Source organism: Anaerobacillus sp. MEB173 (genome assembly GCF_052119505.1).
Classification (GTDB): domain Bacteria; phylum Bacillota; class Bacilli; order Bacillales; family JBJMAU01; genus JBJMAU01.
The window spans coordinates 57672-173014 of sequence record NZ_JBJMAU010000001.1; the positions used below are offsets into that span (position 1 = coordinate 57672).

The following is a 115343-nucleotide window of genomic DNA, read 5'->3' on the forward strand; positions in this document are numbered from 1 at the left end:
TTATTTTGCCAGTTTTTTTATTAATAGGAGTCGGTGCGTTTCTCCATCGGAAATTCAATTTTGATATGGGAACATTATCAAAACTGAATAATTATTTACTCTTGCCAGCAGTAGCTTTTGCCAATGTCTATCAAAGTAAAATGGGTGGAGATACACTTTTGCTCATTCTTAACTTTCTCGTGTTACTAAATCTTTGTCTAATGGTTATTAGTGCAGGGATGTCAAAGTTGTTTAAATTTGATAGGGGCTTATCCGCAACCTTTAAAAACAGTGTTGTATTAAGTAACTCTGGGAATTTTGGATTACCTGTAAGTCAACTTGTTTTTGTGAATAATCCATTAGGTTTATCGATTCAAGTTTTTGTCATGATATTTCAAAATCTTCTTACTTACACCTATGGGTTATTTAATTCTGTATCGGTTAGCAGCAGCGGGTTAAAAGCGATGAAAGTTTTCTTAAAAAATCCTGTAATCTATGCTTTTTTGTTCGGGTTGCTTCTTCAAGCTACATCAATAAGCATTCCTGACTATCTCTGGACGCCGATCGAGAGTATATCAAATGCGTTTTTAGCGATAGCGCTTATTACACTTGGTGCCCAAAGTGCGTTTTTAAAACTATACCGGTTTTCTGCTCCATTGTTATTAAGTCTTCTCGGAAGGCTGGTTATATCTCCTTGTATTGCATTTATTGTCATTCTAATTTTAAATCTAGATGGAACAACGGCACAGGCATTGTTTATTGCAAGTTCATTTCCTACGTCGAGAAACAGTTCTCTTCTTGCATTGGAATATGGAAATCATCCTGAATATGCTGCACAAGCCGTATTATTGTCTACTGTATGTAGTATGATTACAGTGACTACTGTTGTCTATCTATCACAGATCATATTTTCGTAATATATGATAAGTCATTCATATTAACGAATACACAGATATTGTATGTTTCAATTATATAATAACGTAAAAAAGCTGATGTAGTAATTCATCAGCTTTTTTTGTTGTTGATCCCTGTTTCTATTTCTTAATACTTTTTTAATAATTTCATAAGCGCAAATTATGTTTTGCCTGTGATAATACAATTAGAAACAAAACATAAGAGGGGGAATATCGATGGAAAAGAAACCAATCGTACAATTGAACTACTCACGACTGAAGTCGTGAGATTCTTTGAATGGTAACACAAGGGAAGCGCATCTTTTTATTGTTACTGGTAATAAGAATGCAAAAGTAATAACTGTAAGTCCTAATGGAGATAATTATCATGAAAGTCATGCAATAAATTTTCTTCTGCTTATGTACTCCAGAAAAGGAATGGTGAAAAACATATGGAGGTTTTAAAAGAAACAGCTATTATTTTAGCGAGAATTATTACGATCTTCCCATTATTTTTATTAATAACCCAGTATATGGGCAAACGTTCCATTGGAGAAATGCCTATTTTCGATTTTCTCATTATTATGACCTTAGCCAATGTGGTAGGTGCTGACATTGCTGATGATCGTCTTTCTTAGTTGACTCATACTGAGCAATGAAAAAAAGCTCTTAATTATTAAGTACTTTTTAATTTGAGTGTAATTGAATACTTTATATAATTTTTTCAAAATTGTTTCTTCTAACAAGAAAATGAGTTATTAAGTAAAGTGTAACTAAAATGGGAAAAGAGTAAAAATAGTTCCACCTAATTGGATGATAAATTTCTATAAAATTAAGAAAAGGCAACACTATAAATGATGCAACAGCAGAGTAAATCGCAGCTTTAAAAAACGGATTCGCTTTTGGCTTAATTTGTAAAAAAATCATAATTGATATCGGCAACATAATTATACTCCAAGGTAAATAGTTAGCCGCAAAAGGAAATATTTCATAGTGATAATGAAATAAACCAAGAGAAGTACCTATTAAGTCAAGGAATGAGGCAACAATTGCAACAAAAAAACCAGAATATAATAATCGATTTGTACTATCTTTCTTTCTGAATTTTATCCAAAAAATAATGGAAATTACTAACAAAATTAAGCCAAACCACCATTGCCAAGAAAACAGAGAATGTTCTAACCATATTTGAAACTTCTCATTCATTAACTGATTTTGCTTTAAAAAGTAATCATCAAAAATTTGATTAGTCATGGGATTCTCCTTTAGAAATGATAATTAATTTTATTTATTTTTAACAATCAGATCCCATTTTATGAAGAAAATTGATGATTAATTACGTTGCGGAGTACAACGATACTATGGGTGATCCTAAAAGCTCCAATTTAACCTCTGAAATATGGATTCCATTAAAATAACTCGTTTGAACAACATAAAGAAACAACAAGTGGATAAGCACTTGTCGCTTCGTCTAGTCAATTTGCTGAACAATTTCAGATAGTACCTTAACATGCTGTTCGTCACGGTTTAAAATATCACTCACTAGTTCAAGGCTCTCACGGTCTAGATCACCTTCGAGCAGCTCTTTCGACTTTTTGATCCCTCGGCTTTCGCCCGCAAGTGCATCCTGTAAAATAGAGTAGGTCTCAGTCGTTGGGCCTTTTAGATTGGCAATAAATTCGGCAATTTTCCCACCAATACTAAGGTTGTCAACAGGAACACCTCCAAGACTTTCTATTCTCATCGCAATCAGTGTTGCATGCTGCTTGTGTTCTTGCTGAAGATTTTGGAGGAGTGTTTTAATATTCTCGTCATCGGTATGCTCAATATAATTTTCATACGCATGAATAGCCATAAGGTTTCCTTCAAGAAAAGTGTTCAATTCTTTGATGATCGGTTCGTTCAATTCTCATCGCTCCATCATTGTTTTTTTATATGCTGTTCTTTTATATAAAAAATTATGTAATGGGCAATGAGGACAATAAAAAAGAGCAGTATTTACGTTGAAACGTTAAATACTGCTCTTTTCTTATATTGTATGTATGGATAGTTTAATTGAAGTTGATTCAGATAAACTTTATGTCTAAAAGATATACCTTAAATTAATTGTGGAAGTCCAGTCCAATATATTGAAAAGAAGAAGAAGCTATGGTAAATTTATATAGATGTACATTATGTAATATGGATTTAAATATATTTTCCCTATTTTAATTATACAATGCAGACAATGATTAGTCAACCTTTTTATCAAACTTTTTTTTAAAAGGAGTGTGTGCGATGAATTCGGAACTTCAGCAGGAGCAGAAACGAGTAGACAGTGTAATGGAGATAATTACGGAGGAAATCAACAGATTGGAAGAAGAAACTTCTAGGCGTAAGAACGAAGTGGTTCAGATCCGCAAACACTTTTGGGATGAAGTTAAGGTGAATACGGATACGTTTGATGATTACCTTGAGACCATTATCGGCTTGCGGCAAGAAGCTCAAGCTCTTTCTGTTAGCCAAACCACTCATAGACATGCTTCAAAACGTTTGTCGACACTGCGCCGAATGGAGGAGGTTCCTTATTTTGGCCGGATCGATTTTGTCGAAGAAGCGGATTTACCAGTGGAAAATTTCTATATTGGAATTTCTTCTCTTAAGGATCGTAGTGGAGAAAATTTCTTAATCTATGACTGGAGAGCTCCGGTCTCAAGTGTCTACTACGATTACCAGCCTGGTCCGGCCAAGTATGAAACACCTGGAGGCACAATTGAAGGCAAATTAGAGAAAAAGTGGCAATATCTTATTCGTGATGGCGTTCTTCAATCGATGTTTGATACGAGTCTCACCATTGGAGACGAGATTCTACAGCAGGTTCTCGGCAAAGGTACCGACAAACAAATGCACAATATTGTAGCGACCATTCAACAGGAGCAAAATCGGATAATTCGTCATGACCGTGGGAGACTGCTGATTGTTCACGGTGCAGCAGGCAGTGGCAAGACATCAGCCGCCCTGCAGCGAATTGCTTATTTGCTCTACAAATATCGAGATCGGCTGAATGCTGATCAAATCATTCTTTTTTCGCCTAATACGATGTTTAGCAGTTACGTGTCCAATGTGCTGCCGGAACTTGGTGAGGAGAATATGCAACAGGTCACATTTCAGGAATACTTGGATCATCGTCTGAGTAAAGAGTTTCAAGTTGAAAATCCTTACGAGCAATTGGAGTATGTTTTAACTGCGGCGAATACTCCTTCTTACAGATCAAGGCTTGAAAGTATCCGTTTTAAAGCATCTACCCGTTTTTTTGAGGCGATCCAATTATATAGACAGTCACTGGAATTATCAGGAATGCAATTTAAGGACATTATCTTCAGAGGGAAGCCAATTGTAACTGCTCAACAAATTAAAGAAAGGTTTTATAGTCAAGACACCTCACTCCGTTTTCATAATAGGCTTGAAAAATTGATGGAATGGCTGCTTAAAGAAATAAAAGAGGTCCAAAAAGTCGAATGGAAAAAGACGTGGGTACAGGAGGAAATCGAGCTGCTTAGCAACGATGAATACCATAAGGCGCATCGCTACTTAGCGGAAAAACGAGGCTTTGAAAGAGAATCGATTGCCGATTATGAGATGGAGCCAAAAGCGCTTGCCAAGTTGATTGTTCTGCAAAAATTGAAGCCGTTGCGAAAACGAGTCCGAGCGTTTCGTTTCATTGATTTTAAGGCGATTTACAACCAGCTTTTTGCTGATCCGCTGCAAATCGAACGATGGATTGATGGGGAAACACCAGCACAGTGGACGGCTATTTGCCAATCGACGCTTGAAATGCTGGATGAAAATAAATTATTTTATGAGGATGCAACCCCATTTTTATTATTGAAAGAACTTATTCAAGGCTTTCAGACGAATAGCTCGATCAAACAGATCGTTGTTGATGAGGCTCAGGATTATTCCCCGTTTCAATTTGAGTTTTTGAGACGTTTGTTTCCGGCAGCAAGGATGACCGTACTTGGCGACTTTAATCAGGCGATATTCGCCCATGCTAGCGAAAGGGTTGATTTCAACACACTAACAAGCCTTTACGGACAAGATGAAACGGAATTAATCAATATCACACGGAGTTACCGCTCTACGAAACCGATCATTGAATTTACTCGAAGACTCGTTCCTAATGGAGATAAGATTGTTCCATTTAATCGCGAAGGTGAGAAGCCCGTGCTGAAACAAGTGACAGATCACGTGGAACTGCACAGCTGCATTGCCGCCAAAGTTGCAGAATTTCGAAGTCTAGGTATGAATAGCATTGCGATCATATGCAAATCCGCCGAGGAAAGTGCACGTGCCTATGAATCCTTAACTGGCATTGATGAAATTAAACTTTTAAAGAGCAGCTCAATTGAATATGAGCAAGGAGTTGTTGTTGTACCGTCGTATTTGTCCAAGGGAATCGAATTCGATGCTGTCATCATTTATGATGCATCAGAGCATGTGTACGGTGATGAGAGTCTGCGCAGAGTTTTTTACACTGCCTGCACGAGAGCAATGCATTATTTGCAGCTATACAGCGTAGGTGAACCGAGCCCATTTTTACGGAACGGCTTGCGCGAAGGTTTTATCCAAGCTTGATTTAATTCGATTCCAAAACGTGCTATTAAGCTTGATGTCTCCTCTTCAATTTTATCTAGCAGCTGATGCTGTTAAAGAGTGATAAATATGTTCAAAACCGTGTGATGCTTCTAGCACCACCCGGTTTTTTTAATTCACAGCCCTTTAACAATAGATGGTAAATCCTGTTAAAAAATGTAATAATCTATTAATTTATTATTTTTTTATTACAGTAAGCCCGTATTTTTTACATTTTAAAGACAATATATGTAACAATTTTAAAGAATAATTAAGATATAACGATTAAATGAAAATTTCCATTTTTATCTAGTAAAATATAATTGTAATAAAAATAAATGAAGGATAGGTGATAGTATGCTTCATACCCAGAACGTTGAACTGTTTCACAGGAATGGTCAAAAGTATGTCATTGCAGGAATCCCTATTGTAAAGAAACAAGATTTTCGCATTCAGTTAAAATTACAAAAACTCATTGATGAAATTGACGGAAAAATTGCACCCGAATCTAAATATTATTTTTAATATAATCCTATGAAAAACCGATAGTAAAGATAGAATTAGCATGAGAGAATACAAAACTCGAGAGGAGTTTCATATTATGGGTTTTTTAAATCAAGTAGTTGAAACGAAAAAGCAAGAATTAATCGAACTTTTAATCTCTGCTGAAGTGTACGAAGTAAATGACCAACACTTATATAAACTTACCTTATCAGAACTGCAAGAAGAATTTAAGAGAGTAAAAAAAGAAAATGAGGAAATCTGATGAGACTTAAACAGCCTAAGTCTGTTGTAACAAAATTTAGGCCTATATATTATAGATAGAATGGATTGGTTAACTGATTAATGATCGGTTAACCAATTTTTAATATAGCTATGATATTATTAACTAATACTTGAATCAAATATTCAGAATAAAGGAGTATTTCGTAATGCTTATATTAGTAGCCTTTGGAGTGTTTTGTGGACTCATTGCAAGTATTCTTGGGGCAGGCAGTTCCATGATGATGGCTCCTTTACTTTTATATGTTTATCCTTTCTTTAAAGGCACTTATTTTTCAATACATACGATCACATCAGCTACGCTTGCTTTAACTTTTTTTTCTACTACAGCTGCTTCGATACGATATCATAATGCTAACTTAATACCGTATCGGTATGCTCTTTTACTTGCTGGTAGTGGTGCTGTTGGCTCATTTATTTCTGGGAGTTACATTTCAACGATGATCGACCACTTATTTATTCTAATTTTATTTGGGGGCATTGCTATTTTGTCTTTCATTTTTAATTTCATTCCAATAAAAGAAGGAGAGAGACGTGTTCCTAAGAAGTTATTTTTTTCGATAGGTGTAGGCATAATCTTTTTCTTAGGGTTAATTACTGGCATTATTGGAATAGGTGGTATGGTTCTTTTTATGCCGTATATGGTCTATGTGTTAGGTTTTTCAATTCGGGAGACAATCGGGACGACAACATTTGTTGGAGCGGTTATTGCCTTTTTTGGAATTCTGGGAAGAACATTTATAAACATGATGGACTGGCAAGTGGCTATAATTATAGCTATTGGTGGAATGGTAGGAGGCTTTATAGGACCTACCTTAATAAAATATTTTCCTGATCGTGTATTACGCTATGGAATGAATGTCATCTTACTAACAATTATCATTACTGTAATAATGGATATATACAAACTTCTTTAAAACATTCGTTTCAGCACAGTGATGGAAGGGTGTCTCTAGCTAGGAAAATACCTACACTGATTAATATTTCACGTACCGATATTTTAGTATATGTGGTAAAATACCTTCTATTAAGAAAAAATGGATAAAAAATTTGGAAAAATAGAAATAAAATGAATTGTGTTGAATTATAGTGTGGAACTAATGGGAAATAAATGTTATTGTATTCATTAATACATAATTGTAAAAAAAGGAGGTGGAGCTGGTGCTAAAATCTAGTCGATAGGCTGAGCAATAGTGGGGAGAGATTCTCACTTTATACCATTTTGCTTGGTTCAGTGATGGCTTTTTATTTTTAAAGATTTTAGTAACCGGGTTCGTTATGAGTAAGGGACAAAATGTTAATATTTTAGACTGCACCATTCGTGATGGAGGGTTAATTAATAATTGGGATTTCAGTGTAGAGTTTGTTCAAGATTTGTATGATGGACTTAGTGCTGCTGGTGTTGAATATATGGAGATTGGTTATAAAAATTCTCCTAAACTTCTTAATGCGACAGAACCTAACCCATGGAGATATCTTGACGATAACTTCCTTAAAGAAATTATTCCTGAGAAAAAGTTTACAAAGCTTTCTGCATTAGTGGATATTGGACGAGTTGATCCAGATGACATATTACCTCGCGAACAAAGTGTATTAGATATGATTCGGGTGGCATGTTACATACGTGAGGTAGATAAAGGATTAGAGCTTGTTGAACTATTTCATGATCTTGGCTATGAAACAACACTTAACATTATGGCTTTATCAAGTGTACCTGAGTACCAGCTTATTGAAGCGTTTGAAATGGTGAAAGAAAGCTCAGTTGATGTTGTATATATTGTAGATTCGTTTGGAAGCCTGGATCCTGCTGACATTGAACATCAAGTGAAAAAGTTCAAAGAAATGATCCCGAATAAACAACTTGGAATTCATACGCATAACAACATGCAGCTAGCATTTGCCAACACATTAACAGCCATTCGAAATGGCGTTACATTCGCTGATTCTTCTGTTTATGGAATGGGGCGTGCGGCTGGTAATTGTAATACAGAGCTTCTTGTTTCGCATATTAAAAAACCAAGCTATGAGTTAAAGCCTGTTCTAGGTGTTATTGAAAAGCATATGGTAGAGATGCGCCAAAAATGGGAGTGGGGCTATATTATTCCTTATATGATCTCGGGTACATTAAATGAGCATCCACGTGTCGCAATGGCTTACCGTGCAAGTGAGGAACGAAACAATTTTGTTGATTTTTATGATAAGGTTACCTCACCTGAGCCACAGTCCTGAGTCAAATAATAGATGATAGACCTGTAGAAAAAAGAGCTTGTGAAAAGTCAGAAATGACTTTTTACAAGCCCTTTTTATTTATAGCTAAAAGAAAGGAGAAATTGATGTGTCATTATAAAGTAGGAGATATTATTACGTTTGAACGGACGTTTACAGTAAGGGATGTTGAATTACTTACAGAGGTTTCACGTGATGAAGGGGATCATCATATCTAGGCTTCGTTACCATAAGTATAATCTTAATGAATTTGCAAAGATTATTTTAATGAGGTTAAAAAACCTAAATATCATAGAAAACACGCTGTGTCCTATTTGCTAGCCCCTTTTTAAAGGAAGATTTTTTAGTAAATAGTGACTACTATAAGGGATGAATTGCGATGACAAAACCTAAAAAGCCTGTTATTTTATTAATCCTTGATACGTTAATGAGTACTCCACTAGAAGAAGCGGTGCAAACCGGATATGCGCCTGCCCTTCAATTTTTAATGGAGAGAGGAAGGTATTATCCTCAGCTAGTGAGTTCTTTTCCAACAATGTCGGTGACAATTGCAAGTACTTTGCTAACCGGTACTTACTCTAATAAACATCATTTACCAGCATTGATTTGGTACCATCAAGATGAAAATCGAGTTGTAAATTACGGAACAGGGATAAAAGAAATTATTGAAACGGGTTTTTCCCAATTTGTAAAAGATATGTATTACGAGTTAAATAACGTTCATTTAAGTAATGAAGTTAAAACCATTCATGAAGAACTTACAGAAAGAGGATTTGAAAGTGCTTCGATTAATGCGTTTGTCTACCGTGGGTTGTATACTCATGATGTCAAGTTGCCAAGAAGCTTACGTGTACTAACAGGTTTTCATGGAAATCTGCCAATTCAAGCACCAATATATTGGTCACTTGGAGCTTTTTCAAAGTTTAGCCCATTTACATTTCCGCGGCAACCATTTTCATGGAACTATAAATCGACTTTTCAAGAGTTGAAATTTTTAATAAAAAAACGAAAGCTTCCGGCTTTTACATTCTGCGTTATTCAAGATCTTGATTTACGTGTCCATGTAAAAGGTCCAATGGATTTAACCGGAATTAGAAAAATTGACCGCCAGTTGCAGAAACTTTTCAATCAATTCAAAAGCTGGGATGAAGCAATAGAAGAGTGTACTTGGATTGTTATGTCTGATAACGGACAAGCTTCTATGGGGAATAATCGGGATCATTATGTTATTGACTTACGAAAGGTTTTGAAAGGATATAAGATAAGTAAAAAAAATATTTCACCACAAAGGAAGAAGCAAATTGTACTCGCTGTTAATCAACGTACAGCGTTTGTATATTGTATTGGTAATCATGTAGTTAAGGATCGGGTTATTGATCAATTAAGGCAGGATAAGCGAATTGATATTATAGCGTGGGAGAATCGCGACCAATTTCATGTTGTTTCAGGAGAAAAGGATGGAGCATTTTCCTTTTGGAAAGGTGGGGTATATACAGATGAGTACGAGCAAACATGGACAATTGCAGGAGATAAAGGTCTATTAGACATTACACTTACCGATAACAAAATTTATTATGGCGACTTTCCTGATGCATTAGCACGGCTTTCTAGCAGTTTAAAGTCTCATAAAGGGAATTATATCGTGATTACCGCAAAACCGGGATACGAGTTTAAAACTAAAGCTTCTCCCATTCATGTCGGCGGTGCCGCACACGGATCCTTGCATAAACAAGAATCGTTAGTCCCAATGATCGTAGCTGGAACGGACCTATTCCCTAAGTACGAGCGTATTGTTGACTTGAAATCTTGGATTGTAAAGCTGATTACTGACTAAGGAAAGAGAGGGAGTTAAAATTTAATTATCAATTAAATGGTAAAAATCGGAATGGTTGCACTAAACAACGTATTACTGCAATGTGGACGTTCTAATTTGAAATAGATTACATATTAAAAATGACAGTGGAATTCCAACCAACTATGAATCCTGCAAATTTTTTTGAATACATTTCTATTACGGGTGTTGTGTTGCCCAATGGTCATAGTAGATAGTTTTAATGTGGATGTTTTTATCCAGCAGGGGAGTGAAGCAATAACGATGAACGGTAGAACTGAGCCAATGGAAGCAATCATTCTTGCTGCAGGTTACTCGAGTAGAGCAAACGCTTTTAAAATGTCTTTACCATTAGGTCAAAAGACAGTACTGGAACATACGGTCTCTAAATTTGAAGGGATCTGTCAAAAGGTGATTATTGTTGGTGGATTTAAAGTGGAAATCATTCAAGCGGCAGTCACGGATATGATTGAGAAAAGTGCCTATTCTTTTGAGCTGAAATATGTCTTTAATGAAAGCTTCGATCAAGGGATGTTCAGCTCGATTCAAACAGGCTGTCGTGAGGTGAATGCCGACAGTTTTTTTATAACACCCGGAGATGTTCCACTTGTCAAGAAGGAAACGATTCAGCTTTTAGCCGCTGAAAAAGGGAACGTGGTGATTCCGAGTTATAGCTATAAAGGAGGGCATCCAATTAAAGTAACAAAGGAAATGAAGAACCGTATCCTCGAAGCCAAAGTCGAATGTAATTTGCGTGCGATCCTCCATCCACATGAAAAGACCTATCTTAATGTAGAAGACCCGGGGGTGGTTATGGATGTTGATACACCGGAAGATTATCGAAGAGCGGTCGAGTATTTCGGGAGAAAACACTAGATATAAGAATAATAGAGAAAAATGAAACATAAAAAATAAGTACTAATAGAAAAAATCGATAGAAGAGGAGCCTTTAAGCTAGCTCTCCTCTAAAGTCGGTTGAAGGGGTGTTGTTGATATGATTCCTAAAGACATAAGCTCCTCTGTTAAGAAAAAGGATCATGATGGCAAAGTATCGGGACAGCTGCCCTATATCAGTGACGTAAAGTTGGAAAATATGGTGTATGGGGTGATGTACCGTTCGCCGATTCCTTATGGGAAAGTGTTGTCGATTACGTTACCAGACTTACTAGATGGCTATTCGGTTATTGGTGCGGAGCAAATTCCTGGACCGAATTTTGTCAAGATTATCGCTGAAGATCAGCCTATTTTTGCGAATGAGTGGGTCAATTATATTGGTGAGCCGATTCTGATGCTTGTCGGCGAAAAGTTAGATGTGCTCTATCGATTGTTAAATGAAATTAAAGTGGAATTTGAAGAACATCAAGCTATTTATACACTTGAGGAAGCCATTCAACAAAAGTCAACCACCGGCGTCATGGCAACATATGAATTTGGTGAACGTTTGGAGGTTATTTCTGCGATCGAGAGGAAGGCTTACCGAGTAGTAGAAGAAGAATACGAAACCGGTTATCAAGAGCATGTCTATTTAGAACCTCAAGGCATGCTGGGTATCTATAAAGAAGATGAAATCCTCGTTCAAGGTTCGATGCAATGTCCTTATTATATTAAAGATGCATTGATGAGTGCGTTGGCATGCGGAGAGGATGATGTGCGAGTCATTCAAAGCCCGACCGGTGGTGGTTTTGGCGGCAAGGAGGAATTTCCTTCGATGATGGCTTGTCACGTGGCGGTTGCTGCCAAAGTGATCAAAAAGCCAGTTTTGCTCTTGTTTGATCGACATGAGGATATGGTCGTCACAACAAAAAGGCATCCAGCAAAATTCAAATATAAAACGGCGCTCGACGAAAGTGGAAATATATTAAGTATGAATGTTGAACTCTTCCTTGATGGGGGAGCGAATGCAGGATTAAGTTCGGTCGTTTTGCAGCGTGCCTTGCTCAACAGCGCTGGTGTGTATAAAATCCCGCATTTTCATGCAAAAGGCTATGTGCTAAAAACAAACACCGTTCCAAACGGCGCCTTCAGAGGCTTCGGTGCTCCGCAAAGCTTTGCCGGTATTGAAAGTCATATGGCGCATATCAGTAATCACGCCAACATCGATCCGCTCGAATATAAACGAAAATATTTAGTGAAGCAAGGAGATCCAACCATTACCAAAGGCCGATTCAGAGACACGATTTTAATGGAGGATATGATCGAAAAGCTACTAACTACAGTGGACTACAAAAAGAAAAAAGAAGAACTTCAGCGGTTTAATCAACAGAATGCGCGGTATAAAAAAGGGATCGGCACCTCGCTATTCCTGCATGGCTGTGGTTTTACTGGCAGTGGTGAAAGAGATCATATTAAGGCAACGGTAAAATTAACAAAATCGGCGGACGATGTAGTTTCGATAAAAATCTCAAACGGGGATATCGGTCAAGGCCTGATCACAACGATGTGTAAAATTGTAGCTAAAGAATTAGACATGCACTATGAAGACATTTTGTTTCTTTATCCTGATACGAAAGTGGTTCCAGATTCCGGGCCAACTGTGGCTTCAAGGTCGACGATGATTGTCGGAAAATTACTCCAGCGCGCAGCTAGTAAACTGAAAGCACAGTGGCAATTAGGAGTGGCACAAGAGGTCGTTGAACATTATGTTCATCAAGAAATGATTCCTTGGGATGAGGAGAAATTTTCAGGTGATGCCTATCCTGCATATTCATGGGGAGTCAATCTGATTGAAGTGGAAGTGGATATCCTAACGGGAAATGTGAAATTAGAAAGAGTGTACGGAAGCTATGATATCGGGAAAGCAATCGATGAACGAATTATCAAAGGACAGATTGATGGCGGCTTGGCTCAAGGGATTGCCTATGGGTATATGGAAAAAATGACTTCAAAATCAGGCAGAATTCAGCAAAGAAGCATCACTGACTATGGTCCTCCGACGGCAATGGATGTTGTAACGATTGAAAGTCAGCTTTTTGATAATCCTTATGCAGGTGGTCCTTACGGGGCAAAGGGTGCAGGTGAACTAACGTTAATCGGTGGTGCTCCGGCACTGCAAGGAGCCATTGAGGATGCCCTTCAAATAACCTTTCACCAAATTCCGGTGACCCCAGAAATCATTATCGAAAGTCTTACGAGAGAGTAGGTGAAGCTTTTGATTAGATTTAGACTCAATGGAAGAATAGTAGAAACCGCTGCAGATCCAACTGTAAGATTACTAGATGTAATAAGAGATGAGTTTGATTTAATTGGTACAAAGGAAGGCTGTGGGGACGGAGAATGCGGAGCTTGCAGTGTTCTCGTTAATGACCTTGTCCAAAACAGCTGCCTGATCCCAATTGGCTCGATTGAAGATGCTGATGTCCTAACAATTGAAGGCTTCAGTAATACAAAACAATATGAAATATTAAATGAGTGCTACTCTGAGGCGGGAGGAGTGCAATGCGGCTTCTGCACACCAGGCATGATCATGGCAAGTGCGGAACTTTTGTCAAAGCATCCACAGGCTTCAGAAATTGAGATACGGGAAGGAATCTCCGGCAATCTTTGCCGTTGTACGGGCTACAATATGATCGTTGATGCCCTTAAGCTCGCTGCAAAAAAAGGTGAAGGCCTATGGTAGATAAAACAACATCCTTTCGCTTTGAGCGTTTAGATCAGACGTTAACACAGTTAAATAACGAAGACTGTATGATCATTGCCGGCGGAACCGATGTGATGGTCCTTCACAAAAATTATCGTGGGCTGCCAGCTCGGATTGGTAAACCGGTTGTTTTTATTGATCACCTTAATGAACTTAAGCAGGTTTATATTCAAGGTCACGACCTTCATATTGGGGCCTGCTGCACCTATAGCGAACTGCTGGAAAACCGGTTCATACCTGATACGTTAAAGAGGGCAATCAAAACGATTGCGGCACCGGCAATTCGAAACAGAGGCACGTTGGGTGGCAACATTTGCAACGCTTCACCGGCAGGAGACACGTTACCGCTTTTATACGTTTATAATGCTCAGCTTTTGCTGCGCTCTGTTAATGGACAGCGTCTAGTGGATATAAGTGAGTTTATTCAGGGGCCAAGAAGAGTTCAACGTTTAGCGAATGAGTTGCTGGTGGAGATTATTTTGCCTGATGTATTAGATGAAGGTTCTCGGATTATTTTTGAAAAAATCGGTAACCGAAATGCTGATGCAATTGCAAAAGTATCGTTTGCCGGCTCGCTTCGGTTAAAAAAAGATCGAATTGTGGATGCAAGGTTCGCATTTGGAGCGGTTGGACCGACAATCGTACGTTCCTCAGCGATTGAACAGAAGCTGATTGGAAAATCATTTCCTTTGGATCAAAAGGTTATGGAGGAGATCATTGCGGACTTTGACTCGATCATTAAACCGATCGATGATCAGCGCTCAACAGCAGCCTATCGAAAAACGGTTGCACTGAATCTTTTGCGATACTTTTTAAAATAAAGGATGAGGGTGAATTTATTAGCTTAGTGAATTCACCCTTTACATGATTCGCTCCATAGATGGAAAGGGCAGCTGGACGAAAGGTAATTCCAATAGGGGGAAATGATCATGCTCATAATGGAAAAAGTAGCGTCATTAACAAGACGGAATGAAACCTTTGCACTTGCGATGATTATCGAATCAAGAGGGTCGACTCCCAGTAATGTTGGAAAAATGATTGTTTACCTAGATGGTACGATTGAAGGGACTGTCGGCGGTGGACTGGCTGAATATTATGTAATAGAAGAAAGTGTGGAGGCGATCCAAAAGGGAAAATCAAAAATTGTCGAATACAAATTAAATAAAGATGCTAAGGATGGAATAAAAATGAACTGCGGCGGGACAATCCGTGTATTTATTGAGGTCTATAAATCACGACCTGAGCTCGTCATGGTCGGTGCGGGTCATGTATCCTATGCACTAAGTAAGGTCGCGGATTTTCTGGAATTTCCTTATAAGATCGTCGATGACCGCCCCGGATATTGCACGAGTGAACGTTTTCCTAATGCCTCCAACTTATTTGTTCATGAAGATATTGGCAAAGCAGTGATCGAAGCCGGCCTTAATGAAAAATCATATGTTATGATTGTTACAAAAGATAGTGATGATATTGCCTTAAAAACAGCACTCCATTATCCATGTGCCTATTTCGGAATGATTGCCAGTAAAAGAAAGGTGATTCGCATTTTTAAGAAGTTAATAAGCGAAGGTGTAGCCAAGGAACGACTCGATTTCGTGCATACGCCAATAGGGATTGACATAGGTGCAGAAACAACAGAAGAAATTGCCATCAGTATAATAGGGGAAATCATAAAAGTGAGCAGGAAAGGGCATACTGCTGTGGAACCAAGGGAGGATTCTCTCGTTTCGAGTATTCAGAGTGGCGAGGACGGGTGAAATTGATTTTGTGTAGGTACGACAATAGATAAGAGAGTTAGTTTTCATAATATAGTATTAGCCGGTGAAATTTTACAACGAGTAAAAATTTCACCGGCTTTGATTATTGTTGAATAAAAATATGAACAACTTCTGATAAAAAATGGAAGAAGACGAGTAGCAGAACATTAAATAGTCTAATAAGAAACCTCATCATGATAGGCTTTCTTACGTATCATTTGGATCTTGAATGGGATACTTACGGTCTTTTCTTTGTGGTTTAGATCGCTTCATCATCCAAAGTAAGATCACAACGATAACAAGGAGTAGAGCAATAATTACAGTTGTCCATGGGAATGTCTTAGGAGCAATTTCAACTTCTCCACGTTCTTCCATCTTTTCCTGTGTCTCTTTGACTTGCTCATTTCTAATCGAAACAGTCTGCTCATAGGTTTGAGTTTGTCCATTTACATTAAGAGTAAATGTTACGTTGTAATCATCAGGTTCTAACGTTCCTTCTGACCATCTTATCGGGTAATGAAAGGCTGTCATGGGAGCCATTTTAAATGATGGCATGTCTCCTGTAAGGGAAAATGGTTCATCTTTACTTTTTGTAACTTTATATGTTCCTGAGATATTTGACACGATAACGGGATGTGAGTTACCCATAGGGACCATAATTGCCATTTGTTCAGGAGAGTAATGTGGACTTTCAAAGGTTAATGAAGGTGTTTCTTTATAATCTGTTATATCCACTTGTACTCCAAGGTTTACGGCTCTATATTGGTCGATTAGTAGTTGGGAATCTTCTTCCTTCTTAGTCAATTCTTCTGTGCCCTGAAAAACTCGGAATTCTATACTCCCAAGTAACGTACCATTTATGTCTGGAACATTGACAGAAAACTCAACAACCTCTGAACCCAAAGGACTGAGTGTTAATTCCTTAGGGTTTTTCACAAATTTAGTAAACTGAAACTCATCATTGGTGATTGCTGTTCCTTCTAAAATAGGTTCTGTTTGATATAGAATACCTTGATTTCCACTATAAGCATTTAAACTGCGAATCGTTACGTTCAATTCTTTATCACTGTCGTTGATCACTCTTGCTTGTAACGTGACAGTCTCATTCGGATTACCTTTTAAGTGGTAATAACCTTGATTCCCAATTTGAGATTCAGGAAAAATCGGCTCTACCCGAAATTCAAAATCATTTCCTTCTGCATAAACCAAGAAAGAAGGGAATGATAAAAACATAATGGATAATAGTATCCAATGGATTTCTCGGATTTTCAATCGTACCACTCCTAAAATAAAAAAGTCCTCCTTAGTATTGGAGGACTTTCAAAAAATTAACCATTTATTAAGGAGCAGTGTTTAGAGAAACGGTTGCTTCCGTTTTGTAAGTTTTTGCATATGCATTGGCTGGAATTGTTAGTTCTACACCTAAGTTACCGAACGAAAATGATCCCATACCACCATCAATTTGAGCAGATAAAAGTTTAACTGTACTTCCTGTATCTAAAGCTGTATCTAGAGAAACAGGCGTAATTGTTGAAGTTTCTGATGACGTTGTATCCTTTTGAGCGATAGTTGGTACTGTTTTTACTTTTAGAGTGTTTGTAGCAAGTGCCTTACCATTTGTTACATAAACATTATCTACAGTGTCAAATTCTTTGAATTGTGCTAAAGTCATTGATACGTTCCATCCTGATCCAGTTCCACGAGCATCCGTAATGTCAGCAATTGTCCAGTCTGCAGATGTTGTAATTTGAGTACCGTTAAGTGTTGCAGAAAGTGGTGCAAATGTAACGCCTCCACCAGTTAAATCTCCACCTGTTACAGTAGATGTAGTAGAAGCGAATGATTGTGTGCTGAATGCAGTTGCTGCAATACCGAACGCCATAGTAGTAGCAATTACTTTTTTGAATAAAGTTTTTTTCATTTTGTTTCCTCCCACAGATTGATTGTTTGATTGATTTATAGAAAAGAACTTGTTTTTCTCCATTAAAAAATCCCTCCAAAACAAATTTTGATTTGAATCGGAAGAATATTGAATTTCAACTCGTATTGTGAGTATCATTCTCCATTCTTCAGCGGCCCAGCCACCATAGTGAAATTCACCTTAGGTCTGTAACTTTGCGCCCCAATCTTTAAACTGGTTTGCCTTTAATAAAGAAATGAGAACGATTTTTGACTCTCTGTATCTATGTCGAATTTTGTCGTCCGTCACTCTCTGAAACTAATATTACTCTGTAAATCAAAAAAAGGATATACATCAAATTATTCCAGTGTAACATTCAGAAAAATAGAGTTAAGAAATGGACTCTTTATTTGATGAAGCTACTTTAAAGGTTATACTCGTTGATGATTAGTAAAGATAATTCAACAAGTAACAGGCACTTTTTTGAATCTTTTTCTCTATTCTTATCATAATAAAAAGATAAGATGATTGAGGGAGGAAAGTATGATGGATTCAAAAGTGTATGATTTAATCGGAATTGGAATTGGACCTTTTAATTTAAGTCTTGCAGCATTGCTTGATGATCATTCAGAGGTTCAATCACTCTTCTTTGATCAAAAACCTCAATTTAATTGGCATCCAGGGATGTTAATTGTCGGGACAAGACTTCAAGTTCCATTTATGGCTGATTTAGTAACATTAGCTGATCCAACGAATCAGTATAGCTTTTTAAATTATTTATCCGAAAAAAATCGAATGTATCCGTTTTACTTTTTACAGCGTTTAGATATCCCGAGAAGAGAATATAACGATTATTGCCAATGGGCTGCCGCCAAGTTGTATAATTGTTGTTTTGGTAAAAGAGTAACTGAACTTGAGTACATAGAAGATAAAGAAGTTTTTAGCGTAATAGTCGAAGATATTGAAAAATCTGAGGAAAAAGAATATAGATGCAAGAGCCTCGTGTTGGGTACAGGAAGCACACCGGTTATACCAAAATCATTTCAAGTTGATTCTGAAAAGAATGTTTTTCATACCTCTAAATTTTTACAGTATAAAGAAAGTTGTCGAAATGCGAAATCCATCACAATTATTGGGTCCGGTCAAAGTGCTGCAGAGGTATTCCGTGAATTATTAAAGGAAAGAATGGAGCACCAATACCAATTAACGTGGATTACTCGGTCAAGAAGCTTTTTGTCAATGGAAGAGTCAAAGCTGAGTGTTGAGCAATTTTCTCCTGACTATGTGAATTATTTCTATAAGTTTCCTCAGGAACAAAAAGATAAAATTTTTGCATCACAAGATTTATTATACAAAGGAATTAGTTCACATACGATTACCGATATTTATAATTTACTATATGAACATTCCGTTTCAGGGGAGGACATGAATGTAAAACTTCAGGTTTTAACGGAAGTTAATGGAATAAAAGAAAAGAATGGAAAATGTGAAGTTTTCTGCACACAGTGGCAGCAAAATAAAGATTTTACCCACGAAAGTGAAGTTGTCATTGTGGGTACAGGCTACCGTCCGATTGTTCCGGAATTTATAAAAAAGAACTTAGGGGAATACATGTTTTGGGATGAACAAGGTAGATATGAAGTAGAAAAGGATTATCGTTTACGTTTAAAAATCCCAAATCAGATTTATGTTCACAGCGGAATTTCACATTCTCATGGGGTTGGATCAACAAATTTAGGACTTGCTGTACATCGAAATAAGATTATCATTAATGATTTATTAGGAAAAGAGATTTTTCCGATCTATGATAAATATGTATTTCAAAATTTTGATGCGGATAAATTTTAGAACTATTTACTGCACAGTAAAATTCTCCAATTCTAGGTGATTTTGTGAAAAGGTTTACTTCAGCTAAACATGAACTAATATTCTTAAGAGCAATATAAAAACCATCTTTATTATTAATAATAGTCAGGCTGCCGAGAATGTCTCGGCAGCCTGTTTAATTTAATTTTTAAATAAGGATTAAAATTTAAAGTTACTTTAGAATATAATTGTCAATAGTTACTGTTACCTTAAATTAATAGTAAAGGGGAATGTAAATTGAAGGTTACTAGAATTTTGTTATACGTTTTTGTATTGGTTAATATTGTTGGTTTAATCTATTGGATTATTACTATGTTATAAGACCTTTTTAATTTAAAGTACTATTCACTACTTAAGAATTACTAAAAATTTTTTCTTTATTTGAAGTCATGGAGATAATTTTTTCTTTTTCGTTTCTATTGATGGTCAAAAGAGTATCTAAATTAAAATACTTATCAAGACTTAAGTGATATACATCTGATTTGAAAATAATTAATGAAAATGCATTTGTATAAAGAATAAGACTAATTACATTCATATTTCCAGAAAGGATAAAGTTAATGTGCATAAAGATACAAGCAAGGATAGAAGGTATAGTAAGTAAACCTGATATAAGAAATATCCCAAGTATGATTTGTGCAATTGGAATAACGTAGTTTAAAATCAGCACATGTTCTAAAGCTATATTCTCTATGAAAGTTTTATAAAAGATTGGGACATTGGAATTTTGTAATGAATTTATCAGATAATCATTTAAAAATATACCTGGTTCTTTAAACCATAATTTTTCTGTAATTTTGGTTACTCCTGCCAGTAACCAACCTGTTCCAAAAAGAACACGCATTAAAACAATAAGATACGGAAAAAACTTTACATTTTTTATTACTTTCATTTTAATATTCATCCTCCTAATTTTTTTGCCTAAAGGAATTTATTTTTCCTTAAGGCAAAATTTTGATCAAAAAAATTTACTAAAACTTTTATATTTATTGTCTTAAAGGCATCATATGCCTTAATGGTTAAAAAGTTTCCTTTGTCCATAAAAGTTTACCATGGGAAACAATCCGTTGTAAATAAATATATACAACGGATTGACTTGATGAAATGTGCAACAAATGTATTCATTTTCAGGTGACTTTTTGAAGGAGTGTACTTAAGTTAATGCCCTTTAATTCAATAAGAATGTTTAATTTATTCTATTGTGTAATATTCGAGGTGATAAGTTTGGAGATTAGAAAAGCAACTGAAGAAGATGTATTAGGAATAGCAAGAGTTTATGTTGATGGTTGGAAAACTACTTATCGTGGGTTAGTACCAGAAGATTATTTGGATGGATTATCATATGAAGAAGCCGAACAAAAATGGCTTAACTTTTTAAACGCCGAAAATGAACCCTTTATGTATATTGCGATTAGAGAAGAAGATAATATTATTGGTTTCGTAGCAGGGAAAAGCATTGATGACGAAAATTTTGGTGGAGAATTATACGCCCTTTATCTATTAGAAGAATGTAGAGGATTGGGTGTAGGAAGGCAATTGTTTTCAGCTATTGCCAAGCACTTTAAAGAAATTGGGATTACTTCAATAATGGTGTGGGTAATGGAACAAAATAAATATGGACTTGGTTTCTATGAAAGTATGGGAGGAAAGGAATATTTTCGTAGGAAAAGTGAGTTTGGTGGAATGACCGTTGATGATGTTGCTTATGGATGGAAAGATGTTTCGGTATTATGTATCCAAGAAGAATAAAGCTAATACTTGTTCAACTGCTGGGAGCTTATTTTGAAGAAGAACACAAAGTCTACATAAAAGAGGAGGAAACCTGTTGTAATGACTAGCCATGAATTTTATATGGACTTAGCCTTACAAATGAGCGTGAAATGAAAGGTCAGACAGCCCACAATACTTTAGTTGGTTCTGTCATAGTAAAATGAGAATCGGTTTGTGGGTATCGGTACGCCAGCAATGGTTTGAAGGTACTGGTGAATTTCTAATGGTACATATTTTAGAACTAATATCCATGTTTTTAATATGTTTTCTAATGGTAAACTTAATTTCATATAAGATAAATATCGTCGACATTCCAGATTAATTTTTGATAGTGTATAAGAGAACAAAGATTCATATAGGTAAACTTATGGTTAGCCGAAATATTCTGTTTTGTATTGTTTTTAGTTTTAATAATCATGTAGACAAGGTGGTTTTTCAAATGGAAACTGAAATGATTTATGAAATTCGCCGTCCTAAGAATATGATTCCTGGTAAAAAGTATCCCGCATTGTTTGTTATGCATGGTATTGGAAGCAATGAAAAAAATATGCTTTCACTTGTTAATAGTCTGGAGGATTACTTTTTTATTTTTAGTGTAAGGGGACACTTGACCCAAGGACCTGGATTTGCTTACTTTACAATCCAGGGCTATGGAAAACCACATCGAGAAGTATTCGATACCGGAATCAAAAAGCTTGCTAAATTTATTGATTATGCATCAACAAATTACGAAATAGACCTAGAGAAACTATATTTGCTGGGCTTTAGCCAAGGAGCTATTGTTTCCATGACATTAGCACTCACACATGGAAAGATTAAAGGTGTAGTGGCTCTCAGTGGTTATATTCCTCAATTTGTAAAGGAAGAATACACGATTGATCCAGGCAATCAGTTATCAGTGTTTATCTCACACGGGGAATATGATCAGGTCCTTCCATATGAGTGGGGGGAAGAAAATGTCGATTATTTTACTAAACTTGAGGTTCCAGTGACTTTTAAATCTTATCCGGAAGGGCACACAGTATCTGAAAAAAATCTTCAGGATTTTCAAACTTGGATTTTAAATGATTTACGAAGATAATGAATCTAAAATACAAAAAATAGGGAGGTTTTAATATGCCGATTGTACAGGTATATTTGCTTGAGGGTAGATCAAAAGAATTAAAACATGAATTAATTTCAGAGATTACTGCAGCAGTAAACAGAACACTTGGAAATTCACCTGAAACAATCAGAGTATTATTACATGACGTACCACAAGAAAATTGGGGTATAGCCGGTATGCCAATGAGTTATAAACAAAAAAAGTAAAATACCATAATATATTTTTTCTATATATCTCGAATTAATAATAACTTATTTTGTGATATTATTTTAAAAAATGAAGAACAAAAATATAGATAAAAGACCGACTTTAAATCCAAGTCGGTCTTTCTAGACAAATAAATAGAAGTCTATCACGAAGGAGAAACAGTGGGTTCAACCACAGTCAACGTATTATTTATCGTATTGAGATTCACGGTTGCACCTATAGGAATGGCCGCTTTATAGTAGCCATGCCCAGTTGCAAGGTTGACCATTAGTGGTTTTCCTAAGGGGACTAACATGTACTGAATTAAATCTTCATAAGTAGTACGATAGGAGGCAGGGCAATTGCTGCATTGTCCCATGATAATACCAACACAATCATCTAGTTTTCCTGACATTAATAATTGTGTAAAATGCCGGTAAAGTAATGTAGCGGGAGTATGGGTTTCTTCTAGGAAAAGGATTTTTCCCTTTGTATTAATTTCATAGGGAGTCCCAAGTGTGTTAACTAAGGAAGTTAAATTGCCGCCTATTATAGGACCTGTTACATTTCCCGGTACTAGACTTCTCAGTGGCATATTTGGTAGGTTTTGAATGGTCCTAGAAGAAATTACTGTCGAAGTTGCTTCAAAGAATTGATTGAAATTATATACTTCTGTTTCTGGTCTGAAATTAATCAGCATTAAGCTATGGAACGTAATTAAATCACTATATTGATATAAACTATTTAACAGTACTGTTATGTCACTATAACCTGAAATTATTTTAGGGTTCTTTTTTATGACTTCAAAATCAAGGTGCGGAAGGATTGATTGAACTCCAGTCCCGCCCCGTGTGGGCAGAATCATTTTTACCATCTGATTACTAAACATATTCATTACATCTTCTGCTCTTTTCTGTGGTGATGCAGCTGTAACTCCTTCTGCTGAATAAACGTAACTGCCAAAAACGATATTAAAGCCCGAGTCCTTTAAATATTGCACTCTGGTATTAATCGTATTAGCATCAAGGGGGCTTCCTGGTGTAATTAACCCGATCGTATCTCCCCTTTCCAACTTCATGGGTTTTAGCGCCATAAATTTCTCCTTCCACCATTTGATTCAATTGTATGTTTAGATAGTAATAGGTATTTGATGTTGTTTTGAAATATGTTAAATTCGGGAAAATAGTCAGGCTGTCCAAATATAAAATGCTCTCCCAACATCATTAAGGAATCACTGGGTAATGAAAATAACGAATCCTGCAGGTATCATAAGATTAAATTTACCATTTCTCTTCCTATTTTAATTTAGTGAAGATTTTTCCATTATTTAACTCACACCAATCATCCAATTCGAGATATGTTTCTTTTTTTCCATATTTATCAAAAAAAGCTTCCTTACTTTCGAATACTTCCATTACACCATCTTCTAGTAAAGTCAGCATTCGATAAGTATTTAATTCGAAAACTTTAGAAATCGCTATTAATTCACCTATATGGATAGTGTTAGTAAAATTTTTCATTTTTTTCTCTCCTTTAAAAAACGAGTGAACTTATTAGCATCTCAGGTGGTTGTTTATTATGTTATCACTTTTAGTCAACTTTAAGTCAAGTATTAATAATAATTAAACCAGGTTGTCATTAAGCGTTGAGTCGAGTAGCCAAAAAAGTACAATACTAAACAGATAAAATCATTCCATTTCACATAAGTATTTTATAAGAACAAATAGTATATTAGATCAAATATTTTCCTTCAAGGAGGTTATAGTCAAATGAGTGAAAAAGTATATATTTGCTCGGAAAAACAGTTGAAGGATGAGGGAGTAAAGGTGGTAAAGGGGGGGAAGCACGGAATTGCCGTTATCTATCATGAAAAGAGCATATACGCGGTAGATAACCGTTGTCCGCATCTTGGGTTTCCATTACATATGGGGAGCAGTTGTGATGGAATTCTTACTTGCCATTGGCATCACGCCCGTTTTGATCTAAAAAGTGGGGGAACATTAGATCCATGGGCAGATGATGTACCTACATATCCCGTCGAAGTAAAAGATGGGGAAGTGTGGATCATTCCTGAACCCATAGACAAGCAAACGGTAGTCAAACTGAAAAAGAGACTGAAGGATGGTCTGGAGCAAAACATTCGTCTTGTCATCGCAAAAGCTGTGGTAGGCCTAGTAGAAGCAGAAGTAGATCCCAATGATATTGCAAATACAGGTGTAGAATTTGGTACAAAGCATCGTTGGAATGGCTGGGGATCTGGTCTTACAATCTTAACCGCAATGAGCAATATCCTGCCGTATCTCGATAAAAACGGAAAAATCCTTGCCCTATACCAAGGGTTAGTTCATGTAGCAAGAGATAGTGCAGGGAAGGGAACAAGATTTTTACTAGATCCCTTACCATTAAATATTGAAAATGAACAACCGGAGATTTCCCAATTAGCAAAATGGTATAGAAAAAACATTGAAGTTCGTGATGTCCAAGGAGCAGAGAGGGTCCTGCTCACTGCCATAAAGCTAGGGGCAACGACAGAACAGGTTTCTGACATGATGATGGCGGCAATTACAGATCATTTTTATATGAATATTGGTCACACATTAGATTTTCATAATAAAGCATTTGAAATGACGTCAAAGCTACAAGACGAGAACCGGGAGTATATCCTTACATCTCTCTTACCAGAGTTAAGTGATGCCAGCCGTAGTGAGGAATCCCACAGCTGGCAGGCACCTGTTAATTTAGTTGAACCGCTACAAAAAGCCTTCAGCACACTGGGGAACATAGAAATCAAGGAAGAAGACGGAAAACATTCATCAGGCTTAGTTGATGAGGACAAGGTATTAAAGCAATTATTAAGTGATGATCCTGTTAGTACGGTAGAAATGTTAATGGAAGCATTACAAAAGGGGAAATCCCCTGTTCGTCTTGCTCAATTAGTAACATTAGCTGCGGCGGAAAGGGTAGCCCGTTTCCATGTACAAAACGACTTTAGGGATTGGGATACGGTACTCCATACGTTTACTCACGCTCATGCCGTTCACCAAGCTTTAAGGAGATCAACAACACCAGAACTCACTCGGGCTATTTTTCACGGTGCCATGAGTATATATTTAGATCGTTTTCTTAATATTCCCTCGGCTCGAATACCTGTAGCGGATAAATGCTTACAACAAGGGGGGGATCCTAAGGCATTTCTAGAACTATTAGATAAGCAGCAACAAACGGATGAGGCCGCCAAATGGGTAGTGAACTACTTGGACAATGGGGGAGATTTGAAGGAATTCTTTAACGTCCTCGGTCATGCCCTACTTAGGGAAAATGCCGAGTTCCATACCTTTCAAATGTATGAAGCAGCGATTATGGAGCATCGTCTATGGCAAGAAGAAGAATCCGAAATTGCAATGCGGGCACGGCAAACGATAATCATTGCAGTAAGCCGTTATTTAGCGGCCCACGCACCGACCTCAAGGAATACGTCCCATACAGCTAAAATTGCCATCAGACTTCATCGTGGTGAAAAACTGTTTGAAGAATAATGAACCAGGGATACAAGATTGTAAATGTATTCATTTAAATAAATTTAAATAAACGAGTTATTTTTAAATAAGTATTTTTGGGTAGAGGAGATACAAAAAATGAAAAAGCGAAAAGTCGGAATATTACTGTTTGACTATGTAGATATTTTAGATTTTGCTGGTCCCGCTGAAGTTTTATCATTAACTGCAAATAATAAAGCTGAACAAACATTAACTCTTTATAAAAAGCATTTATTACCAACTAGACCATTTAAAGTATTTACCATTTCAGAAACAGGATTGGAAATGAAAACTCATTCAGGTATAAAAGTACAACCAGATTATAGCATTGATGAAAGTCCTAAGTTGGATATTTTAATAATACCAGGTGGTCCTTTAAGAGCGGTACAATCTATGGCTAAAAATCAAAAGATAATAGAGTGGATTGGTAAGCATAAAAGTATTGAATATATATGTTCTGTTTGTACTGGAGCATACATATTAGGGGAAACTGGATTGTTAAATGGAAAGAAAGCAACTACCCACCATTTAGCGTTGAAATTACTACAAGATAAGTATCCTGAAATTCAAGTTTTATCCGATAGAAAAGTTGTACAAGATGGCAACATCATATCTTCTGGTGGAGTTTCTTCAGGAATAAACATGGCACTATATATTGTTGAACAAATTTTGGGAGAATCTACTGCTGAAAGAACTGCTAAAACTATTGAATTCACAAAATAAAGTTTTCATTAAAGGGATGTGATAGATTAATAAGAACTATCTATTCTGCTAACGAGGAAGAAAAGTTGAATAATTCGAAAAACACCGTCACTTCACAAGCGGTGTTTTTCGTTATTATGAAGGAAATGAAGTTTCACTTTATATGCAATTTTTCCAAGGTTTGGGCGGATGGACAATTTACTAAAACTAACTTCAGGCAATAAATTACTTGTATAGGCTGAAGGGGGTGAGAAAATGGGTAGGCGAATAAAACATACTTCACGTGACGTGGAGTCGTTAGCAAGGCTCATGCTGGCAGAGGCGATCGGTGAGGGAGCCGAAGGGATGGAGTTGGTAGGAACGGTTGTGGCCAATCGGGTCGAAGCAGACTGTGATCCAGACTTCAAAAACTTGCGCAATATCAGACATGCCATCTATCAAACCATTCCGGGAACTGGAATACCTCACTTCGAACCTGTTTTAAATGGATCACTGTATACTCAGCGTCCCAGTGAAGAAGACCTCCAAAGGGCGAGGAATTTGTTGCAAGGTCATAGGAATCCTCGAGCGAGAATGAATTTGTGGTTTTTTAATCCGAGTCCAGGGCAAACATACCGCGATCCTTGTACCGGCACGATGCCAAGATCTCCCATGACTCAGTTCGACTTTGCGTACAAGAATCATTGCTTCTATGTCGCTGTTCCGGGCTACTGCCCAGAGTTTTATAGATGAAATAATAAGGAGACGAACTTCTCATGAATTATGGAAACTCTAGTTATCCGATGAACTATAATGCTGGTTTTTATCCAACTCCCATGATGGGGAGTAATAATGCACAACAACCAAACGGTTTAACTCCCATGATGGGGAGTAATAATGCACAACAACCAAACGGTTTAACTCCCATGATGGGGAGTAATAATGCACAACAACTAAACGGTTTAACTCCCATGATGGGGAGTAATAATGCACAACAACTAAACGGTTTCCCGGCGGGTATGCCTTCTGGACCCGCGTATTCTGTGCCAGTGGTTCCGATGGGGACTGGGCAGCTGCTACCGACAGGCGTAGTGGAAGAATCGTTTATCGAAAATATCCTGCGCTTCAACAAAGGCAAGGTTGGTACATTCTACTTCACTTACCAAGGGAACGACAAATGGAATGCAATGGTTTACCACGGGCGTGTTGAAACGGCTGGCCGTGACCATATCATCATCAGCGACCCTGACAGCGGTAAACGCTACCTGCTCCTGATGGCAAATCTCGACTGGGTAGAATTTGAAGAACAAATTAACTATCCCCACATGGAAATTAATCCGGCTATCCAGGCGTCCATGGATACAACGGAGTGATGTTGTAGAAACATGTAGATTTCATATTAATTTATGTAGGAATATAGAAGTAACAGGGAGTTAAGAGCCTTTTTTACCGATGAAAGGCTCTTTTGTTATTTAAGAATATTAATGAACTGAGCTAATAATTTTGTTTCTTCCAATTTTTTTTGAAAAATATGGTAGTGTAGTATTAATGAAAATACTATCTTAGCTTTTCTCCCATAATCGCCAGTTGGAATCTCGTTCCCCCATTTTTTTCTGTGGTGAAGCGGAGTTTCACGGATGGCTAACGGATGCTTGAAAGGAAAAAATGGAGTTGTAGTTATGCCAGCACCTTCATGCGAACAAAGCAGAAGAGTTGAAGAAACTTTAGTAATTAGTGTGCAAATTAATTGGTATAATTAACTAATAAAATATTTCTCTTGTTTTCTTTGTGAAGGGACAACAAAACGGGGGCGATTTTGGAGCAGGGCAGTTGCTTTTTTCTAATGAAACAGTATTGTTCAATAAGAGGATTAAATAGGTGAGGAGGTATTTAATATTGAAAGAATTTATTGGTACATTTTTGGCTTGTATTGTTATTTGCTGGATTTTTGCATTTTTCTTCCTCGGTCTTATTGTAGAAAATATTTGGGCTTTAATTATTTTTATTTCATTCCTGTTAGCGGTGTTAATCACAATTGTTATAAAACAGGAAACCAGAATTGAAGAATTAGAAAAGAAAGTAGAAAAGTTATTAAATAACAATCTGGATTAAGAAATTTCTTTATTAGTGGCTCATAGGAAAATTTATTCTTAAATAGGAGGGGCCCCGTTTCAGTTGAAGATGTTAACAAAGCAATAAGAGAAATTAAGAATAAAAAATGGAATGAGGGAATCTTATGGAACAATGGCTTGATGTTGAAACACTAATCTGGCTATTTCCAATAATGTTTGTTCTCCATGATTTTGAAGAAATTATTATGATTGAAAAGTGGATTAAAAGGAATTCAAGTGTAATTTATGAGAAAGTGCCTAGAAAAGTTGCAGATCGAGTCATCAAACAATTTTCAATGTCAACGGCACAATTCTCAGTCGCAGTATTGGTTATTTTTGTATTTGTTAGCAGTTCCACTTATATGGCAAGTCAATATATAAGTCATGCTCCATTGGGCAATATCAATTTCTTTACAGTTGTTCTATTAATTTTCTTTCTTCATGCATTTACTCATATTGGTCAGTCTATTTTTCTTCGTTCAATTACTCCAGGTGTAATAACATCAATCGTTATCATATTACCTTATAGTACAATATTGTTTAACTCATTAATTAAAAATCAAGTTATAACTTGGTATACTATATATGTCAGCTTACCTTTTATCCTTTTAATCTTTCCTATCGTATTTTTTGCGCATTGGTTAGGAAAAAAAGTGATATAAAAAATGTACATCCTTATTTTCTACGTTATTCAGGCTTCTTTTTGTGGTACCTGGTACTAAGTTAAATGACAGTCTTACATAATAATGTAAGGCTGTTTTTGTCATTCGTAAAATAATTTATCCCGCATTAATGAGGTATAACCTCCTACTAATGAAATTTTCACACTATTAAATAAGTTTAGAAATTCAGTGAATTTTTTTTGTGAAAAACCTTGACTTTGTAGTTAGGTACTACGTTTATTATAAGTGTAAGGAGAGTGGTCAATATGAGTTTAACGAGAGCCGAAGTTGCAAAACAGGCGAAGATAAATACTGAAACGATTAGATACTATTTAAAAAGAGGCCTTATTTCTGAGCCGCCTCGAACAGAGTCTGGGTATCGGCTATATCCGATTGAAACTGTACAACGAATTGCTTTTATTAAAAGGTCTCAAGAATTAGGATTTACTTTAGAAGAAATAAAGGATTTATTACAAATTTCTGATGAGAGAAGTTGTCATGATGCATTGGAAGTACAACAAATGACGGATAAAAAAATCGAGGAAATTAATAAGAAAATTGAGGATCTGAAAAAGATGAAAGCTGCATTAGAAACACTTTCCACTCAATGTCCAGGTGAGGGTTTTTCAATCCATGAATGTCCGATCATAAAAAGTTTAGCAGGAGAATAAAGGAGTGATTAATGATGAAGATGATCTTTTCAGTCAAAGGGATGACCTGTGCCTCTTGTGTTAATCGCGTTGAAAAAGTCATCAGTAAAATCAATGGTGTCCATTCGGTCAATGTTAATTTAGCTTCAAACCAGGCCCAAGTAGACGTTGATCCAAGCTTAGTTACCTCAAAGCAAATCGTTGAGAGGATTGAAAAGCTTGGTTATGACGCAAAAAATATGGATGAGGCTGAAAAGAAAGAACGTAAATTACTATTTTCGGTAAAAGGAATGACTTGTTCTTCTTGTGTTAATCGCGTCGAGAAAATCATTTCGAAAGTTGCCGGTGTAAGCTCAGTCACGGTTAATCTAGCAGCCAATCAAGCGCAAGTGATGACTCATGATCCAAACCTTGATCCACAAAAAATTATTGAAGCAGTTGAACGATTAGGCTATGACACATCGTTACTAAGTACTGATGATAAAGAGAGTAAAATAGATCATACGGATAATGAACAAGATACGAGAAAATTAAAAAAAGATTTTACGTATAGTGCCGTTGTCACAACGATTGTCTTAATTGGCAGTATACCTCACATGATGGAAGGGTGGGGAACTTGGGTACCTGCTTTCCTTTCAGCTCCATTCTTTCTGTTACTTTTAACAAGTTATGTCCAGTTAGTGCCGGGTTGGAGATTTTATCGTAATAGTTATAAAGTGTTAAAAAATAAATCAGCGGATATGAACGTACTAGTGGCAATGGGGACGACATCGGCTTGGGTATATAGTATAGCAATGACGTTATTTCCAGTCACCTTAACGGAGATGGGCTTTCCGTATCAATTGTACTATGATGTAACAACCGTCATTACAACGCTTATCTTATTAGGCCGTTATTTCGAAGCAAAAGCAAAAGGGAAAACATCGACTGCGATCAAGAAATTAATGAGTCTCCAGGCGAAAACAGCGAGAGTGATTAGAAATGGAAAAGAGCTTGAAATCCCTGTCGATCAAGTAGTCATCAATGACGATATTATCGTTAGACCTGGTGAACGTATCCCGGTAGACGGGATTGTCGTCAAAGGAAAATCTGCCGTTGATGAATCGATGCTAACCGGCGAATCGATTCCTGTGGAAAAAACAGTAGGGAATGAAGTCATCGGTGCTACAATCAATAAATCAGGCAGTTTTACGTTTAGGGCTACTAAAGTTGGAAAAGAGACCGCCTTGGCACAAATTATCCGCATGGTGAATGAAGCCCAAGGGTCAAAGGCACCGATTCAACGTGTGGTCGATCTTATCTCAGCTTATTTCGTCCCAGCAGTGGTTATTATTGCAACACTATCATTTATCGTTTGGTATTTTGTCGGACCAGAACCTTCAACGATTTTTGCATTGACAACATTTATTGCGGTTTTAATTATCGCTTGCCCTTGTGCACTAGGCCTGGCGACTCCAACAGCGATTATGGTCGGAACAGAAAAAGGTGCTGAAAATGGTGTGTTAATTAAAGATGCAACAAGTTTAGAGCTTGCTCATAAAACAAATACGGTTGTATTGGATAAAACCGGAACGATAACAGAGGGGAAACCAAAGCTTACGGATATTTTTTCAACTGGAATCGTCTCAGAAGATGAACTATTAAAAATAGTTGCATCTGTAGAAACTGCTTCAGAACACCCACTTGGTGAAGCGATTGTTCATGCAGCTAAAGAAAAAGGATTACAATTGGATGAAGTGACCACATTCGAAGCAATTGTTGGTTATGGAATTTTGGCAACTGTCGGTGACCATGAGGTCTTAGTCGGAAATATAAAGCTAATGGAGAAATATCGCATAAACGTTGAACAATTAATAGATAAGACAGAGCAATTAGCTGATCAAGGAAAAACACCAATGTATGCCGCGATTAATGGGAAATTTGCAGGTGTGATTGCGGTTGCCGATACGTTAAAAAAGAATACCGTTCAAGCAGTTCAAGCGCTCAAGGCAATGGGTCTTGAGGTTATTATGCTGACTGGTGATCATAAGCGTACGGCCCAAGCGATTGCTAAAGAGGCGGGAATTGATCATTTCATTGCGGAAGTATTACCTGAGCATAAAGCAGAACAGGTTGAAAAGCTGCAGAAAGAAGGGAAAGTGGTGGCAATGGTAGGCGACGGAATTAACGATGCCCCAGCTCTGGCCCAAGCAGATCTTGGAATTGCTTTAGGTACAGGGACAGATGTCGCGATCGAAACAGCAAACATCACCCTCATGCGTGGTGATATCATTGGCGTAGTCACTGCCCTTAAGCTATCAAAAGCAACAATGAGAATGATTTGGCAAAATCTCGGATGGGCTTTCGGCTATAATGTCGTGTTGATCCCAGTAGCTGCCGGGTTACTATTTCCATTATTCGGTATCCTTTTAAATCCAATGTTAGCTGGAGCCGCAATGGCATTTAGTTCAGTATCCGTTATTTTAAATACACTTAGGTTAAGGAAATTTAAAACGGATATTGTATAAAATAGTAACTGGTACCACTTGTCTAACTTAGTAACGAGCCTTTCTAGCAATGGAAAGGCTCTTTTGTAATTAAAGATTTTTAAGAAGTAGAGCTAATTCTTAGGATGAGCTACTTATGATAATATTAAAGTGATTGAGAAAATTTACACTATAATGCAATTTTTTAGAAAAGAGGGTGGAAACATGAAGGCAATTCAAGTTACACAATTTGGTGGACCAGAGAAATTAGTTTATACAGACGTTGAGGATGTAGCAGCAGAAAAGGGAGAGGTATGTGTTCGTTTATATGCGTCAGGTGTCAATCCGAGTGATACGTACACATTAACAGGTACATATGCATTCAGTATTCCTCAGCTGCCATATACCCCAGGCTTAGACGGAGCAGGGATTGTCGAGGCAATTGGAGAAGGAGTCACAAATGTTCGTGTTGGTGATCGTGTATTTGTTGCGTCCACCATGGGGCGGAAAAGTACAGGCACATATGCACAAAAAATAGTATGTGATGCAACTTTGGTTCATCCATTACCAGAGGGTGTATCTTTTGAACAAGGTGCGGCATTAGGAGTACCGGCATTGACCGCCTATCGTGCATTATTTCAGCGTGCCCATTTGAAACCTGGTCAAACGGTATTGGTTCATGGAGCCAGTGGCGGGGTTGGATTACAGGTTGTGCAAATGGCGAAATCACAAGGTGCAAAAGTAATTGGAACAGCAAGTAAGCCAGAAGGCAAGAAAATGGTTCAGCAAGCTGGAGCAGATGTTGTCATTGATCATGTGACAGAAGAAATGATTGAAGATGTACTTGCTTTAACAGATGGCAATGGACCTGATATAATTATTGAGTTTTTGGCAAATATAAATTTAGAAACAGATTTAAAGCTCATTGCCTCATTTGGTAAAATCGTCATTATTGGAAACCGTGGTTCAATCGAAATCAATCCACGTCTTGCCATGCAAAAAGAATGTGATATTTTAGCAACAGCTCTTTGGAACGCATCAAAAGAGGAATATGAACAAAGCATTCATGGTGTAATTGGCATGCTGACAAGTGGTGCACTTCGGCCGATTATTGGAACAACCTTGCCGCTCGAACAAGCGTCGCAAGCCTTTGAACAGGTAACAAAAGGGTCAGGAAATGGTAAACTTGTTTTAGCAATTGATTAATTTTAGTAATGAAAAGGCATCTATCTAGAAAGAATATAAAGGAGAACGTTTCTACAATCGTAGAGACGTTTTTTGCTATAGGGCAGCAGTAGTGGGCCGTTCGTTTATATGCTATAGTTAGTAGGCCTTTGAAATACGAGAATGAATAGAAGAAAAGAGACGTGATTACCCTTGCCTGATTTTTTACAACTTGGTATCCGAAAAGAAATTAACCATTCATTAAAGTCATTAGGAATTGTATCGCCTACTTCAATCCAGGAGAGAACGATACCAACTGTACTTGAGGGAAAGGATGTGATTGCCCAAGCACAAACGGGTACTGGAAAAACATTGGCTTTTGTTCTTCCGATACTTGAAAGAATCGATGTTGGTAAACCGGATGTTCAAGCACTTATTTTGACACCTACACGAGAATTGGCACAGCAAATTTCAAAAGAAATAAAGAAATTAATGGAGAACCTAGACGGTGTCAAAGTGTTAGCAATATACGGCGGTCAGGATGTTACTAGTCAATTAAAAAAGTTAAAAGGTGCGCAACATATCATTGTTGCAACACCCGGCCGGTTATTGGATCATATTCACCGCGAAACAATTGATCTTTCAACTGTTCAAATGTTTGTACTGGATGAGGCTGATCAAATGTTACATATGGGTTTTCTTCCAGAAGTAGAGAACATTATTTATGAAACACTTTCGACTCGGCAAACGATGCTGTTCTCCGCGACAATGCCAGACGAAATCCGATCTCTTGCTAAAAAATATATGGTCAAGCCAGAGATCATTGAAGAAAGAGCCCAAAAAATAACGGTTGAAGAAATTAAACAAATTGCGGTTGAAACAACGGACCGCAGGAAACAGGCAACATTATTGCATTTGATCGATGAACAGCGTCCTTTTCTAGCAATTATTTTCTGTCGCACAAAAGTTCGTGCCAGTAAGCTTAACGAAGTACTGATCACGAATGGGTATAAGTCAGACGAGCTTCATAGTGATGTACCACAATCCAAACGCCAAAAAGCAATGAAACGGTTCCGAGAGGCAAAAACCCAGTTTTTAGTTGCCACGGATGTTGCAGCAAGAGGACTCGATGTAGAAGGTGTGACACACGTTTTTAACTATGATATACCACAAGATGTCGAGAGCTATGTTCACCGGATTGGACGAACAGGACGGGCTGGTGACGACGGTTTTGCCTACACATTCGTTGCTCCTAAGGATCTGGAGTTCTTACACATGATTGAAAAAGGGATTCATCGTACACTGGAAAAACTAGCAATTAGAGGGGTTAGTATTCCTGATCGTGATGATTATGAAAGAGAACGAAATGAGCAAATGAAGAAAACAAAATTTCAAAAAGATAGGGGCAGAAAACATGGAAAAAATCGAAATTGGTGAAGTGTTCACAATTAGTGATGAGAACAATGATGAGCAGGAAATGGAAGTTATAGCAACGATGACATTAAAAGGGACAGAATATGTTGCTGTCGGTTTTCATGAAGACTTGAAGCAAGAGACTGAGGAAGATGTCGATGTTTTCTTTTTGAAGGTAGACGAAGATGGCACATTCTCTGCAATCGAAAGTGACGAAGAATTTGACGAGGTTTCTGCGGAGTTCGATAGGCTAATGGATGAGGAAGAAGAAGCAGATAAAGAGTAAGGTAGCGGGGATGTCATTTATAAGACATCCCCATCCTGTTGCTTTTTTACATCGCGTATTTAAATTTTTATTTTTCTTGTTGACATAGGAAACGAAACCATTATATAATTATCTCGAATTCGAGATGAATTGGAGAAGAGAATCTTGCTCCAATAATCAAACAATGTATAGGATACATGCACTTGCTATTTTCTATTTTTTTAAGTTGTTGTCTCGAATTCGCAATATATTAATTGGTGATATTATCGAAAGAGAGGTGACGTAATGTAATGTATTGCTAATATCATCACTAGTATAGGACATTATTTTTTTGTAAAATATTTCGAGTTAGAGAATACTTAATTAAAAGCATGTAAAAAAATGTTTTGTTTGTTCAAATAATTAGAGAAAAAACAGGAGGAGAGAAGATTATGTTAAACAAAAATGAAATTGGAACTTTTATATTACGCGTTGTGCTAGGGGTCATTTTTTTAGCTCATGGTGCTGCAAAATTCCAAGGCGGGATTGAAAATATAGTAGGATGGTTTGATAGTATTGGTTTACCTGGAGGATTTGCTTATGTCGTAGCCATCGTTGAACTTGTTGGTGGAATTGCGTTGATCCTCGGTTTGGGTACACGGATAGTATCTGGATTATTAGTGTTATTATTGCTTGGTGCGATTTTTAAAGTGCAATTAGCAGTTGGGTTTTTAGGTGGATATGCTTATGATCTTGCGTTACTTGTTATCGCTGTTCACTTAGCAATCAATGGCAGTAAGTTATATTCTCTTGGTCAGCTTTTCTTTAAAGAGAAAGATAACAAAAATTCATTGATAAAGTCAGCTTAATTATCTCGAAATAGAGAATAATTAAGATGAGATAGTTGGATTATTTCGAAACTATTTTATAATTACACAATTGGATAAACTGAAGAAGTAGGTGGATTGGTGTGGGATTCTTTGATAAATTATTTGGAAATAAAAAGGAGATGGATGTTATGTCAAACATTAAAGTAGCAGTAATCTATTACAGCATGGGTGGAACAAACTATCAATTAGCAAAGTGGGCTGAAGAAGGCGCGAAGGAAAATGGTGCAGAGGTGAAGGTGTTAAAAGTACCTGAACTAGCTCCACAATCAGTAATCGATGCTAATGAAGGCTGGAAGGCACATGTTGAAGCAACGAAGGATGTACCTGAAGTCACATTGGATGATCTTGAGTGGGCAGATGCGATTATCTTTAGTGTCCCAACACGTTTTGGTAACATGCCAGCGCAAATGAAACAATTCTTAGATACAACAGGTGGATTATGGTTCAATGGTAAGCTAGTGAATAAAGTAGTTAGTGCCATGACTTCTGCACAAAATGCTCACGGTGGTCAAGAAGCAACGATTCTTTCTCTGTATACAACAATGCATCACTGGGGCGCAATTGTTGCATCACCAGGTTACACAGATCCAGTTCAATTTACTTCAGGTGGTAACCCTTATGGAGTAAGTGTAACAGTCAGTCAAGATGGAAAAATGATTGAAGACGTTCAGGATGCTGTGAAATACCAAGCGAAGCGCACGGTTACAGTAGCTGAATGGGTGAAAAAAGGAAATCAATAAGAAGACTATAGGGGATGTCTCATAATTAACAGCTCACCTCGGACGTTTACAAAATCTAGAGGTTACATCACGAATTTACTTCTGGATTTTGTGATTAAGGTGACTGTTACTTGCTTGAGACATCCCTTTTGATATACACAAAAGGAGTAGATACACAGCCACTTTATGTATAATAAAAACAATTTCAAAAAATTCATATCACTTAATAATTAAGTGATATGAATTGAGTCATTTACTATAGTTATTATTCTCCCCCGCTAGCTGCAGTTGTACCTAGGTTTCCAAGTGCACCAAGAATTCTTTGCAGTACACCAAGTAATCGTTGAACTTGAGCTTCAGTTAGGTCTCCTTGAGAACTTAATCTTACACATGGCAATTCTAATTGAAGTTCAATTCCTAGAAGTACAATATCAATTGGACATGGGATTCCTATACATAAGATCTCATCTCCCATACAACAACTTTCAGGACAAACGTTATTATTATCATTTCCCATCTTAGCTTCCCTCCTTTCCGTTAAGCTAATTCCATTTATATGAAATACGTATTTAATTGCTTGTATACTATCCCAAATGTTAACGAACTTATGAAAAGGGGTAAAAAGGCTTACCTTATGACTATTCCAAGCTAATATAGATTACATATAATGAAATATTGAAAGTCAATTTGAGACAGGAGGTATATGTTTTTGAACGATGATAGTAGACAAATGGTAGATAAAAAGGATTACCTAGAAGTAAATTTAGACGATAAAATGGTAAAACGTATATATACAATTGGTATATTAGTCTCCAAAACAAATAAGAGGTTAAAGAAATCCCTTGATAGTATCTTAGATTTAATGAAGTACTGTAAAAACGATCAGGTTTGCGTTTTCTCCTTAAAAGGTATAAACAGAGAAAAACAAATCATTCATGGCTATGTATATTGCACATATCAAAAAGTCTGGAAACCATCAACATTTAAGGTGCCGGATGCTATCATTAATCGAATTTCACTTACCGATGAATGGGAAACTTTTTTTAAGAAAATGATAGGTTGCAAAATGATAAACAATTTTACTTTTAGTAAATGGGAAATGTATAAATGGCTATCAGGCAACGCAAAGTTAGGTAAGTATTTACCAGTAACAAGATTAATTTGTGATCCTAAAGATATTATTGATTTTTTAGAACAGCACGAAGGAGGTTATATTAAGCCTAATAGGGGAAGTTATGGTAGGGGAATTATTAAAGTGTGGAAGCACGAAAATTACTATAAAGTTGATAGTAGGGAAAATAAGGAGCAAAAAGTTTCTTTAAATATGAATCTTGAAGAGTTAAAGACATATTTTGTGAAATTATGTAAAAAGAGAAATTATATTATTCAACAAGTAATTGATCTATACATCGCTTATCGCCCAATTGATTTTAGATTGATTCTAGTAAAGGATGGGTCAGGGGAGTGGAAGGATGCAGGTTTGATTGCTCGAAAAGGTAAAAAAAACGAGATAGTAAGTAATACAGGTTTAGTGAAAAGTGGAAATACAGCGTTACAAAACTTATTGTTAATGCGCCGACATGAAGCGATTGAATGTAGAAAGAAGATGACTGAAATCTCCTTAGAAGCTGTTAAAGAGATGGAAAAGTATGGAGGGGTAAATGGTAATTTGGGGAATTTGGGAATTGATCTGGGGATTGATAAGAATCGAAATCTATGGATTATTGAAATAAACCACCGAAATCCAAGACATCAAATGGCTGTTGATGCAGGTGATAGCGGAATATATTTTAATGCAATAAAACTAATGATGGATTATGCAAACACCTTAGCTCATGAACCTAAGGATGAACATAATTAAATTTTACTAATTTTATTGAAATGTGAATCCCGTAGGCTATTCGTCTATTTAGGCTGTACAACTTTTTCATATGCTAAGAAGAGGTGTATTGAAAAGGAGGTGCAGTCTTGAATATTAAATGGATTTCAACAAATGAAGTAGACAAGATTTATTTTCCGAAGAAATTCCCAAGCCCGGAGTTAATTTCTGTTGAGACAATTCGTTTTCACTTTGGGTCTTGGAGCAGAGATCTATCTGTGAAATTTACTGAAGATCTTCCTGAGGATACAATAGGGTTTTCCAAAAATATAAAAGATGATGTCTTCATTCCAGACGATCTTTTTTATGAGATTAATATTTTAGACGATCAAGTAAGTCTTGGTCCAGTTATTTTGTATTTAGTTTCAAATCGTCTTATTGTAGAACGATTAGATAAATTAAAAGAACGAATTGAAAATTATATTCCTTTAACTGGCCTGATATTTCTCAGTACGGTGTCAGGAATTAATACTGAAAAACAAACGATTAAAGGGTATTATTTTCAACCGAGAACAACTATGAAGGAAGCAAATTGGAAAGAAGGAACCTTTCGCTACCCAGGGGCAATCTTTAAGAGGGTTCCTGTTCCGGTTGATATAGGTGAACATTTATTTCAAATGACCAATGGACGTATCTTTAACTCTAATCATTTTAATAAATGGAAAATGTGGGAATGGATAGCACCCGACACTTTTATCCGAAACCATCTGCCGTATACTCAAGAATTAAATACACTGAACCAAATCTATCATTTCTTAGATAGGTATCAATCGGTTTATTTAAAACCTAAAAATGGGTCTGGGGGAAAAGGGATCATCCATGTTCATTCTGATGGACAATTATATCAGATAACTGAAAATACTAATAAAATAACAATGGTAGAAAAGTTAGATCAGCATCCTGAAATTAATAGTATTTTCAAGAGTGAAAATCAATATATTATTCAGCAAGGAGTTCCTTTAATCCATGAATCGAGAAATGTAGATTTTCGTATTTACATGCAAAAAGACGAAACACAACAATGGAAGTGTTCAGGTTTGATTGCCAGGTTTGCTAAACCGGGCAGCGTTACTACTAATTTGCAAAATCTTGATTATTTAAGACAAGGCAAAGAGGCTTTAAAGGAGCTTTTTGAATTAGATCAAGATAAGGTAGAACAATTAGAACAAAAGATTGTAAACATTTGTATTCACGCATGTGAGCTGCTTGATCCACATGGTTGTTTTGGGGACATTGCAATTGATTTTATTCTTGATCATCATTTACATGTTTGGATATTGGAAATGAATAAACGGTATGGATATAAGAGTTTTTCTATCATATCTGATTTGGAGCTATATCGAAATATTATACGAAACCCATTTCTTTATGCTCGTGCATTAGCTGGTTTCCCTCATGTTTTAGGAAAGTAAACAAATTAGAAGAATGTAAGAGTTTATGTAATCAAGATAATGAAATTCGTAAAAACAAAAACTGATTATTCATGTTCGCAGGTAGGTACCATTTATCATGATCATCGATAAAGTTTCCTACCTGCGTTTTTTTCAGTTGTAAATCGGTTAAAGTGATATTTTTGTTCAGTGATTGTCTTTGAAAAAAGTTGTTTTTTTGTTTTTAAAATGATAGGTGATTGGGCATGGTATTGAAATTATTAAGAATGGGTTTTCAATACATTTGTCTTTTTTTTGATTTGGTTTGGTTGGACATGCATTTTGGTTAGTTCGAGTCACACACATTCTCGGAAGTTTTCTTAGAACTAGTCTTCTCGGTCGGCGATATACTTGTTTGGTAGAACATACTTTTATTCTCCTCATATAAACTCCTCCATATAATCTTTATATATTACTTTATGAATTCCAAATTATTTTGTATGGGAACATGCTTTATTATGAAAAAGATAATTTTTAAGACAAGTAATACCTATACCTTTTATTCTATTAATACATAAGATATAAGAAGGGGCTGTCTGATTTCAGTAACACATTCTTCATCCGCCCATATACTATAAAAAAATAGGCAGTTCTTTACAATTGACACAAAAGGAGGGGGAAACATTGGCTACTGTTCAAAAAAGTGTAGATTCTTCCAGCTTAGCTGAAATAATTGACAAAATTTTAGATAAAGGTGTTGTTATTGATGTCTTTGCAAGAGTCTCATTAGTCGGAATAGAACTACTTGCCATTGAAGCACGTGTAGTTATTGCAAGTGTAGACACATGGCTGCGTTACGCTGAAGCGGTCGGATTGCTTAAGGAAGAAGAACCCAGTAGTGCCTAAATGTTAATAAAGGGCCAAGGCGATCGTCTGCCTTGGTTTACTATTTGAAAGGGTGTAGTTATGGAAGTTGTTGAGGTTTTAGAGGAAGTTAAAAAGTTCTTCAGCGAACATTTATCACCTATACACAAAATCATATCGATAGAAACAACTGATAATGGCTGGGATGTTTTTGTTGAAGTTATTGAAGAAAGTGATTATATGAAATCTCATGCTAAAGATCAAATCGTTGGCACTTATCATATTCAATTAAATCAAAGTATGAAAATTATAGCCTTTAAACGACAAGGCTTACGTCAGCGGAGCTCGATACCAAAAGACTAGTTCTACTGCGTTCGAAGACGATATCCGAAACATAATGAATAAGATTCGGGGGTGGAGTAGTGAAAAGTAAAGGAGTAGGGATTTATACATTTTGTTCAATACAAACTCAAGTACCTTTAACATTCGGTACAGTTCAATTTGAAAATAAAGAAACAAACATTTATACCATCCATTACAAGGATATTGCTATGGTTGTTGCTCAAGTGCCCCTAAAAATTTATACTCCCAAAAAAGAAAATCTTCTTGCACATCAAACGGTCACTTCCTCAGTTATGAAAGAACATTCGGTAATTCCAATAAATTTTGGAAATGTGTTTAAAACGGACGAAGATGTGAAGGTTTTATTAAAAAAGCTGTACGCACAGTTTAAACAAATTTTTCCACAAATTGAAAATAAAATTGAGGTCGGCTTGAAACTAATAGGTAAAAAAGATTGGCTTAAAAATGAGCTCGAGAAAAATTCAAGTATTTTAAAAGTAAAGCAAGAGATTGAGACGAAATCTAAAGATGCCGCTTTCTATGATCGAATTAAACTAGGCGAGCTGACAAGAGATTCTTTACGATCCCTTGAAGAAAAGATTATACAGGATATCTTTTCACCATTAGCCAAATTAGCGGTAGCATCAAAACAAAATGATCTTGTAAATGAAAGAATGCTTTTAAATGCCGCATTTTTAATTGAATGTGATAAAGAAGCTGAGTTTGATCAGAAGGTTAATGATTGTTTTAAAAAGTGGGGCGATAAGATTGATTTTAAATACTCAGGACCATGGCCTCCATATAACTTTATAAATATTAAAGTAAAAGTGGAGGGATAGAACATGCTGCATAAGCTTTTTACTCTTCCCTTCAGAGCAGTCATAAAAGTCGGAGAAATAATTAAAGAGGAAGTAGATCAGGAGTTATATGATATTGACTTTATTCAGCAACAGCTGATTCAATTACAAATGCTTTTAGAGATGGACGAAATCACAGAGGAAGATTACCAAAAGAGAGAAGAGGATCTACTCGTACGTTACGAAATTGCAAAGGAACGAGAACAGGAATTATGGGATGACTTAGAATAGGAGGACTTTCGATATGTCAACAAGTAATGTGAAGGATGAGCCTATTTATGTTTATGCTTTAGTTCCAACAAAAGAAAAGGATAGTATACCTGTTTTCGAAGAGCAAGGGATAGATGATCAGAATCAAATTTTCATTCAAGAATTTGGCGAATTTACAGCAATTGCTAGTAAATTAAACGCTTATGAATATTCAAAAGAACGTTTGGAGCAATATGCTCAAGATCCAAGTTGGCTCCAAAAAAATGCTACACACCATCATGATATTATCTCAAGAGTTCATACTCACTGTACGGTATTCCCTTTGAAATTTTGTACAATTTACTCTAATCCAGCAGCAATACAGGAAGAATTAAATAAGAAAGAGGAGGATATTTCTCGCTTATTCTCCCTGTTTAAGAATCGAGCAGGCTGGAATATCAAAATCTACTGTCATAAAAAGACGTTAATAAATTATATGAAAAATAATAATAGTACTCTTCAGGAAATGAAACAAAAATTAGATAGTATGTCGCCCGGAAAGCAGTTTCTAATGAGGAAAAAATTTGATTTGCAGCTAGAACAAATCGTTAATGAGGAAATCGAGGTTTTGACGAATAAGATAAAAGAACAATTAATGAGGAATTCAGATTACTATGCATCTAAGAAAATATGGAACAGGCAAATAACCAATAAAACGGAGGATATGGTTAGTAATGGGGTTTATTTAATTACGAATGGCGATGTTCTTCAAAAATTTCAGTTAGATCTTGAACAGATTCAGAGGGATTCAGAAGAGTTCGGTTTTTTAATAGAATGTACGGGACCATGGCCTCCATATGATTTTTTAGACGTGTAGGGTGAGGATAACATATGGATAAATTACGACTAAGTCATAATAAGGACGTTAGTTTACTAGATATTCTGGATGCTGTACTGGAAAAAGGCGTTACAATCAGTGGAGAATTATTAATATCAGTTGCTAATATAGATCTTGTGTATGTAGATTTGCGTTTACTTGTTACTTCAGTTGAATCTATGAATAACCGTAAAGAAATACATGACAGCTAATATGAAAACACATAGTAATCATGGAGGTATCATTATGTTTGACACACCTCATTATCCGAATGAAAAACTCAATTTCAACTCAGAAAACATAGAGCATGGATTGGCGAAACTAGTCTTAACAGTTATTGAATTACTAAGACAGCTTGTTGAGCGGCAAGCATTAAGACGAGTGGAAGGGGGAACTCTTTCAGATCAAGAAATAGAAGAACTTGGCTTCACATTAATGAAACTAGAAGAGAAGATGGAGGAAATAAAATCTGCCTTTAACTTAGAGGGAGAAGATCTCAATATCGATCTAGGGCCACTTGGGAATTTGCTTTAATTAAGGGGGAACAACAATGTCCATCCAACATGCTTCTGAATCAAGTAACATCTTAGAAATTCTAGAAAAGATTTTAGATAAAGGAGTTGTGATCGCCGGTGATATTAAAATATCGTTGGCGGATGTAGAACTACTTACGATTAAAATTCGATTAATTGTTGCCTCTGTGGATAAAGCAAAAGAGATAGGTTTAGATTGGTGGGAAAGTGATCCATATTTATCAACGAAAGCGAAATCACTGGAGGCGGAAAATCGTCTTCTTAAAGAAGAAGTAGAAAAACTGAAGGTGGGTGATCGGAATGAGGGACCTATTAAAGATGATTAAATCTGATTTAAAATATATAGTAGATGATCTTTTACAGCATGGTAAATCTATATCTGCTGGAGAGATCAAAGATGAAAGGAATGGATTTCATAGTCAGTACATGATTAAAGCGAAAATTGGATTAGATGAGGATAGCCAAAAAACAGATTAAGCCTTCTTTTAGGAAGGTTTTTTTATATTTAAATATTAGCCCTTTCGTTATGACCGTTCCTTACATAGTTTATATAGTGCAATTACTCGTATTTTTAGTTGCTATAATTTACAAGGAGGTTTTTACGATGAATAAAAAAGTGACAGTTTATTCCAAGGACGGTTGTTATTATTGTGTAATGGTAAAAAAATATTTAGATAAGCATGGTATTGATTATAATGTGATTGATGTAAGCAAACATCTTGAAGAGAAGGAAAAAATGATAGAAGCAACAGGGAATAAAGGAGTACCGCAATTAAAGATAGGTGAAGAATGGGTCGTCGGATTTAACGCAAGAAAGATATGGGAGAAACTTGATGGATAAAAAGATAATTATAACAAGGAAGGGATTATTTAAAATATCGTATAGTATAGTTTTATGGCATTATGGTTTTTACATGTAAAAAAGCTGAAAATATACAAGAAATGATTAACAACTTGCATGGTTTCAGCTTTTTATAATTTTTGGACATTAAACAAAATCGCCCGATTGTAGAAACTTCTGGAATTTTTATTTTCCAAGAAACGACTAAACTCGAAAGCCTACATTATTAGATTCTTGTTCTGAGTCCCAAATTCGTTTTTTATTATTTTTGTTGTCTGATTGTAGTTCAGAACATAATAAATCTATGTTAACTTTTCGATCATAGTGCCATTGTAAAGCAATAGAGGTATATAGTTCATTTAGTTGAGCAAAGGAGAACCCTTTTGTTTCCCTAACTACTTTTTCTATATTTTCTGATGAAATGAATTGATCAATTTCTTTTTTCAGTAAATACCTATAACGTAAATCTTCTGTCGGTAGTTTTATTTCATAGGCTCTATCAAATCGACCGGCACGATTAATAAGTGCGGGGTCAATTTTTTCTGGATAGTTAGTAGTGCCTATTAGAAATATTCCTTCTTTTGAAGTTGCGCCATCTAGCGTATTTAAAAAGACAGAGCGCACATCTTCTGGCATTGAGTCAATATCTTCAATGACTAATACCATCGGAGCCATTTTAGCTACTGTTGAAAACACTTCATGAATAGAATAGCTTGATGTAAATTCTGTGATTTGCCAATAAGCTACCGGATCCATAATACTATTTGCAATAGATTTAACGAGTGTTGTTTTTCCATTACCAGGTTTCCCGTATAGAAGAATTCCTCTTTTATAAGGGATATTATATGTTTTAAAAAAACTTCCACTTTTGGAGAAAAATTCATCAATAGACCGATAAATTTCCTTTTTTAAATTTTCTTCTAAGAAAACTTCATCCCTAGTTACCATTGTAGTGATTTTTTCTTTTTTGCTGTCAACACCATCTTCAGTATCGGTAAATACAGTAACGTGATTTCTAATATACTCTCTCTTTCGGACCAAGATATAATCAAGGAATTCAACCATACAGTTATTATCTTTTGCTAGAATAAAATCATGGTTCATTTCGCTGTGACTTTGGAATATAGGTGTTCGTACTAATGCTACGTTATAATTTGGATAGTAATAAAGGCTATTAGTTATTCTAGGCTTAATGAGTAACTCTAGTTTTTCTTGGGTGTGATTAGACGAGATCGTAGAAGTTTCTATTCCATCAAATATATATGAAATTAAATTTACTTCATTTTTGTTACTCTGAAGATCTTCCTCTAATATTTCCCAGATTTCATTTGTTGTTTCTTCATCTGCATACATCTTAAATTCAAAGCCAAACTCTTGAAACAATTTCTTTTTAATACTATTGATAACAAAACCATACTCATAGTAGTTTGGAAGTGTGTTAGGATCAATTTCATGAAACTTAATAATATGACTTACTTTTTCCATCTTGTATCCTTTCTACAACAGGTTATTATATTTTTTAACTACATTTTACATCAAAATAGTTTCGTTAGAATAGCTGTAAAAATATCCATGAAGACCACGCTCTGACCATTAAGTAGAATGATTCTATCTGTCACACTAGTTGATTTTAAGGGCGCAATTTGTTGTATCAATGATTTAAATCACTCTTCACGCTTCCCATCACACAGCTGTTTAAAGTTACAGCTGTTGCATCTGTAGGAGAAGGTTTCTTCATACTCGTCTTCTGCTAATGGTTTATTTATTGAAGGCTGTGCTAAAAATCTGCGCATTGCTTCTGTACTATCGGAAATTAAATTTCTGGCTTCAATGAGATCATCTTCGCATAATGTATAGTCTTTTGTTTCCCCAGATTGTAGGTATTCGTTTCTAATGATGATATTATCGAGCGTTATTTTGTACTTATCAATTAAATATAATACGTATAATGCAAGCTGGTCACGATCAGTTTTATTTTGTTTTCCTGTTTTCCAGTCAACGATTATCCATTTGTCAGATTCTCTTTCACGATACAAAAAATCGAGAACAACATATACTTTAACACCATCGAAATAAACTGTTTTAAGTTCCTCTGCTTCGATTACATGAATGTTTTCGTCTGTAATGATTGTGTTATAGCTTTTAGATGATAGTAAGTTTTTAATGCAAACATCAATTTTTTGTTTAATGTTTTCAACGTCACTTTGTTCAAGTTTATTATAATAGTAAATTTCATGTAACATCTGAAACTTCTTCGGTTTCATCATCCAATCATCTACATGCTTTTTTGAATGAATAAAAGCTAGATTAAGTCGATCTTTAACCTGTTGTATTAATTCCTGCTCAGATGCTAACGTTTCACCAGCTAAATAAGCTTTTAATTGTGAGTGGATAATATCATGAATCACCTCCCCTAGAGCAATTGGGAGATTCTTTATATTTTTCAGACGATATGCTAGTTTATTTTCTTCAGCAGCCTGGAATAACCAGCCGTTATGTGAGAGGTAATAATGATAGTAGTATTTTTTCTTGCATTCCATAAAAGTCCGGTGTCTTGAATTAGACCAAGAAAACTCGGGATATTGTCGTATTTCAAACATCATAACACCTCATTATTTTGCGACCTATATTAATAGATGCGTAGTCTAGTAGAATTCTTGTCGGTTTTAACTTTAAAGTAGACAAGCTAATTAATCAAGGATTGGAGAAAAATTAAAAATTCTTGTCATATTAGTTTGGTTTTCACCCGTATAAGGCTTTATGTAACCTTTCAAAGGTTGTCTTCATAATATAAAAGTAGAAAGCAGTTTAAATATGGAGCAATAGGAGGGTAAAAATTGGATCTAGAACGGGACTTAATTTTACTGGCTGCGGTTTGCTATCAAGCCAATATGAGAATTCACCGTGGTGGAAAATATAGACGTCCTAAAGGTTTTCAAGAAGTGATTTCATTAGACAGCATTGCTTATCCATTAGCAGGGTTTATTATTGAATCTTCTAGTGAGATTATTGTAGCTTTTAGAGGAACTGAAGAACCAATTGATGTGCTTGCTGATTTGGATTGGGTTCAGGTTCCATTCCCATTTGTTTCAGATAGTGGCAGGACGGATCGTGGGTTTACGAGAGACTATCAAAGCGTTCGTAAAGATGTTATTAAAACATTGAAAAATTTACATCCAGATAAGAGGTTATATATTACAGGCCACAGCTTAGGAGGTGCCGTTGCAACACTGGCCGCGTTAGATATCGCATCAAATACACATTATACACAACCTCTTGTTTACACATATGCATCACCTAGAGTGGGGAATCCTAGATTTGTTGATGTTTACAATCAAACAATTGATCATAGTATTAGAGTAGTAAATACAAATGACATCGTTCCTCATTTTCCACCTCCTACGATACCATTTCTGAACATCTCCTACCGTCATGTAGACAAAAGATATCCAATTCAATTTCAAACATTTAGTATCCGCCGAAATCATGCAATTGAAAATTACTTTGATAGGATCTGTGACATGTTTAAAAAAGTATGTATCGAAGTATGTCACAAAAACCAAAAACTATGTCCACATTCAAAGAATTGTAAATAAATCATTTCAGAAAACCTATAATTTTATATGATCATAATGTAAGCCGATACTCTGTTAAAAGTATCGGCTAATTATATTTTACAAGAAAAAGTTCTGCTATGTAACGTTTGCTTGATTTCCTTTTTTAATTATCCTAAATTATAAAGTTTTCCGCGCATTTTTTTATAAACAGAGTGTATAAATTTGTCAACAACGGACAAAAAAACCTGAATTTAATAGAAGTATTTACTAGATTTAATCGTTTCGTGAAAGGAGGTGAGACGATGAACTTCAAAAAGTTCGTATGTATCGGTCTGCTAGGTCTATTTACGGTAACTATGCCTTCGTTTGCATTTGCTGAAAAAGAGAATGCTCATCCTTCTAATAGTCGCGTAACCCCTCTTCACGGATTAGAAGTTAAAACGATGAATGGGACTCCTGAACATGTTGAACAAGTTAAGGGACAACTACGTGATAAACCTGAACAAGTAACTGAAAATAATAGGAAGGTTGTTGAGAATTCTGTTCCAACTGAAAAAGGTAAACAAACACAATCGAAAACTGTTGATTTACCAGAACATGTAAATGAGAAAGCAGAGGATGCTTTTAATAAAGCAGTTGATACAAAACAAGAATTGGGTAAGAACAAAGAGAAAACTCTACCTGATACTCGTAACAATAAAGCGGAAGAAAAACCTAAGGGTGTTAAATCAGATGAGGAATCCTCTGGTGATACAGAAAAAAGGGGTTCAAAGGGTAACGGAAACCAAGTAACAAAAGACAATTATTCAATACATCAAGAAAAAGCGGTTCACCAACAAAACCAAAACATATCTTCCACTGAAGAGAGTGTCTCGATTGAAACAGTTGAGGACACAAATGGTAAGCAGAATAATGCTAATAAGGAACAAGCACCATACCCGAAGAAGCTGTATCCTGAACCACATAGTTTTATTCAGTTGCAAAATACACATAATGTTTCAACTAGCTCATCAAAAGACAAGGGACACTCTCAGAGTATGAATGGATTCTTTGCAGGGGTTATTGACATAACAGGACTTACATTTAAAGAGTCTTTTGTTCTGCGGCAATATGTTTATCGTAGTCAATGGACTAATGCGCCTCCATCACCGCCACCTAAAAATGCTTCTTCAAATTTAAATTAAGGTACTTATTAACAAAACTAATTTAAAACATGAAGGAGCAAAAAAAATGAAAAAATTAAATGTACTTAATGGGAAAATGGTAGTGAAATCTTTAGTATTAGCGGGTGTACTTTCAGTTGGCGTCTTTGCTGGAGGTTATATCGGAGAAGCAGCTGGAAATGGAGAAAACAACGGTAAAGCGAAATCAGAGCAAAAGGTTGAAGTACAGGTGGAAGTAGAGCACAAAAATGCAAAAGCTAATGCTAAAAAGCCGATTGAAGTAAATGCTGAATTAAAAACTGAAGTAAAAGCTAAAGTAAATCCTTCTGCAGAAAATAAGGCGAAGTCAATGGCGAGTGAAAAAGCGAGTGAGCAGGCGAAAGCCAATGCAGCAGCACACTCAGCGGTACACGCTAGCTTAGATACAGAGACAACAGAGGAAATTGAAACTGAAACTGAAGCAAAAGCTAAAGTAAATCCTTCTGCGGAAAATAAGGCGAAGTCAATGGCAAGCGAAAAAGCGAGTGAGCAGGCGAAAGCTAATGCAGCAGCACACTCAGCGGTACACGCTAGCTTAGAAACAGAAGAGAACGCGGAAGCTGAAGCTGAAGTAACTCAAGAAACTGAGGAAACAGTAGTTGAAGCAGATGCAATAGATGAAGTTATTGTAGATGTTGAAGCAATAGCGGACGCAGCAGTAGAAACTGATGAAACAGTCGAAACAGTAAAAGATACAACAGTTGAAGGCGAAGTAACAGCTGAAGAAAATGCAGCAGAAGAAGCAAAAGTAAATCCATCTGTAGAAAATAAGCTTAATTCAAAGGCAAGTGTAAAAGCGAATGAAACTGCTAAACTAAATGCAGCGGCTCACTCAGCAGTTTCCGCTCGTTTAGATGTAGAAACAGAAGATGATAATGCTGATATTCTAGGTGAAGCAGACGTTGATGTAGAAGCTAAACTTGAGGAATTATCTGAAACTGTTGAATAACACCTTTAAGCTAAAATATTTTATAGAAATTAGAAATGAACAAAAAGGTTCTCATTTAATTGAGAGCCTTTTTGTATGCAGGGATTTTTCCAATCGATCAATTTTACTTTGAATATATCACGACTAGTAAAAGCTATACTTTCGTTTGCTTTCTTGCCGATTTATGTTTTCACCTTACTTATTTTATTATCTGCTCCAATTATGACTTTTCAGGACATTCTAGCAGTGTATCAACATGAAGCACCGAAAATGTATTGCAAAGGATCTTTACTTTTAATTTGGAGGAAAAAATGATTATAGAATTATTTACTAATCTATGTTTGTCGATGGTGATGTTTGTTTGTCTTGTTTGTTTTGCAACCGAGATTAAACAGGAATTTTCGAATAATTTTTCTTGAATATAGAAAAATAGAGGAAGAAAAGAGGTGGATCATGAAAGAAAAAAAAGAACCGCAATTTAGAAGTGGTAAGTTTGTAGACGATGATCTGAAAGGATATTATGGAATGGACCCAGAAATCAGTCTTCAATCTGTTAATTTTGCAACGACTGAAAATCAGTACTTAAATGAGCATTATCAAGAGGATACCAAAGAAAATCAATAAAATGGTATGTTCAACTAAGAGAGTTGTCCAAAAGTAATAGTCCACTTTTGGACAACCATTTTTTTACGATGTGTTTTATAATCCTGGTCGATATGAAGTTTTAGGGATATTATCGTATTCTGCAGGATCAAGCTGTTCAACAGAACCGTCTGTTACACCATTAATAATACCGTATAGGCCTGTTTCCACTGCCTTTACAAGTTGTCCTTTTTTCTTCTGACCTAAACTATGTGACTGACCTCTAACTTCAAATAGAACTGTCCCACTGCCATTTAGGCCAAAGCTTCCTAACGCCGTTCCAGGAAGATCAAGATTTTGTGAATATAAAGAAATATTAGTAAATGGTGAACTATCTCCTAAAGATTGCAGGGCGTTATACGCTGCTAAATTTAATTGTTTAGAAAAGTCGAAATTATAGGTATCAGCGTATTCAGCATATTTTGCTCCTTCAGGTGTATTCGGTTCTGGAACAAAATCAGCTGACAGTGACATTGTTACTAAATCACTTGTACCCTCGACATAATATTGTCCTTGATGGTGTAGATCAACGAATACATCTACTTTTCCAAACTCCTCAACTAGTGACTTGTATACATCTCTAACTGTTTGAGCTTCAGGAGTGATGTACCAGCCAGGTTGATCAGATGCACCAGGAAAATCTGCCGCTTGTGGTACATAGTCTAAATCAGGATTAAAGTCACGATTTACGTCAAATCCAGGTTGTCCAGTGTAATTTCTATCTTGTCTCATGCCGGAAGCATAATAGTTCCATGCAGGACCTGAAGCTTCAGCAAGTTGAGGGAATGCTTCTACAACTTCCTGCCATGACATATCATTTCCACGACGGTCTAATTCAGAAGCATCGGGATTCATTTTAGGTAAAACGACCAGTGTAATTTCATCGCGAATTTTCTTTGCTTCAGGAGAATTGCTTGAACCTAAATGTTGAAGAATGTTTAGCAAAGCCTCAGTACCTGTTTTTTCATTCCCGTGAATTTCACTTTCAATGAGAACGACTTTTTCGCCTGTTCCAACTCTGGCTTGGTAAATATCTCTACCTTGATTCGATTGCCCAACCACGTCAACTGTTACTCTTCCTTGACTATTTTTCTCAATTTGTTCAAGTCTATCCACCATTTGAGCATAGTCTGTAAATCCAACTACTGAATAAACTTGATTTTCATTTGTTAAATTCCCGTTAGAAGAGTTTGTTGCGAGAGCTGGTGTTACTAAACTAGCACAAAGAGCAAGTGTACTTAAACCAACGATTATTTTTTTGCCTTTCATTTCCCATTCACTCCTTTCGGTATTCGAAATAATTATAATATTTAAAAAATTTAAATCAAATAGTTCGAATATTGCATTTTGTTTTCTCAGAATAATAGAGATACCTTAATTTGGTAATTTTCACCTAATGAAAATAATTCTATTTCCCCATTAAAATTTCTAAATTAGTAGAATTATGAAAAGCAAAAATATCAAATTTTTATTTTATTCTAAGATATTATTTTAGGAGAGAATACCTTTCTAACAGGAAATAAGTATATAGAAGATAAACCATTTTGTGAGAATATTATATACATTGCCAAAAAGAAATCCGAGACCTTTGTAATGTTCTATTATTACAAAGGTCATTTGAAGTCTTTGCTTATGGTAGATAAGGCCTTTTTTCTCAATCTTATAATGTACCATTAAGCAATTATTGTGCCAAAACAAAAAGAGGATGTAGACTAATTGTGTCATTATTTACTAGGTTGGGTATACACCCAACCATTACCTGTAGAAATGTTATAAGAAGTACAATATAATAGAGAGAAACTTAATAAAAAATTCACCGGGCCTACTAGTAGAAGTGGCTCTTTTTCATATATTTATAGTCAGAAATGGTCAAAGTAAAAAGGAGGAGAGAAATATGATTTGTGAAAACTGTCAAACAACGCAAGCGAGTTATAAGTTAAAAATATCATTTAATCAGAGTCAAAGCCAAATGAGTTTGTGTGAAGAATGCTATGATATTGCAATAGAAAAATTAGAAAACGGTTCCATGCAATTTGATAACCAATTGTTCAATCAATTGGACACAGATGGCAGCCAATCTGAGCAAAATGTCAAGGTAAACCAGCTCATGAATCGTGAAACAAACGGCTTTCTTGATCAACATGGACGGAATTTGACGAATGAAGCTAAAGAAGGGCGAATTGATAGTGTAATCGGTAGAGATAAAGAAATTGAACGTGTCCTTGAGATCCTAAATCGTCGCACAAAAAATAATCCGGTCTTAATTGGTGAAGCAGGTGTAGGGAAAACAGCGATTGTTGAAGGTCTTGCCCTTCAAATCGTCAAAGGCAAAGTACCAGCGAAACTAAAAATGAAAGAAGTGTATTTGCTAGACATTAGTTCACTCGTAGCAGGTACAGCGTACAGAGGACAATTTGAAGAAAAAATGAAACAACTGGTTACTGAATTACAACAACGTCAGAACGTGATTTTGTTCATTGATGAATTGCACATGATGGTTGGTGCTGGAGGTTCGTCTAACGGTTCAATGGACGCAGGGAATATATTAAAACCAGCGTTAGCACGCGGTGATATTCAAGTGGTTGGAGCAACAACAATGAAAGAGTATCGCATGATTGAAAAAGATCCAGCACTTGAGCGTCGCTTCCAATCGGTGACCGTGAAAGAGCCTTCTGTTAATGAAGCATTTGAAATCCTAAAAGGAATTCGGCCAGCATATGAAAAGTATCACGATGTTACGTATTCGGATGATGTCCTAAAAGCATGTGTCACACTTTCAAAACGCTACATTCAAGATCGCTTCCTACCAGATAAGGCCATCGATTTAATGGATGAGGCCGGTGCAAAGCTAAACCTTGCTCATGGAGAGCTAGATGTTAACTATTTAAAACAGCGCTTAAAAGACATTGCTGAAGAAAAACAACAAGCAACGAAATTAGAGCACTACGAAAAAGCGGCAATTCTTCGTGATGAAGAGAGAGATATGAAACAAGTATTATCAGAATATTCAGATGATATAACGAAAGATGTTACCGTAGAAATGATTCAAGAGATAATTGAAATAAGTACTGGAATTCCTGTACAAAAGCTGCAAAAAGAAGAGCAACAAAAAATGAAAGATTTGAAAGAGAGACTAGCAAGTAAAATTATTGGTCAGGATAAAGCGATTGAAAAGGTAGCCAATGCAATCTTAAGGGCAAGTATAGGATTAAAGCCTAAAACACGTCCTACAGCTTCATTCTTATTCTTAGGTCCAACTGGTACAGGTAAAACTGAACTAACGAAAACTCTTGCAGCGGAATTATTCGGCAGGAAAGATGCGATGATTCGCCTAGATATGAGTGAATATATGGAAAAGCATTCTGTTTCTAAGCTCATTGGTTCACCTCCTGGCTATGTCGGACATGAGGAAGCAGGTCAGTTAACGGAACAAGTTCGTAGAAATCCCTATTCAATTATTCTGCTAGATGAAATCGAAAAAGCACACCCAGATGTCATGAATGTGTTTCTTCAAATAATGGAAGACGGCAGGTTAACGGATAGCCAAGGAAGAGTCGTGAGCTTTACTGAAACGATTATTATTATGACTTCAAATGCTGGTGTTGGCAGCAAAAAATTAGGACCAATTGGTTTTGGTAAAGATGAACAGCAAGAAGTAGAATCAAATATTATCGACAAAATCGGAAATTACTTTAAGCCTGAGTTCTTAAACCGTATCGATTCGATTATTGAGTTTAATCACCTACAAAAAGAGAACCTCATGGAAATTTTCGATATTATGATTGTAGAGCTTAAAGAAACATTAGAAGAACAAGGGATTTCAATTGAAATCGATAAGGAAGCAAAAGAAAAGATTGCGGAACTAGGTTATAGCAGCGTATTTGGTGCTCGGCCACTTCGACGTGCCATCCAAGAGCAAATTGAAGATAGGATTACTTCTTTAATTATTAATAGCGAAAACGTAACTAAGATCACTGTATCAGTAGAAAATAATAAAATTAACGTAGCATAAGGAAAGATGATTTTCAATTATCCTTTCAGCTTCTCGTGAAACCTCACTTTACTATGTAAAATTAAAGCCAAGTAATTAGCTATTCTTATTATAAGATTAGTGGGTTGCCTTTCATGTTGAACATTATATTCAATTCAGAACATCACTTAAATTAAGTGGTGTTCTTTTTGTTTGTTGACCACTAAAATGGCCTCATTTACATGTGATGGTATGTTAACATTAACATAAAAGATTAGGAGTCAGTATTGATGAACTTTCATTGGAATACGGATTAGCTTATTAACAACGAGGGGGATGTTATGACATTAAGAACTGTTCACTATAACGATCTAGAACAACTGCTTTCTATAGAAAATGAAGGTTTTTCTAAAGAAGAGGCTGCGACGGAACAAGCTTTTATTGAGAGGATTAGATTAATACCCGATACATTTATTGTAGCGGAAAAGAGAGGGGAAATTATTGGTTATGTTAACGGCCCGGTCATTCATGAGCCCTACATCACAGATGATCTTTTTGAGAAAATCAATAAGAACCCGGCAAAAGGAGGATTTCAAAGCATTCTAGGATTAGCTGTATCGAAAGAAAACAGATATCAAGGAGTCGCTAGAATCTTATTAGAAAAAATGACAGAGCTTGTTAAGGTAAATCAAAGAGAAGGAATAACATTAACATGTAAACAAGAGCTGGTTCCTTTTTATGAAAAATTAGGTTTTAGTAACCATGGAGTGTCTGAATCACAACACGGAGGATTCCGCTGGTACAATATGGTCAAAATAAATGAATTCGCAACAAACAGGCACAAATCTTAATAAGAGATTGTGTCTATTTTTCATTTGGGCTTTGCTATAATGTTTTTATTTGCAGAAATTTCGGTATGCTGGTAATTATTGTAATGGTAAGGAGGAAAAAACAAGGTCTAACATATGTTAGGCTTTTTTGTATAAAAATACAAAAAAACGCAGAGATTCAAATTGTGTTCATTTTTGGATATAACCTATGTATTTTGCAAATAATAGCCATAAAATTAAAGGTTTTCGAATTACTGTATTTATTAATGTCTAAGGTCGAATGAAATTTTTGTTACTAGTTTCGCTTCTTTACAATTAGGAGTTTTTAATAAACAACAATTATACTGCCGTTTTGCTCCTAATTACTACTACTGAAACTGGCATTTATAGGGGGATTAAAATGTGGAAAACAGTCATTTCCTATATTCCAGAATGGGTCTTTTTCATACAAGCCATTATCACATTTTTCATTCCATATATTATTTCGAAATTTTTTAACTGGATTGGCACAATAGAGGAAGAGTGATTAAAATGAGAAGGCGGAAATCAAAGAGCAAACTACTCACACAATCTATTCAAGATAAAAAGGATGAAACTGTGCCTCTTCATGATTCAACAGGTTATTTCACAGGGGATTTCTTATTAGATCTAGAACTCGTCAAGCAAGAAATCGGTCATAACTCGGATGTGCACTTTCGCGAGTTTAGCATTGGACATATAGGAACACAAGCCGCAATTATTTTCGTTGGCGGACTGGCAGATACAGATCTCATTGACCAACATATTATGAAATCACTGATGCAAAATTTTTCCGAAGAACAGAAACAGGTACACACTAATATGAAAGGGACCAATTTATTAGAATTCATTAAAAATCAAGTCCTCTCCATTAGTCAATTAACTGAAGTACAAACTATAAAAGATGTGGTGTCAGAAGTGTTAATTGGTTCGACTGCACTTTTAATTGATGGGCAGCCGGGTGTATTAGTTCTCGGTACAAAGAAAGGAAAAACACGACAAATTGAAGAACCAACTTCAGAGGAATCGGTTAGAGGACCACGGGTTGGTTTTAATGAAAATTTAAGCGATAATAGTGCTCTTTTGAGACGTAGTGGAAAAGACGAAAACTTATCAATAATAAAATTTCATGTAGGAAAGCGTACAAAAAAAGAGCTTATCATTGCCTATATTAGAGATGTAGCTGATCCTGAAGTAGTGGAAGAGGTAAAGAAAAGGATAAAGAAAATCGATATTGATAATGTACTGGAATCAGGGTATGTAGAGCAGTTGATCGAAGATAATTACCTTAGTCCTTTCCCGCAAGTACAAAATACAGAACGTCCCGACATTGTCATAGCCGCCTTAAACGAAGGCCGAGTAGCAATATTGTTGGACGGGACGCCGTTTGCATTGATCGTTCCGGTTACATTTAGCATGCTGTTACAAGCACCTGATGATTATTATGACCGTTGGATTCCCGGCACACTCATTCGCTTATTGCGTTTTATGGCAGCTTTAGTGTCATTATTGGGGCCAGCCTTATATATATCCTTTATTTCATTTCATCAGGGATTGATTCCGACTGATTTGGCCATTTCCGTCGTTGGGACAAGAGAAGGTGTTCCATTCCCATCATTTATTGAAGCATTAATTATGGAAATAGCCATCGAAATTTTGCGGGAAGCTGGTTTACGCTTGCCTAAGCCGATTGGACCAGCGATGGGGATTGTTGGCGGTTTGATCATTGGTGAAGCTGCCGTTCAAGCAGGTATTGTCAGCCCGGTGATGGTGATTGTCGTAGCTGTAACCGCCATTTCCTCCTTTACCATCCCTCAGTATAGTGCAGGGATTACGTTGCGCATTCTTCGCTTTGTGGCTATGTTTAGTGCGGCTGTGTTTGGATTGTACGGTGTCATTTTGTTTATTCTCTTTCTTTTGAGTCATTTGGTAAAACTGAAAAGTTTTGGTGTTCCTTATGTCAGCCCAGCAGTTCCTTATCGAGTAAGTGACTGGAAAGATTTTATGGTCCGTATGCCTCTACAGATGATGAAACGTCGTCCAAAAATGATGCATACGATAAATTCCATACGAAAAAGATAGCTTATTGCAAAAGGGAGTGATCAGCAATGATTACCAGTCCAAAAGACCAAATCACCACATCGCAAGCAGTTGTCATCGTTATCAATTATATCGTTGCAGTTGGAATCCTCACTCTTCCTCGCGTATCTGTAGAGCAAGGAAAGACACCAGATGCCTGGATAGCTGTTATTTTAGGCGGCCTAATTGCGATGATTGCAGGGGTAATCATTGTGAAATTAAGCCAACAGTTTCCCAACAAAACCTTTTATCAATACAGCCAAGATATTGTAGGGAAATGGGCGGGCAAGTTACTTAGTTTACTAATTATAGGATATTTTCTTTTGACTGCCGGGTTTCAAGTCCGTTCATTGGGGGAAGTGACAGATTTATATTTGCTGCATAATACACCACCCTGGGCAATCACTATACCATTTATGTGGGTAGGTATCTATCTGATTCTTGGAGGCATAAACCCAATCGCTCGTCTGTTTGAAATCATATTCCCTATTACAATTATTATTTTTTTACTAGTTGCCTCTATGAGCTTTGGAATAATTGAGATAGAAAATCTTCGACCAGTATTAGGGTTAGGGATCATGCCTGTGTTAAAAGGAATAAAGACAACGGCTCTTGCATTTACAGGGATTGAAATTATGTTACTTCTTCTGGCGTTCATGAAACAGCCAAACAAAGCAGTAAAAGTCGTTCTAGTTGGGGTTTCCATTCCCTTGTGCTTATACGTAATAACTGTCGTATTGGTCATCGGAGCGTTCTCCGTCGATGGAGTGGTGACAAGAACTTGGCCCACTCTTGATCTCATACGAAGTTTTGAAATTACCGGTTTAATATTTGAACGGTTTGAGTCCTTGTTGCTTGTAATATGGATTATGCAAATATTTGCTACCTTTACCATCACTTATTATGCTGCTACTTTGGGGCTGGCCCAACTCTTTCAAAAGAGAATTCAACCATTTATGTATGGCTTGCTACCAGTTATTTATATCGTTTCCATTATCCCCAAAAATACGACTGACCTATTTAAAATCGGGGATTTGATAGGCAATGTCGGGTTGTTTTTATTTGGCATATTGCCTCTGTTGCTTCTCGTTGTTTGGAGAGTAAAGGAGGGAAAGCATGAAGCAAAGCCATAACAATGCACGGTTTCTTTTGGTTTCACTTTCGGTTCTTTTCCTCTTGGTTTTAACAGGGTGCTGGGATCAAATAGACATTGAAGAGCTGTCCTTTAAAGTGGGTGAAGCTTTGGATGTGGGAGAGCCCTCGCCTCTAGAAGAAGAGTTTGAGAAAGTAGGAGGTGGATACAGAAAAAGAAACCTCATTACATTTACAATGCAAAGCGTTGTTCCGCAATCAAATAAACAGCAAGAAGGAGGGGGACAGCAAAAGGCTTACGAAAACTATTCTGTTACTGGAGACTCCGTGAATCAATTAGTAAGAGAAATCTCATTGTTAGATGATCACATTCCCTTCGGCTCACACCTAAAAGTAGTGGTAATTGGGGAAGAATTGGCCCGTAACATAAATTTGCTAAATCTGATTAATGAGTATCTCCGTGCTCTAGAGGTAAGAGAAAGTGTCATTTGGTTTATAGCCAAAGGACGAGCGAAAGACACTTTGGAAACAAAAAAAACCACTGAGATTCCGGCATTTCGCTTAGTTGAACTCGCAGAGAACAATGTAATAACAACCCGGATTTTACCTCCTGTAACACTGACGAAACTCCTTGCGAACCTGTCGGGAGATTCCAGTTTCCTCTTACAAACAGTAGCAACAAAAGAAGGAGAGGTAAAATTTGTGGGGGGAGCTGTGATCAATGGGAAGACAAAAAAACTGCATGGTTTTTTGAATGAAGAGGAAGTAGAAGGCGTAATGTGGATTACCGGAAAGCAGGAAGGCGGAGTGGTGAAAAGCTTTTATGAAGATACAAATCAGCTGATCGTGTACAATGTAGAGTCAATGAAAAGCAAAATTACATCTCATGTTGATGGAGACAACATCTCGTTTGATTTGAAAATAAAATCAGAAGGACGTTTGATTGAAGATTGGGTATGGCCGGGAAATGCTTTTGAAGATGAATTTCTGAAGAAGGCGGAAAAAGCTGTAGAAAAAGAAGTGGAACGATTGGTAAGTAATGTAATAGAAAAAATGCAAAAAGAATACCAAGTCGATGTTAGTGGTTTCGGAAACCGATTGAGAATTGAGCAACCTAAAGTATGGGAAAAGATAAAAAAAGATTGGGACAAGATATTTAGTGACGTTTCCATCAACTACAGTGTGGAAGTAACGATCACAGATTATTCTACGACAGGATCAAAGGAGTAAGGACTTATTAATTTTGTAGGTTGGAATCGCTGGTTAAGTGTTTCCCCATAATTTTGATAATTCTTCTGAAGGTTTTTTGTTAGGTCTGCGCTTATAATGAATAGCAATAAACATCCCTCTAGATAATCTCCATTGTTGCCTAGAGGGATGTTTAATCTTAGGTCTACTAAATAAATAGTTACTTGTATTAGCAGTTTGGGGGGCTTATCCCTCTAACATCATTCGTTTTGCTTCAAAATATAATGCATGAATAAATTTTTTCATATTAATTCGGGTAGGAGTGTATGATTGGTTTGATTCGTTTTTTAACTCAGTCATTTTTTTGCGAACGATAGTAAAGTCAAAAAAATGGGAAGAATACTTTTCAAATTTTGCATTTGAAAAGTCAGTAAGTCCCAAAGAGGATAAGTGCTTCAATGACTGATAAATAGCTCTTCGAACGCGTTGTTTAGAAGCTTTTGCCTCCCTAGTTAAATCTCTTTCGTCTGCTTTATCTCCAAGCTTTTTATTTGCCAAATACTCGTAAATCTCATTAAGAGAGGGTAATCCTTGTTCAAACGTATGCTTCTTTTCATAATTAAATAAGAAAGCCAATATTTCTAATAAATCTTTACTACCGTTCTCACCTGAAATGCCTAATTCTGACAAAAGGAACTCCGCATAATTCTTGATATTATATTCCTTAAAAGACGACTTCTTCCGATTCAATCCAGTATCCATTTGAAGTACACTGTTTAATGACTTTTGAATGTCGTTGATCGATTTTTCTAGGCGAGTATGTTCCATCACTTTTCGAATAACGGCTAATACTTCGATTTTATTAATCGGCTTGATAATATAGTGCTCTATTCCAAGTAAATACGCTTCACAAATGAGTTCCTTTGATTCTATTTGAGAAATCATAATAACTTTACCCTTAAAAGTAGGTTGGATGGCTTGTATGGTTTCAAGACCATCACGATTAGGCATTAATAAATCAATCAATAAAATATCGACCTTTTTCAAATTTAATGTTTCTCCCTCTAATAATGCTCCGTCATCGGATTCACCAACCACTTCTCCTAGATCTTCATCCTCGATAATTTGAGCTAGCATGGAACGAATCGTTTCATCATCGTCTGTTATATAAAAATTCATTACGAATGCTCCTTTTCAATTAAATTCTCAATTGGTAAGCAAATAGTAAATACTGTCCCTTTTTCTCTTGCGCCACTTTCGAAGGTAACGTTTCCATTAAGTTTTGTGACCATGTCTTTTACAAAAGTTAACCCAATACCAGTCGAGGGATTGCCCATACCGTCATATTTAGAAGTGAAGCCAGGTTTGAATATTAATTCCCGATACTTTTCTGAGATACCAGGTCCGTTGTCTTCAACCCGAAATTCAACTAAATTCTCTTTAGAACTAACTCCTATTTTTATCGTTCCCTTATCTTGAATGGCTTCTACAGCGTTTGAGACTAAATTATTGACAATCGATAGAATGGTATAAATATGGTAATGGGGGTGAAGCCCTTTAATCATATAGGTAAAGTGAATATCTTTTTCTAATAAACTAGCATATTTTTCATTGGCTCGAACAATGGTTTGAATTAGTTCGGTAATAGTGACGTAATCTGTAAAACTTTCATTTGAAATAAGCTTTGATAACCCTGCAAAAATTCTTTGACTATCTTTTTTAATGTCATGCACTTCACCAGCGATTTCAAGTAATTGTTGACGGGATTTTTTAAGTAGTTTGCTGTCAACAGGATGATTTTGATTTAATCCTCTATATAGTTCGTAAGCTTTTCTTGTAATTGTTTCTGAATTTTGGAGTGTTTTTTTCAAATGAATCGTTTCCTCATATAAGTTAGAAATGTGTAATAACATATGTTCATTTCTTTTTCGTACTTCGATCTCTCGGGATTGTGCTTCATATAGTTTCATCATACTAAAAACACCTAATACCATAAAGCTGTGAAAAAGAGCGATAAGAACGATTTCAGACATTAAGTCTGAAGTAATAGTAACTCCAAATACAAAATATTGCATCAGTAACTCTGCAAAATCGGATACTATTTCAATGATTATGCCTAATAATCCAATGATCCAAGGTCGTTGATGATATCGGTTAACTTTTGCCAAATAAAATAGGCAAGCATAAGTGAAGTAAAAGAAAAAAGTCGGATAATGGGTTTCAAATGAACTTAACCAGTTAAAGTTTGCTTGCATCATGAAATCTAATAGAATACGAAAAAACACAACAAGTACAGCTGTTAAACCCCCTGGGATAATTGCAGTTTTTCTTAAAAATAGTAGGAATAAGAAAAAAGTTGGTGGTCCTAAGCTAACGCGAAACGTTTCATTAATGGGATAAAAGTTTATTTCACCTGCTAATGGAACAAAAAAGATCATGAATAGAATAATTGTACGTTCTTTCCTTAGTAAAGGATTAATGTTCAAAAGTGTCACTTCCCATTTAAGGTTTAAAAATATTAAGGTTATTTTATATAAAAAGCTCTTTTTATTCAATTACTATCGACGATCCAAAATATTGAATAAAATTTCCGAAATATTTTTTTGATTTATTTGTAGTATTCGGTTTCATTTTGTAGCTTAGCTTTTAAACTAATTTATATTTAGTAATTACATTGATGGAAGCGTTTACAAAAAAGGGGGGATTTGTGGTGTGCCGACTATAAAAATCTATTATTGAGAATTATGCAAATCTCAATAATGCGGATACGGTATACAGGTATTGCTTAGGCATATTAAAAAATAAAGAGGTGGTTCTTTGTGGTAGAAAGTTTGATTGATTGGGGTAATGCAATTCTATGGTCCTATCTTTTAATTGCTTTACTTGTTGGTTTAGGAATTTATTTTACTCTGCGAACAAAATTTGTTCAGGTTACAAATCTAAAAGAAATGTTTCGTTTATTAAATGAAAGTCCGACTACTAGTAATGGAAAGAAACAGGTTTCATCATTTGGAGCTTTTTGTATTAGTGCAGCTTCAAGGATTGGTACAGGTAATCTAGCTGGTGTAGCGATTGCGATCACATTAGGTGGACCAGGTGCTGTATTCTGGATGTGGGTTGTCGCAATCTTCAGTGCAGCATTAAGCTTTATTGAAAGTACATTAGCTCAAGTCTATAAAGTGAAAGATTCAAACGGATTCAAAGGTGGACCAGCCTACTATATGGAAAAAGCCATTGGTGCAAGGTGGATGGGAGTATTATTTGCATTTTTAATCACTTTCTGTTTTGGACTAGCTTTCAATTCCGTTCAAGCCAATACTATTGCAATTGCATTTGAGGAAGCATTAGGTACGAACCGCCTTGTAATCGGTATCGCTTTAACTGCAGTTGTCGGATTTGTTATTTTTGGTGGTGTGAAACGTATTGCTAAAGTGTCTCAGGTGGTTGTGCCTGTCATAGCTATATTATATTTAATATTAACTGCATATATAGTAATTTTAAATATTGGTGAACTTCCAGGGGTCATTGGGCTTATCGTAACTAGCGCATTTGGCTTAAACGAGGCAGTTGCTGGTGGAATTGGTGCAGCCATCATGAATGGTGTAAAACGTGGATTATTCTCTAATGAAGCAGGTATGGGTAGTGCACCTGTTGCAGCGGCAACAGCGGATGTTAGTCACCCGGCAAAACAAGGCTTTGTTCAAACGCTAGGTGTTTTTGTTGATACATTATTAATTTGTAGTGCAACAGCGTTTATTATTTTATTGTCTGGAATTCCTGAAGAGGGAATAGGTGGTATACAACTTACTCAAAGTGCAATAGCCAGCCACGTCGGTCCGTGGGCAAGTATTTTCGTCGCGATTGCTATCCTATTACTTTGCTTTAGTTCGATTATCGGAAATTATTACTACGGCGAATCTAACATTGAATTTATTAAGGAAAGCAAAGCTGCCATCTTTGTCTTCCGTCTAGCTGTGTTAGGAATGATTCTTTTTGGTTCAGTATCAAGTTTAAGCATGGTTTGGAATTTAGCCGACTTATTTATGGCACTTATGGCAATTACAAACTTAATCGCTCTTTCTTTAATTGGCAAAATTGCAATAGCTGTATTAAAAGATTACTTGAAACAAAAAAAAGAGGGGCAAGAGCCTGTATTTTATGCAAGTAACATTAAAGGACTTAAAAATGTAGAGTGCTGGCAAGATGAAGAGGTCGAAAAACGTAAAGAAGCATAAAAGAAAAGCGCAAGCAATTTGTTTAGAGAAAACGAATTTCAAGAATTCTATATAAAAACATACTTTTTGAGCTTAGCAAAAACATCAATAGGCATACTTGTATCTCTTATTTGTTCAGCTAAAGTAAGCGTGCTGACAGGTAATAATTATTGAAATATTAGAAATATTTTTTTGGTTGATTTGTAGTGTTTTGTTTCTTTTCGTAGCATAGATTCTAAACTGAATATGTACCTGTTAGATCTATAAAAATTTTGAAACGCTAACAAGGAGGGTCGAAATGTATCAGCAAATGATAAAAGATAGCAATATAAAAAATGACTTCAAGGAGGAAAAATACCTTGACGAATGGGTCATGAAGTACCGTTCACTTGGTATGAAAGGCCGATGTGCTGATTATATCCCTGCTTTAGGGGAGTCGAATCTAACGGATTTAGGAGTTTATATGATTAGTTCTGATGGAGTCGAGATCAAGTCAGGTGATTGGGAAGTCCCTTTTACTTTGCAAAGTATCTCAAAAGTGATTAGTCTTATTGCTGCATGCATAGACCGTGGAGTTTCTTATGTATTAGATCATGTTGATGTGGAACCAACAGGAGATGCATTTAACTCTATCGTTCGATTAGAAATGCATAAACCGGGTAAACCGTTTAATCCAATGATTAACGCGGGAGCAATTACAGTCTCGTCTCTTCTTTATGGGGAATCACCAGAGCAAAAGTTGGAATCGGTATATGCTTTAATAGAAAAAATGGTTGGAAAACGACCAACATTTAATGAAAAAGTATTTCAGTCTGAGTGGCAAACAGCAAATAGAAATAGAGCTTTAGCTTATTATTTGAAAGAAAGTGGATTTTTAGAATCAGAGGTAGATGAGGCGCTAGAAGTCTACTTAAAACAATGTTCAATCGAAGTAAATACAAAAGATATTGCGCTAATTGGTTTAATTCTATCCCAAAATGGATACGACCCAATTCACAAGAAACAAGTCTTTTCTAAAGAAATAGCTAAGCTAATCAAAGGTTTAATGCTAACTTGCGGTATGTATAATGCTTCAGGGAAATTTGCAGCCTTTGTTGGAATACCTGCAAAAAGTGGAGTGTCAGGTGGAATTATGGCATCAGTTCCTGCCAGATATCGGCAGGAATTACCTTTTCATACAGGCTGTGGTATTGGAATTTATGGACCTGCTATAGATGAATATGGTAATAGCCTTGCGGGTGTTGAGCTTTTAAAACATCTTGCTGAGGTGTGGGACGTTAGTATTTTTTCATGATTACAAATGGCTTTGACATTCGTTACTATTCAATTAGTAATTAACACTTATGTACGTGCTGATTACAACTAAATAAGGGGGAATCAACGATGAGTATAACAAAGGAGTTAAATCGTCTTCAATCCGAAAGTAATGAAGATAGAAAAGCATTAAGTCTGTTTACATCTACGCAAAGCGTGGTTCATGAAGCTTTAAATAAATTAGGCTATTCAGATGATATGTTTGAACTTCTTAAAGAACCGTTAAGAATGCTTACTGTACGTATACCAGTTCGTATGGATGATGGTAAAGTGAAACTATTTACGGGTTACCGTGCACAACACAATGATGCAGTTGGCCCAACAAAAGGCGGGGTACGATTCCACCCAGATGTAAACGAAGAAGAAGTGAAAGCATTATCTCTTTGGATGAGTTTAAAGTGCGGTATTGCCGATCTCCCATATGGAGGTGGAAAAGGTGGTATTATTTGTGATCCTCGAAATATGTCTTTTGGTGAATTAGAGAGGTTAAGTCGTGGTTATGTTCGGGCGATAAGTCAAGTTGTCGGCCCTACGAAAGATATCCCAGCACCGGATGTGTTTACAAATTCACAAATTATGGCATGGATGATGGACGAATATAGTCGCATTCGAGAATTTGATTCACCTGGTTTTATTACTGGAAAACCACTTGTCCTTGGTGGTTCACATGGGAGAGAAAGTGCTACAGCAAAAGGTGTAACCATTTGTATTGAAGAAGCCGCAAAGAAAAAAAATCTGAGCTTGAAGGGTTCACGTGTAATTATACAAGGTTTTGGGAACGCCGGAAGCTTCCTATCTAAATTCCTCCATGATGCCGGGGCTATAGTTGTTGGAATCTCAGATGCGTATGGTGCTTTATATGATCAAGCAGGACTTGACATCGATTACTTGTTAAGTAAACGTGATAGTTTTGGAACTGTTACAAAGTTATTTAATACTACAATTAGCAATAAAGAACTTCTTAAGTCTGAATGCGATATTTTAGTACCTGCTGCCATCTCTAATCAAATTACAGTCGAAAACGCTCATGAAATAAAGGCAAAGGTTGTCGTTGAGGCTGCAAATGGACCTACAACAATAGAAGCAACAAAAATTTTAACAGAACGTGATGTATTTTTAGTACCAGATGTTTTAGCTAGTTCTGGCGGAGTCACTGTTTCCTATTTTGAATGGGTACAAAACAATCAAGGGTATTATTGGTCGGAAGAAGAGATAGATAAAAAATTACACACAATCATGGTAAATTCATTTGAAACTATCGTTAATGTATCACAACTCTACCAAGTTGACATGCGTCTAGCAGCTTACATGGTTGGTGTGCGTAGAATGGCAGAAGCATCTCGCTTTAGAGGTTGGATATAAATATAAATAATGGAGGAAAGGTGTTAAAATGATTCAAGATATTCATACAGTAGTAAGCCCATTTAAAGGGACCGTTGAAAAAATTTTTATAAAACAAAATTCATATATCTATGAGTGGGAAAAATTATTTTTAATTAAAACCATAGAAGGTAATTTACAAGAGGTATCTATTGGTGCAAGTGGAATTATTACCTCTCTTTATGTTAATGAAGGAGACAAAGTTACTTCTGATATGATATTGGCTTATTTAAAAGATGATTTAATCATAACGGGTAGTGATTAAGAGATTAAGATAAAAGAATATTGACTTTAGTAACAAAGAGATTTACATCATGGTTTTATAAATGATTATCAAACAAGTGGATATTCATGATTTGTGAGTTTTCGAGAGGCTGGGACAAAACCCACCTCTGAAATGAAAAAGCCGGCGAAATTTTACGACTAGTAAAATTTCACCGGCTTTGATTATTTTTGCAATAAAAATAAGGACAACTTCTGATAAAATTAAGTTACCACACAAAATCAAAAAGATCATGTCGTTGTTTTATTTTAATTTTACTTGGTAAAAACTGAACACAGTATTTATACGTTTGGATTACATAATTTTCGAAATGGGAAGGTGTTTGTATGCAAAAAATTACTCCATGTTTGTGGTTTGGAAATAATGCTGAAGAAGCTGTGAATTTTTATACGTCGATTTTTAATCATTCTAAGGTTGGTCATGTTGCTCGTCATAGCAAAGATACTGCTGAAATCTCAGGCTTGGCTGTAGGCAGTGCGTTATCAGTGGAATTCGAGCTTATTGGCCACAAATTTTTAGCGCTGAATGGGGGATCACATTTTACCTTTACACCTGCAATTTCCTTTATCGTCAATTGCCCTGCGAAAGATGAGGTAGATGAACTTTGGTCGAAGTTGATTGATGGCGGAAATGCATTGATGCCAATTAATGAATATCCATTTAGTGAAAGATACGGTTGGTTAATAGATAAGTATGGGGTGTCCTGGCAGCTTATTTATGCTGCTGGAACAGAAGAGCAAACAATTGTTCCGTCAATGATGTTTGTTGGTGATAATTGTGGCAAAGCGGAAGAAGCGATTACTTTCTATGTATCAGTTTTTGAAGATTCAACGATTGGAAATGTTGCACATTATGGAGCTAACCAATTTCCAGACAAAGAAGGTACGGTGATGTACGCTGATTTCACACTTGCAGGAAATAAATTTGCGGCAATGGACAGCGCTCATGATCATAAGTTTACATTTAATGAGGCGATTTCTTTTAGTATTAATTGCGATACGAAAGAAGAAGTGGACCACTATTGGGAAAAGTTATCGGCTGTACCTGAAGCAGAGCAATGTGGCTGGTTGAAAGATAAGTATGGGCTATCATGGCAAGTTGTTCCAACAGCTTTACCGCGTATGCTGCAGGACCCAGACAAAGAAAAAGCAGGAAGAGTTGCACAAGAGATGCTGCAAATGAAGAAGATTGATATAGAGAAGTTAGAAGAAGTATATAAGATGTAGGACACCTGTAAAATGATTCATCGGGAATATGGAGACGAATTATACTAAATGATTGACAGAATATTTCTTTATCAAATTTTTTAACGGGGGAAACGAAGTGAAATTTAAAAAGGCATGGAAGAGGCTTATTTTATTTTTAGTACTATTATCACTATTTATTTTTGTTAATAATAGTAATCTTTTTATGAAAAAGCGAAGCGGGGAACCTCTTCTACTGGCACATCGGGGACTAGCTCAAACATTTAGTATGGAAGGGATCGAAGGGGACACGTGTACAGCGGAGCGAATATTTGAGCCAGAGCATCCGTACTTAGAGAATACAATTCCTTCAATTGCAGCTGCCTTTGAGTCTGGGGCAGATATGGTGGAATTTGATATTCGGCCGACAAAGGATGGACAATTTGCTGTTTTCCATGATTGGACACTCGATTGTCGGACAGATGCATCCGGTGAGCCGGCAGAATATACAATGGAACAATTAAAGCAGCTTGATATTGGTTATGGTTATACGGCAGATGATGGTCAGAGCTATCCATTTCGAGGGGAAGGAATCGGGTTAATGCCAAGCATGGGAGAAGTGTTATCTCATTTTCCGGAACATTCTTTTCTAATCCATATAAAAAGTAATGATTTTGAAGAAGGAGTTCAACTTGCACAGTATCTCTCTACATTACCTGAAGAGCAACAAAGTCTTATTACGGTCTATGGTGGAGATGCGCCAATTGAAGCAGTTAAAGAATCACTGCTCGTAACTAGAGTAATGTCAAAAGAAACACTAAAGAGCTGTTTATTATCATATTTCGCTTATGGATGGACGGGAAAGGTACCAAATGCTTGTAGTAAAACACAAGTACACATTCCTGAATCCATTGCCCCTTGGTTATGGGGATGGCCGAATAAATTCTTATACCGTATGGAGTCCGTCGATACTAGGGTTATTGTCGTAGCAGGTGATGGTGGGTGGTCAGAAGGGTTTGATTCAGTAGAGGACCTTAAACGACTGCCTGGAAACTATACTGGCGGTATTTGGACAAACCGAATTGATATTATTGCACCGGAATATAATTAAATATGGATATGTTATGATTGCAGTATCGAACAACGAGGAGGATATCATGTCAGTTATAAACTTTAATGCGGCTAAGAAATGGAATCAACTGCCTAAACCCGTTCAGCAACAATTGCTTGATAATGTGTTTTGCTCTTCTTGCGGGGTCACAACGATTGTAGATTACACACTTCATGATGATGAATTCGGTCTTTTACTAAAAGGAAAATGCAAAACATGTAACGGTAATGTTGCTCGGCTTATCGAGGATGAATGATAGGTAAAGAAAGATGAGGACATGTTAAAAATAGTAGAATCTCAAAAGCAAAGTAACAGTTACCTCGGCTATTTAAAAAAGCTGAGGAGAGCTGTTACTTTTGAGAGGCATTTCTCTGATTTGAATTCAAAAATTGTTCAAAATTCTGTACTCATATCTATGCTATAATCTAAGTAGAAAGAGATAATAAAAAATAAAGGTTAACACACTAGGAGGCTCAACCATCTAACGTTGGTTCCGTTACTACAACTAAATAACGAATACCAATGCAAGCTAATAGAAGTTAAAAAGGAATACTTTAACAACTATTAGTACGGGGCAAAAAGTCCATGGATGAATGAGCAAAGTAAGTCTATCATAGACTTTAAGAAAAGAATGAATTTCAATCAAATCTATCGTGATGTAAGGAATGTAATTTCGAGAAAGGAAGTATTAGTTGAAACGAATTACAAGCAACCTACGGAACGAACAACATCACAAGCCGAGGCTTTATAAATCAATCAAATTAATGTTTTTTACAGTGATTGAACTAAAGCACATAGTATACAATGTGATGTTAAGAATGGTTGGGTCTCCTAAGGTGTTAACCACCAAAAAACTCTAGCTGGAAATAGCTAGAGTTTTTTGGTGGTTTTTTTGGTGTCTGTCACCGCTCGAGGACATTTCAACTGCTTTTGTCTTTTTGTGGTGTCTGTCACTAAATTTATGAATATTCTAAAAAATATGGTAGAATAAGTATGAAATGAGAGGAGGGTTTTTATTGCCGATTATTCCACCTTTATCTGATAATGACGTCACAGAAGAGCTGAAAACTGTATTTGAAAAATCAAAAAAAGGATCAGGCAGCAGCAATATGCTTCAAACTTATGCCCATAATCCTGAATTCATGCAAGCATTTCTTCAATATTATGGTGCACTTTGGAAAGGGGAAATTGATCCAGTCCTCAAAGAAATGATTCGTTACCGGATAGCTATTGCGGGAGAATGTGGGTACTGACAAAGTGCCAGAATCGCTTGGGTCAAGCGACTAGGGCTAACTGAAGAAACATTACAAAAAGTAGAAGACTACCAAAATGCTGACTTAACAGAGCTTGAAGTTCTTTGTCTAAGTTTAGCTGATAAAATGGCACTCAATAATATTGATGGCAAGGATGCTATACTTACAAAATTAAAAGAGTATTTCTCAGAAAGTGAATTAATAGAATTAATGATGTGTATCTCATTTTTTACCGGAGTCGGGAGAATGAACAGGTTTCTCGATCTTGAATTTTAAGTAAGAGAGTAAGAGCTGCTGAATGTGAGTTTGACATTCTGCAGCTTTTTTGGTGTCTGTCACCGCACGTGGACATTTCCAATGCATTTGTCTTTTTGCAGTGTCAGACACTAGAAAAGAATAATAAAATAAGCTAAAATTTATACGAAAACCTTACATAAAAGACGTTGGTGTCTGTCACCGCACGTGGACATTTCCGGTCCTTTTGTCTATTTGCAGTGCCTGACACTAGAGAACTTGAGAAGAATTGAAGGATAGGATGATGTTATTTGTTACATGAGTTTACGATAACGGTGCCATTAGAAGAAGTGGATATGGCGATCGAAAAGCTTAATTTTCATGATTATTACAATTTATATTACGATCAACCGATTGAACCATATACTGAGGAAAACGGCTATGGATTTCATGAGATTCACGACACGAATGTTGATTTGAAAGTCTTTTTGGAAGAGGCAGACAAAGAATCAATCGATGTTGAAAATGTAAGAGGGGAAATCGCAGTTATTTTAGAGGTGAAGACTGAGGAGATATCCTATCAATTTATTGAAGCTCAGGAGTGGCAGCAGCCTTTTCCAGTGATTGATTTAAATAATGGCTGGTTCATCAAGCCTACACAGTCAGAGGAAGACGTTGACGCGAACGGGAACATCATTCATTTTGAGCCGCCAAGAGCATTTGGATCAGGCTTGCATGGGACAACCCAAGATTGCCTCAGAATGATTTTAAGAGAATCGATGGCTGAAAAAAGGGTATTAGACTTAGGAACGGGAGCTGGCCTGTTAAGTATTGCCGCAGCACTCGTTGGGGCAGAAGAGGTAGTGGCTGTTGATATTGAAGATGTCAAGGACGAAGTCATGTATAATGCCCGTTTAAATAACGTTGAAAAATGTATATCAGTGATACAAGGGGATGTATTGAGTTCGTCCTTCAATCTAGATGAAAAGTTTGACTGGATTTTTGCAAATATCGCTGGAAATGAAATCAAAAAGCTGCGACCTTTCATTGATTCCCATCTGGCTTCAAATGGAAATTTGATTGTATCTGGCATGGTTGAGTGGAATTATAAAGAATCATTAGCACCTTATGAAGAAGAAGGCTATACAGTTGAAGAAATTGTTCAATCAGATGAATGGCTTACTGCATACGTGACGAAGAAATAACGTAATATCGTTCTCAATCATAAATAACCCCTTGTTGTCTAGGTAATAGATCAAACAAGGGGTTATATTTTGTCTTCTTGCTGTAAATTCATTGTGTCTTCCCTGCCATTTTCAAGTTATTTTTTTAGACGAGTAATATATCTTTATTATCGTTCTTTGCTTCATTTTCTGCTATTTCTTCAATATAATTTAGGTGCATCGGAGTTTGGTTTGGAACCTTATTGGCCATGATGTTGGTTTTATAATGAGTGACAATGATTTTTTCAGTCATCACATCTGTTTTCCAATCACAACAAATTCTATAGAAGTCTTCATAGTCGATGAGTGACATTATAATTTCCCTCCCTTCACTGTATATAGTTAAGTATGATTGATCCTCCCTTCGAATTCATTATATAACATTTTTAGAAGCTAATTAGGCAAATTCTTGAATATTTTTTGAAAATTCCAAAAATAAATTTCGACATTTCTTTATTGTTGCGGAAAAATAGTAAAATCGCCGTGCTTTATGCATGTTTTGTCCAACGAATGAATAGCTATTAACAAAGTTAGACGTGACAAGCGAAGAATGAACTTTAGGGGGATTCATCATGATTGAAGCAATTCTACGATTTTTTACAAGTGAAGAGCAAGCTCAATCTATTCTATCTAATCCGTTGATCGAATTGATTTTCACGGTGTTATTTGTCACATTTGTAGTTGCTCTCGTCCTTCATTTTGCACTGTTTAATAAGTTGAGAGGAATACGAAATTATATTGGTCAGACAAATTCATTGGATATTGCTCCGTTAAACAGGTTTCAAGAAGAATATGAACAAAAAACGAAGCAGGAAGCGGTGAAGGTCGAGACATTTGTACAAAAAAAGTTCTCAAGCTGGCGTGTGTTCAACGTTCCAGTCGTTAGTTTGATTAAAATGATTCAGATGACGGTCTCTGTCTTTATATTAGTTGGGGTGTTAGGGACATTTATAGGGCTGGCAATGTCTCTTGGCAGTATTGATTCAACAGGGGATCAGCTTGTTGAGAATGTAGCGCTTGTACTTGCTGGGATTGATGTAGCATTTTATACAAGTATCGCCGGGATGGGACTATCGCTCATCATGACGGTCGTGACAAAAATCGCCAATACCGAATATTTATTAACGGATATTATGCTAAAAACAGAGTCCTATTTAGAAGAGAACGAACAAGACCCGATGACTCGCCTAATTGATGTATCGGAAACGATTAATTCCTCGATTGTTCAGCTGAGGGAAAGCAATCAGGAATCGCTGCAAAATATCGTTCAGTCGTTTCAAGGGTTCCAAGAGTATACGGTGGGCTTGCAACAATCAGCAAAAGATTTGTCGAAGTTTAATGAAGGCTTAACAGAAAACCTTAATCATTTTTCAGTGATTTTTAACAGTATTAAAGAATTAACAGAAGGCTTTGATAAAGGGGTTAGTAAGCTTAATAAAAATTTTGACCACTTATTCTCTTATTTTTATAAAATGGATCAGCGAAACGAACGAATGACTGCCGCTTTTACGGAAACGTATAAAAAAGTAGATGAATTAGCAAAATCTCAGACTGAAACATTGAATCAGTTTCAGGGCTCAGTTATCGAATTAAAAGACTTTTTTAACTCGGTTTCTGAACGGCAGGAATCGATTTATGGTGCATTTGAGCGGACAACGGCCCAAAGCGAGCAGCTTGTGACGTTAATGAAGGAAAACAATCAACAATTTGAACGAATTTTCGGTTCTGATGTAAGCTCAAAGCTTACTGGCATAGCAACACATTTACGAGCATTGAAGAATGACTTTGACCGACTTGGCAATTCGATCGTTCGACTGCCTGAGGCGTTAGAAATGATTCACATTGCTCAAGGAGAATATAAAAGCCTTCTATCGGGGCGTCTTGATGAGTTGAAGGAATTTAATCATGAGTTTAATACCCATATAAAAAATCATGCCGCAGAATCACATGCATTTGAAAGACATGTACAAGATGCGTCACGTTCTTTTGAGCAAGCCGGGATGAAAAATCAGCAATTGCTTCAGGAAATCAATCGCACACTCTCACAGATGACAGATTCGTTTCAGCATAGGGAACATCAAATCGAGTCAAGTGTAGGTATACTTAAGGATACTCTGACTAGGTATGTCAGTAATTTAGAGGGAACGCTTGGTGACCGGCTCGATAAAGTTAGCCGTAATATTGGTGAGTATGTCATTCAGATGAATGATGCGATTAAAAAGGAATTTAAACAGATTGGGGAAATGTCAGAAGAGAACCAACAACGCAGTGCCCGTTATATGCATCAAACGGTCAATGAGTTAAACCATGAAATTCAACAGTTAAACCGGCACCTTCAGGCCATATCTCAAGGATTAGTGAGACCAACGACAAGAGTAAGGGTTGGAAGCAATGATTAAAAAATATAGAAAATTATTTCATGGTGAGCAGGAGGAAGGTCATTTCTGGCCGTCGTTTACGGATTTATTAACAGCGATTTTACTTTGCTTTATCCTCATTTTTATTATTATGATGGTGATAAAATCGTTTCAAATTGAAGAGATGAAAAAGACGATTGATCAAATCATGGGGGTCAGAGTGGATTTAATTCAAGATTTAAATGAAGAATTCAGCGATTCTACACTGAAAGTTGAGATTGATGAGAAAACGGGTGCAATGATCTTTAATACAGATATTTTGTTTGAGTTTAATGATGATGTGTTAAAGCCAGAGGCGTTTCAGTTTTTGGATGAGTTTGTCCCTGCCTATTTGAATGTGTTACTTGAAAGCGGTTATGAGGATTATATTTCTGAAATCATTATCGAAGGCCATGCTGACCGCATTGGCAGCTATCTGTACAATCTTGAACTTTCACAGAAACGGGCCTTTAGTGTAGCAGAATATATTCTTAGTCCGGACTTTCCTTATAAGCATATCCAAGAGCATTTACAAGAGAAATTAACAGTAAACGCCAAGTCCTATACCGACGGGCGGACAGATGAAGCAGGGAACTATAGCAATCAAGCATCGAGACGCGTCGAATTTAAGTTTCGCTTAAAAGATGAGGAGATACTAGAGAAAACACGTGAGTTATTAGAGGGATCGTGATGATGTAAACAGAGATAACTTGGATTAGATGTGTGTGGGTGATGAGTTAGGATTCTAAGCGGACATGAGCGCCCTTATCTCTACCAAAAAGGCTCTATTTTAAAATTAAGCGGACATCAGGTACGTTATTCAACCAAAAATCAGTAGAAATCCACTGTTTTAGAGGAAATAAAGTACCTCATGTCCGCGAGCGTTTAAAACAGGCATATGTTAATAAAATAGCGTACCAAATGTCCACTTTGGTCTTGCTATTCTACTTAACCCCTATTCAACTCTGGAGATAGGGGCTATTTAATGTACAAAACGAACATTGATTTCAACAATCTCAGACCTGCTTCCAATTCGAAATGGAGGTCCCCAAATGCCAAAGCCTGAGGAAACAATCGTGTGGAGTTGCTCTTTCTGCAGGTGCCCGTGATGATTTTCATACATTGATTTTGTAATTAAATTTGCTGGAAACAATTGACCTTTGTGCGTATGCCCAGAGACCATCAAGTCCACGCCGGCAGCGGCAACTTCGTCATATTGTCTCGGTTGATGATCGATTAAAAAGACTGGCATGTCCTGATTTAGATCTATGGTGAGATCAGCAATGTTCTCTCTGTCACGAACCGAATAATCCTTTCGACCAACGATGTAAAAAAGGTCTTCTACACTCGTTACCTCATCAACTAATACATCTACATTTATGTCATTCATTTCGTCCATGAAGATTGGAATATCACCGCCATAATACTCATGATTTCCTAACACGGCATATACACCCATCGGGGCATGTAATCCAGAAAGAATTTCTCCCATATTATGTTTCAAGTACGGTTCGATACTATTGTCAATCACATCACCAGCTAAAAAGATGATATCTGGTTCAACTTCATTTGAGAGATTGATCAACTTGTTTAAAAAACGGTTGCCGATCGTTTCGCTTAAATGAATATCAGAAATTAACAGGACTTTTAACTCATCAAGCTCTGTCTCTTTTTCGATTTCGATATCGTAACTCACGACAACAGGGTTCCACATATTGTAAGAACCATAGATAAAAACGAACAAATAAAAGGAAAGAACGCCAAATCCTAACCACTTTATCGCTCTTTTTTTCGTCAAAAAGTAAATCAAATTCATAACAGGAAAAAGGACAAGTCCATAAGCAAACATCACAAGCCAACCGTATGCGACCCAACTAAGACCAGGAACGACGATCATCCGCGTAAGGAAAAATGAAATTGAAATAAAAAACATGACGAGAAAATATGTTTTTTTATAGCGAAATCCATAGACTTTTTTTAACCATGCCCAGCCATTGTAGGCAACATAAAAGCTTAGAATAAAATAAATGAAAAGAAAAATCATGACTCTAATCGACACAAATTTATACTCCTCTGTAGAAAAATATTTCCTACATACTATCTGACCCGTTGGTCAATGTCAATAAATTTGCAGCAACATGCCAACTTGATCATTGGATAAAGCTCGGGAACAATTTGTGGGTAGTTTTAAAATAATTTAGAAGTTTTTGAAGAATAGGGAGGTTATTGTATCTAAGAAGGGAATGCCTTATTAGTGCAGTCCCTCAAACCACCATATCAGCCGTACAGCATAGTGATGTATTTGAGGAGAGCTGTCACTAGTGAGACATTCCCGTTGAGTATCGTATCAATTGATGTTTGTTGTCTTAGGTGCACGAGTAAAAAAATTAATAATTACGTTGAATTTCCTTAATAACCGAATTCAGTGTTTGTTCTTCGCTTAATAAGTATACTTTAAGACATTTTGATGAGGAGGAGTTTTTTTCATTTTTAATAATTTTAACAAACTCTTCAGTTTTCACTTTATTTTCGACAATACCATTTGTTTCTTTTAGAAAAACAATTTTTCTCCATTCTACCTTTTCATAGAGAATGATAAGATCAGGGTTTTGTAAACCATGGCTAAGCTCTTCTGACTCCAAAATTTCCTTGACCATAAATTGCTTTTCTTTTAACGCTTCCTCAGTTCCTTTGTGTGCTACCACTTCTGTAATTAACAACAATACTCATCCTTTCAAAATGTTTTCATCGTAATTTTTTTCTGATTGTAAAATAGTAACAATCACTGAACGATGTTTATATTAACTCACTATGTACAATGATTCAATGCCTTTTTTTCGACTTCATTTTTTGGAAATTGTCGATAATATAATGTTACTCATCTCACTTTTAATAATAAATTAGGGAGGAAGTCGATCTACATGTCCATTAAAGCCTTTGAGAATGCGGTTTAAATAGGGGATGACGTATTTATTGTGGGGGTTGAAAATGTGTAATAGGAATATTAGTTCATGAAAGTTTTGTCGTTGTAAATGCTTACATTGTAGAAATTATTTATAAAAAAAGTTTTGCACATATAAAAAGACTTGCAAAATAATAATGGATCATATAAAATTCAATACAACAAATAAAAATTCTAGCGATAGACTTCTTATCCAGAGTGGTGGAGGGACTGGCCCTTTGAAACCCGGCAACCATTAAATCAATGATTGATTTAAACGGTGCTAATTCCTGCAAGGTTTGTAACCTTGGGAGATGAGAGGATCGTATACATATACGATAACCTCTCTACTATTTAGAGAGGTTTTTCTTATGGAAGGAAGCTTTATCGCTCAAAAAAAGGAGCGAGAATAAATGGAAAAAGCAGTATTTGGAGCAGGTTGTTTTTGGGGTGTTGAAGCATTTTTTGAAGGGATTCGCGGAGTGGAAGAAACAAGAGTAGGGTATACAGGCGGACATGTTGAGAGTCCATCATACGAGGAAGTAAAAACAGGGACAACAGGACATGCTGAGGCTATCGAGATTTGGTACAATCCGTGGAAAATTTCGTACGAAGAGCTAGTCATAAAATTTTTTGAATGCCACAATCCGACTACAATGAACCGTCAAGGTATCGATGTAGGAACGCAATATCGTTCTGTTATTTTCTTTCAAAACCTTCAACAACTAGAAGTAGCAGCGAGGATAAAATCTAAGCTAAATCAGAAAAGCAGTAAAAAAATCGTGACTGAAATTTCTCCAGCAAAAGAGTTTTATCAAGCAGAAGAATATCATCAGAAGTATTTCCAAAAAAACGGAACGCTAGCTTGCGGAATTTAATAATAGATAGAGTATAGGATGCCTTGAAACAAAGCAAAATCCCCTCGAAAATATAGATGTTGCCGCATCTATGTTTTGTAACAATCGAGGAGAGATTTACTTTGAGGTATCCTTTTTTTAATTGTCCAGCTCCAGCACCTGCGCTTTTCCGGCAATTGGACACTAATCTATCAATATGGTAAATTCAAGCAGAAAAGTAGAAATCTTAAATGACAGAACTGAATTTCATCATCAGTACACTCTATCGCTTTTTGAAATATCGTTTTGTCGAAATTGGTCTATTAATCAATTTGGGGGAGAACTATGAACAAGAAATGGTATTTAACCGTAATTGCAATTGTGCTTATTTCAATCATAACAGCATGTACAAATCATAGTGAGGAAGAGACTGAATATGATGTGGAAGCACCAGCAAACGGCACCGAAGAAGAAAAAACAGCTGAGCAAGATCATCGGAAAGAGCAGGATACAGTACCTGTAACAGAAAGTGAACAGGAACCCGCCCTACCAATTACATTCTCATTTGCAGGGGATACGATGGCTGCCGGGAAAGTCGCTCCTTACATAGAAGAGTATGGCTATCAATATTCGTGGGAACAGGCAAAACCATATCTTGAGGAAAGTGACATTGCCATGGTTAACCTTGAAACAGCTGTAAGTGAAAAAGGGGTAGCTTCAAATAAAAGTTATGCGTTTCAAAGTCATCCTAACCTTATCAAAGGAATGAAATGGGCAGGAGTTGATCTTGTTACTGTCGCCAATAATCATAGTTTGGATTACGGAATTGAGGCATTTACGGATACATTACATCACCTTACTGAGGAAGGGATTGTCTATGTAGGTGGTGGAATGAACGAAGCTGAAGCATACAGGGCAAAACAAGTGACAGTCAGAGGAAAGACGATTTCTTTTCTAGGGTTTAGTTCAGTGTTACCAGCAGTTTCTTGGTATGCCGGAGAGAATCAGCCTGGTTTAGCAAGTGGTTATCAAGTCGAGCGAGTATATGATGTTGCTTCACAAGCAGTTCATGCATCTGACATAACGATAGTTTATATGCATTGGGGTGAAGAGTTAGCGGACTATCCTCGTACGTCTGACAGGGAAATGGCTCATACATTGATCGACTTAGGCGTCGATTTGGTAATTGGTGCTCATCCTCATGTGTTGCAAGGGCTTGAATATTATAATGGGAAGCTGATTGCCTACAGTTTAGGTAATTTTATTTTTACAACAAGTTCAGTAGAGACTGCCAGACAAAGTGCAGTCTTGCAAGTAGCAATTGATGAAGAAGGTGCACAGTCGGCAAAAGTGTACCCAATGACTATTGACCAAGGTGCAGTTTGGCAAGCTGATGAACAAGAAACTAAAGTCATCATGCAGCGACTTTCCTCCTTATCAGAAGGCGGGACATGGACGGAACATGGTGAGTTTTTGCCTATTGTGCATTGATCCGTGATGGCTAATCCTTTTTGACTTAGAATGATTCAACTTGCATACAAATAGAGAAAAGAGACCATGAGGAAAGGTACTGAATTGTATGAATGAGGAGTTACTACAAAACGAAGATGCTTACTATAAGCTTGCTGAGGAGAAGGCAACGAAATATTACAAAGCGCTTTATGCTCAAGTCATTGACAAGAGTTATATCGAAACATTAACAATCGATTTCAAATCATGGGAAAAAGAGCATATCCGCCGTCGTTCATTGTTTTCATTGTTGTCACGACGAAATGAAAAACAGGACTCTAAAACGTACTACAGTTACATCAAATGGTTGAATGTCACTGGGAAGTTGGATCGGTATTTGGAACGGAGTATCTCCTATATTTTTATGCGTGATCTAGGAAAGGATTTGGGAACACCTGCTACACAGGAGAGGATTACTCGGGCAGTTAATAAACTAAAGCATCACCTTATTTCAGCAATAGCCAGTGAAAAAAACGAATCATACAGCATTGCTTCGCTGTACCGATTTGCTCAAAAAGAAAGGCTTGAATCGACGATGATTTGGCTCATGAGCAAATTAAAAACTGTTGCTTCTCGCCTTCCAGAAGGGATGGATGCCGAAGATGCCCAGCGAAAACTTATCAAAATTATTGCCGGTGTCTTGATGCATGAACTAGAAGAAATGGATGAGGGAACTTCTTCACAAAAACGCACACAGAAGCTTGAAACAGCAATTCGACTTGGCTATGCATATGGAATCACGTATCCATTCATTGATGATCTTCTTGATGCGAACGTTCTATCTCATGATGAGAAAAAGCAATATTCTACTTTCATCCGTTCCACACTGCTTACTGGTTCGGTCCGAGAACTTGGATATTGGACAGGAACTAACAAGGATTTAATGATATATATCCATTCAGAGCTGCGTGATGCCTTTGAATATATTACTGCTTGTCAAAGTCCGGAGTCGCGGAACCATTTTTACGAGCAAGCGTATGTATTTTTTCAATCTCAAGAGGTTGACCGAGATAAGAATCTAGCAAATTCTCATTATAGTAATGAAGAGATTTACATACCAAGTATTTTAAAGTCGGCATCCTCACGCTTAATTGTCCGGTCTTTGATTAATGCTCCTGAGGATGAGGACATTGACAGCCGAACATTTTATTACGGCCTATACAATCAGCTGGCCGATGATTTTACGGATATGTTTGATGACTTGAAAGAAGAACGAGTCACACCGTATACGTATTACTTAAAATATTCTACTGTGCGTAATGATCTGATCAATCCGTTTGAATTATATTGGGCGGTAATCTCCCACTTGATTCATCATGTCTATCATTCTGATGATATGACACGTGAAGTTATCCTGGATCGGGCGATAAACGGTTTAAAACGTTGCTTGGAACGACTTGGAGCTTCAAAATACTACGAAATCATGCAGTTATTTACTGGTCAAATGCCATCTTTCAACTCTCTCATCCAGCATATGGTACATAAAGCAGTTGATGTTGATTTTTTCGATAAGCTGCTTAGAGACCACGTCATTACAATTTTGAGAAATGAAAAGATGGAGAGGGAGCAATTTTTCGAGACTGTCGAAACGGTACGATTTCAAATTAACAGCACACTAGCGATTCCAAAGCATTCTAGTAGCCTGGACTTGCAAGAGCCTATTACAGATGCAGCAAATTACAGCCTTGAAGGGGACGGTAAGCGACTAAGACCAATAATGACTTGGATGATGGCGGTTAATGAATATGGCTTTGATCAGGAAGCAGTCGTACCTCTATTAAAATCGTTGGAATATATGCATACAGCATCACTCATATATGATGACTTGCCATCTCAGGATAATGCTTCAATTCGAAGAGGCCGACCAACTTTACACAACATATATAATGTGGCAACAGCTGAACTTACTGGTCTTTTTCTCACTCAGAAGGCTGTCGAGGAACAAGCTTCCCTTCATCAATTTGATGCAAAATCGGTACTCCGCTTAATTCAATATTCAACCCGAAGAACGGCGGACATGTGCAAAGGCCAGCTCATGGACTTAGATTCGAAAGGGAAACGATTGACGCTTGAGGAATTGAATATCATGTGTTTTTACAAAACAGGAATCGGATTTGAAGCTTCCCTTGTTATGCCAGCGATTCTTGCCAATACTAATGATACAGAAATTAAAGCGTTGAAAGCTTTTGCACATCATGCCGGCATTGCCTTTCAAATTAAAGATGACCTGTTAGATGTTGAAGGCGATGTTCTTTTACTCGGGAAAACGCCTGGAAAGGATGGAGAGAACAATAATTCAACATTTGTTTCGATCCTAGGAGTCGAAGGTGCCAAAAAGGCGATGTGGGACCATTACTGTTCTGCGATTGAAGCGCTGCAAAAAGTCCCGCGCAGGACTGCCTTCTTAAAGCATGTAATGAATTATATCGTGAATCGGGATCATTAATGGTCTGACATAGTGAAGAAGCTCAGATAAAAGTCTGAGCTTTTTTAAAATTAAGTACATACTAAAAATGATATAGAGGAATATATTGATTCGGAGGCTAATATGAATACAGACGATTACTTATTAAATCTAATTGAAAGAATGCTCGATCGTACTCTTGAAGATGTTCCTGAGGCTGGTGGTTCGATGTATGTTGTTTCGGATCAGGCTTACAAGGAAGCAGCTACATTAGCAAACCCAAAATTCATTCAACCTTTACAACAAATCATTGAACAATATTCTTCAAATAAAGCACAAGACAAGGCCGTCAGAAGAAAGTCTTATTATATCCTTGAGCAGCTTGCGATCAATACAGATCACCGAGAAATCTTTGACTATTTTGCAGACCGCTTAGCTAAGGAAACGGATAAAGATATATTGGGTGATGGTTTACTTTTTTATCTAAATCGAAATGAATACATCCCCAATCTGAGCAAAATCGTAGTATTGGTTGAAGATAACCGTTGGCAAGTGAGAGATATGGTAATCAAAATGTTAGGTAACTATCCGAAAGAAGAGGTAGAGTCTCTTTTACTCGACAAATTAAAAAATGCCAAAGATCAATATGAAATCAGCGCACTGTTGGGATCATTAAGAAAAATTCATTCTACTAACGTTTTAGAAATGATCGAAACGTTTTTACATCATGAAAAAGGCGATGTTCGATCATCAGCGCTAGCCACTGTTAAAGTCGTAGGCGGAAAGAAATTCTTGCCGATCTATATTCAGGCATTAAAGGACAGGTCCCGTGATGTGAAATTAAATGCGTTATATGCGGTTCTTGAGCATGGTGACGAAAGTGTCATCGGGATTTTAATCGAACGGCTAAAAACAATTGTGAAGACAAAGCGTAAACTTAAGCCCGGAACAGTTAAAGGTTCGGACGTTGTAAACATTCTGCAATTTATACTGCAGTTTAAAAACAATAAAGAGGTAGCTACTGCACTGGATTGGATCGTAAAAAATAAATGGAACCACCTTTTTGAAAATGAACAAGAATGGATTAAATCTAATACTTAATCGTCGCCACAATCAAGTCTAATTCACGTAATAGCCACACATTTCGTACAATTCGTATGCTATAATCTAATTAGAAAGAGATAATAAAAACAAACAAAAGTTAACACTGTAGGAGGCTCAACCATCAACGTTGGTTCCGTTATTGGAAAAATAAGTAACGTCAAACCAATGAGAGCTAAGAGTCGTTAGTAGGTGAAAACCTGGCAAATCTAATGACAATTAGTACGGGGCAAAAAGTCCATGGATGAATGAGCAATAAAGATCTACAATGAGCAACTTGTAGTATCAATTAATTGTATCGTGAAGTATGGAACTGTAATTTCAAGTAAGAGTGAAAAATCAAAACTGAAAGAAATTATTAAAAAACTTACGGAACGAGCAAGCATCACCAGCCAAAGTTATACGATAAATCAAAAATATCAAAAAATGAATCGTGATCGAACAAAAGCAAAGCAGTAAAATAGGTGATGTAATGAATGGTTGAGTCTCCTAAGGTGTTAACGAATAAAATCTAGCTAACTGTAGCTAGATTTTTTTTGCTTTAAAATACGGATCATGTTATGTTTGCAAGGTAATTACAGTGTAATTATGTTAAACTAAGTATGAATGAAAAAGTGCGTATATTCAGATATGTTTGCTTTTTTTTAGTAAAAAGTAGATGAGATGAGCATGGGAGGAGTCAGTTAAGTTGTTAACAAATCATTTAGATTTTCGATTAGAAGCTAAAATTAAAGAGATCTACGAGGAACACAAAGTTCGCTCTGCAAAAATAGATTGGGGTTATTATGAATTTTTACCGTGGGATAAAGCCCAAGATTTTCGAAGAGTACCATGGGATGAGAGCCAGGTGACGCTCCCTCGTGGCGTGGTTACTGCTGTTGAAACAGCTTTATTAACTGAAGTAAATTTGCCTTGGTTTACTTCTCATTTGGAACAAACCTTTAAAGGGAGTCTGTCTGTCATCACGGATTTTGTACATACGTGGACAGCAGAAGAAGATCAACATTCCAATCTACTTGAAAACTATTTAATTATTACTCGTAATGTTGATCCGAAGCGACTACATGAAATTCACAAACAAACGGTAGAAGGTGGCTGGTCGCCTAATTTCCATACGCCATTTGAAACAATGGTCTATACAACACTGCAAGAGCTTGCAACAATGGTCTTTTATAACAATGTAGCCAAGGTTGCTGCTGAACATGACAATGATTTATCAACACTGTTGCGAAGGTTGGCAAAAGACGAAATCCTACATTATGCATTTTACCGAGATGTCGTAAAATTTCATTTGCAACTAGAACCGAATTATTGTTATTACTTAGGCTATGTTATCAAGAACTTCCAAATGCCTGGAACTGTCATGCCTGATTTTGAAGATCGAATGAGCATAATCGCCAAAGAAGCAAATTATGGTCCCCTCGAGTATTTTGACCAAGTTTTAGATGTGATTGTCGACTATTGGGAGCTAGAAAAGCTTAGACCGATTGCTCCGGAAGCTGAGAAGGCCCGTGTAGACATTATTAAATATCGCGACAGATTGAAAAGAGTAAGAGACCGATTAGCAAAAAATAAATAGAAAGAAAACAAGGACAAGCTGCTTATGCTTGTCTTTTTTATTTTTCCCAAGAAGGAATGCCCCATTTAACTGTCACAAAACTGTAGATTTCTAGCACGGAATAATACTATTTTTAAAAAGTTTTTATAGTATGATTAAGTTATGAAACTACTAAGGATGGTGACTATAAGTGAAAAAAATTAAGAAAAGATCATTACTATTCTTATCAACAATGGCCCTGGCTGTAGTTGTTGGCTGTTCAGCAGATAATGAAGCACATGAAGAAGTTGATGAGCAGGTATCTGACATAGAGGCAATGGAAGAAAACGAGGCAGCAGAAACTGATGAAGATGCTGAATCCTCTCAAGGTGGAGGACATGGTGAACATAGTACCGAGGAAATGACGGAAGATGTCTTTGCAGGAATGGGAAGGTCTGAGCAAGCATCGGTTGATGATTACGATCTGACTTCAAACATAGAAAATGAACCAGGAGTGCTACAAGCTCAAGTTCTATTACAAGATGGAGCATTTGGTGTTCTTATTATTGAAGAAGGTGTAGAACAAGAAGAAATCGATTCACTTTCTGAACGTTTCGCACATGAAGTGAAAGAAAAGTATCCTGATATGGTCGTAACGGTGCAAGCGACACAAGGATTAGATTTTAAAGGTGAGTTTAAATTAGAATAATCGATTAGGGGGATGTCACTAATGAGACATCCCTTTTCTTTTTTGTATGCGGATGATAGTGAGTTTGAATTTACTTAAAATTGGCTGATAAATCCTACAAATTGGCTGATAAGCGGTAAATTTGGGCTGATAAATACTTTGTATACTGATTAGCAGACAGGAAATCAATATGAAAAGTAGCTAATCTAGTACTATTTCTATAGAAAATAAGAAATCTAGCATCTAACCAAAACGAAAAAGGGACGTACATCAATTGTACATCCCGAATCTTTATTTATTACGCCATTCCTGCAGCTGGGCGAGTGTGTTTTGATTTGCCATTACCGTTTGTTGCAGTTAATTTGCTCTTAAGGTAAGGAAGTACCCATCGGTCTCCGCCAATACGACCAGCATTAGCGCCAGCAGCTAGGATGAACATTGAAATTAGTACTAAAAGTGGGTTAGAAGAAATCGTACCAGCAAACATGAAAGCAAAGTTCATCATGACACCGAAGAATGCAGCAGCGGTTGTGAATACACCAAGGATCAAGCCAAGTCCTACTAATACTTCACCCCATGCAACCATAAAACTGAATAGCTCAGCATTCGGAAGTGCAAATCTCTCTAAAAAGGCAACATACGTCGGATAAACAACAGCACCGTGGCTTTCAACAGGATTTGCAATCGCACCACCTAAGTATCCAGCAGCACTGAACGGTTCACCAGTAATCTTACCCCAGCCAGCAGTTAACCAAGCCCAGCCAAGATATAGACGAAGGAAAGTGAGAATACCGGCAGCATATTTATTTTCTCTTAAAAAGTTCATAAACATAGTGAATTCCTCCTTTTTTTAATAGAAGTTGAGTATTCTTCTGTCTACTTCTTATAAGAATCGAAAAGGACTATATAGGTAGTTATTTAGTGATCACTCTTACTACACTTATAGTATACAATGGTTTTTATTGTTAAAAGATGTATAAATATGGACAAAACATTGCGGAATAATGTCGATAATGTTAATAGTCTTTTTTAAATCATTTCTTTATTCTTTAACAGTATCTGGTACCTTTACCTGTGTGGTAAAATATTCTACAATAAGAGTTTTTTTACTTTTATAGAAGGAATGGCGACATATGAAAAAAACGAAAGAAATCTCTGCGAAAAGCAGTTTTGGAATGGTATCAACAGCTTCAAAGCCAGCTACTGATGCTGGTGTAAAGATGCTTGAAAAAGGGGGAAATGCTGTTGATGCTGCTGTTGCGGCCGCACTTTGCTTAGGAGTAACCGAACCGCAAGCATCGGGGATAGGTGGACAATCGATGGGGTTGCTTTATTTAAAGGATGCTAATCGCGTGTTTGCACTAGATGGATCTTCGCGTGCCCCTTTTAACGTGCAACCGATGAAAACACCTGAGAAGCCGATCAAGCTAGGATTAAAATCAACGACTGTTCCATCGACACCGGCAACACTTGGCTATATGCAAGAAACGTATGGACGGTTATCGTTTACCGAAGTGGCAGAGCCGGCAATACAGGCTGCCAAAGAAGGATTTACTGTTTCCCCATTAGTACACCGATTATTAAAGAAGGAAGAAGAACATTTGCGGCATGATCCCTTAATTGTGAAAAACTTCTTTGAGAATGATGCACCGAAAAAAGTTGGATCAATTATAAAACAACCAGAACTCGCCAATTGCTTGCAGGCAATGGTAAAAAGGGGCTGGCAGGATTTTTACGTTGGGAGTATCGGCAAAAAAATCGTCAAAGATATGAAAAAAAGGGACGGATTAATTACTGAGGCTGATCTATGCCAAATTCCGCTTCCTGTTGAAAGGGATGCACTAGCAAGCAGCTACCGTGGATATGATATTTTTACGTTTCCGCCCCCAGGTGCCGGAAGAGTATTAATCCAAATTCTGAATACATTAGAACAGTTTTCGCCTGACATGTTGAACACAGAGGAGCCTGTTGGGGCCGTTATTTATGCTCTTGCCTTTCAATACGCACTTTCAGATCGGCAAAGACTTCCGATTCATCCTGATTATTATTTACAAACCGTCAATAAATTAATGTGCGATAAAGAGTATGCGAGTGAAGTTGCGACATTAATTTCCAACATTGCGAAAACGACGTTACAGGATGATTACCCTCCACCACCGACTTCGGGAGAAACGACTCATCTATCTGTGACTGACAAAGATGGGAATGCCGTTGGAATCACACAGTCGATTGAACTCGTTTTTGGCAGTAAACGAATGGCAAGTGGACTTGGTTTCTTTTACAACAATTACATGAGTTCCTTTGAATACAAAAATATGACGCACCCATATTACCTTTTACCTGGTGGAAAGCCGTGGAGCAGTGTTGCACCGACGCTTCTTTTTAAAAATGGATCACCAAGGTATTTACTAGGAAGTCCGGGCAGTAACCGAATCTCTACTTCTCTTGCTCAAGTTATTACAAGACTAATTGATCGAAATGAAACGCTAGATACAGCAATTGCCGCACCTCGGTTTCATTCATCTGATACAGGTAAGCTCCTAATCGAGAAGCTTCGTTTTAACGAGGATGTCATTGCGGCATTAGCAGCAGCTGGATTTGATTTAAAAAAACACGGATCATATAGCTTTTATTTAGGCTGTGTACAAGGCGTACAGTTCCCTGAAAAAGGAGGAGATTCATTTTACGGAGTAGCAGATCCAAGGCGAGATGGAACAGCCGGAGGTCCAGAGTCACTAAAATAATCGAAGGGTGATGGTTTCTATGAAAATAGCTATCGTATACAATCGTGAGAGTCAGGCAGTCATCAATTTATTCGGAAAGCAAAACCGTGAGAAATATGGTCTGCAAACAATACGAAATATTAAAGAAGCGTTAGTAGCAGGAGGCCATCAGGTAAAAACCTTTGAAGGTGATAAAAACATTATTGCAAAGCTAGAAGAATTCATGCCCTCAGTCGTGTCCGGCGAACGACCGGGGCTTGTTTTTAACCTTAGCTACGGGATTCAAGGAAAAGGTCGCTACATGCATATCCCTGGAATTCTAGAAATGCTTGGGATTCCATATGTAGGCTCTGGCCCAGAGACCCATGCACTGGCACTTGATAAAGTCGTTACAAAAATGATTTTACTGCAACGAGGACTGCCAACACCAAAATTTACAGTGATGGAAAAACCGGATTCACCGATCATGGATGATTTACATTACCCATTAATCGTCAAGCCAAAGGATGAGGCAGTATCGTTCGGTCTTAAAGTTGTCTACGATGAGGAGGAACTGCGGGCGGGTGTACAGACGATCTATGAAACATTCCAGGCTCCTACGCTTGTTGAAGAATATATTGAGGGGCGTGAAGTTAACGTAGGTTTACTCGGCAATAACCCTGCGGAAGCGCTTCTTCCAGTCGAGCTAGTTTTTGGAGAAGGTGAGCAAATCTATACATATGAAGATAAAAAGAAACAAAGCGGCAGAACGATCGAGAAAATTTGCCCAGCGCCACTTTCCGAAGAACAGACAAGAGAAATTCAACAGCTTGCGATTGATACGTTTAATGCGTTAGGCTGTTATGACTCCGCCCGTGTTGATTTTCGGATTGACCGTGAAGGGAAGCCTTATATTCTTGAAGTGAATTCAATGGCAAGTCTAGGAGCAGGGGGATCGTTTGTCTATGCGGCTGAAACGATGGGATTAAGCTATGCCGACTTAATGAACAAATTAATCGAAATTGCCTATGAGCGCTATTTCGGACCATATTATCTTGATAGTTCTGTTGAAGAAGGAAAAGAACAACTTGAACTCATATCTTTGATTACGCAAAAGCGCGATAAAATTGAAGCTGATCTCAAACATTGGACGAATATCTCCAGCTGGACCCAAGATCCTGTAGGTTTAAGTACGATCAGAAGACGGCTGGAAGAACGTCTTAAAGAATTAGGACTTCAGCTTGTTGAAGAACATACAAATGGACGATCAGCGTGGACATGGGAAACAAAAGCTGGCTTTAAGGACGGAACATTACTTGTGCTTCCGATTGATATTCCTGGAGAGCGCACAGGCTTTCCGATTCCATACCGCACCGAGCAGGAGTGGATTTATGGTGAAGGTGTTGCCTCAAGTCGTGGCGGGCTTGTAACAATGTTAAGTGCGTTAAGTGCACTGAATGAGCAGCATTTACTATCTGAAAAAAAAGTCGGTGTTTTTCTCTATTCAGATGAAGGAAGAGGGATGCGCTACAGCAACGCAACATTGAGAAAAGCTGCCCAAAAAGCGAGGCAAGTCATCGTACTTCAGCCAGGGTTTACAGGTGGAAAAATCGTTGATCAACGAAGAGGTGCCAAACAATATAGTGTGATTGTGGAAGGCGATCCGATGCGAATCGGTAAACAATATAATCAAACCGATGTCCTCAGCTATTTTATTCAGAAAGCCGAAAAGCTTAAGAAATTCAGCAGCCGCAACAAAAAATTAACTGTAGCTGTTCAGGATGTCCATTCGCAACGCTATAGTGTGTTACTACCGCATCGTGTCCATGCGACTGTAGTCGTAACGTATTTAGATGAGCGACTGGCAGATGAGGTCGAGACACAAATTAGAGAAGCATTTACGTCAAATGCAAATGGAATGAGGGCATACGTCGAAACATTAGTAGAAAGACCACCATTAATAAGAAAAAAAAATAACCCGATTATCCCACAGCTTCAGGAATTAAGCGAAAAGTGGAACTTGCCATTTGGTATTGAAACGAGTCTATTGCCAACAGCCGCTGGAGAAATCCCGGCTAATATCCCTGTTGTTTGTGGGTTTGCTCCGGCAAGCAAAAATTTATATACACCAAATGAAGCGATCCACCGCAGCGAATTAATTCAGCGCTCATTATTATTAGCATTGCTTTTGCTGGAGCAATGAGTATGTGTGAACAAAAAAAACTGCCGTTAGTTATATCAGTCCCTCATGGGGGACTGATGATTCCAACCAATTTAATGAAAAAATGTTTGCTTTCGATAGAGGAAATATTACTTGATTGTGATACATGGTCACAGGAGCTATATGATTTTCAGGATGTTGTTGAGGAATACGTGACAACGCCAATCGCTCGCATTGTTGTTGATATGAACCGTGATAAAGACGATCTTCCGCCCCGTAATCCAGACGGGGTCGTTAAGACACGTTCCGTCGTTCAAAAACAAGTGTGGAATTCTTCTGAAGGATTAACAAAAGAAGAGATTGAGGTATTAATCAGTGATTACTATAAGACGTATCATCATAAATTAGAGCAGGCTTCACGACACCCCAATGTGCGCTTGGGCATTGACTGTCATACAATGCTTGATGTTGGACCGATGCCTAATAGTACAACATGGGAAAAGCGTCCATTATTTTGCCTTGGAAATAGAGGAAATAAACATGCTCAGCCTGACTCTGAACCGACTACAGCACCAGCTGAGCTTATGCATAAGTTAAAAGGGCTGCTAGAAAAAAAATTTAGTCATTATCCATCTGTTGATGGCAGTGTTCCTTTAGTGACATTCAATGAGCCATTTTCGGGCGGTTATATTACAAAGCATCACGGCAACAAAGGGGATATTCCTTGGATTCAATTAGAAATCAACCGGCGTCTTTATTTAGCAGATGCTAAAAATCCAATGGCGATCATTCCAACGGCAGATGATGCTATGAAACTTAGAAAAATTAGAGATGATTTACATGAAGTCTTTCAGCAGTTAGTAAAAGAATAGGGGATGCCTCATATGTGAAAGTACGCCTCGAAATATCGAAGGGCTGTTACATATGAGTCATCCCCTTATTTATTAGTGACATGTGAATGATGATATTTGTCTAAGATCGATACCAAAGTAGACCCAATAGAAACCGGTCCAGCGATAGCCGGATACTGATCTGCGTCCAACAAATGTTGGATAGAACCAAAATTGTTGTCTATTTGTTAACCATACATACGTATAACGATATAAACATCCGCGGATTGCTCCTGGATCAACTGCATACAATCCAACATCCCCTGGTGGAGCTGGTGTGTAGGTTGGCGGAGGTGCTGTTGGTGGTCCGCCAAACCCGGGAGGTCCACCAGGAGGTCCGAAAGGTGGTGGTCCTGGTGGTGGTCCTGGAGGTCCAAACGGTGGTCTTCCAGAAGGTACGAACAAGCCGGTAACCCCCCCAATAATTGGTCCAAAGCGCATATGTTCATGCTGATCAAAATGTTCAGGCATCATATGTTGTTGCATAGGCTCGTGATAATCATACATATCCTCATAATCACTTACACCAACTGGTTGATGATTTAAATGATAAAAGTTCAAATGAAAGCCTCCTTATGCATAGGTATTAACCTGTAGGTTCATATCATCCTATGCATGGTAAGGACGAAAACAATCTTGTACCTATAGAAATAGGCGATCAAAAAACATAAATGATGTTATTAAGCAACACCCTATATTTTGTTGTTTAAACAACAATCATTTTATCGTCTCTTATACTGAAATACTAGAAGACTCTTTTTCGTCCTTTTTTTCTACAGCTGGTTTACTTGTTTGTGAACCTAAGATAACCCCAGTACCAATGAATAGAAATCCAATAATTTGAAGCATTAAGATCGGTTCATCAAGTACGATAACGGCCGTAATTGCGGCAACGAGAGGGATTCCATTCATGAAAATGGCACATTGTCCAGGCCCAAGAATACTAATTCCCCGATTCCACAGCATATTTCCTACACCGGTTGGGAAAACACCGACATACAGTAGCATTAGCCAAAGTAATAGACTACTTGGCAATTCACCCCATCCAATTACTGATTGTTCCCAAAGAACAAATGGCAAATAACAGATGGAAGAAAGTGCATAAGCGTACAAGCTAATAATGGCCGGTGGAAACTTAACGTCAGTAGCCTTTTTAATAAAGATAAAGCTGATACTAAAGGTTAATAGCGCCCCTATTATAAACAAATCACCAATGTTAAATGACAGTTGAATTAAATTTGTAATGGAACCTTTTAAAACAACAAGTGTAACTCCGAAAAATCCGAGACCAATGCCAAGCAGCTGTTTCCAGTGAAGCGGAGCACTAAATACTAAATAAGAGATGAAAGCTGTAGCTAATGGCGTTAATCCCATGATAAGTGAAGCATTGGTGGCTGACGTATATTTGAGGCCGACTTGAAATAGTGCATTGTTTATAACAACCCCAATAATTGATGCTCCTAATACATATCCCCACACCTTTTTATTTTTCGGAATAATAAAAAGAAATTTTCGAACAATCCAAACTAAAGCAGCCGCAGCAAACACGTTGCGAAAGAATAGCAGTGTCCAAAATGGGAAACTCTCAAGCAAAATTTTCGTAATAACAAAATTACTTCCCCACATGATGATGACGAGTAACAGTATCCATTTTATTTTTGTATGATTCAAGGTGTCATCTTCTTTCTTATTTAATAGTAGATCTAAAATCGTCTCCTCTAAATATTAACACAATAATGAAGTTGTTAAAGTATATCATTTATTAAAATTTGTAAATGATTGGGATTGCTTCCTTGCATAGGAAAGTTAAAGAGATTAAAATAAGAAGAGTTAATAAGTTTACATAGGTTTTTAACATAAGTTTTAACAAATAATAGAAACGGGGTAGTGAAAATTGTATCGAACAGTTAATGATTTTTTAAGAGATTGGTCTCATTCGGCTAATGGAACGCTTCAAGTTCTTGAATCACTGACAGATGAAAAGCTAGATCAAGCAATCGTCGAGGGACATAACACACTAGGGCAACTTGGCTGGCATTTAGCTACTAGTCCTGCATTTTTTGCTGGTCAGGTCGGACTGAACATTGAGCCAGCCGGTGCTAATGAGGATATACCAAATCAAGCGAGTGTAATCGTTGAGGCGTATAAAAAGGTGATGGAGGATGTGAAACAAGAGGCAGAACAAACTCTAACAGATGACAAAATGTCTGAGAATGTCGAGACGGTTATTGGGACAATGCCAAGGGGAGCAATGCTTAGAACATTGATCGATCATCAAACCCATCACCGTGGACAAATGACGGTTCTGTTACGTCAAGCTGGGTTACGAGTCCCAGGCGTCATGGGACCTACGAAAGAAGATCATGCATAAACAGATGTGTTTTCAATAAAATATTTAAAATGAAACGGGGCTGTCAATTATGAGACAGCCCCGTTTCATTTCCATTCCAAGGGTTTTTCCTATGTAATGAGACATTCACTGAATCCCTTTGAATTGGTAAGGATGAATTTGAATGAACACTTTTCGTATCTCATTATGGTTAGTCAGAAGTTCCTTTTTCACGTCGTTTGAAATGACATGACCTTCTTCTATGCTAATATGAGGGTCGACACTGACTTTAATATCAATGACGATATAGTGTCCGTGAGTTCTTGCGAGCAGTTCATCTACCTGTATGACCCCGTCAATTGTACTAACTGTTTGAATAAACGGTTTTGTTTTTTCAACGTCTAATACTTGTTCCATCATAATTTGCCCTGATTCCTTTGCAAGGGTATAACCGATTTTTAGCACGAATAATGAGACAAGTATTCCTGCTAAAGGATCTAAATAGAGCAAGAAAGGATAGTTAAGCTGCTGCCCAATAATTGCACCAAGAATACCTGCGAAAGCAGCGATTGAGGACAGGACATCAGAACGGTGATGCCAAGCTTCCGCTAGTAAGGCGGAACTGTTTATTTTTTTTGCAAGGTTGTATTTATATTGAAATAATCCTTCTTTCACAACGATGGAAATAATGATCGCAATGAGAGCAATTCCTTTTGGAGGGGTTGGGATTTCGCTAAAAAACACTTTAAGAGATGAAATCGCTATTTCTAAACCTACAACTATTAATAGTATCGCAACAATGATGGTAGCAACACTTTCTGCTTTTCCATGGCCATATGGATGGTCCGCATCAGGAGGCTTTTGTGCTGTACGTAACCCTGCGAGAACAGCAATTGAGCCAGCCACATCTGAAGCAGAATGTGCAGCATCAGCAATCAAAGCTCGACTTCCTGATAACCAACCTATGAACCCTTTCATTATTGCAAGTAAAGCGTTTATAACGATCCCGATCCAAGTAGCAACTACCGCTTGTTTAAAACGATGATTCATTGATCCCCACCACCAAAAAATTAATTTTCCATAATCTCTATCATCTTTCATTTTTATCCTATCAAATCAATCCTGTGTGGGTCTACGGCAACGTTTTTGTCGTATTTCAAGTTATTTATTACTAGTAAACTATTTTTCCCTAGTGTTATATTTTTGCCTTAAGTAAAAATATTGAGACACAAAAAGAGAGTGGTGTTTAACCACTCCCTCTTTTCTCAAAATTAAACAATGAATTAACTCCTTATCATTTCTGTATCAATGGTTAACGATTGATCTTGATCATTTACATATGCGTAGAAAATTTTGTTCAAATCAGCATACCCTTTTTGCAGCAGCTCGTCTTGCAGCCATTTTTCAGTTTTATTAATGAGTTGGAGGTTTTTTGCCTGTATTTTTCCTTCAATTACTACAGCGATTGGGATCCCTTTATGTACACGTTCAATTTCAACATCTTTTGCTGTAAGTGGACTCATATCTTTTTTCGGAATAATACTCACATCTCCATTTGGTTCTAATATTGCATAGTCAATGTCATTTACATCAGGATATCCAGATAAACGGATGCTTGAAAGCAATTCGGTTAAGGAATATTTCGTCTTTTTTAAGTTTTCTTTAACGATTTTCCCATCATGAATCAGTATTGTAGGTTCCCCGACGATATAAGGATTCCATGCTTGAAATAGACTTAATCTAGACATAAAAATATAAATAATGCCTATCACAAGAATACTTATAACTGAGTAATGGAAACCATCAAATTGAATTGTTCCTAATCCGGCATAGGAGAGGAAAATAATCGTCACAAGGTCATAAGGTGTCCACTGTGATAATAACGATTTTCCCAAAAAGCGCATAACAATAAAGACGAGAAAAAATAACACAACAAGCTTCAAGATCTCAATCATCTACTTATCCATCCTTTTATAATCATCAAATCGTTCATATATGATAACGTTTTTTATTTTACCTTAAATGCCAAAAAATAATTTTGAAAAGAACAAAAAATTTTTGTGAATACAAGCTAAAAAAGGGCTTTTCACATTGGAAAATCCCTTCTTCATATCAAACTTTTATTGATTGGTATCGTTTTTTTGCTTGCTAACTGGTAATATCAGCAGGAATGTTGTTCCTTTTTCTTTTTCACTTTCAACTTTAATTTTTCCGCCAAGTCGATGAACGGCACTAAATACGATGATCATACCTAGGCCGGTTCCATCATCTTTTGTTGAGTAATAAGGTTTGCCTAAACGAACCACTTCTTCTTTAGTCATCCCGACACCAGAGTCTTTGATTTGTATACTGATCGCTCGTTTTTCACTAGTAACCGTAACAGTAAGTGTCCCGCCATTGTCTTTCATTGCTTCAATACTGTTTTTATATAGATTAATTAAACATTGCCGTAACTGGTTTTTATCGTAGGTGATAAGATGATCATTGTTAAATGTATATTGCAGATCAACTTGGTGAATATTCGCATAAGCCACCATCACATTATTTACATAGACAAATTCCTCTTCTAAGTTCGATGTCACCATATTGCTTGCTTGAGGTTTAGCGAGCGAAAGAAAATCACTTACAATACGTTCTGCACGTTCTAATTCTTGTAACGAAAAATTTACGTATCTCTTTTCATCTTCATTAATATTGTTTGATTTATCTAACATTTGCAGAAAGCCCTTTGTTACAGTAAGCGGATTTCGAATTTCATGTGAAATGCTTGCGGATAATTCACTTATGACTGTAAGTCGATCTGTATCAACAATTTTTTCGCATTTTTTAATGTTGAAGAGAATTTTTTCAATTAAGACCATAATAATGATCACTCCGCCAAGATGAATCGTTAGGACATCAATGACGATGAACCAAAACACTTTTGTGATCGGTTGATAAAAAGTGCTTAACATTGAAAGGTAAGCAACCAAAAAAATAAAGGTAATTGTAAATGCAGTTACTATTCTTTTTTTAGAAGGAAATTGATGAAACTTTTGGCTCAACAACGGTACAACGATAAAAACAACGGTTGAAGTAATAAGCGAAAGTAACACGCCATCTCCACCGATTATAAAACGGTAGATATTTAAGACAAGATAAAGTGGAAACGCTACGGAATACCCACCGAATAGTGATGCAATGATAAAAGGAATATACCGTAGATCAAAAATAAAGCCGGGATCTAATTTAATCGGAAAAGTCATACAAAGAACCATCGTAATCGATGATAGAAAAATAATCATAGGTTTATTGTACGTATGTATTCGATTCTCAAAAAAAATGAGATAAATGACAACGGGCAAGAGTAAAAAAAGAATATTTATAAGTAAAAGCTCGATCAAAGCTGAACGTCCTTTCTTTAGCGTCTAATTTATATAAGTTCATCATACATAATAATATCATAATATCATTTTTGATATGTTGCATCCACGATGCACGGACAATATTGTTCAATGTCTTTTTGCGGTGTCTGTCACCCAAACTAAAGGGGGTTACTGATGTTTACGATTGTTAATGAATATGTTAAGTACGTAAGCGGGGTTCGAAAACGAACGATGCAATATGTTGATGCTACACCGAATTCACTGCTAGATTGGAAACCAGCAGAGAATAAGTTTTCGACTGGGGATTTGCTACGGCACATCGCTTCCTCTCAGTTAATGTTTTTAAATCTCTTTGAAAATGGTGAGTATGTCTACTCTGGTCACGAGAGCAATAAAGGAGAGACTATTGAAGAAATCTCTGATTATTTGAATTCATGTCATTCGAAATTTGTTGGTGGTATATTACAATTAGGGGATAGTCTTTTAACAAAAAAAGTTCCAACAATGCATGGACATGAAGTAAGTGCCTGGAGAATCATGATGGCAGTTTGTGAACACGAGATCCATCATCGTGGACAATTGTCAACATACTTACAAATTAACAATATCGATCCCCCTCAAATTTTTGGGTTGAAAATTGAGCAGGTAAAGAAAATATAAATTATAAGGGGCTGTCAATTATGAGACAGCCCCTTGAGTCATAGATATTTAACTTGTTGTTCCTTGATTTTTCTTAAGTACAGAATGTAAATCTGTAGCACTCACGTTGCGATATACATTAATTACAAAGAATAAGACACTTAATACAAGAATGTTCGGGAAGATTTGAAGCAGGATAAGCAAAGAATGATTCCCGACAAGGAAGAAGGATAGGCCAAGCATGAATAATGGTAAGGAAATATTATAAAGCCAAAAATGGATCTTTGCTAACGTTGATTCCCCAGCCTTTGGAAAGAGTGTGTAAAGCAAGCCAAACAGACCCATTGAAACCCAGCCGACAAGGTTAATATGTGCATGCGCACCATACAACCTGTGATCTCCAGCCATTTCCATTCCTATTCCCATGACAACACCAACCAAGAAATAGAGAGCCGCAATTTTAAAAAACCAAATTCCCAATTTCATACTAAAACCCTCCTCACATATAATTTGTATTGCCATTAGATTATAGTAGGAAAAAGGGCTGTTTATAACAATTTTAAAAAATATTTATTAGGAATAATTATATTGTTTATTAGACAAGCAAATAGAAAAAACCATCAGTACCTATGTATGGTACTGGTGGTTTACTAATGGTAAAAGGAGGATTACTCGCTTTCTTTATCGTCATTGTCTTTAAGAAACCATAGTGGATCTTTGTTGTCAACCTCACCATTATAGTTAATCATGATCTCATCGCCTGCTTTAATGTCGGTATAAGCATAGTAATCAAACGTGTGATTTTCAAAATTAATTTCATACGTGGCATTGGGCTCATATGAATGATTGAACAGCATGCCATAACCTAATATAACAGCACTGTGATTAATTCCATACTCATATACATAGTCAGCTAGCACGGTTTGTTCTATGAATTCATCCTGTTCATTCGGATAAGGAATGACAGGGGCTTCGTGAATAAGCTCCCCTTTTGCGATATCTCTTGTTGCAAATACACCTCTATTAAATTCTCCATCACACACCGGTGAAGTTTTAATTTCGATCAAGTTCGTCACCTACACAATCTATTTTTAAGAATTTCCTACTAGCTTACCACGATATTCGATTTCGTGCCACGATTTCGTGCCAGGCACTATTCGTGGACAATTTGTATCGTTTTGTTTTTTTGCGGTGTCTGACACCAATATCATTGTGCTACACTTAATATGAGGTGAATGACTTATGAAACGATCGATTATTGCTTTACTACTTCTTATATCAGCGGTACTGATTACTGCTGGCTGTTTTGGTGGAGAAAAAGGAACATTAACAAGAGTTGATGTTGAGCAAATGGAAACAGATGGCAGCTACAGTGAGGTGAAAATGATTACAGAATCCAGTATTGTAGAAAACCTTCAAACAGTGTTTTCACAGATAGAATGGGAGCCAAATACTGTAGCTGAAATGGCAAGAAAAGAAGATGTACTTGCCACATTATTCTTTCAGTTTGATAAAAACATGCCTGAGAGACTGTATGAATATCGAATTTGGTTTGAAGAAGAAGGAGCTGCTACAGTAATCAGCAATAATGAAGCTGAAGGCTATGGAACATTAGAGCATGAATATGCCCTCATATTAAAAGTTATCTTAATGAATTAAATTTTCTGGATATTGGTAAATGGCTGATAAACTATGTAAATTGGCTGATAAAAGAAAAAGAGTTAACTGAAAACAGAATAAATCATTCCCATTTCATACAGGAGGACGAGTATACGTAATAAAACATGGTTAAAATGATTTATTATGTGCAAAAATGAGGTGATTTATGTGAAAAAGTTCATGTTTAACATCGGACTCATTTTTATTTTAGTGGCATGTTCACCTGGGAATGAACAGTCAACTGATAAAGATGAGCCTGAGGCAGTCGAAGTCATCGCTCGGCAAGCGGAGATCATTGCTACAGACTTACAGATCCCTTGGAATATTAACAAGTATAACGATACCTTTTATTTGAGTCAGCGTGAAGGTTCGATCATTAAAGTTGATGGAAGTAGCGGATTAACAACAATTCAGTCTGTAGAAGTGACAAAAGATGTGCTTCATGAGGGTGAAGGAGGGTTATTAGGATTTATTCTTGCGCCTGATTTTGATCGTTCCGAAGAAGCATTTGCTTATCATACATACGAGCAGGCCGGTGAAGTGTTTAACCGGATCATCGTTTTAACACTTGAGCAGGGTATATGGAATGAAGATCGAGTGATTCTGGATGGAATTCCAGGGGGAAGAATCCATAATGGCGGCCGAATTAAAATTGGCCCGGACGGAAAATTATATGCCACCGCTGGTGATGCAGGAATCCCTGAGCACGCTCAAAATGTAGATAGCTTAGCGGGCAAAATTTTGCGTATGGAATTAGATGGATCAATACCAAATGATAATCCATTTGGGAATTCGTATGTGTATTCGTTTGGGCATCGAAATCCTCAAGGGCTTGCCTGGGATGAAGATGGAACATTATATAGCTCGGAACATGGGCAGACCGCTCATGATGAACTAAATTTGATTCAGCCTGGCAAAAATTACGGATGGCCGATTATTGAAGGGGATCAACTAGCAGAGAACATGGAGACGCCGCTTTTTCATACTGGCTACGAAACTTGGGCCCCATCAGGGATTTCAGTTAAAAACAACAAAATCTATGTGACCAATTTACGTGGTGAAGCAATTCGCGTTTATAATTTAACGGACCAAACAGTTGATACGTTATTTGAAAATGCCGGAAGAATGCGCGACGTCCTCATTGAAGGTAACGTCTTATATACGATTACTAACAACCGTGATGGACGAGGGAATCCGAGAGAAGGTGATGATAAACTATATAAAATCTTTCTCGATCAATAGAAATGTTTATTTTTCCAAAATTTGCTTTCTGTCAGTCTTTCAGGTAAACTAAGTAGTAATTATTTTTGTTCTGTGTAAAAATTTGACATGTGTCTAGATTGTTACTTGGGCAAGGATAGTAATATTTTATGTGTGTTGCACATTAGGAGGATAAAAAATGGAACAAGGTACAGTAAAATGGTTTAATTCAGAAAAAGGGTTTGGATTTATCGAGCGTGAAGGTGGAGAAGATGTTTTCGTTCATTTTTCTGCTATTCAATCTGAAGGATTTAAGTCATTAGATGAAGGTCAACGCGTTACATTTGATGTTGAACAAGGTAGCCGTGGCCCACAAGCAGCTAACGTTCAAAAAGCATAAATTAACTTTGAAACAGGTCCTGATAGAGGGATCTGTTTTTTTCTTTAAGTTATGTATTGAACTCCAGGACGTTCATTCAAATACTAAATAAAATTCAGCGGAGATCAATACCAACCAATAACAATCCAAAAACGAACAAACCCACTCAATAATTTGAGTGGGTTTGTTTTGATGCAGGTAAAGTAAAAGCAGATTTAAAAGGTTTAATCAAGTATAGCACGTTACAATTAAATAACCTAATTTTTTTCTGAATTTTTTTTAGATATTGAACATTAAAGAGTTATTGTTGCTTGGTTTTTAATAAGTCAGCGGCCTCTGCAGCTGAAATCCCGCGTATTAATCCAAATTCGTTAATTAGAATCTTTGTCGCATTGTCCAGCATTTGTTTCTCACTTGAATTCAGTTTTTTCTCAGTTTGAATACGCGATAAATCACGCACAACTTCTGCGCATTCCTGTAATTTGCCAGACTTCATTTTATCTGAATTCAATTTGTAACGTTGTTTCCAAGATAATGTTTCCCCTGATTCTCCATGATGGAAGATATCTAGTACATTATCCATAGAATTTTGATCGGCTACTAATCGAATACCTGAATTTTCGATTTTATTAAATGGAATGAGTACTTGTAAGTTTTTTGTAGGTATGCTCACAACATAATACTTCTCGATTTGTCCTTGAATTTCTTTTTCTTCAATTCCTTCAATGACACCTGATCCATGCATCGGATAGATAATTTTTTCGCCAATTTCAAACATACCTCGACCCCCTTCGTCTATTTATATCATATCACGAGATTGGTTTATTAGCAAATTTATTATAATACCACGTATGTAAAACAATTGTCAATAGTTATTTTTATGTATTTTGTTGAAACAGGTGACAGACACCGCTCGTGGACATTTTGATAATTTTTGTCTCTTCCTTTTGATGAATAACAACGTTTTCCTTTGAAGAGGATATATAGAAGAAAGGAGGGATGATGATGAAATTGAATGTACCGAAATTACTTCTATGCTTCGCCTTATTATTTATAGTTGCTGCCAATGTTGGAGGTGCTCAACAGCCGGAATATGCAAAGTGGGGTAACACTGCAGTTACCGAGGTGAAAAAACAACATCCTGATTGGAAAGTGACGGACTATTTATATGAGGGGAAAGTCATTATTTCAGATGAAAGACAGCAATATAATTTTAAATTAACTATTGAAAATGTAGGAGAAGTACGGGTGTATGTATTAACAAACCCAAAAACTGACAAGCTGATTAATGTTCATGTAGATGAGACTCCTTAATTGATAAGTAAGTGCTGAAAAAGAGAGTAATTTCGAAAAAAACTAGAGATACAAAAAAGCATGCCAATTCTAATAAAATGGCATGCTATCTATTTTTATCATCAAATGTTTGGATAATTGATACATCACCAAATTTATCGTTTTTTGAAATTAACTCCCCGACGACGATATATCGTTGAGGAGCATCACCAATATAACCAAACGGATAACATGTCGTAATCGTTAATGTACTTTTTGGCTTTGGAACAATAACAGTACGATCATCTTTGTCAACAATTTTCACTTTTCTTACTTTATACAAAAACTCTCCAGCATCGGTTGAAACGATAAGCCTATCATTTATACCAACTTGTCCGAATCCGCGAAAAACAGTGTCCCGATGACCAGAGAGGATAGTATTATTATTCTCGCCAGGCATCACACCATTATCGTAGTGCCCAACCCCTTTTTTTAAAACTTCTTTCGTTGTGCCATGATAAATTGGCAGTGAGCGGTCTAATTTTGGAATGGTAAGAACACCAATTTGTTCACCGAGATCAGGGATTTTTTTATATAATTTTTGTTCGGTTACAGCAGTATCTTTGGAAGCCCCTTGTTCAATCATAGGGACCTCCTTTTTCATTTCAAAATCGCCGACGCTGATTTCAGGCTTACTAGAAGCTGATATACCTTGTTGTATTGAGTAAAAATTGAATCCAATAACTGTTACACCTAAGCATATTAGCAAGAAGGACATTTTCTTCATCCACATTGTTTACTTAGGCTCTTTCTAGCTTTCTTGAAATGCGATAGAAAGTAACACCACCTAGGATAAGGAATAAGCCAATTATTAAGTTTAACCAATATGGTGAAGCTGTATTAGGGAGTTTTCCATCATGTAATTCATTTGTCAGCTCACCAGCCATGTCCCCAATATGAATTAACTCTTCACCTGTTTCAAATAGGAAATCAGAAGTTAACATATCAGCAGATAATAGCATGTCTAAAATGAGATTTCCTTGAAGATCATATAGCTCAATAAGAAGACTTCTTCCATCTAATTCTTCTAGCTGTGTTAACTCTTGATAACTTATTGGAGTTTTTTCTCCGTCCACTAAGTAGAAGCTCGCTTTTAAGTGGAAAGCAGCTAACATCTCTTCAAATAATCCGAATAACTCTTGCTGCTGAGCTTCTGATAATTGTGCAGGGTCATCTATGGTCATATATGGCTCAAATCTACTGGCGATTCGTTCCATTTCTGTTTCCAACACAGTTTCATCTAATGATAGAAGGTGAGTAAACAGTCGTTCAACTTCTTCATCTGTTAAACCAAGTTTAGCCAGAAACTCTTCTATTTCAAGCATTTCTCCTTCATGATTTAAGTAAAAGTCGATTGCCAAATCTAAATCTTCAATAAAATGGTAATCGTCCAAGCTTTCCCCGAATTCATCTAACAAAGCCTCTAACTCTTCATGAGTTAAATCATATTCTTGCAGAAGCTCGTTTAGATTCTCCTGTGTAATTGGTGTTCCTAACATCATTTGTAATTCTTCAGTGCTTTCAAAATCATCGAGCGTTAATTCATAAAAAGCTAAATACTCTTCCAATTCTTCCATTGACCAATTCATATCACTTATCAACTGATTTACTTCAGCTTGCGGTGGAGCGGCAAGTACATTTAGATTCGTACCAAAAAAAATCAAAAAAGAAGCTATAATAACTTTCAATATTGTTTTCACTATTAGTTTACCTCCTAATTTTTGTTATAGAGGTACTATTTGTAAATATGTAGTAATTTATTCCCTTGTCATCATTATTTGTATTTTGGTGTAAAGATTGGAAAGTTTAACGGTAAATTATTGGTGAACAATAATATAGTGATGATTGTATGTGATGTCAAATCGATGGAGGAGAACATGACTTTACCTCTTTTCATTACAATTGCTTTTTTAATTGCATATCTGACTTTTTTTATGAAGAAAAAAATGACGTTCCTGCACAATGCAATTTTATATATGGTGATGGCAATCGTAACAAAGAATTATATGACAATTATGTATATGGAACTAAGAGTAATAAAACATACAGAGGACCCAATGTTAGCTCTTTCCTTATTAATTATGAGGGAAATGATTCTTCCTTTACTCGTTGTTATGTATATAAATCTTCGTATTCCAGACACATCTTGGCAAAGAGAAATACTTCTTTTTGCAACGATCGTCGGACTCTTGCAAATCATGACGGGCCTTTCTAGTTATTTGGGAATTGTTGAGTTTATTAAATGGAACATGTATTACGCTTTACTAGTAAATATCAGCTATGTCCTGATTGGTTTAGGAATAAATAAATCTTTACTGGCAATTTCTATTTTGGAAAGGGAAACAACATGACAGTAATTTATGACAGATCATTTAATGCGAATGAATGGTTCGTAATTATTAACATTGTTGTTTTGGTGTTTTTAATATGGATCACACCAAAAATATTTACGATATTAGAGGGGACTGCGCATTTTCTGATAGGGGTAGCTATTGGTTTGTTTTTTGATCATACAATTAGTGTTAAGCCTTGGGACTTTTATGATGTTAATGACGACTCATCCTATCAACTGTTGGATTTTTTAAGTTATATTATGTATGGACCGTATAGCTACTTTTTTATTTACGGATATGAAAAATTTAATATTAAAGGCTACTCTCATATTCCCTATGTATTCTTTTGGGGAGGATTTGCTGTTCTCATGGAATGGATCGGCATTAAAGTAGGATTATTTCACTATGACAAAGGATTTAATATGTATTGGTCTTTTCCGATTTACATATTAACATTAACAATTCAAATTATTTTTTATCATGTAATAAAAAAAGAAATGGCAAAAAATAAAGAGTGCAAAAGGTAAAAGAATTTTTTTCGAATAATACTTAGGAAATAAACTATAGGTGGAGATTTTTTGAAACAATTTTTTACGATAAGTGCAATAATGATACATACGATTGTACTGTTAACGAGTTGCTCCACAGGCAGCAATGAAAACGAATATTATGTCGTTGTTGTGGAAGGAGCGGAAAATATGATCGATACGTTTGACGAATATGTTAGTTTTGAAAATCCAATTATTGAAATAGACTACTACAAACGTTTAACAGTTGCGCAACAAGAGCTGTCAAAAGAAAAAATTGATGCAGCACCGATCGCATTATTATATAAAAAGAAGAAGGAAGCTGAGAAAAAGTTACTTTTAAAAACGAATGATCTAAAAGAGTTTCAGAAAGTTCTTAAGGAATTAAAAAATAAAGGAAAACTCTCTGTTGACCTTGACGAACATGAAAGAAAGGTGCACTAGATGCATCTTCTTTTTTTTACATTTAGTTAGTAGTTATGTAGTAGAAGGATTTGCTACTATTTTCCACTATATCCCTAAGCGTCCCCATAATAGAATGAAAGATAGTAAATTTAATAGGGGGAACTAGTTGGATGAGATTGCAAGAGGGGAAATTTTTTTCTAAAAAACTATTTCATTATGTATTTATTATTTTATCAGTATTTACTCTTATCTTAGGTTTTCAAACAGTTGAAGCGGCGAAAAAGGATATGAAAGCACCAACAGCACCAACGAATTTACAGTCGGCTGACATAACAGAAAGTTCGGTAACACTTGCATGGAATGAGTCGTATGATGATGTTTCGGTTGCTGATTATCTCATTTATCAAGATAATCGCCACATTGGAACGGCTTCATCAACACAATATGTCGTTGGAAATTTACGTAGTAATACCTCGTATAGATTTTATGTACAAGCTAGAGATACAAGCGGAAATCTATCGAAAAAAACGAGTAATATACTACAAGTGACAACGAAAACAAAAACGGTAAATCAACAACCACCTATCGTAGGTGACATTGCAGTTTCGCCGATCGCAAGTGACAACAAGACAATAAGTGGTATGGTTTCTATATCTGTTGAAGTAGAGTCAGATACGAAGATTAATAAAGTCGAATTTTATAGTAATAATGGCGGTTATTTGATTGGAACAGTATCATCAGCACCCTATACAGTGAATTGGGCGACTGATCCGTGGGTGCCGGACGGTGAGCAGATTTTAAAAGTAATTGCATACGATTCAGCCAATCAGACAACTGAGGTTTTTAAGACAGTTACTGTTAATAATTCTACTATAATCGAGCCTGTTGAAAATGAATATAAGTTAATTGGTTATTATGCAGGTTGGGCAACATATTCAGGCTTTCAGGTGACCGATATTGACGCGAGTAAACTGACGCACATTAATTATGCATTTGCTAATATTTCCGACGATGGAAAAATTTCACTTGGAGATCCATGGGCGGATGTAGAAAAATCCTTCCCTGGTGACACTGAAAGCCAGCCCTTTAAAGGGAACTTTCATCAATTAAATAAACTGAAGGAACAGTATCCGCACATCAAAACCATCATTTCGATAGGTGGATGGAGCTGGTCTGAAAAGTTTTCAGATGTTGCACTGACAGAGGAATCGCGAACAACTTTTGCAAATAGTGTACGAGATTTTATGTTGAAATATGGCTTTGATGGTGTCGATCTTGATTGGGAATATCCTGTTGGCGGCGGGAAGCTTGGTAACATAAACCGGCCAGAGGATAAAGAAAACTTTACACTGCTATTAAAAAAGATAAGAGAAACACTAGCTGCACAAACAGCTAAAGATGGAAACGAATATCTGCTAACAATCGCCACTGGAGCAAGTAAAAGTCATGCAAATAATATGGAGTTAAATAAACTTCATCAATATGTCGATTATCTTCAGCTCATGACTTATGATATCCACGGTGAATGGGATTCCTTCACTGGGATGAATGCACCTTTATACCGTGATCCGAATAGTGGGCTTATCTGGGAATGGAGTGCACATGATGCAGTTCAGACTTATCTTGAGAATGGTGTTCCGGCAAATAAGCTAGTAATGGGACTGCCGTTTTATGGAAGGGTATTCTATCAAACTACGAATGCAAACCACGGCTTGTATCAATCATTTGCAAGTGGCGGATCAATGACGTATGGGCAAATTGCTGTTAATTATGTAAATAAAAATGGCTATACTCGATACTGGCAAAACGACTCAAAAGTACCATGGTTATATAATGGTACGACTTTTATTAGCTATGATGACGTTGAATCAATCGGCTACAAAACAGATTACATTCGCTCAAATGAGCTAGGCGGCGCCATGATGTGGGAGCTAAGCCAAGATCCAAACAAAGAATTACTAACAAAGATCTATCATGATTTGAATTAAGCGACAAGAAATAAGTGACAGAAATAAGTGACAGACACCGCTCGTGGACATTAGGACTATTTTTGTCTTTTGGCAGTGTCTGTCACTTTTTTTATATTAAAATAATAAAAACCGACATAAAATACTGCCCCCTTGACGAAATTCATAAGGAATAAAAAAAAGGAGAGAAAAATAGATGAAAAACAAAAAGATTACTAGTTTAGTTGCTAGCAGTGTATTAACTACATCTCTAATTTTTCCAATAGGTGCTGGAGCAGTTTATGCTAATGATGAAAGTGCGGAACAAATAATTGTCGTAGAAGAACAAACGGTACTAGAAGCTGACAAGAAAATTAGTGAAGATTTTTCCGAAAATACAGTTGAAGAAGCCTTGCAAGTAGTAGAAGAAGTACAAGTTACTGAGGACCAAGAAAAAGGTTCAATTTTTGAGCCGTCATTAATCCCAGGTGATTTCTTCTATTTTGTTAAAAGTATCACTGAAAAAATCCGTCTCGCTGTAACATTTGATGATTATAAAGAGGCGCAACTTTTAGCTGAGTTTGCTGCTGAACGAATTGCTGAGGCAAATGCTCTAATTGCACAAGAAAAACTAGAAGAAGCAGAGGCACTTCTACTAGAAGCTATTGAAACACAAGATCTTGCTGCTGAAAAATTACCAGCATCTGATCAAGAAGCCCAAACAGAAAGTGCAACAGATGCTACTGATGATAATGGAGTAGAAGGATCAGAAGTTAATATTTCAGAGGAAAACAAAACAAATGAACCAACAGAATCAGAAGAAACAGTAGATAAAGTAGAAAGTAAGCTTGCTAATAATATTGATTCATTAATAGTAGTATTAGAAAAAATTAAAAACCCATCAGCTCAACATGCAATCATGAAAAATATTCACAAGACATTCGAGAAACTAGAAAAGAAAATTACAAAACTTGAAGAAGCTGACGGTGAGAAAACTAAACTTGAAGAAGAATTAAATAAGAAAGAACAAAAGATCGAAGAAGAAGCTGACAGAGATGTAGCTGAAATCGATAATGAAGTAGAAAAAGAAGTAGCAGGAGCAGAGAAGAAATCTGAAGAGAAAAAACGCGAAGCTGAGATGAAATCTGAAGAGAAAAAACGTGAAGCAGAGAAGAAAGCTGAAGAAAAGCAACGCGAAGCTGAGAAGAAAGCTGAAGAAAAGCAAAACGAAGCAGCAAAAAAGGCTGAGGAAAAGCAACGCAAATCAGCAAAGAAGGCAGAGGAAAATCGAAAAGACGCAGCAAATAAAAATCAACAAGACTAATTATAATAGTGCATTACATAGAAGTAACCGCCGACAAGAAACGGTGGTTACTTTTTTGTTCACTCTTTTATAAAGTGGTGACAAATAAAGAGGTGACAGACACAGCTCGTGGACATTAGGACTACTGTTGTCTTTCGACGGTGTCTGTCACCATTTTTCGACGGTGTCTGTCACCATTTTTATGTCTGTTTTTTTAGATTAAATAGTTAGAAATACTAAAAACATCTGTATAAGATGTGTATACTAACATTAGTTAGTAAAATGTAGGAGATATGACGATGTGGGAATTATTGTTAGTAATGATCGAGCGACTTGGGATTATTATTTCAGTTGCCTTCGTAATGACACGGTTAAAATTTATCCGTCATTTGATTGAGAAGCGTGAACTTTCAAAGCTGCAACAAATGAGTGTTATTGTGATCTTTGGTTTATTCGGTATTATTGGTACATATACAGGGTTAACTGTCAACGTAGATTCCGAAACCTACAGCCGGTCTGTTTTACAGTTAAGTGAGAGTGAAGCGATTGCCAATTCACGTGTCATCGGTGTTGTGATTGCTGGTTTATTAGGCGGTTGGACGGTAGGATTAGGCGCAGGAATTATTGCCGGTGCACACCGTTATTTGCTAGGTGGTTTTACTGGATTTGCGTGTGGGATTTCTACGATTATTGCTGGTGTTATTGCTGGTTATTTTTATAAGAGGAACAAGCATAATCATAATATTGTCCCAATTCAAACGGCACTCATAGTTGGCATGCTGGCTGAGGCTGTGCAAATGGGATTAATCCTAGTTTTGGCAAGACCATATGATCAAGCATTTCGATTAGTCGAAAATATAGGGATACCGATGATCATTGCCAACGGATTAGGTGTGGCCATTTTTATTTTAATCATCCGAAACGTCATTCAAGAAGAAGAAAAAATGGGTTCATTACAAGCGCAAAGAGCGTTAAAACTGGCAAATTTAACGTTAAACTATTTACGGAAAGGCTTAAATGTACAATCAGCCAAACCGACATGTGAGATTTTGTTAAAGGAAATCGATGTAGCTGCGGTGTCGATCACAAATAAAGAAAAAGTATTAGCTTTTGTAGGTGTTGGGAAGGATCATCATTTGAGTAATGAAGAAATAAAGACTGCAGTAACAAAACACGTTGTAAAATCAGGGGAGCTTATTATAGCCGGAAGAGACCAAATACAATGTCAACAATCCAAGTGCCCATTACAGGCAGCTGTTATTGCACCTTTAAAAATCAAAGATGAAACCATTGGAACATTAAAATTTTATTTCAAATCTGAAAAAGAAATTTCACCAATGATCATTGAATTAAGTAAAGGACTTTCCACTTTGTTAAGTCACCAGTTGGAGCTTTCTGAGGTCGACCGTCATCTTGAACTAGCCAAACAAGCAGAAATTAAGGCACTTCAAGCACAAGTAAGTCCACATTTCTTATTTAATGCCTTAAATACCATCGTATCGCTAATTAGAACGAACCCATTGAAAGCACGAAAGCTGTTAATATCACTGTCACACTTTTTTAGACAAAACCTAGCAGGCGTAAATGGAACTGAGACAACGCTGGAAGATGAAATAAAGCATGTGAAAGCGTACTTGGAAATCGAACAGGCTCGGTTTTCGGATAAATTGACAGTAACGTATGACATTGATGAAGATGTACTTTCTTATAAATTACCGCCAATGACGCTGCAGCCAATTGTTGAAAATGCCATTAAGCATGGAGTCAAACAATTAACAGATGAAAGTTTAATCCAAATTCGTCTGAAAAAAGAAGAGGATAAAGCAAAGATTTCCGTCATAGATAACGGAATTGGGATTGACAATGAAAGGCTGCCCTTACTTGGTGTAGAAAAAGTTACTTCTGAAACTGGAACTGGAATTGGTCTGTACAATGTTAATCGAAGGCTGCAAATGATGTACGGAGATGAAGCGATGCTGAAGATCAATAGTGATTCAGGCAAGGGTACGATTATTTCTTTTCAGATTGGAAAAAAGAGGTGAATGAGGAGAATGCAGAAAATTAGGACTGTCATTATTGATGACGAGCCGTTCAGCCGGGATGAGCTAAAATTTTTACTTGAACGATTTCCTGAAATCGAAGTTGTTGCGGAGGCTGATTCTGGTGAGCGAGGTTTAGAAATGATTATGACAAAAGAGCCAGACGTTATTTTTGTTGATATTGAAATGCCACAAATGTCCGGACTAGATCTTGCACGGACGATACAAAACATGAAAAAGGTGCCGTTGATCATTTTTGCGACGGCTTATCCCGATTTTGCTGTTAAAGCGTTTCGCGTAGAAGCAGTGGATTATTTATTGAAACCATTTGATGATGAACAGTTAAATGAAACGATGTCAAGAATCCGCGAACGGTTACACGGTAGTGAAAAAACTGAAAATGCTGACTCTGTTGCAAAATTAGCTGTTGATGATAATGGTCGATTTGTATTTTTGTCTCCTAATGAGATTTTTTACCTTTTCCGCGAAGAACGGGAAACGATCATTTGTACAAAAGAACGTAATTTCAGTTCGAAATTATCGATGAAAGAGCTAGAAGAGAAATTAAAGGGATATCCTTTTTTTCGAACGCATAAAAGTTATCTCGTTAACTTAAATGCTGTCGAACAGCTAATCCCTTGGTTTAACGGAGCGTACCAACTGAAAGTCGTCGGAAGAAAGGACGATATTCCAGTAAGTCGAAATTATGTAAAAGCACTTCGGGAGCGTTTGGAATTATAATACTACACAATAAACTGAAAATTTCGCATGTTAGTAACTTCTTTTTACACGTTAGACACAGTCTTGTCACAATTTTGAATTGCAATGCTAGAATGAGAGCATAGTGAAAGCGCATTCAAATAATGAAAGAGGTGTCATGAATGGTTACATTTTTATTGGCTGTTGCACTTTTAATCATTGCTTATTTTACGTACGGTAAGTTCATTGAAAAGATGTTTGGTGTGAAAGAGGCGAGACCAACTCCGGCTTATAGCATGAAAGACGGTGTTGACTATATTCCAATGGGCACAAACCGGAACTCGCTAATTCAGCTTTTAAACATTGCCGGTGTTGGCCCGATTTTTGGTCCGATCATGGGTGCTCTCTATGGTCCAGTTGCTTTTATTTGGATTGTCGTTGGTTGTATTTTTGCCGGTGCGGTTCATGACTATTTGACTGGAATGATTTCGATTCGTAATAAAGGGGCACACTTGCCGCAGCTTGCAGGAAAGTTTTTAGGAAAAACGATGAAGCATATGGTAAATGCTGTTGCTGTTCTTCTTTTACTGCTTGTTGGAACGGTTTTTGTCACGGCACCAGCTGGATTATTATATAGTTTAATGGACGGTGCAGTTGCATTAGGAATCATTGTTGGGGCGATCTTTGTCTACTATATTGTGGCAACATTACTTCCTGTTGATAAAATTATCGGGAAAATTTATCCGGTCTTAGGAGCTCTTTTGGTACTAAGTGCGGTTGGAGTTGGTGGGATGCTTGTTGTTACAGGTGCGCCAATTCCGGAGTTAACGTTAGAAAACATGCATCCTGCAGGAACTGCGATTTTTCCGGTACTGATGATTACGATTGCCTGTGGTGCGATTTCAGGGTTTCACGCAACACAGTCACCGATAATTTCCCGAACATTGCAAAATGAAAGAAACGGACGGAAAGTGTTTTATGGAATGATGATTGTCGAAGGAATTATCGCCATGATCTGGGCAGCGGCTGCGATGAGTCTGTTCTACGGACAAGACTTAAACGAACTGATTGCCACAGGTGGAGCAGGTCTTGTTGTCAGCGAAGTCTCATTCACATTGTTAGGAGCAATCGGTGGGACGTTAGCGGTTCTAGGTGTTATTGTTCTGCCAATCACCTCTGGAGATACTGCCTTCCGTTCGGCACGAATGATTATTGCAGAGTATATTAACGTATCACAAGTGAAACTACTAAGCCGTCTGTGGATTGCACTCCCGTTATTTGTTATCTCTTATATTCTTACAAATATGGACTTCACATTGTTATGGAGATATTTCGGGGTAACAAATGCTGCGATTAGTGCAATTGCCTTGTTTGTCGGAGCGATGTATTTAGCGATGCAATATAAATTTCATTGGGTTGCAACAATTCCAGCAACATTCATGACGATGGTTGCATTAACTTTTATATTTAATGCACCAATTGGTTTTGGCTTACCTATGACGACGTCTTATGTGGCAGCAGCCATTGGAACAATCATTGTTCTTGCTCTGTTTGCTTATAAAGTAAAATTAAACCGTCAAGAAAAGAACTTCAAAATCGACGCTGACGAGAATATAGCAGCATAATTTTAAAAAAGGATCAGACACCGCCTGAGGATATTGGCGGTGTCTGTTTTTTATTGCAAATTTTTAGGGTTTGGTATCGCATGCTTATTTTCTTTTACTTCATAAAAAAGGCTTCCATCAATATCGAGAGATTGGTTTTGTCGCTGTACCATATGGCCCATTAATTTTTTGAAATCACCAACGGTTAAAGGTTTTAAATCAGGTTTCAATTCATATCCTAATTGTCCGTTTGGCTCAATTGTCGCATTTTTGATATCTGAAATATTAGAAATACCATTTTGACGGATTTGCATCTCTAATTTATCTATCGTTAAACGGATCTTTTTTAAGTTTTTCATATTGATTTGACCATTTTCAATGACAGAGATTGCCTTCCCGGTAAATAGTTTTTCAAGGGAGTTAAATTTCATTTGAAGATATTCAATAATGACAAGGACAGCAATAAAAATTGCTATTGTAATAATTGTTTTTAAAACACTATCTTCAATAATAGGCTGAACAATGATTGCACCAATTGAGATCATTACTATCGTTGTTGTAATTGTCATTTGGGCAATAGATTTTCTTCCAGAGATCCTTAGCAGTAGGAATCCAGTGAATACCATAAGGATTGCTTCCCACACGAAATTAAATTCCATATATTATACCTCCTTTTGGAAGAGCTGCAATAATAAATATATTTTCCATAATGAAGGTAATTATGTAATCTTTTATCCTTATTTGGGTGATAGACAAACTTTTGATCAATGATTGTAAATAAAAAAACTCCAATTGTAGAAAGGCTGATCTTGTTTGTTCTTCCTACAAACAACTTTTCTACAAAGGAGTTTATTATAAATCGCATCACTAACGGCCAAACACCACTTATTCCAATACTTCTTTCCAAACTACTCTTAATTCTTCAATTGCCTTTTTCCCATCACCAGAGAATGATGAGCCATGCATCGTTGCTAGTGTTTTTGGACAAAGATCAGCTAGGTTGCTCAAAATTTTATCTGTCTTAGAATTGTATGGAATATAGCCAGCAAGTGGACTTTGTTCAAAGCCAATCAATGTTTCACGAGTACGCTCTGCTAAACTTGTTTTCGTTAAAGGCTCCACATTTCCATTATGATGAAACAGGTCAGAGGTTAATAGTGTTTTATCCCTTTCCTCGAAAAACAAACCAGCATCCCAGCCGTGCGGAACATGTGGTGTACTTATATAGCGTAATCGTTTTTTTCCAATGCTGAATACTTCATTATTTTGCAGGATCCGGGCAGGACGAAGGGCAAAATCATTGATATTGACCATTCCACCTACAAAACCAGTGACCGCTTGTGATTGAGGGGCAAGCTCTAACCAATTGTTCAGTGACCCGCATTCATCTGATTCAAAGTGGCTAAAACCAACCCAGCGTAATTTCGTTGGGTCTATCAATCTTGTAACAGCTTCCTTCATTTCAGGGAAAAATGTTTTTAGTCCAGTTGTAAATAATAGCGGTTCCTCATCTCTGATCAGAAACTGATTGAACTGCATATTTGCCTCTGGTACGAAAATAGAAATGCGGAAAATATCAGGAGCAATCTCATCAATCCGTGCCATTTATAACCCATCCCCCTTCATATTTGCATGTCCGTTAAATAAAAGGTAACTTTAGTACCATTCATTATACTGAGGAATGCCCTTTTTTATTCGTGGTGACATATTCGTGGTGACAGACACCGCTCGTGGTGAGTTTTGGTGCTTTTGTCTTTTTGCGGTGACAGACACCTTTTTATGAGGAACTTCACATGCTGGTATTTATATTGGTGATAACAAATTTATTCATGCTGGCTCAAGTACAGGCGTGACGATTACTGATATGAATAATTCGTACTGGAGTT

The 115343-nt window shown here is 36.7% G+C and carries 114 protein-coding genes, 2 pseudogenes and 2 riboswitches (2 of these 118 cut by a window edge); of the genes and pseudogenes, 87 read left to right on the plus strand and 29 right to left on the minus strand.

What is annotated here, in order from left to right:
• Together ACJ2A9_RS00240 and ACJ2A9_RS00245 are read left to right on the plus strand one after the other, a co-directional pair.
• Nucleotides 1-896: the 3' portion of an AEC family transporter gene (locus tag ACJ2A9_RS00240; protein ID WP_441419593.1), read on the plus strand. Its footprint begins 31 nt before the window's first position; only the last 896 of its 927 coding nucleotides appear in the window; the start codon falls outside the window, past its left edge; the stop codon is at nucleotides 894-896.
• Between the two features lie 428 nt (nucleotides 897-1324).
• Nucleotides 1325-1504, plus strand: a pseudogene (locus tag ACJ2A9_RS00245) (DUF421 domain-containing protein); the annotation flags it as partial.
• Nucleotides 1505-1583: 79 nt separating this feature from the next.
• On the opposite strand, the gene ACJ2A9_RS00250 reads toward ACJ2A9_RS00245, so the two are convergent.
• Together ACJ2A9_RS00250 and ACJ2A9_RS00255 are read right to left on the minus strand one after the other, a co-directional pair.
• Nucleotides 1584-2126 carry a CBO0543 family protein gene (locus tag ACJ2A9_RS00250; protein WP_441419594.1) on the minus strand — a complete coding sequence of 181 codons (543 nt, stop codon included), beginning with the start codon at nucleotides 2124-2126 and terminating at the stop codon, nucleotides 1584-1586.
• A 217-nt stretch (nucleotides 2127-2343) separates the two neighbouring features.
• Nucleotides 2344-2778 (minus strand): DUF2383 domain-containing protein, encoded by a 435-nt coding sequence (locus ACJ2A9_RS00255; RefSeq protein ID WP_441419595.1) that lies wholly within the window; start codon nucleotides 2776-2778, stop codon nucleotides 2344-2346.
• Between the two features lie 371 nt (nucleotides 2779-3149).
• Here ACJ2A9_RS00255 and helD point away from each other — a divergent pair, with 371 nt between their 5' ends.
• The 11 genes from helD to ACJ2A9_RS00310 all read left to right on the plus strand — a co-directional run bounded on the left by helD (nucleotide 3150) and on the right by ACJ2A9_RS00310 (nucleotide 15717).
• Nucleotides 3150-5486, plus strand: coding sequence for an RNA polymerase recycling motor HelD (gene helD, locus ACJ2A9_RS00260; protein WP_441419596.1), 2337 nt, complete (start codon nucleotides 3150-3152; stop codon nucleotides 5484-5486).
• Nucleotides 5487-5840: 354 nt separating this feature from the next.
• Nucleotides 5841-6008: a hypothetical protein gene (locus ACJ2A9_RS00265; protein WP_441419597.1), complete on the plus strand. Its 168-nt coding sequence runs from the start codon at nucleotides 5841-5843 to the stop codon at nucleotides 6006-6008.
• A gap of 76 nt (nucleotides 6009-6084) precedes the next feature.
• A complete protein-coding gene (locus ACJ2A9_RS00270) occupies nucleotides 6085-6249 on the plus strand; it encodes a Fur-regulated basic protein FbpA (RefSeq protein WP_441419598.1) in 165 nt (54 codons plus the stop codon).
• 166 nt (nucleotides 6250-6415) lie between these two features.
• A complete protein-coding gene (locus ACJ2A9_RS00275; protein ID WP_441419599.1) occupies nucleotides 6416-7183 on the plus strand; it encodes a sulfite exporter TauE/SafE family protein in 768 nt (255 codons plus the stop codon).
• A gap of 361 nt (nucleotides 7184-7544) precedes the next feature.
• Nucleotides 7545-8495 (plus strand): aldolase catalytic domain-containing protein, encoded by a 951-nt coding sequence (locus ACJ2A9_RS00280; RefSeq protein WP_441419600.1) that lies wholly within the window; start codon nucleotides 7545-7547, stop codon nucleotides 8493-8495.
• 376 nt (nucleotides 8496-8871) lie between these two features.
• Nucleotides 8872-10326 carry an alkaline phosphatase family protein gene (locus ACJ2A9_RS00285; protein ID WP_441419601.1) on the plus strand — a complete coding sequence of 485 codons (1455 nt, stop codon included), beginning with the start codon at nucleotides 8872-8874 and terminating at the stop codon, nucleotides 10324-10326.
• A 198-nt stretch (nucleotides 10327-10524) separates the two neighbouring features.
• On the plus strand, nucleotides 10525-11199 hold the full coding sequence (locus tag ACJ2A9_RS00290; RefSeq protein ID WP_441419602.1) for a nucleotidyltransferase family protein: 675 nt from the start codon (nucleotides 10525-10527) through the stop codon (nucleotides 11197-11199).
• A 118-nt stretch (nucleotides 11200-11317) separates the two neighbouring features.
• Nucleotides 11318-13462, plus strand: coding sequence for a xanthine dehydrogenase family protein molybdopterin-binding subunit (locus ACJ2A9_RS00295; protein WP_441419603.1), 2145 nt, complete (start codon nucleotides 11318-11320; stop codon nucleotides 13460-13462).
• Nucleotides 13463-13939 (plus strand): (2Fe-2S)-binding protein, encoded by a 477-nt coding sequence (locus tag ACJ2A9_RS00300; protein ID WP_441419604.1) that lies wholly within the window; start codon nucleotides 13463-13465, stop codon nucleotides 13937-13939.
• Entirely contained in the window at nucleotides 13933-14781 is an 849-nt protein-coding gene (locus ACJ2A9_RS00305; RefSeq protein WP_441419605.1) for an FAD binding domain-containing protein, read from the plus strand. Before ACJ2A9_RS00300 ends, ACJ2A9_RS00305 begins: the two co-directional genes overlap by 7 nt.
• 108 nt (nucleotides 14782-14889) lie before the next feature.
• Complete coding sequence (locus ACJ2A9_RS00310) at nucleotides 14890-15717, plus strand: XdhC family protein (protein ID WP_441419606.1); 828 nt, start codon at nucleotides 14890-14892, stop codon at nucleotides 15715-15717.
• Nucleotides 15718-15924: 207 nt separating this feature from the next.
• Here the strand turns inward: ACJ2A9_RS00310 and ACJ2A9_RS00315 are convergent, their stop codons facing one another.
• Together ACJ2A9_RS00315 and ACJ2A9_RS00320 are read right to left on the minus strand one after the other, a co-directional pair.
• Nucleotides 15925-16989, minus strand: coding sequence for a WxL protein peptidoglycan domain-containing protein (locus ACJ2A9_RS00315; RefSeq protein WP_441419607.1), 1065 nt, complete (start codon nucleotides 16987-16989; stop codon nucleotides 15925-15927).
• Nucleotides 16990-17056: 67 nt separating this feature from the next.
• Nucleotides 17057-17638 carry a WxL domain-containing protein gene (locus tag ACJ2A9_RS00320; protein WP_441419608.1) on the minus strand — a complete coding sequence of 194 codons (582 nt, stop codon included), beginning with the start codon at nucleotides 17636-17638 and terminating at the stop codon, nucleotides 17057-17059.
• A gap of 147 nt (nucleotides 17639-17785) precedes the next feature.
• A riboswitch (cyclic di-GMP riboswitch) is annotated at nucleotides 17786-17871 on the minus strand.
• A gap of 292 nt (nucleotides 17872-18163) precedes the next feature.
• On the opposite strand from ACJ2A9_RS00320, the gene ACJ2A9_RS00325 reads away from it, so the two are divergent.
• Nucleotides 18164-19465: a lysine N(6)-hydroxylase/L-ornithine N(5)-oxygenase family protein gene (locus ACJ2A9_RS00325; RefSeq protein ID WP_441419609.1), complete on the plus strand. Its 1302-nt coding sequence runs from the start codon at nucleotides 18164-18166 to the stop codon at nucleotides 19463-19465.
• 370 nt (nucleotides 19466-19835) lie between these two features.
• Here ACJ2A9_RS00325 and ACJ2A9_RS00330 read toward each other — a convergent pair whose 3' ends face one another.
• The gene (locus ACJ2A9_RS00330) at nucleotides 19836-20375 is read right to left on the minus strand and encodes a hypothetical protein (RefSeq protein WP_441419610.1); all 540 of its coding nucleotides are present in this window, start codon (nucleotides 20373-20375) and stop codon (nucleotides 19836-19838) included.
• A gap of 323 nt (nucleotides 20376-20698) precedes the next feature.
• Here ACJ2A9_RS00330 and ACJ2A9_RS00335 point away from each other — a divergent pair, with 323 nt between their 5' ends.
• The 3 genes from ACJ2A9_RS00335 to ACJ2A9_RS00345 all read left to right on the plus strand — a co-directional run bounded on the left by ACJ2A9_RS00335 (nucleotide 20699) and on the right by ACJ2A9_RS00345 (nucleotide 22564).
• Complete coding sequence (locus ACJ2A9_RS00335; protein WP_441420372.1) at nucleotides 20699-21232, plus strand: GNAT family N-acetyltransferase; 534 nt, start codon at nucleotides 20699-20701, stop codon at nucleotides 21230-21232.
• Nucleotides 21233-21692: 460 nt separating this feature from the next.
• Nucleotides 21693-22334 (plus strand): alpha/beta hydrolase, encoded by a 642-nt coding sequence (locus tag ACJ2A9_RS00340; RefSeq protein WP_441419611.1) that lies wholly within the window; start codon nucleotides 21693-21695, stop codon nucleotides 22332-22334.
• A gap of 35 nt (nucleotides 22335-22369) precedes the next feature.
• Nucleotides 22370-22564 carry a tautomerase family protein gene (locus ACJ2A9_RS00345; RefSeq protein WP_441419612.1) on the plus strand — a complete coding sequence of 65 codons (195 nt, stop codon included), beginning with the start codon at nucleotides 22370-22372 and terminating at the stop codon, nucleotides 22562-22564.
• Nucleotides 22565-22710: 146 nt separating this feature from the next.
• On the opposite strand, the gene ACJ2A9_RS00350 is transcribed toward ACJ2A9_RS00345, so the two are convergent.
• On the minus strand, nucleotides 22711-23637 hold the full coding sequence (locus ACJ2A9_RS00350; RefSeq protein ID WP_441419613.1) for a S66 peptidase family protein: 927 nt from the start codon (nucleotides 23635-23637) through the stop codon (nucleotides 22711-22713).
• 202 nt (nucleotides 23638-23839) lie between these two features.
• Nucleotides 23840-24064 (minus strand): hypothetical protein, encoded by a 225-nt coding sequence (locus ACJ2A9_RS00355; RefSeq protein ID WP_441419614.1) that lies wholly within the window; start codon nucleotides 24062-24064, stop codon nucleotides 23840-23842.
• 249 nt (nucleotides 24065-24313) lie between these two features.
• Between ACJ2A9_RS00355 and ACJ2A9_RS00360 the strand changes: the two genes are divergently transcribed.
• The 13 genes from ACJ2A9_RS00360 (at nucleotide 24314) to wrbA (ending at nucleotide 37100) form a co-directional block, all read left to right on the plus strand.
• The gene (locus tag ACJ2A9_RS00360) at nucleotides 24314-26080 is read left to right on the plus strand and encodes a Rieske (2Fe-2S) protein (RefSeq protein ID WP_441419615.1); all 1767 of its coding nucleotides are present in this window, start codon (nucleotides 24314-24316) and stop codon (nucleotides 26078-26080) included.
• 99 nt (nucleotides 26081-26179) lie between these two features.
• Complete coding sequence (locus ACJ2A9_RS00365; protein WP_441419616.1) at nucleotides 26180-26803, plus strand: DJ-1/PfpI family protein; 624 nt, start codon at nucleotides 26180-26182, stop codon at nucleotides 26801-26803.
• 234 nt (nucleotides 26804-27037) lie between these two features.
• Nucleotides 27038-27514, plus strand: coding sequence for a cell wall hydrolase (locus ACJ2A9_RS00370; RefSeq protein ID WP_441419617.1), 477 nt, complete (start codon nucleotides 27038-27040; stop codon nucleotides 27512-27514).
• 23 nt (nucleotides 27515-27537) lie between these two features.
• The gene (gene gerQ / locus ACJ2A9_RS00375) at nucleotides 27538-28134 is read left to right on the plus strand and encodes a spore coat protein GerQ (protein WP_441419618.1); all 597 of its coding nucleotides are present in this window, start codon (nucleotides 27538-27540) and stop codon (nucleotides 28132-28134) included.
• Between the two features lie 523 nt (nucleotides 28135-28657).
• Nucleotides 28658-28873, plus strand: coding sequence for a hypothetical protein (locus tag ACJ2A9_RS00380; protein WP_441419619.1), 216 nt, complete (start codon nucleotides 28658-28660; stop codon nucleotides 28871-28873).
• 124 nt (nucleotides 28874-28997) lie between these two features.
• Complete coding sequence (locus ACJ2A9_RS00385; RefSeq protein WP_441419620.1) at nucleotides 28998-29534, plus strand: HXXEE domain-containing protein; 537 nt, start codon at nucleotides 28998-29000, stop codon at nucleotides 29532-29534.
• 266 nt (nucleotides 29535-29800) lie between these two features.
• Nucleotides 29801-30205 carry a MerR family transcriptional regulator gene (locus tag ACJ2A9_RS00390; RefSeq protein WP_441419621.1) on the plus strand — a complete coding sequence of 135 codons (405 nt, stop codon included), beginning with the start codon at nucleotides 29801-29803 and terminating at the stop codon, nucleotides 30203-30205.
• An 11-nt stretch (nucleotides 30206-30216) separates the two neighbouring features.
• Nucleotides 30217-32691 carry a heavy metal translocating P-type ATPase gene (locus tag ACJ2A9_RS00395; protein WP_441419622.1) on the plus strand — a complete coding sequence of 825 codons (2475 nt, stop codon included), beginning with the start codon at nucleotides 30217-30219 and terminating at the stop codon, nucleotides 32689-32691.
• A 183-nt stretch (nucleotides 32692-32874) separates the two neighbouring features.
• The gene (locus ACJ2A9_RS00400; RefSeq protein WP_441419623.1) at nucleotides 32875-33855 is read left to right on the plus strand and encodes an NADPH:quinone reductase; all 981 of its coding nucleotides are present in this window, start codon (nucleotides 32875-32877) and stop codon (nucleotides 33853-33855) included.
• A gap of 171 nt (nucleotides 33856-34026) precedes the next feature.
• A complete protein-coding gene (locus ACJ2A9_RS00405) occupies nucleotides 34027-35250 on the plus strand; it encodes a DEAD/DEAH box helicase (protein ID WP_441419624.1) in 1224 nt (407 codons plus the stop codon).
• Nucleotides 35228-35512, plus strand: coding sequence for a DUF1292 domain-containing protein (locus tag ACJ2A9_RS00410; protein ID WP_441419625.1), 285 nt, complete (start codon nucleotides 35228-35230; stop codon nucleotides 35510-35512). The genes ACJ2A9_RS00405 and ACJ2A9_RS00410 overlap by 23 nt, the downstream gene beginning before the upstream one ends.
• A gap of 410 nt (nucleotides 35513-35922) precedes the next feature.
• On the plus strand, nucleotides 35923-36339 hold the full coding sequence (locus ACJ2A9_RS00415) for a DoxX family protein (RefSeq protein ID WP_441419626.1): 417 nt from the start codon (nucleotides 35923-35925) through the stop codon (nucleotides 36337-36339).
• A 149-nt stretch (nucleotides 36340-36488) separates the two neighbouring features.
• Nucleotides 36489-37100, plus strand: coding sequence for an NAD(P)H:quinone oxidoreductase (wrbA, locus tag ACJ2A9_RS00420; protein ID WP_441419627.1), 612 nt, complete (start codon nucleotides 36489-36491; stop codon nucleotides 37098-37100).
• Between the two features lie 244 nt (nucleotides 37101-37344).
• Here wrbA and ACJ2A9_RS00425 read toward each other — a convergent pair whose 3' ends face one another.
• Nucleotides 37345-37596 carry a hypothetical protein gene (locus tag ACJ2A9_RS00425; RefSeq protein WP_441419628.1) on the minus strand — a complete coding sequence of 84 codons (252 nt, stop codon included), beginning with the start codon at nucleotides 37594-37596 and terminating at the stop codon, nucleotides 37345-37347.
• 192 nt (nucleotides 37597-37788) lie between these two features.
• On the opposite strand from ACJ2A9_RS00425, the gene ACJ2A9_RS00430 reads away from it, so the two are divergent.
• From ACJ2A9_RS00430 to ACJ2A9_RS00485, 12 genes are all read left to right on the plus strand, one after another.
• Nucleotides 37789-38940, plus strand: a complete 1152-nt coding sequence (locus ACJ2A9_RS00430; protein WP_441419629.1) for a YheC/YheD family endospore coat-associated protein — start codon at nucleotides 37789-37791, stop codon at nucleotides 38938-38940.
• Nucleotides 38941-39047: 107 nt separating this feature from the next.
• Nucleotides 39048-40370: a YheC/YheD family endospore coat-associated protein gene (locus ACJ2A9_RS00435; RefSeq protein ID WP_441419630.1), complete on the plus strand. Its 1323-nt coding sequence runs from the start codon at nucleotides 39048-39050 to the stop codon at nucleotides 40368-40370.
• A 642-nt stretch (nucleotides 40371-41012) separates the two neighbouring features.
• Entirely contained in the window at nucleotides 41013-41234 is a 222-nt protein-coding gene (gvpJ, locus tag ACJ2A9_RS00440; protein WP_441419631.1) for a gas vesicle protein GvpJ, read from the plus strand.
• 60 nt (nucleotides 41235-41294) lie between these two features.
• Complete coding sequence (gene gvpO / locus ACJ2A9_RS00445; protein ID WP_441419632.1) at nucleotides 41295-41555, plus strand: gas vesicle protein GvpO; 261 nt, start codon at nucleotides 41295-41297, stop codon at nucleotides 41553-41555.
• A gap of 59 nt (nucleotides 41556-41614) precedes the next feature.
• Nucleotides 41615-42373 carry a GvpL/GvpF family gas vesicle protein gene (locus ACJ2A9_RS00450; protein WP_441419633.1) on the plus strand — a complete coding sequence of 253 codons (759 nt, stop codon included), beginning with the start codon at nucleotides 41615-41617 and terminating at the stop codon, nucleotides 42371-42373.
• A 3-nt stretch (nucleotides 42374-42376) separates the two neighbouring features.
• Nucleotides 42377-42622 (plus strand): gas vesicle protein GvpG, encoded by a 246-nt coding sequence (locus ACJ2A9_RS00455; RefSeq protein ID WP_441419634.1) that lies wholly within the window; start codon nucleotides 42377-42379, stop codon nucleotides 42620-42622.
• A gap of 13 nt (nucleotides 42623-42635) precedes the next feature.
• Complete coding sequence (locus ACJ2A9_RS00460; RefSeq protein ID WP_441419635.1) at nucleotides 42636-43457, plus strand: GvpL/GvpF family gas vesicle protein; 822 nt, start codon at nucleotides 42636-42638, stop codon at nucleotides 43455-43457.
• Nucleotides 43458-43471: 14 nt separating this feature from the next.
• Nucleotides 43472-43669: a gas vesicle protein gene (locus ACJ2A9_RS00465; protein WP_441419636.1), complete on the plus strand. Its 198-nt coding sequence runs from the start codon at nucleotides 43472-43474 to the stop codon at nucleotides 43667-43669.
• Between the two features lie 34 nt (nucleotides 43670-43703).
• Entirely contained in the window at nucleotides 43704-43991 is a 288-nt protein-coding gene (locus tag ACJ2A9_RS00470; protein ID WP_441419637.1) for a gas vesicle protein K, read from the plus strand.
• A 16-nt stretch (nucleotides 43992-44007) separates the two neighbouring features.
• Complete coding sequence (locus tag ACJ2A9_RS00475; protein WP_441419638.1) at nucleotides 44008-44316, plus strand: gas vesicle protein; 309 nt, start codon at nucleotides 44008-44010, stop codon at nucleotides 44314-44316.
• Complete coding sequence (locus tag ACJ2A9_RS00480; protein WP_441419639.1) at nucleotides 44291-44467, plus strand: hypothetical protein; 177 nt, start codon at nucleotides 44291-44293, stop codon at nucleotides 44465-44467. The genes ACJ2A9_RS00475 and ACJ2A9_RS00480 overlap by 26 nt, the downstream gene beginning before the upstream one ends.
• 127 nt (nucleotides 44468-44594) lie before the next feature.
• On the plus strand, nucleotides 44595-44831 hold the full coding sequence (locus tag ACJ2A9_RS00485) for a glutaredoxin family protein (RefSeq protein ID WP_441419640.1): 237 nt from the start codon (nucleotides 44595-44597) through the stop codon (nucleotides 44829-44831).
• A 204-nt stretch (nucleotides 44832-45035) separates the two neighbouring features.
• Here the strand turns inward: ACJ2A9_RS00485 and ACJ2A9_RS00490 are convergent, their stop codons facing one another.
• Nucleotides 45036-46316, minus strand: a complete 1281-nt coding sequence (locus tag ACJ2A9_RS00490) for an ATP-binding protein (protein WP_441419641.1) — start codon at nucleotides 46314-46316, stop codon at nucleotides 45036-45038.
• Nucleotides 46317-46495: 179 nt separating this feature from the next.
• Nucleotides 46496-47431, minus strand: a complete 936-nt coding sequence (locus ACJ2A9_RS00495) for a PD-(D/E)XK nuclease family protein (protein ID WP_441419642.1) — start codon at nucleotides 47429-47431, stop codon at nucleotides 46496-46498.
• A gap of 237 nt (nucleotides 47432-47668) precedes the next feature.
• On the opposite strand from ACJ2A9_RS00495, the gene ACJ2A9_RS00500 reads away from it, so the two are divergent.
• The 4 genes from ACJ2A9_RS00500 to ACJ2A9_RS00515 all read left to right on the plus strand — a co-directional run bounded on the left by ACJ2A9_RS00500 (nucleotide 47669) and on the right by ACJ2A9_RS00515 (nucleotide 51142).
• Nucleotides 47669-48427 (plus strand): lipase family protein, encoded by a 759-nt coding sequence (locus ACJ2A9_RS00500; RefSeq protein WP_441419643.1) that lies wholly within the window; start codon nucleotides 47669-47671, stop codon nucleotides 48425-48427.
• Nucleotides 48428-48690: 263 nt separating this feature from the next.
• A complete protein-coding gene (locus tag ACJ2A9_RS00505) occupies nucleotides 48691-49572 on the plus strand; it encodes a hypothetical protein (protein ID WP_441419644.1) in 882 nt (293 codons plus the stop codon).
• Between the two features lie 46 nt (nucleotides 49573-49618).
• Complete coding sequence (locus ACJ2A9_RS00510; protein WP_441419645.1) at nucleotides 49619-50539, plus strand: hypothetical protein; 921 nt, start codon at nucleotides 49619-49621, stop codon at nucleotides 50537-50539.
• A gap of 432 nt (nucleotides 50540-50971) precedes the next feature.
• Nucleotides 50972-51142: a hypothetical protein gene (locus tag ACJ2A9_RS00515; protein ID WP_441419646.1), complete on the plus strand. Its 171-nt coding sequence runs from the start codon at nucleotides 50972-50974 to the stop codon at nucleotides 51140-51142.
• Between the two features lie 75 nt (nucleotides 51143-51217).
• Here the strand turns inward: ACJ2A9_RS00515 and ACJ2A9_RS00520 are convergent, their stop codons facing one another.
• Nucleotides 51218-52429, minus strand: coding sequence for a M14 family zinc carboxypeptidase (locus tag ACJ2A9_RS00520; protein ID WP_441419647.1), 1212 nt, complete (start codon nucleotides 52427-52429; stop codon nucleotides 51218-51220).
• A gap of 625 nt (nucleotides 52430-53054) precedes the next feature.
• Here ACJ2A9_RS00520 and ACJ2A9_RS00525 point away from each other — a divergent pair.
• The 6 genes from ACJ2A9_RS00525 to ACJ2A9_RS00550 all read left to right on the plus strand — a co-directional run bounded on the left by ACJ2A9_RS00525 (nucleotide 53055) and on the right by ACJ2A9_RS00550 (nucleotide 60379).
• Nucleotides 53055-55172: an AAA family ATPase gene (locus tag ACJ2A9_RS00525; RefSeq protein ID WP_441419648.1), complete on the plus strand. Its 2118-nt coding sequence runs from the start codon at nucleotides 53055-53057 to the stop codon at nucleotides 55170-55172.
• Nucleotides 55173-55471: 299 nt separating this feature from the next.
• Nucleotides 55472-55981, plus strand: a complete 510-nt coding sequence (locus ACJ2A9_RS00530) for a GNAT family N-acetyltransferase (RefSeq protein ID WP_441419649.1) — start codon at nucleotides 55472-55474, stop codon at nucleotides 55979-55981.
• 379 nt (nucleotides 55982-56360) lie between these two features.
• Nucleotides 56361-56486 (plus strand): hypothetical protein, encoded by a 126-nt coding sequence (locus ACJ2A9_RS00535; protein ID WP_441419650.1) that lies wholly within the window; start codon nucleotides 56361-56363, stop codon nucleotides 56484-56486.
• A gap of 5 nt (nucleotides 56487-56491) precedes the next feature.
• Nucleotides 56492-58060, plus strand: a complete 1569-nt coding sequence (locus ACJ2A9_RS00540; RefSeq protein ID WP_441419651.1) for a spore germination protein — start codon at nucleotides 56492-56494, stop codon at nucleotides 58058-58060.
• Nucleotides 58061-58086: 26 nt separating this feature from the next.
• Nucleotides 58087-59190: a spore germination protein gene (locus tag ACJ2A9_RS00545; RefSeq protein WP_441419652.1), complete on the plus strand. Its 1104-nt coding sequence runs from the start codon at nucleotides 58087-58089 to the stop codon at nucleotides 59188-59190.
• Nucleotides 59174-60379, plus strand: a complete 1206-nt coding sequence (locus ACJ2A9_RS00550; protein ID WP_441419653.1) for a Ger(x)C family spore germination protein — start codon at nucleotides 59174-59176, stop codon at nucleotides 60377-60379. The genes ACJ2A9_RS00545 and ACJ2A9_RS00550 overlap by 17 nt, the downstream gene beginning before the upstream one ends.
• A 204-nt stretch (nucleotides 60380-60583) precedes the next feature.
• Here the strand turns inward: ACJ2A9_RS00550 and ACJ2A9_RS00555 are convergent, their stop codons facing one another.
• Complete coding sequence (locus ACJ2A9_RS00555; RefSeq protein ID WP_441419654.1) at nucleotides 60584-61516, minus strand: response regulator; 933 nt, start codon at nucleotides 61514-61516, stop codon at nucleotides 60584-60586.
• Nucleotides 61516-62832, minus strand: coding sequence for a sensor histidine kinase (locus ACJ2A9_RS00560; RefSeq protein ID WP_441419655.1), 1317 nt, complete (start codon nucleotides 62830-62832; stop codon nucleotides 61516-61518). The genes ACJ2A9_RS00555 and ACJ2A9_RS00560 overlap by 1 nt, the downstream gene beginning before the upstream one ends.
• Before the next feature lie 324 nt (nucleotides 62833-63156).
• Between ACJ2A9_RS00560 and ACJ2A9_RS00565 the strand changes: the two genes are divergently transcribed.
• The 9 genes from ACJ2A9_RS00565 to ACJ2A9_RS00605 all read left to right on the plus strand — a co-directional run bounded on the left by ACJ2A9_RS00565 (nucleotide 63157) and on the right by ACJ2A9_RS00605 (nucleotide 72515).
• A complete protein-coding gene (locus ACJ2A9_RS00565; protein ID WP_441419656.1) occupies nucleotides 63157-64572 on the plus strand; it encodes an alanine/glycine:cation symporter family protein in 1416 nt (471 codons plus the stop codon).
• A gap of 289 nt (nucleotides 64573-64861) precedes the next feature.
• A complete protein-coding gene (locus ACJ2A9_RS00570; protein ID WP_441420373.1) occupies nucleotides 64862-65845 on the plus strand; it encodes a glutaminase in 984 nt (327 codons plus the stop codon).
• An 89-nt stretch (nucleotides 65846-65934) separates the two neighbouring features.
• A complete protein-coding gene (locus tag ACJ2A9_RS00575) occupies nucleotides 65935-67227 on the plus strand; it encodes a Glu/Leu/Phe/Val family dehydrogenase (protein WP_441419657.1) in 1293 nt (430 codons plus the stop codon).
• A gap of 28 nt (nucleotides 67228-67255) precedes the next feature.
• The gene (locus ACJ2A9_RS00580) at nucleotides 67256-67510 is read left to right on the plus strand and encodes a hypothetical protein (protein WP_441419658.1); all 255 of its coding nucleotides are present in this window, start codon (nucleotides 67256-67258) and stop codon (nucleotides 67508-67510) included.
• Nucleotides 67511-67854: 344 nt separating this feature from the next.
• Entirely contained in the window at nucleotides 67855-68754 is a 900-nt protein-coding gene (locus ACJ2A9_RS00585) for a VOC family protein (RefSeq protein WP_441419659.1), read from the plus strand.
• A gap of 97 nt (nucleotides 68755-68851) precedes the next feature.
• On the plus strand, nucleotides 68852-69823 hold the full coding sequence (locus tag ACJ2A9_RS00590; protein ID WP_441419660.1) for a glycerophosphodiester phosphodiesterase family protein: 972 nt from the start codon (nucleotides 68852-68854) through the stop codon (nucleotides 69821-69823).
• 46 nt (nucleotides 69824-69869) lie between these two features.
• Nucleotides 69870-70079: a hypothetical protein gene (locus ACJ2A9_RS00595; RefSeq protein ID WP_441419661.1), complete on the plus strand. Its 210-nt coding sequence runs from the start codon at nucleotides 69870-69872 to the stop codon at nucleotides 70077-70079.
• A 760-nt stretch (nucleotides 70080-70839) separates the two neighbouring features.
• Nucleotides 70840-71076: a carboxymuconolactone decarboxylase family protein gene (locus tag ACJ2A9_RS00600; RefSeq protein ID WP_441419662.1), complete on the plus strand. Its 237-nt coding sequence runs from the start codon at nucleotides 70840-70842 to the stop codon at nucleotides 71074-71076.
• Between the two features lie 545 nt (nucleotides 71077-71621).
• Nucleotides 71622-72515, plus strand: coding sequence for a 50S ribosomal protein L11 methyltransferase (locus ACJ2A9_RS00605; protein WP_441419663.1), 894 nt, complete (start codon nucleotides 71622-71624; stop codon nucleotides 72513-72515).
• Between the two features lie 124 nt (nucleotides 72516-72639).
• On the opposite strand, the gene ACJ2A9_RS00610 is transcribed toward ACJ2A9_RS00605, so the two are convergent.
• A complete protein-coding gene (locus tag ACJ2A9_RS00610) occupies nucleotides 72640-72846 on the minus strand; it encodes a hypothetical protein (RefSeq protein ID WP_441419664.1) in 207 nt (68 codons plus the stop codon).
• Nucleotides 72847-73105: 259 nt separating this feature from the next.
• Here ACJ2A9_RS00610 and ACJ2A9_RS00615 point away from each other — a divergent pair, with 259 nt between their 5' ends.
• Both ACJ2A9_RS00615 and ACJ2A9_RS00620 read left to right on the plus strand, forming a co-directional pair.
• Nucleotides 73106-74932 carry a MotA/TolQ/ExbB proton channel family protein gene (locus ACJ2A9_RS00615; RefSeq protein WP_441419665.1) on the plus strand — a complete coding sequence of 609 codons (1827 nt, stop codon included), beginning with the start codon at nucleotides 73106-73108 and terminating at the stop codon, nucleotides 74930-74932.
• On the plus strand, nucleotides 74925-75620 hold the full coding sequence (locus ACJ2A9_RS00620) for an OmpA family protein (RefSeq protein WP_441419666.1): 696 nt from the start codon (nucleotides 74925-74927) through the stop codon (nucleotides 75618-75620). Before ACJ2A9_RS00615 ends, ACJ2A9_RS00620 begins: the two co-directional genes overlap by 8 nt.
• Nucleotides 75621-75911: 291 nt before the next feature.
• On the opposite strand, the gene ACJ2A9_RS00625 is transcribed toward ACJ2A9_RS00620, so the two are convergent.
• Together ACJ2A9_RS00625 and ACJ2A9_RS00630 are read right to left on the minus strand one after the other, a co-directional pair.
• A complete protein-coding gene (locus ACJ2A9_RS00625) occupies nucleotides 75912-76988 on the minus strand; it encodes a metallophosphoesterase (protein ID WP_441419667.1) in 1077 nt (358 codons plus the stop codon).
• Nucleotides 76989-77316: 328 nt separating this feature from the next.
• On the minus strand, nucleotides 77317-77649 hold the full coding sequence (locus ACJ2A9_RS00630; protein WP_441419668.1) for a hypothetical protein: 333 nt from the start codon (nucleotides 77647-77649) through the stop codon (nucleotides 77317-77319).
• A 428-nt stretch (nucleotides 77650-78077) separates the two neighbouring features.
• Nucleotides 78078-78191: riboswitch (SAM riboswitch) on the plus strand.
• 92 nt (nucleotides 78192-78283) lie between these two features.
• Between ACJ2A9_RS00630 and msrA the strand changes: the two genes are divergently transcribed.
• From msrA to ACJ2A9_RS00660, 6 genes are all read left to right on the plus strand, one after another.
• The gene (gene msrA, locus ACJ2A9_RS00635) at nucleotides 78284-78748 is read left to right on the plus strand and encodes a peptide-methionine (S)-S-oxide reductase MsrA (RefSeq protein WP_441419669.1); all 465 of its coding nucleotides are present in this window, start codon (nucleotides 78284-78286) and stop codon (nucleotides 78746-78748) included.
• A 303-nt stretch (nucleotides 78749-79051) separates the two neighbouring features.
• Nucleotides 79052-80197: a CapA family protein gene (locus ACJ2A9_RS00640; RefSeq protein WP_441419670.1), complete on the plus strand. Its 1146-nt coding sequence runs from the start codon at nucleotides 79052-79054 to the stop codon at nucleotides 80195-80197.
• A gap of 88 nt (nucleotides 80198-80285) precedes the next feature.
• The gene (locus ACJ2A9_RS00645; protein ID WP_441419671.1) at nucleotides 80286-82661 is read left to right on the plus strand and encodes a polyprenyl synthetase family protein; all 2376 of its coding nucleotides are present in this window, start codon (nucleotides 80286-80288) and stop codon (nucleotides 82659-82661) included.
• Nucleotides 82662-82763: 102 nt separating this feature from the next.
• The gene (locus ACJ2A9_RS00650) at nucleotides 82764-83720 is read left to right on the plus strand and encodes a HEAT repeat domain-containing protein (protein WP_441419672.1); all 957 of its coding nucleotides are present in this window, start codon (nucleotides 82764-82766) and stop codon (nucleotides 83718-83720) included.
• A 688-nt stretch (nucleotides 83721-84408) separates the two neighbouring features.
• Nucleotides 84409-85299, plus strand: a complete 891-nt coding sequence (locus ACJ2A9_RS00655) for an acyl-ACP desaturase (RefSeq protein ID WP_441419673.1) — start codon at nucleotides 84409-84411, stop codon at nucleotides 85297-85299.
• 169 nt (nucleotides 85300-85468) lie between these two features.
• Nucleotides 85469-85966: a hypothetical protein gene (locus ACJ2A9_RS00660; protein ID WP_441419674.1), complete on the plus strand. Its 498-nt coding sequence runs from the start codon at nucleotides 85469-85471 to the stop codon at nucleotides 85964-85966.
• A 277-nt stretch (nucleotides 85967-86243) separates the two neighbouring features.
• Here ACJ2A9_RS00660 and ACJ2A9_RS00665 read toward each other — a convergent pair whose 3' ends face one another.
• On the minus strand, nucleotides 86244-86777 hold the full coding sequence (locus tag ACJ2A9_RS00665) for a DoxX family protein (RefSeq protein WP_441419675.1): 534 nt from the start codon (nucleotides 86775-86777) through the stop codon (nucleotides 86244-86246).
• Nucleotides 86778-87078: 301 nt separating this feature from the next.
• Between ACJ2A9_RS00665 and ACJ2A9_RS00670 the strand changes: the two genes are divergently transcribed.
• The 3 genes from ACJ2A9_RS00670 to ACJ2A9_RS00680 are packed head-to-tail and all read left to right on the plus strand — an operon-like array spanning nucleotide 87079 to nucleotide 91680.
• Nucleotides 87079-88689: a gamma-glutamyltransferase family protein gene (locus ACJ2A9_RS00670; RefSeq protein ID WP_441419676.1), complete on the plus strand. Its 1611-nt coding sequence runs from the start codon at nucleotides 87079-87081 to the stop codon at nucleotides 88687-88689.
• Nucleotides 88690-88708: 19 nt separating this feature from the next.
• A complete protein-coding gene (locus tag ACJ2A9_RS00675; protein WP_441419677.1) occupies nucleotides 88709-90850 on the plus strand; it encodes a M20/M25/M40 family metallo-hydrolase in 2142 nt (713 codons plus the stop codon).
• Between the two features lie 2 nt (nucleotides 90851-90852).
• Nucleotides 90853-91680 (plus strand): N-formylglutamate amidohydrolase, encoded by an 828-nt coding sequence (locus tag ACJ2A9_RS00680; RefSeq protein ID WP_441419678.1) that lies wholly within the window; start codon nucleotides 90853-90855, stop codon nucleotides 91678-91680.
• 72 nt (nucleotides 91681-91752) lie between these two features.
• Here ACJ2A9_RS00680 and ACJ2A9_RS00685 read toward each other — a convergent pair whose 3' ends face one another.
• Nucleotides 91753-92172: a hypothetical protein gene (locus tag ACJ2A9_RS00685; RefSeq protein ID WP_441420374.1), complete on the minus strand. Its 420-nt coding sequence runs from the start codon at nucleotides 92170-92172 to the stop codon at nucleotides 91753-91755.
• A gap of 258 nt (nucleotides 92173-92430) precedes the next feature.
• The gene (locus tag ACJ2A9_RS00690) at nucleotides 92431-93369 is read right to left on the minus strand and encodes a DMT family transporter (RefSeq protein ID WP_441419679.1); all 939 of its coding nucleotides are present in this window, start codon (nucleotides 93367-93369) and stop codon (nucleotides 92431-92433) included.
• Nucleotides 93370-93592: 223 nt separating this feature from the next.
• Here ACJ2A9_RS00690 and ACJ2A9_RS00695 point away from each other — a divergent pair, with 223 nt between their 5' ends.
• Nucleotides 93593-94069 (plus strand): DinB family protein, encoded by a 477-nt coding sequence (locus tag ACJ2A9_RS00695; protein ID WP_441419680.1) that lies wholly within the window; start codon nucleotides 93593-93595, stop codon nucleotides 94067-94069.
• A gap of 105 nt (nucleotides 94070-94174) precedes the next feature.
• On the opposite strand, the gene ACJ2A9_RS00700 is transcribed toward ACJ2A9_RS00695, so the two are convergent.
• From ACJ2A9_RS00700 to ACJ2A9_RS00710, 3 genes are all read right to left on the minus strand, one after another.
• Nucleotides 94175-95077 (minus strand): cation diffusion facilitator family transporter, encoded by a 903-nt coding sequence (locus ACJ2A9_RS00700; RefSeq protein ID WP_441419681.1) that lies wholly within the window; start codon nucleotides 95075-95077, stop codon nucleotides 94175-94177.
• Nucleotides 95078-95310: 233 nt separating this feature from the next.
• A complete protein-coding gene (locus ACJ2A9_RS00705; RefSeq protein WP_441419682.1) occupies nucleotides 95311-95982 on the minus strand; it encodes a DUF421 domain-containing protein in 672 nt (223 codons plus the stop codon).
• A gap of 165 nt (nucleotides 95983-96147) precedes the next feature.
• The gene (locus tag ACJ2A9_RS00710; RefSeq protein ID WP_441419683.1) at nucleotides 96148-97410 is read right to left on the minus strand and encodes an ATP-binding protein; all 1263 of its coding nucleotides are present in this window, start codon (nucleotides 97408-97410) and stop codon (nucleotides 96148-96150) included.
• Nucleotides 97411-97566: 156 nt separating this feature from the next.
• On the opposite strand from ACJ2A9_RS00710, the gene ACJ2A9_RS00715 reads away from it, so the two are divergent.
• Entirely contained in the window at nucleotides 97567-98052 is a 486-nt protein-coding gene (locus tag ACJ2A9_RS00715) for a DinB family protein (RefSeq protein ID WP_441419684.1), read from the plus strand.
• Between the two features lie 48 nt (nucleotides 98053-98100).
• On the opposite strand, the gene ACJ2A9_RS00720 is transcribed toward ACJ2A9_RS00715, so the two are convergent.
• Both ACJ2A9_RS00720 and ACJ2A9_RS00725 read right to left on the minus strand, forming a co-directional pair.
• A complete protein-coding gene (locus tag ACJ2A9_RS00720) occupies nucleotides 98101-98517 on the minus strand; it encodes a cytochrome-c oxidase (RefSeq protein WP_441419685.1) in 417 nt (138 codons plus the stop codon).
• A 182-nt stretch (nucleotides 98518-98699) separates the two neighbouring features.
• Nucleotides 98700-99098, minus strand: coding sequence for an SET domain-containing protein (locus ACJ2A9_RS00725; protein WP_441419686.1), 399 nt, complete (start codon nucleotides 99096-99098; stop codon nucleotides 98700-98702).
• A 175-nt stretch (nucleotides 99099-99273) separates the two neighbouring features.
• On the opposite strand from ACJ2A9_RS00725, the gene ACJ2A9_RS00730 reads away from it, so the two are divergent.
• From ACJ2A9_RS00730 to ACJ2A9_RS00740, 3 genes are all read left to right on the plus strand, one after another.
• Nucleotides 99274-99690: a hypothetical protein gene (locus ACJ2A9_RS00730; RefSeq protein WP_441419687.1), complete on the plus strand. Its 417-nt coding sequence runs from the start codon at nucleotides 99274-99276 to the stop codon at nucleotides 99688-99690.
• Nucleotides 99691-99858: 168 nt separating this feature from the next.
• Nucleotides 99859-100932 (plus strand): PQQ-dependent sugar dehydrogenase, encoded by a 1074-nt coding sequence (locus ACJ2A9_RS00735; protein ID WP_441419688.1) that lies wholly within the window; start codon nucleotides 99859-99861, stop codon nucleotides 100930-100932.
• Between the two features lie 157 nt (nucleotides 100933-101089).
• On the plus strand, nucleotides 101090-101290 hold the full coding sequence (locus tag ACJ2A9_RS00740; protein WP_441419689.1) for a cold-shock protein: 201 nt from the start codon (nucleotides 101090-101092) through the stop codon (nucleotides 101288-101290).
• Nucleotides 101291-101570: 280 nt separating this feature from the next.
• Here the strand turns inward: ACJ2A9_RS00740 and ACJ2A9_RS00745 are convergent, their stop codons facing one another.
• Nucleotides 101571-102047, minus strand: coding sequence for a CarD family transcriptional regulator (locus ACJ2A9_RS00745; protein WP_441419690.1), 477 nt, complete (start codon nucleotides 102045-102047; stop codon nucleotides 101571-101573).
• Nucleotides 102048-102274: 227 nt separating this feature from the next.
• On the opposite strand from ACJ2A9_RS00745, the gene ACJ2A9_RS00750 reads away from it, so the two are divergent.
• Nucleotides 102275-102583: a DUF3889 domain-containing protein gene (locus ACJ2A9_RS00750; RefSeq protein WP_441419691.1), complete on the plus strand. Its 309-nt coding sequence runs from the start codon at nucleotides 102275-102277 to the stop codon at nucleotides 102581-102583.
• Between the two features lie 85 nt (nucleotides 102584-102668).
• Here ACJ2A9_RS00750 and ACJ2A9_RS00755 read toward each other — a convergent pair whose 3' ends face one another.
• Complete coding sequence (locus ACJ2A9_RS00755) at nucleotides 102669-103328, minus strand: class D sortase (RefSeq protein WP_441420375.1); 660 nt, start codon at nucleotides 103326-103328, stop codon at nucleotides 102669-102671.
• Between the two features lie 13 nt (nucleotides 103329-103341).
• The gene (locus ACJ2A9_RS00760; protein ID WP_441419692.1) at nucleotides 103342-104301 is read right to left on the minus strand and encodes a processed acidic surface protein; all 960 of its coding nucleotides are present in this window, start codon (nucleotides 104299-104301) and stop codon (nucleotides 103342-103344) included.
• Nucleotides 104302-104478: 177 nt separating this feature from the next.
• Here ACJ2A9_RS00760 and ACJ2A9_RS00765 point away from each other — a divergent pair, with 177 nt between their 5' ends.
• The 8 genes from ACJ2A9_RS00765 (at nucleotide 104479) to ACJ2A9_RS00800 (ending at nucleotide 113478) form a co-directional block, all read left to right on the plus strand.
• On the plus strand, nucleotides 104479-104952 hold the full coding sequence (locus ACJ2A9_RS00765; protein WP_441419693.1) for a hypothetical protein: 474 nt from the start codon (nucleotides 104479-104481) through the stop codon (nucleotides 104950-104952).
• Complete coding sequence (locus ACJ2A9_RS00770) at nucleotides 104949-105461, plus strand: hypothetical protein (RefSeq protein ID WP_441419694.1); 513 nt, start codon at nucleotides 104949-104951, stop codon at nucleotides 105459-105461. Before ACJ2A9_RS00765 ends, ACJ2A9_RS00770 begins: the two co-directional genes overlap by 4 nt.
• A 51-nt stretch (nucleotides 105462-105512) precedes the next feature.
• A complete protein-coding gene (locus tag ACJ2A9_RS00775; RefSeq protein WP_441419695.1) occupies nucleotides 105513-105905 on the plus strand; it encodes a hypothetical protein in 393 nt (130 codons plus the stop codon).
• A gap of 131 nt (nucleotides 105906-106036) precedes the next feature.
• A complete protein-coding gene (locus ACJ2A9_RS00780) occupies nucleotides 106037-107854 on the plus strand; it encodes a glycosyl hydrolase family 18 protein (protein ID WP_441419696.1) in 1818 nt (605 codons plus the stop codon).
• Between the two features lie 175 nt (nucleotides 107855-108029).
• Nucleotides 108030-109136, plus strand: coding sequence for a DUF5667 domain-containing protein (locus ACJ2A9_RS00785; protein WP_441419697.1), 1107 nt, complete (start codon nucleotides 108030-108032; stop codon nucleotides 109134-109136).
• 278 nt (nucleotides 109137-109414) lie between these two features.
• Entirely contained in the window at nucleotides 109415-111157 is a 1743-nt protein-coding gene (locus tag ACJ2A9_RS00790) for a LytS/YhcK type 5TM receptor domain-containing protein (protein ID WP_441419698.1), read from the plus strand.
• A 9-nt stretch (nucleotides 111158-111166) separates the two neighbouring features.
• Nucleotides 111167-111895, plus strand: coding sequence for a LytR/AlgR family response regulator transcription factor (locus tag ACJ2A9_RS00795; protein WP_441419699.1), 729 nt, complete (start codon nucleotides 111167-111169; stop codon nucleotides 111893-111895).
• Between the two features lie 140 nt (nucleotides 111896-112035).
• Nucleotides 112036-113478, plus strand: a complete 1443-nt coding sequence (locus ACJ2A9_RS00800; protein ID WP_441419700.1) for a carbon starvation CstA family protein — start codon at nucleotides 112036-112038, stop codon at nucleotides 113476-113478.
• A 50-nt stretch (nucleotides 113479-113528) separates the two neighbouring features.
• On the opposite strand, the gene ACJ2A9_RS00805 is transcribed toward ACJ2A9_RS00800, so the two are convergent.
• Together ACJ2A9_RS00805 and ACJ2A9_RS00810 are read right to left on the minus strand one after the other, a co-directional pair.
• Entirely contained in the window at nucleotides 113529-114116 is a 588-nt protein-coding gene (locus ACJ2A9_RS00805) for a DUF421 domain-containing protein (protein WP_441419701.1), read from the minus strand.
• 226 nt (nucleotides 114117-114342) lie between these two features.
• The gene (locus ACJ2A9_RS00810) at nucleotides 114343-115062 is read right to left on the minus strand and encodes a hypothetical protein (protein WP_441419702.1); all 720 of its coding nucleotides are present in this window, start codon (nucleotides 115060-115062) and stop codon (nucleotides 114343-114345) included.
• A gap of 178 nt (nucleotides 115063-115240) precedes the next feature.
• Here ACJ2A9_RS00810 and ACJ2A9_RS00815 point away from each other — a divergent pair.
• Nucleotides 115241-115343 (plus strand): annotated as a pseudogene (locus tag ACJ2A9_RS00815) (NlpC/P60 family protein); its annotated part runs 32 nt beyond the window's last position; the annotation flags it as partial.

Coding starts and splice junctions, on each gene's coding strand:
- gvpO (WP_441419632.1), top strand. CDS start 41,295: ATGGAAGTTGTTGAGGTTTTAGAGGAAGTTAAAAAGTTCTTCAGCGAA.
- ACJ2A9_RS00780 (WP_441419696.1), top strand. CDS start 106,037: ATGAGATTGCAAGAGGGGAAATTTTTTTCTAAAAAACTATTTCATTAT.
- ACJ2A9_RS00350 (WP_441419613.1), bottom strand. CDS start 23,637: ATGGCGCTAAAACCCATGAAGTTGGAAAGGGGAGATACGATCGGGTTA.
- ACJ2A9_RS00810 (WP_441419702.1), bottom strand. CDS start 115,062: ATGGCACGGATTGATGAGATTGCTCCTGATATTTTCCGCATTTCTATT.
- ACJ2A9_RS00730 (WP_441419687.1), top strand. CDS start 99,274: ATGAAACGATCGATTATTGCTTTACTACTTCTTATATCAGCGGTACTG.
- ACJ2A9_RS00680 (WP_441419678.1), top strand. CDS start 90,853: ATGTGTGAACAAAAAAAACTGCCGTTAGTTATATCAGTCCCTCATGGG.
- ACJ2A9_RS00530 (WP_441419649.1), top strand. CDS start 55,472: ATGACATTAAGAACTGTTCACTATAACGATCTAGAACAACTGCTTTCT.
- ACJ2A9_RS00415 (WP_441419626.1), top strand. CDS start 35,923: ATGTTAAACAAAAATGAAATTGGAACTTTTATATTACGCGTTGTGCTA.
- ACJ2A9_RS00520 (WP_441419647.1), bottom strand. CDS start 52,429: ATGAAAGGCAAAAAAATAATCGTTGGTTTAAGTACACTTGCTCTTTGT.
- ACJ2A9_RS00670 (WP_441419676.1), top strand. CDS start 87,079: ATGAAAAAAACGAAAGAAATCTCTGCGAAAAGCAGTTTTGGAATGGTA.
- ACJ2A9_RS00495 (WP_441419642.1), bottom strand. CDS start 47,431: ATGTTTGAAATACGACAATATCCCGAGTTTTCTTGGTCTAATTCAAGA.
- ACJ2A9_RS00620 (WP_441419666.1), top strand. CDS start 74,925: ATGATTAAAAAATATAGAAAATTATTTCATGGTGAGCAGGAGGAAGGT.
- ACJ2A9_RS00645 (WP_441419671.1), top strand. CDS start 80,286: ATGAATGAGGAGTTACTACAAAACGAAGATGCTTACTATAAGCTTGCT.
- ACJ2A9_RS00580 (WP_441419658.1), top strand. CDS start 67,256: ATGATTCAAGATATTCATACAGTAGTAAGCCCATTTAAAGGGACCGTT.
- ACJ2A9_RS00250 (WP_441419594.1), bottom strand. CDS start 2,126: ATGACTAATCAAATTTTTGATGATTACTTTTTAAAGCAAAATCAGTTA.
- ACJ2A9_RS00370 (WP_441419617.1), top strand. CDS start 27,038: ATGGGTAGGCGAATAAAACATACTTCACGTGACGTGGAGTCGTTAGCA.
- ACJ2A9_RS00715 (WP_441419684.1), top strand. CDS start 97,567: ATGTTTACGATTGTTAATGAATATGTTAAGTACGTAAGCGGGGTTCGA.
- ACJ2A9_RS00770 (WP_441419694.1), top strand. CDS start 104,949: ATGACAGTAATTTATGACAGATCATTTAATGCGAATGAATGGTTCGTA.
- ACJ2A9_RS00355 (WP_441419614.1), bottom strand. CDS start 24,064: ATGAAAAATTTTACTAACACTATCCATATAGGTGAATTAATAGCGATT.
- ACJ2A9_RS00800 (WP_441419700.1), top strand. CDS start 112,036: ATGGTTACATTTTTATTGGCTGTTGCACTTTTAATCATTGCTTATTTT.
- ACJ2A9_RS00290 (WP_441419602.1), top strand. CDS start 10,525: ATGGTCATAGTAGATAGTTTTAATGTGGATGTTTTTATCCAGCAGGGG.
- ACJ2A9_RS00490 (WP_441419641.1), bottom strand. CDS start 46,316: ATGGAAAAAGTAAGTCATATTATTAAGTTTCATGAAATTGATCCTAAC.
- ACJ2A9_RS00470 (WP_441419637.1), top strand. CDS start 43,704: ATGTTTGACACACCTCATTATCCGAATGAAAAACTCAATTTCAACTCA.
- wrbA (WP_441419627.1), top strand. CDS start 36,489: ATGTCAAACATTAAAGTAGCAGTAATCTATTACAGCATGGGTGGAACA.
- ACJ2A9_RS00325 (WP_441419609.1), top strand. CDS start 18,164: ATGGATTCAAAAGTGTATGATTTAATCGGAATTGGAATTGGACCTTTT.
- ACJ2A9_RS00285 (WP_441419601.1), top strand. CDS start 8,872: ATGACAAAACCTAAAAAGCCTGTTATTTTATTAATCCTTGATACGTTA.
- gerQ (WP_441419618.1), top strand. CDS start 27,538: ATGAATTATGGAAACTCTAGTTATCCGATGAACTATAATGCTGGTTTT.
- ACJ2A9_RS00365 (WP_441419616.1), top strand. CDS start 26,180: ATGAAAAAGCGAAAAGTCGGAATATTACTGTTTGACTATGTAGATATT.
- ACJ2A9_RS00340 (WP_441419611.1), top strand. CDS start 21,693: ATGGAAACTGAAATGATTTATGAAATTCGCCGTCCTAAGAATATGATT.
- ACJ2A9_RS00280 (WP_441419600.1), top strand. CDS start 7,545: ATGAGTAAGGGACAAAATGTTAATATTTTAGACTGCACCATTCGTGAT.
- ACJ2A9_RS00395 (WP_441419622.1), top strand. CDS start 30,217: ATGATGAAGATGATCTTTTCAGTCAAAGGGATGACCTGTGCCTCTTGT.
- ACJ2A9_RS00480 (WP_441419639.1), top strand. CDS start 44,291: ATGAGGGACCTATTAAAGATGATTAAATCTGATTTAAAATATATAGTA.
- ACJ2A9_RS00765 (WP_441419693.1), top strand. CDS start 104,479: ATGACTTTACCTCTTTTCATTACAATTGCTTTTTTAATTGCATATCTG.
- ACJ2A9_RS00790 (WP_441419698.1), top strand. CDS start 109,415: ATGTGGGAATTATTGTTAGTAATGATCGAGCGACTTGGGATTATTATT.
- ACJ2A9_RS00570 (WP_441420373.1), top strand. CDS start 64,862: ATGATAAAAGATAGCAATATAAAAAATGACTTCAAGGAGGAAAAATAC.
- ACJ2A9_RS00465 (WP_441419636.1), top strand. CDS start 43,472: ATGGATAAATTACGACTAAGTCATAATAAGGACGTTAGTTTACTAGAT.
- ACJ2A9_RS00740 (WP_441419689.1), top strand. CDS start 101,090: ATGGAACAAGGTACAGTAAAATGGTTTAATTCAGAAAAAGGGTTTGGA.
- ACJ2A9_RS00515 (WP_441419646.1), top strand. CDS start 50,972: ATGAAAGAAAAAAAAGAACCGCAATTTAGAAGTGGTAAGTTTGTAGAC.
- ACJ2A9_RS00270 (WP_441419598.1), top strand. CDS start 6,085: ATGGGTTTTTTAAATCAAGTAGTTGAAACGAAAAAGCAAGAATTAATC.
- ACJ2A9_RS00475 (WP_441419638.1), top strand. CDS start 44,008: ATGTCCATCCAACATGCTTCTGAATCAAGTAACATCTTAGAAATTCTA.
- ACJ2A9_RS00390 (WP_441419621.1), top strand. CDS start 29,801: ATGAGTTTAACGAGAGCCGAAGTTGCAAAACAGGCGAAGATAAATACT.
- ACJ2A9_RS00640 (WP_441419670.1), top strand. CDS start 79,052: ATGAACAAGAAATGGTATTTAACCGTAATTGCAATTGTGCTTATTTCA.
- ACJ2A9_RS00330 (WP_441419610.1), bottom strand. CDS start 20,375: ATGAAAGTAATAAAAAATGTAAAGTTTTTTCCGTATCTTATTGTTTTA.
- ACJ2A9_RS00535 (WP_441419650.1), top strand. CDS start 56,361: ATGTGGAAAACAGTCATTTCCTATATTCCAGAATGGGTCTTTTTCATA.
- ACJ2A9_RS00400 (WP_441419623.1), top strand. CDS start 32,875: ATGAAGGCAATTCAAGTTACACAATTTGGTGGACCAGAGAAATTAGTT.
- ACJ2A9_RS00265 (WP_441419597.1), top strand. CDS start 5,841: ATGCTTCATACCCAGAACGTTGAACTGTTTCACAGGAATGGTCAAAAG.
- ACJ2A9_RS00345 (WP_441419612.1), top strand. CDS start 22,370: ATGCCGATTGTACAGGTATATTTGCTTGAGGGTAGATCAAAAGAATTA.
- ACJ2A9_RS00455 (WP_441419634.1), top strand. CDS start 42,377: ATGCTGCATAAGCTTTTTACTCTTCCCTTCAGAGCAGTCATAAAAGTC.
- ACJ2A9_RS00320 (WP_441419608.1), bottom strand. CDS start 17,638: ATGAAAAAAACTTTATTCAAAAAAGTAATTGCTACTACTATGGCGTTC.
- ACJ2A9_RS00410 (WP_441419625.1), top strand. CDS start 35,228: ATGGAAAAAATCGAAATTGGTGAAGTGTTCACAATTAGTGATGAGAAC.
- ACJ2A9_RS00460 (WP_441419635.1), top strand. CDS start 42,636: ATGTCAACAAGTAATGTGAAGGATGAGCCTATTTATGTTTATGCTTTA.
- ACJ2A9_RS00720 (WP_441419685.1), bottom strand. CDS start 98,517: ATGAAATTGGGAATTTGGTTTTTTAAAATTGCGGCTCTCTATTTCTTG.
- ACJ2A9_RS00360 (WP_441419615.1), top strand. CDS start 24,314: ATGAGTGAAAAAGTATATATTTGCTCGGAAAAACAGTTGAAGGATGAG.
- ACJ2A9_RS00485 (WP_441419640.1), top strand. CDS start 44,595: ATGAATAAAAAAGTGACAGTTTATTCCAAGGACGGTTGTTATTATTGT.
- ACJ2A9_RS00540 (WP_441419651.1), top strand. CDS start 56,492: ATGAGAAGGCGGAAATCAAAGAGCAAACTACTCACACAATCTATTCAA.
- ACJ2A9_RS00650 (WP_441419672.1), top strand. CDS start 82,764: ATGAATACAGACGATTACTTATTAAATCTAATTGAAAGAATGCTCGAT.
- ACJ2A9_RS00425 (WP_441419628.1), bottom strand. CDS start 37,596: ATGGGAAATGATAATAATAACGTTTGTCCTGAAAGTTGTTGTATGGGA.
- ACJ2A9_RS00305 (WP_441419605.1), top strand. CDS start 13,933: ATGGTAGATAAAACAACATCCTTTCGCTTTGAGCGTTTAGATCAGACG.
- ACJ2A9_RS00575 (WP_441419657.1), top strand. CDS start 65,935: ATGAGTATAACAAAGGAGTTAAATCGTCTTCAATCCGAAAGTAATGAA.
- msrA (WP_441419669.1), top strand. CDS start 78,284: ATGGAAAAAGCAGTATTTGGAGCAGGTTGTTTTTGGGGTGTTGAAGCA.
- ACJ2A9_RS00385 (WP_441419620.1), top strand. CDS start 28,998: ATGGAACAATGGCTTGATGTTGAAACACTAATCTGGCTATTTCCAATA.
- ACJ2A9_RS00665 (WP_441419675.1), bottom strand. CDS start 86,777: ATGTTTATGAACTTTTTAAGAGAAAATAAATATGCTGCCGGTATTCTC.
- ACJ2A9_RS00505 (WP_441419644.1), top strand. CDS start 48,691: ATGAACTTCAAAAAGTTCGTATGTATCGGTCTGCTAGGTCTATTTACG.
- ACJ2A9_RS00545 (WP_441419652.1), top strand. CDS start 58,087: ATGATTACCAGTCCAAAAGACCAAATCACCACATCGCAAGCAGTTGTC.
- ACJ2A9_RS00700 (WP_441419681.1), bottom strand. CDS start 95,077: ATGAATCATCGTTTTAAACAAGCGGTAGTTGCTACTTGGATCGGGATC.
- ACJ2A9_RS00785 (WP_441419697.1), top strand. CDS start 108,030: ATGAAAAACAAAAAGATTACTAGTTTAGTTGCTAGCAGTGTATTAACT.
- ACJ2A9_RS00675 (WP_441419677.1), top strand. CDS start 88,709: ATGAAAATAGCTATCGTATACAATCGTGAGAGTCAGGCAGTCATCAAT.
- ACJ2A9_RS00310 (WP_441419606.1), top strand. CDS start 14,890: ATGCTCATAATGGAAAAAGTAGCGTCATTAACAAGACGGAATGAAACC.
- ACJ2A9_RS00595 (WP_441419661.1), top strand. CDS start 69,870: ATGTCAGTTATAAACTTTAATGCGGCTAAGAAATGGAATCAACTGCCT.
- ACJ2A9_RS00550 (WP_441419653.1), top strand. CDS start 59,174: ATGAAGCAAAGCCATAACAATGCACGGTTTCTTTTGGTTTCACTTTCG.
- ACJ2A9_RS00750 (WP_441419691.1), top strand. CDS start 102,275: ATGAAATTGAATGTACCGAAATTACTTCTATGCTTCGCCTTATTATTT.
- ACJ2A9_RS00610 (WP_441419664.1), bottom strand. CDS start 72,846: ATGTCACTCATCGACTATGAAGACTTCTATAGAATTTGTTGTGATTGG.
- ACJ2A9_RS00555 (WP_441419654.1), bottom strand. CDS start 61,516: ATGAATTTTTATATAACAGACGATGATGAAACGATTCGTTCCATGCTA.
- ACJ2A9_RS00585 (WP_441419659.1), top strand. CDS start 67,855: ATGCAAAAAATTACTCCATGTTTGTGGTTTGGAAATAATGCTGAAGAA.
- ACJ2A9_RS00805 (WP_441419701.1), bottom strand. CDS start 114,116: ATGGAATTTAATTTCGTGTGGGAAGCAATCCTTATGGTATTCACTGGA.
- ACJ2A9_RS00615 (WP_441419665.1), top strand. CDS start 73,106: ATGATTGAAGCAATTCTACGATTTTTTACAAGTGAAGAGCAAGCTCAA.
- helD (WP_441419596.1), top strand. CDS start 3,150: ATGAATTCGGAACTTCAGCAGGAGCAGAAACGAGTAGACAGTGTAATG.
- ACJ2A9_RS00705 (WP_441419682.1), bottom strand. CDS start 95,982: ATGATTGAGATCTTGAAGCTTGTTGTGTTATTTTTTCTCGTCTTTATT.
- ACJ2A9_RS00295 (WP_441419603.1), top strand. CDS start 11,318: ATGATTCCTAAAGACATAAGCTCCTCTGTTAAGAAAAAGGATCATGAT.
- ACJ2A9_RS00525 (WP_441419648.1), top strand. CDS start 53,055: ATGATTTGTGAAAACTGTCAAACAACGCAAGCGAGTTATAAGTTAAAA.
- ACJ2A9_RS00795 (WP_441419699.1), top strand. CDS start 111,167: ATGCAGAAAATTAGGACTGTCATTATTGATGACGAGCCGTTCAGCCGG.
- ACJ2A9_RS00510 (WP_441419645.1), top strand. CDS start 49,619: ATGAAAAAATTAAATGTACTTAATGGGAAAATGGTAGTGAAATCTTTA.
- ACJ2A9_RS00745 (WP_441419690.1), bottom strand. CDS start 102,047: ATGTTTGAAATTGGCGAAAAAATTATCTATCCGATGCATGGATCAGGT.
- ACJ2A9_RS00685 (WP_441420374.1), bottom strand. CDS start 92,172: ATGATGCCTGAACATTTTGATCAGCATGAACATATGCGCTTTGGACCA.
- ACJ2A9_RS00275 (WP_441419599.1), top strand. CDS start 6,416: ATGCTTATATTAGTAGCCTTTGGAGTGTTTTGTGGACTCATTGCAAGT.
- ACJ2A9_RS00755 (WP_441420375.1), bottom strand. CDS start 103,328: ATGAAGAAAATGTCCTTCTTGCTAATATGCTTAGGTGTAACAGTTATT.